Origin of the sequence: Burkholderia cepacia (assembly GCF_001039005.1) — a bacterium.
In the GTDB taxonomy this organism is placed as follows: Bacteria; Pseudomonadota; Gammaproteobacteria; order Burkholderiales; family Burkholderiaceae; genus Burkholderia; species Burkholderia theae.
Window position 1 is genome coordinate 1 of sequence record NZ_LDWR01000043.1, and the last position, 84092, is coordinate 84092.

Genomic DNA, 84092 nt, shown 5'->3' on the forward strand with positions numbered 1-84092 from the left:
CCCTCCCCCGCCCCTTCCTGCCGAACAACGCCCCAAGCGCGTTCTGATCGGCCTCCAGCTGAATCCGCATATGCTGGAGAAACACCCGCGCGTTCTCCGACATCGGCGTTCCCGGACGAAAGACCAGCACGCCCGTAAAGGCGACATCGACATCGAACGGCTTCACGACAAGCCCGCGCTTCACGAAATCGAGCGCCACGAGCGGATGCGCGAACCCCACGCCCACCCCGGCCAGCGCGAGCTCGCAAACCGTATGCGAGTAAGGCGTTTCGACCAGCGGCTTCAGCACCACGCCGAGCCCGCGCAACTGCGTTTCGAGCCTCAATCGCGTGCTGTCCTCCGGATTCAGCGCGATGAAGGCCGTCCGCGACAGATCGTCGGCCTTGATCACGCTTTTGGCCGCAAGCGGGTGCCCCGCATGCATCACCGCGACGCCGGGCATCGTGACGAATGCCGAGTGTTCCAGCCCGGCCATCGACATCTCGTCCGACATCAAGCCGAAATCCACCTGCCCGGCCGACACCTTCTCGTGAACCTCACGGGAGCTCATCACCTGCAGTGAAATCTGGACGTCGCGCGCCGCCGCGTCGAACGACGCGATCACACGCGGCAGAAAGGCGGTGCCGAGCGCGGGCAACGACGCGATCGCGAGACGCCCCAAGCCGTACGAGCGCAGGCTGCGGATCCGGTGTTCGATCACCTCGAAGCCGAGAAAGTACCGGTCCACGTCGCGCATCAGCGCAACGGCCTCCTGCGTCGGCACGAGACGGCTGCGCACCCGCTCGAACAGGCGGAACCCCGCCATGCTCTCGAGCCGCCGGATCGACTGGCTCACCGCCGGCTGCGAAATCTCCAGCACGCCGGCCGCCTTGCTGGTACTTCCGGCGTTCATCACCGCCCGGAACACCTCGATATCGCGCACGCTCATCTATAACCTCGGCTTATCAACCTAATTATTTCCGATGTTGCTGCAAACCCGCGCGAAAGTAAAACTGCACGTCATCCAACCTGTCAGCCACGGAGCCCAGACAAGCATCATGACGACGCCCACGCCGTTTCCCCCCCAACCATTCCGCAGCCTGTCGCCGGCGGTCATGCGCGCATCGACCGTCGTGTTCGATTCGCTCGACGATTTCGCGCGCCGCAAGGAACGCCAGCCCGACGGCTACAGCTACGGCATCACCGGCACGCCGACGGCGCGCGAACTGGAGCGCCGCATCGCCGCGCTCGAGGGCGGCGCACACTGCGTACTGGCGCCGTCCGGGCAAGCCGCGCTGATGACGGCCGTGATGGGCTTCGTCCGGGGCGGCGATCACCTGCTCGTGTCCGCTGCCTGCTACGGCGCACTCAAGACCTTCGCGCAGAAATGGCTCGCGATGTTCGACGTCGAAGTCGAACTGTACGAACCGGCGATCGGCGCCGACATCGAGCGCTACGTGAAGCCGAATACGCGCATGATCTGCATGGAATCGCCGGGCACGGTGACGATGGAAATGCCGGACATTCCCGCCATCGTCGAAGTGGCGCGCCGCCGCGGCGTGATGACGATGATGGACAACACGTGGGCCAGCCCGCTCGCGTTTCGTCCGCTCGAACACGGCGTGGACCTGAGCGTCGAAGCGGCCACCAAGCTGTTCGGCGGCCACTCCGATCTTCTGCTCGGCGCGATCAGCATGAACGACTTCGGCCACTACGAAACATTGCGCGAGACGCAGAGCATCCTGGGCCAGCAGGCCAGCCCCGACGACTGTTTCCTGGTGTTGCGCGGCCTCGAAACCCTCAAGGTGCGCTTCGACGCGCAGAGCGCATCCGCGCTGCACATCGCGCGCCACCTCGAATCGCAGCCTGCCGTTCGCAAGGTGCTGTTTCCGGCGCTCCCGTCCGACGCGGGCCACGCGATCTGGAAGCGCGATTTCTCCGGCAACGGCTGCCTGTTTTCGCTGATGCTCGAACCCGCGCCGGAGGCGGCATTCACCGCGTTCTTCGATGCGCTGCGTCACTTCGCGATCGGCGCGAGCTGGGGCGGCGTCCATAGCCTCGCGGCGTACTACCCGGCGCCGCTGCAGGCGCAGCGCCCGTTCCCGCTGACCGACCAGCCGATCATCCGCCTGTCGATCGGGCTCGAAGCGCCGGACCTGCTGATCGACGATCTGTGCGCCGGACTCGCGGCGTTCGCCGACGTCAAGGCCCGCGCAGCGTAACGCCACGGTTGTGCCCGATAAACAGACACTCAAGGAAGCACGATGAAAATGCAGACCACGCTCGTTACGGCCAGATTCCTGGTCGCGCTCGGCATGACGGGAACGCTGGCGTTGTCCAGCGTCCATGCCGGCGCGGCGGATCTTCTCGCGGCGGCACGCGCCAGCGGCACGTTGCGTGTGGCAAACACGCAGAGCAGCCCGCCGTGGACCCTGCTGGACGATCACAACCAGCCGGCCGGCTATGACGTCGAAGTCGCACGCGAGGTCGGCAAACGCATCGGCGTGAAGCAGGTCGTATTCATCGCCGACGCGTACAAGAACTTCGTCGAAGGCCTCAAGTCCGCGAAATACGATCTGGCGATGAACGACCTGACGCCGACAGTCGAACGCAGCAAGCAGGTCGATTTCGCGAAGCCCTACGGCGTCGAGGATTTCCGCATCTTCGTGCGCACCGACAACACGAACATCCACGGCCAGGCGGACCTGAAGGGCAAGCGCGTCGGCGTGACCACGGGTTCGTCGAATGAAGCGTGGGCGCGTGCGCACCTGAAGGACGCCGACATCCGCGCATACGACAACGGCGGGCTCGTGTTCAACGACCTCGGCAGCGGCCGCCTCGACGCCGTCATCATCTCCCACTTCGGCGGGATGAAATACGCGAACGTGAATCACCTGCCGGTCAAGGAAGTCGGCGATCCGCTGATCTATCAGCTGTCCGCGCCGGCGCTCGCGAAGGGCCAACCGGCCCTCCTCGCCGCGGTCGACAAGGCGATCGACGACATGACGGCCGACGGTACGCTCGAGCGGCTCGCGAAACGCTGGGTCGGCGCGGACTACGACATGGTGGGCACCATCGCCAAGGCGAAAGCGCAGAAGGAGTAAGGCATGTTCGATCTCTTCATGCGTTCGCTGCCGCTGCTCGAAAGCGCGGTAACGATGACCGTGTTCCTCGGCCTCGCGTCCTTCGTGCTCGGTTCGGCATTGGGGCTCGCCGTCGCGCTCGCGCGGGTCTCGTCGATCCGGTTGTTGCGCGGCATCGCGTTCGCGTATGTCTCCGTGTTTCGCGGCACACCGCTGCTGGTGCAGATCCTGCTGATCTACTTCGGCCTACCGCGCTACGGCATCACGCTCGATCCGGTGCCGGCCGCGCTGCTGGCGCTGACGCTGTTTTCCGCGGCGTACCTCAGCGAAAACTTTCGCTCCGGGATCAACGCGGTCGATCGCGGCCAGTGGGAGGCCGCGCATTCGCTCGGCATGAACTACTGGAAGATGATGTGGCGCGTGATCCTTCCGCAAGGGCTGCGCATCGCGATCCCGCCGGTGGGCAGCCGCATGATCGCGCTGATCAAGGACACGTCGCTGGCGTCCACGATCACCGTCGTCGAACTCACCCGCGTGGCCGACCAGGTCGGAGCGTCGACCTTCCGGTACATGGAGATGTTCCTGATGGTCGGCCTGATCTACTGGGTCATCAACCAGATCCTGACGATCGTCCAGACGATTTTCGAAGGCCGGGTATCGCGGCGCTTTCAATGAATACACACATGAATACCATCGTCGTTCAAGGGTTGACCAAGTCCTTTGGGGCAAACGCCGTGCTGCGGGGCGTCGATTTCTGCGTGGCGCGTGGGGAAGTGGTCGTGCTGATGGGCCCGTCCGGCTCCGGCAAGACCACGTTGTTGCGCTCGCTGAATTTTCTGGAATTGCCCGATGCGGGAAAGGTGTCGGTGTGCGGCATCGAGATCGAGCGCACGGGAGGAGCCGCGCTGTCGCGCGACGAGCAGAAGCGCGTCAAGGCCATTCGCCAGCGCACGGCCATGGTTTTCCAGTCGTTCAACCTGTTCCCGCATCGCACCGCGCTGGAAAACGTCATCGAAGGGCTCGTGAGCGTCAAGGGTGTGAGGAAAAGCGAAGCGGTCGAGCGCGGCCTGCACCTGCTCGATCGCGTGGGCCTCGCGCACAAGGCCGGCGAATATCCCGCGCGGCTGTCCGGCGGACAGAAGCAGCGCGTCGCCATCGCCCGCGGCCTCGCGATGGATCCGGAAGTCATCCTGTTCGACGAGCCGACTTCCGCGCTGGATCCGGCGTTGCGGGAAGACGTGCTCGCGGTCATGCGCGAGCTGGCGGGCAACGGGATGACCATGCTGGTCGTCACGCACGAAGTCCGGTTCGCGCAGGATGTTGCCGATCGCGTAGTGTTCATGGAGAACGGCGTGGTCGTCGAAGATACGACGCCCGATGCGTTCTTTACGGCCAGCACCCATCCGCGCGTCCGTCAGTTCCTCAATCTCATCGAGACCTGAAGCCCGCCTGACCGGAAAGGTGCCACCGGGATCTACCGCCAGTCATTTCATTAGTTTTACGAAATATATCGAACCAAGGAGACGCATATGAACCGCCGGCAGTTCTTCCCCGTGCTTGCCGCGCCGCTCGCCGGCGCCTTTCCCGACATTGCGCGGGCGACAAGATCGAAAGACCGCGTGATCGTGATCGGCAGCGGCGTGATGGGCGCGTCGATCGCCTATCACCTCGCCAGACGCGGCGCCGATGTCACGCTCATCGAGAAGGATGCGCCGGCATCCGGCACGACGCGCAATTCGTTTGCGTGGATCAACGCAAACAACAAGGCCCCCTATTCGTACTACGCGTTGAACTACGAAGGCATCCTCGGGTGGCGCCGCCTTCAGCTCGAGATCGGGCCGTCGCTGCAGATTCAATGGGGCGGCGGCATCTCGTGGTGCGGCCCGGACCAGAAACAGATCGACAAGCTCCACGACACGACCGCGCTGCATCAGCCGTGGGGCTATCCGATCCGCAACATCACGCGCGACGAGCTCGAACGGCTGGTGCCGGGCGTGCACGCCGGCGATTTCGGTGCAGGCTGGCATTCGACCATCGACGGGACGCTCGATCCCGTGGCCGCCACGCTGGCACTGGTCCAGGCCGGCATCCGGGCCGGCGTCACCCTGACGAAGGCCAGCGTATCGACCCTCGACTTCAAGGGCGACCGCGCGATCGGCGTGACGACCGACAAGGGGCCGTTCCTCGCGGATCACATCGTGATCGCCGCCGGGAACGACTCCACGCGGCTTGGCGCGCAGGCGGGCATTCCGGTGCCGCTCCGTACGTCGAAAGGCATTCTTGCCCACAGCAAGCCGCTGCCCCCGCTCGTGCATCAGGTGCTGATGCCGGCCGGCCTCGACATCAAGCAGAATCCCGACGGGCGCATCGTGACCGGGTCGAATTTCGGCGACACCGGCACGCTGGAGCCGACGCCGGAACTCGGCGCGACACTCCTCGAACGCGTGACCGGCGTGCTGCCGGATACCAAAGGGATCGAACTCGACACCATGACGCTCGGCTACCGCGTGCTGCCCCGCGACGAGTATCCGATCATGGGCCGCGGCCGCCAGTACCGGAATGTTCACGTTGCGGCGATGCACAGCGGCATGACGTCCGCGCCGGCAATCGGCCAGCTTTTCGCGATCGAAGTGCTCGACGGCATCGAAACGACCCAGCTTCAGGACTTCCGCCCGCAGCGCTTCTACGTGTGACAACCCGCCGGGCCGGGCGGGCGTCCGCGGGCCGAATCCGCCGCCACCACGCACCGCCCGGCCCACTGAAAAATAAATTCCCCCATTCCACATCGAGAGAAAACGATATTCCATATCGAGCTGAATTCACAACCAACTTTGGATCCATTTTCCCCCCTGTCCCCCGTATCATTTCTCCCATTCCGAAAGAGAAAGAGCAAGAGAAGGACATGAGCGATACCACCACGCTGCACTACCTCGACTACGCGGCCACGACGCCCGCGGATCCCCGCGTGATCGAAGCGATGACGACCTGCCTCGGCTTCGACGGCATCTTCGGCAATCCCGCATCGAGTTCGCACGCAGCCGGCCGGCTGGCGCGGGAACAGGTCGAGCGCGCACGCGCGCAAGTCGCCGCGCTCATCGGCGCGGATGCCGACGAGATCGTCTGGACCTCCGGCGCGACCGAATCGAACAACCTCGCGCTGAAGGGTTATGCGGAAGCCGCGACCGGCAAGCGCCACCTGATCACGAGCCGCATCGAGCACAAGGCCATTCTGGACACGATGGCGAACCTGTCGAAGCACGGCACGTCGGTCACCTTTCTGACGCCCACGCGCGACGGCGAAATCACCGCCGACGCGGTCGCCGCGGCGATCGGCCCCGATACCGGCCTCGTGTCGCTGATGCTCGTGAACAACGAGCTCGGCACGCTGACGGACATCGGCGCGATCGCACGCATCGTGCATGCCGCGGGCGCGCTGCTCCACGTCGACGCCGCGCAAGCGCTCGGCAAGACGCCGATCGACGTACGTGCGCTCGGCATCGACCTGATGTCGATGTCCGCACACAAGGTTTATGGTCCGAAGGGCATCGGCGCACTGTTCGTCCGCCGCAACATCGCCGACCGGATCGCCCCGCAGATTCATGGCGGCGGCCATGAGCGCGGCTTGCGCTCGGGTACGCTCGCCACCCATCAGATCGTCGGCATGGGTGTCGCGTGCGAACTGGCCGTCGACAAACTCGACGGCGAGGCCGCGCGCATTGCAGCGCTCGGCGCGCGCCTGACGGACGCGCTGCTCGCGCTCGGCGATGTCACGCAGAACGCCGCCGCGGCGCGCCGTATCCCGCACACGCTGAGCCTGACGGTGAATGCACCGGGTTTCTTCCCGTACATGCTCGGCGACGCGCTCGCCGTGTCGTCGACGTCCGCGTGCAACTCGACCAGCGGCGCACCGTCCCACGTGCTGACCGCGATCGGCCTCGATGAGGCGACTGCCGGCCGCACCGTGCGCGTGAGCTTTGGCCGCTTCACGACGGAGCAGGACGTCGACTTCGCGATCGCCTGTTTCCGCAACGCGATCGAGCAATGCCGTGCGACGGCCGCGAGCGGGTTCTCGGCGTCGCGGCAAATCACGCCGGCCGAACTGAAAGCGATCCGGAATGCCGGCTTCCGCTCGGTGATCTGCAACCGGCCGGACGGCGAAGGCGACGATCAGCCGGCGTTCGACGAGATCGCCGCGGCCGCACGCGAACTGGGCCTCGAAGCGCGCTACCTGCCGGTCGAGCGCGACCGCATCGGCGACGCGGAAGTCGACGCGTTCGAGGCATTGCTCGACACGCTGCCGAAACCCGTGCTCGCGTACTGCCGCAGCGGCAGTCGGTCAGCGGCGCTCTGGAATCGCGTGGCGGCTCGGCATCCGGCCTGAGCGGGAATCACGCTGCGCGGCAAGTGGATGCATCCGAAGGAAGCCGTGACGCTGATAACGGGGCCCGTCCGCGGCGGGCTGCTTGATCTCGGGCAGTTCGGCGTGACGGTGTTCGCGCACGCGGCAGCGAACGGCGGGCCGTTCAGGATGACGGTGATCGCGCCTTGAGGTCGGCGCGTGGTGCACGGGCGAGCGATCATTGCGGCGGGCGATGCATGAACTCCGCCCGCTGAACGAACGCCCGACACCGCGCGCTGCAGCAACTACCTCGGATACTCCAGCTGCAGCGCCACCCAGCCTGACGTCGCGTCACCGTAGCGTGCCGCGATATCTGCGAGGACACCGGGAAGCACCGCTTCGCCACGCCGACCATCCGGAATCGTCACACGCTCGTGCCGGATATTGGCCGGCTGCGTCAGCAACCGCAGCCCGTACTTCGACTCGATCACGTGCGCGCCCGCCGTCGCGACAACATCGCTGCGCCATGTCCGCGCCCACGCGTCGGCGGTCAACGCAACCGAAAGTTCGTCAAACCCGTTTCCAACGGGAAGATCAAACGTCTCATGCCGCCAGAACGCAACGCGATCCATCAGCGCGGTCGCCACCGCGCGCGCGGTCAACACGAACCGGCTACCGTCGTGCACATCGCTCCATGCTTGCGCGCCGAGTTTCCGCGCAGTCTCGTGGGCCGCTCCCGGCCCGCCCAACGCACTCACCAACGCAAGCGAAGCGGGAATCGACGCCGACACGCCGGTCGTCGTCATCACGTTGCCGTCCATCACGTAACGACGATCGTCGACCCACGTCGTATCGGCAAACCGACGACGCAGACGGTCGCGCGAATACCAGTGAGACGTGGCGGTGCGACGCCGCAGCAGGCCGGCGTTCGCGAGGACCTCTGCACCATCGCAGATCGCCACCATCGTCGCGCCGGCAGTGGCCTGCTTGCGCAGCCACGCGAGCACCGCCGGCCGGTCGGCACGATGCAGCGCGGGCACGATCACGACATCCGCACCCGACGGGACGGTGGCATCGAACCGGTCGAACGTGGTATCGGCCAGCATGCGCAGCGCGGGCATCAGTTCGACAGCGCCTTCGTCGGCCGATACGGCAACGACATCGGCCGCACCGGACGCTTTCAGAATCGCGTAAGGGACGATAAAGTCGGTCGTCTCCGTTCCCGCGTTGTCCGCCACGATCGCAACGAGCGGCCGCCTGCGACCCTCCTTCGGTGCACTCATCGTCAGCGTCTGTACGACCGGCAGCGTGTCCTCCGCCATCGCCTGCAGCGGCCGCCCCAACGCCCACGCGCCAAGCATCCCGCACACGAACAGCACCGCTGTCGGGCGCATCGCCCAGCTTGTCTTCCGTTCCCGCATCGCCCACCCGCGTCGATCGATTGCATGTCCGGGAAATTACAAGGATCATGCTCGCGGTCACAAGGACAACTCCACCGCACTTTCTGCCATGTCCCAGTCAACCGGTTCGGCACGCGACATCGTGGTCGTCGGCTTCGAAGGCGTCCAGTCACTCGACATCACGGGCCCGATGGAAGTGTTCGCGGTCGCGAACCGTTACCTTCCCGGCCATGCCGTGCCGTACCGGCTCACGCTCGCATCGCAGGACGGGGACGACATCGTCACGCACGCGGGCCTGCGCCTCGCCGCTCCGACCGCACTGGCGGCACTGCCCGGGCGTATCGACACGATCATCGTCGCCGGCGGCAACGAAGCGGCGCTGCGACACGCAGCGTCGGATGCCGGCGTGCTGCCGTGGCTGCGCACGCGGATCGCGGACACGCGACGAATCGCGAGCATCTGCACGGGCGCGTTCGTGCTCGCCGCCGGCGGATGGCTGGACGGCAAACGTGCGACCACGCACTGGAACCAATGTGCGGCGCTACAGGCACTGTGTCCTGAAGCACGGGTCGAGCCGGACGCGATCTACGTGAGCGACCCGCCGTTCCATACCTCGGCCGGCGTGACAGCCGGCATCGACCTGTGTCTCGCACTCGTCGAGGCGGACTGCGGTGCGCCGACCGCGCTCGCGGTCGCACGCGAACTTGTGCTGTTCATGCACCGCCCCGGCGGACAAGCGCAGTTCAGCGTCGGACTCGACATCCAGGCAAGCGCGACGCCGCGCATGCGCTCGCTGCTCACCGAAATCGCCGACGATCCGACCGGCAATCTTGGTGTAACCGCGCTGGCCGCCCGCATGCACATGAGCGAACGGACGTTTGCGCGCAATTTCTTCAACGAGACCGGACACTCGCCCGCGCAATACGTGCTGGCAGCGCGGGTCGAGCGCGCGAAGGTGTTGCTGGAACGAGCCGACTGGCCACTCGAGCGCATCGCGGAACGTTCGGGATTCGGCAGCGTGGACGCGTTGCAGCGCGCGTTCGCGAAACGGGTCGGCACATCGCCGCGCGACTATCGTGCGCGCTTCGGGCAGCGACGCGACAAGCGACAGGCGGAATAGGCCGTCACCGGTTTCGGCGTCCGGGGCGATCGAGCCACGATGACGCCACGCCGGGAGGCCGCATTTTCTGCGGCTGGCTCATTTCGGCCAATACGGGTCATTCCTGCTTCATTCGGCATTCAGGACGAGAAAAGGAACGGACAGGCACGCCCCTAAACAGTGCACGCATCCGGATTTTCACTACATTACCGAAATCCGATATTGCCCGGAGATTTGGTTTCATACCGTTCACGCATCGGACCGGAACGCGATTGCCGTTCAACCGCGCCATCGCGTGCCGCCGACGAAGTCCAGGAGCGGGTCGTCGCACACGGCCCGGGCGGCGATGACAGTCCTGCCACGCAGGACATTCGTGACGGAGCGAACATGGATGCAAAACTCCCGCCTGATTCAGGCACCGACAGTGACGTAAGCCTCCTGCACAAGATGGGTTATGCGCAGGAACTGTCGAGACGGATGAACGGTTTCTCGAACTTCGCCGTGTCGTTTTCGGTGATCTGCATCCTGTCTGGCGGCATTACTGCGTTTCAACTCGCGTTTTCCGCGGCCGGCGGCGCATCGGTTGGCCTGGGCTGGCCGCTGGGTTCGCTGTTCGCGCTGATCGTCGCGGTGTCGATGTCGCAGATCGCGTCCGCGTTCCCGACGGCGGGCGGCCTCTATCACTGGGGCGCCATCCTCGGCGGGAAGAAATGGGGGTGGATGACGGCGTGGCTCAACCTGATCGGCCTCATCTTCGTGATCGCCGCGATCAATTTCGGCACCTACGATCCGTTCTTCAAGACGCTGATCGCGCCGATGTTCGGCGTCAGCCCGGACAGCCTGACCTGGTGGCATCAAACGGCGTTCATCGCGTTCATCACGATCTCGCAGGCGATCCTGAACGCACGCGGCATCAGGATCGCAAGCAGGATCACCGACCTGTCGGGCTATCTGATCTTCGTCGTGACGATTGCGCTGGTAGTTTCGCTGCTCTATTACTCGCCTGTCACGTTCGACCTGCATCGGCTGGTCACCTTCACCAATTTCACCGGCGTCGACGGCGGTGCGTGGCCGAAGCAGGCCACGCCGCTCGCTTTCCTCTCGGGCCTGCTGCTGGTGACCTACACCATCACGGGTTTCGACGCATCCGCGCATACGTCGGAGGAAACGCACGATGCAGCCAGAAACGTGCCGCGCGGCATCATCGGGTCGGTGTTCTGGTCCGCGATCTTCGGTTACGTGATGGTGTGCGCGTTCGTGCTGGTGATGCCCGACCTGACCGCCGCGATGAAACAGGGCACCGGCTTCTTCGAAGCGATACTCGCGCCGATTCCGAAGACCTTGCGCGTGTGCCTCGAACTCGCGATGTTCTTCATCAACTACGTATGCGGGCTCGCCGCGATCATGTCGACGTCGCGGATGGTGTATGCGTTCGCGCGCGACGGCGGGCTGCCGGCATCGAAGCTGTTGCGCAGCGTGAGTCACACGCACCGGACACCCGGGCCCGCGATCTGGACCTGTGCGGTGCTCGCGATCGTCGTCACGCTGTACGGCGACGCGTTCTCGGTGCTGAGTGCCGGAAGCGCCGTGTTCCTGTTCATCTCGTATGCGATGCCGATCGGCTCGGGGATGCTGGCCGAAGGCCGCACGTGGACCGAAAAAGGTCCGTTCCAGCTGGGCATCTGGTCCAAGCCGTGTGCGTTGCTCGCGCTGGTCGGCGCCTGTGTGCTGGCGTATGTCGGCATCCAGCCGCCGAATGAAAAGGTGCTCTACGTGCTCGTCGGTTTCGTGGCCGTGCTGATGGTGATCTGGTACGGCTTCGGCGTGCGCAACACCTTCGCGGGGCCGCCGGTGCTGAAGGACACGCGGAACCTCGAGCGCATCCGCGAACTCGAGGCGAACGTCGATCCGTCCGTCTGAAGCACCTTTGAAACGGGCTGAAACCGCCGACTTGGCGGTGTCAAGCCCGTGATCTTCGCGAGGGTCGCGTTGCCGGTTACGACCGTCCCCGCATGCAACCCGGGCACCGACCACGCGGCCGCCGATGGTCCGGGCGGCCGCGTCGGTTCGTCACGTCGCCCTAATTCCCGCCGCCGTAGAACTGATTCATCCGCTCGAACTCACCCGACTTCTGCGCGCGAATCAGCTCCTGCTTCACCTGCGCGCGCGTGATCGCCGCGGGGCCGCCCGCCTGCGACCCGGCACTGGGCATGGAGCCCACTGCGGTGGCGCTGAGCGCGGCATCCGAGGGTGTGCCGGGGCTCTCGTCGGCTCCGCCGTCCGCCCGGGCAAGCCCGGTCGCACCCAGCATGCACACGGCGGCCAGCGCCGCCTTATAAACCGTCTTCATCGTGGCACCTCATATGAAAAGACATTGCGACTCGTACGCGGGAACGGCGCCGAGGTCCGGCCGTCCGCGCGATTCGACACCCCTCGCCGATGCGACAACGTCGGCCCCGACGGCATGCGCCGCGCGTCGCGAATCGCGATCATTCCGCTGCGTCGCGCCAGCCATCTGCGGCTTCGCACGTTCGAGGTTCCATCGAGCAACCTTCACGTCCTCCTGTAACGTCCCCCGGACCAGCGCATTCGCATGCGAATGCGCAACAATGCCACGCAGCAGCCTGGCGCATGCGCTTGCCTGCGCGTCGTGCCGCAACGCGAATCGAACGTTCCTGTGGCGCGCATCCGCGATCGGGCGGATCTCGCGCTTCGAGCCGCCGCGCACCGGGCGGGCAACCAGCAGGAATGGATTAATGATAGAAATCGGCCGGCCGGTTTAACGCCCCCTGACGAGGGGGCAATTGTGGAATTCGTCGACTCGCCGACCTAAACTGGACACCGTATGCGCGAGGCTCAGGCGGCCCGCGTTGCGACGCAGTCGCGTGCAAACCCGTCGTAGCTCAAGGGGTGCACCATGTCCGACAGGTATGTTGCGCTGGCGGGTCACATCCGGCGACTGTGTTCGTTCGGCATCGAACCGCGCCTCGTCATTCCTCATGTGGTTGAAGCGACGCGACGCATCGTGGGCGCCGACTGGGGCATGTTCTTCTATACCGACGAACACTATGCGGTGTCGGACGTCTACAGCGAAAACGACACCGTCTATCAAGTCCTGCCCACCTACTTTGCCGACGTCCACAACACCGAAAAACAGGAAGTGCTCGGCGTCACGTTCTCGGATGCGATGCGCCGCGGCTGCGGGTTCGAAAACAGCGCCCGTTACGACGCCGCGCTGCTGAAGAGTGCGATGTATGCGGAGCTGTGGCGGCCGGTCGGCATGCGGCATTGTCTCGAGCTGACGGCGACCGACGGCACCCGCGGCTGGGGAAGCCTGAAGTTGTGCCGCGCGCCCGGCGGTCGTCCGTTCTCGGAAAAAAATCATCGCGACATCGCGCCCTTCGCACGACATATCGCGCATGCGCTTTCGTGCCCGGTCCATCCGCCGCTGCGCGAAGCGGAAGGCAGCCAGTCGGCGATCATGGTCATCGACAACACGGGGAAGCTCTTGCTGCAGAGCGAGGACAGCACCAGAATGCTGGCGCTCGCCTCCGGCGAACCGCTTGCGTTCTATCGTCGCGACTGCTTTCCGAACTGGCTTGCGCCGCTGCTGACGAATGTCAATCGCATCTGGTGCGGCCTCCCGGTCGAACCCGCCACGATGGAACGCCGCAACGCGGCCGGCCGCTTCCGATTCAAGGCCTATCGCTTTGCGCACGCGAGCGCGCTGCACTGCGAGCAGGCGATCGTGATCTACATCGAGCATTTCCTCCCGCACGAACTGGAAATCGAGCGACTCGGCTTCGAGTTCGGTCTGACGGAACGACAACGGCAGCTCTGTTCGCTACTCGTCCTCGGTCACTCGCAAACCGCCATTGCGCGCGGCCTCGCGCTGCGCGACAGCACCGTCGTCGATCATGTGCGAAAGATCTACCGCAAGCTCAACGTGCACAACCACGACGAATTGCGCAACGTCTTTCGCGTTGGCCAGCACGACTAGCGTCGCATGTCGTGTCGCGTCGAAAGCGCAGCCGCGAGCATTATCGAATCAGACGGCGGAAAAGCAGTTGTCGACGAACAGATGCGTGCCGTTGACGAAACTCGACTCGTCGGACGCGAGGAACAGCGCGGCCGCCGCGACCTCCGACGGTTCGCACAACCGGCCCTGCTGAACCGCGATCGCCGCTTCGGTCGCGTCGACGCCCATCGCCTGCAGATCCTTGAGTTCGCGCATCCCGTGCGGCGTGCGGATGAACCCCGGCGCCAGCGCATTGCAGCGAATCCCGCGGTCGCGATACTCGACCGCGATGGCTCGCGCGAACATGTGGCACGCACCCTTGGTCGCGTCGTACAGCACTTCGCCCGGCGTCGCGCAGACCGCCGAAATCGACGACGTGCACACGATGCTGCCGCGCCCCTTCTCGAGCATCTGCGGCAGCACCGCCTTCGTCATCAGGAACATGCTCTTGACGTTCACGCCCATCAGCCAGTCCCATTCCGACTCCTCGATGTCGAGGAACGGTTTGACGATCAGCGTGCCGGCATGATTGAACAGGATGTCCGCATTGCCGTACTGCTCACGCGCCGCATCGACGGCCCGCTGAACCTCCGCCTGTTTCGACACGTCGGCGCCGAGGCCGATCGCCTGCAGGCCGGCATCGCGCAGCCTGGATGCAAGTGCTTCGGCGGCGTCGCCGTCGCGGTCGATGATCGCGACCTTCGCGCCCTGTGCGGCGAACAGTTCGGACGCAGCGCCGCCGCATCCGCCGGCGCCGCCGCTGACGATGGCGACCTTGCCGGCCAGGCGGCCGTCAATCTTGACATTCATTATTCGTTCTCCTGTCTGGTTTGATCGGCGCGCTCAACTGAACAGCGTCCGAAGATGATCGTTGAGGAAGTAACCTTCCGGGTCCACGCTGCGGCGCAGTGCACGGAACGCTTCGGCCTTGGGGAACCAGCGGTCCACGTCTTCGCGGTTCGTGAAATGCAGCTTGCCCCAGTGCGGACGCGAGCCGTAATCGCGCAGGATGTCGTCGACGTCCTTCAGGAACGGCCAGTAGTCGACACCGTTCGGGCCGCCCGAGCATGAAATGGTGACGCTGTCCTGGTGGTTGAACGGACTGATCCACGCCGGGTCGCCCTTCGTGAAGCGGTACTCGACCGGGAAAATGCAGTCGCGATGTTTCGTGAGGATCAGGTCGCGGACGCGGCGCAGCGCTTCCTTGCCGTGCTGCGCGGGCACCGCATACTCGAGCTCGTGGAAGTTCGGCACGTAATGGATCGCGTACACCTCGGAGCTGTATGCGATCTTCTCGTGCTCGCCTTCATGAAACGTGCGCGCGTCGGTGACGTCCATCACCTTGATCTCGCATACGTCGTAGTCTTTCTTCGAGTTCGATACCTTCGCGGTGTCGGGCAGGCAGTACAGGTCGCGGCTTTCGGACGTCGGACACCAGAAGAAACCGAAATGCCGATGCTTCGCCGCCAGGTCGTCGTATTGCTCCATCAGCGCTTCGAAGTCCTCGCGCCAGACCCGGTCGTGCAGCCAGAACGCATCGGTCACCTGCAGCGTCATCTCCGACACCACACCGAACATGCCGATATTCACCTGCGTCGCATGGAGCAGGTCGAGGTCCTTCCGGTCGCTCACTTCCATGATCGAGCCGTCGGGGCGCACGATGCGCATCCCGACGACCTGCGACGACAGGTTGCTCAGCGTCGTCCCGGTGCCGTGCGTGCCGGTGGCGAGCGCGCCGGCAATCGCCTGCGAATCGATGTCGCCCTGGTTGACGAGCGACAGGCCGAGTGCCTTCAGGTGACACGTCACCGCATTGATTTTCGTGCCGGCCTTCACAGTCACGCGCTTGCGCGCTTGATCGACATCGACGATACCCTGGTAGTCCTGGAGCGACAGCAGCAGGCCGCTCGTCGCCACGACGGGCGTGAACGAGTGCCCCGATCCCGCGCATCGGACGTGCTTGCCCTGGCGCGTCGCGGTATGCACCAGTTCCGCAATCTCGGCCTCGCTGGTCGGCGACGCCAGGTGCGCGGCCACGCACGACTGATTGCCGACCCAGTTTCTCCAGAATCCGCCACGGGGAAGTTCCATCAACGTCTCTCCAGATAGGCACCGCGGTGCGTTGTCGGCATGGCTCGGTGAACAGCAACGTATTGATGCCAAAGGTAGGGTGCCGAAACGCTTTCCACTATCGGATTTCGGCAAGCGAGGGTTTCCACGAGGCGGCGCTTTTTGACCGGCTCGCCGAGCGGCTACAATGATTCGACCCGGCCCGCTCCCTCCCGCCCCCGATGACGCCGTCTGCCCACCTGAGCGATTTCTCTGGCGCCCCGTTGTTCGCGCGAACGGTCGCGTTCTGCGCGTTCACCGACGTGGCGGAACAGGCGCGATCGTTCGAAGGCTGGAACCTGAATTACACGCAGATCTCGGGCGGCCTGTTTCATGGCTCGTCGTCGATCGTGTCGCTGGGCGGCATCAAGCTGCTGGTCGAGGACCTCGACAAGGTCATCCTGCAGCGGGGCGCGGTGCCGTCGGACCGGATCGCCGTGGCCGTGCCGCTGGAACTGGAAGGGCATGCGCGCATGTGCGGCGAGAAGAGCGGGCGCGACAGCCTGCACGTGTTCTCGAGCCTGCCGGAATTCGAGTTCTATTCGCCCGACCGGCACGTGCTCGTGAACGTCGAGATCGAGCCCGACAAGCTGTCGACGCCGGCGATGCGCACGGTCGCCGCGTCACTGCGCGCTCGCACCCTCGCCCCGCTGATCCCGATGGCCGCGTACGTCGCGGACAATCTTCGCGACCTGCTGCGCCGCACACTCGCCGCCGCGGCGAAAAGCACCTCCGCTGAAGACATGACGACGCACGACCGGATCGAACTGCTGGAGCGCACCGTGCTGTACGCGATCTCGGAAGTGCTGACGGCGGCCGCGCCGGAGGACGGCGCGCAAGCCGCGCGCCCGACGAAGTACTGGTCGCTGGTCAACGCGGTGCAGGAGCGGCTTCAGGACGCATCGACCTGCCCGCTGTCGATCGCCGAGCTGTGCGTGCAGCTCGGCATCAGCCGGCGCACCGCGCAGTATGCGTTCCACGACACGCTCAATCTGAACCCGATTGCGTATCTGCGCGCCGTTCGACTGAATCACGCGCGCCGCGAGCTTCGGCTCGGCGAATCCGTGACGTCCGCCGCAACCAAATGGGGCTTCTGGCACCTGAGCAGTTTCGCGCAGGACTATCGCGCGATGTTCGGCGAGCTGCCGTCGGTCACGGCCCGGCGCTACGCGCGCCACGCGAGCTGAACGCCTGTCGCGGTTCGACGGCCGGTGCCGACCTCGCACCGGCCGCCGCGCTGCGCTGCTACGTCACTCGTCCTGCTGTTCCTGCTGCGCCTGCACCTGCCGCTGCTGGATGAACTGCCGCACATCGCTCATCGTCACGCGGCCGGTGTGCTTCGCATCGATCTCGTCGAAGTGCTTCGACACGAAACCGAGCCCGCTGCTCTGCGCCTGCACCTTCGTCACGGCCGCGCCGTTGCTCAGCACCGTATTGGCGCCGAGCCTCGCATCGACCCGCTGCTGCGCCTGCTGCTGCAGCGTCGCGCCGGTCGACGGCAACACCGGCGCCGCTCGCGTGGACGGAAAGAACGGACCGTCGACGCCGCGCCCGCCATGCGGAAGCTTCACCGGCGCCACCGCCTGCGGCGGCAATGCGTGGGCGCTGCTCATCGCGGCACCGACGACGATCAACGCAGACATACGCCGAATCATTTGGATTAGGGACATGATCGCTCGCATTCAATGGATGAATAGAGGGTTCCTCTGACAAGGAGTCCGTCGCTCAAGGGGCCGCCGCCAGCGTCGTCGCGGCCGTCGCGCCCGGGATGCTGCCGGTCGGCACGCTGGGCGGGTTTTCGTCCGGCCACGGCGGCGGCAGCGTATGCAGCGTCAGCGCCGTCGGAATCCGCGCGCCCTTGTAGAACGTCTTCAGGTCACGCTTCATCTGCGGACGAGCGACATCGTCGAGGTAAATCATGTGGCCGCCCTGGAAGAAGTTCACCTGCAGCTTCGGATTCAGGCCCTTCACCGTCTGCAGCCGCGCGAGTTGCTTCTCGGTATTGAAGAACGGCGTGGCCAGATCGTGGAAGCCGTTCTCCGCGAGCACGCGAAGCTTCGGGTTGAGCTGCAGCGCACCGAGCAGATCGGGGATCGTGTCGGGCATCGGCTGGCCGTCGTGCGTGAAGTCCCAGACGCCGATGATGTTGTCGTTCAGCGGCAGGTAGGTCGCGTTCGGTGCGGTATAGCCGAGGTAGTCAGGCATCTGCGTCGCGAGCGCGTTCGTGAACGGCTGCGAAATCAGGATGTCGGACGGGTCGCCGTCGGTTTGCAGACGCGGATCGGAGTTCGGCAACGACACGCGACCGTCATACCGGCCGATCGTCGTTCCGGGCAGCAGGCTCGTGCCGAACGGGTTCGCGTTGAAGTAGCCCTGCAGCGCCTGCAGCGTCAGGCTCGACGGTATCCCCCACAGCTTGAGCGTCGCATCGCTCGGGAACACCGGCGTGCCGAGCGCATCCGGAATGCCGAGCTGGCTCAACACCCACGACTGCGAGTACTTCTGCAGCTGGTTGTAGATCAGCGTCGTGAACAGTTCCGTCTGCAGTGCGTACAGATCCTGGTTCACCGGCGCCGGCGAGACCTGGTTGAAGTACGCCGCGACCGCCGCATACCCGGGCAGGTAACCGGCCACGGTATCGGTTTCGAGCAGCAGCCCCTCCGTCGACTGCGTGATCGCCACCGCCTCCACCGCATCCGCGAAGTAGTTCAGGATCGCCGACTGCAGCACGATGCCGGTCAGGTGCACACCGGCCGACTCGAGCGCCAGCGCGAGCATGTCGGTACGCGGCGTGCCGTACGATTCGCCGTACAGGTAGATCGGCGACGTGCTGCGGCTGTTGACGTTCAGGTAGCGCTGGATGAAGTCGCGCATGATGTTCACGTCCGCATCGGAACCCCAGTACTTCTGGTTGGTGTTCGGCAATACGGCTTCCGACAGCCCGGTTCCCGGCGGGTCGATGAACACGAGGTCGGTGGTGTCGATCAGGCTGTCGGCGTTGTCGACGATCGGATAGTTCGGCCAGTTGGTGCCGAAACCCGGATCGGGCGTGGCCACCCGCGTCGGCGCGAACGAGCCGAGACGCAGCCAGATCGACGACGAGCCGGGGCCGCCGTTATACACGAACGTGACGGGGCGCGGCTTGCCGTTGGTGCTCGGCGCGGTGTACGCGACATACGACATCGACGCCTCCGCGTTGCCGTTCGCGTCCTGCGCGGTCAGGTGGCCGGTGGTCGTCGTGTAGTTGACCGTCTTGCTGCCGCCCGTCCACTGGTAATGCATGACCGCCGCTTTCTCGGACACCTGCGCGGCGGCGAGGCCGTCGGTCGCATTCATCGAATACGCGACCTGATCGACGTAAGGCTGGTTGGCCGCCGGTGCCTGACTGCTGGCCGCTTGTGCGCTGGCCTGCTGGCTGGCGGTCGTCTGCGCAAGGCTCGACGCGCCGACGGACGACGAATCGTCGCCGCCGCATGCCGCGAGCGCCAATGTCACGACCGTCAATGCGCCTAGCCCGGCCAACCGGCCGTGACGCGCACGGCGGCTGCCGGTACTGCTCCTGTCTGGTTTCATCTCGATCCTTGTGTCTGGTTCGGATACCACTTCACAAAGGCCGCCTTCGCCGGCGAGACGCGCAGCAACACCCGCCACTCGCGCAAAAGGCGGTTGGAATCGGACTGCTTCAAGAGACTGAACGTGATACAGACGCAGCAAACTGCTGGCGAGAATGATGCTTGAACCGCCCCCTGCAGTTTGGACTTCTTTTCTGATTACTTGAATTTACGACACCGACAAAATAGGCGGTGCTGCGCCGCGTTGTCAAAGATCATTCCGATATTAAAAATCCCGCAATGATGCGAAGGCCGGTCAGTGTCTGGTATTTGAAAGACAAAAAGATTATTCGTGCAAGGTACGTTTTATCGGCAATGATTCGCCGAATATTTTACTTCTCTCGCACAACTCACAAGCCTTGCGTGTATTGATGCGACGCTTTCACACCCTTCAGATCGACTGGATTTTTCTTTCATTTTAATTATCGACAATCGATTAAGGTGCCGCCACGTCATGCACACGCCATTCGATGATTCGATTCACTTCAGGCATTCTTCAATCCAGATGCTTATGTGCATCGCGTCATCCATAAAATACCGATTACGTTAATTCACAGCAGTTTCGGCGGAATTATTTACCCGATATTCGAATCGATTTCCCGGGCGGGCAACGGCGTGCGGACCCGCCGCACGCCGCGCATCACCCGCGGTCAACCCGCCATCAATTCCCGCCGCCCGGCAGCGCGATATCGATCAGCACCGGATCGTGATCCGACGAGCGATACGCATCCGGCGCGTAGTACGTCTTCTGCTGCTCGGCCGACTTGTACGCGAGCGTGTACTGCAGCGCGAGCGGCTCGTCCGCGTTGATGTGCCATTCGTGCACGGCCTTCACGTGCGACGCGAGCGGCAGCGTCGCGAGCGCATGATCGAGATAACCGGCTTCGCCGTTGTACACGTAGCTGTACGCGTTCGCGCCGATCCAGCGCGCGACGAGGTTGCGGTAGCCGCGTGATTCGAGCGTGCGGATCGGGTCTTCATGCGTGTAGCTGTTGAAGTCGCCGATCAGCAGCACGCCCTGGCCCGCGACACCCGTCGGCGTGCCGGCGAGCCAGTCGGCGACCTTCGCCGCCGCACGCGCGCGGGTCGGGTTCCAGCAGCCCTGGCCGTCGCCCTGGTCGAGATCGTCGTTCGCGGCGTCCGGGCAGTTCTTCGACTTCAGGTGATTCACCGCAACCGTCAGCGCCTGCTTGCCGCCGATGCGACGGAACGACTGCGCGAGCGGCTGGCGATTCTTGTCGTCGATCGCGAGCGTCGCCGCGCCGCCGACCGGTTCGACCTTGCGGCTGTCGTAGATCAGCGCGACCGCGATCGCGTCGCCGCCGAGGCGCGACGTGCCCGGATCGACCACGCGCCAGTTGTTGCCGAGCTTCGCCGCGAGCTGACGCACCGCGCTCAGTTCGCCGTAACCGTTGTTCTGGATTTCCATCAGGCCGATCACATCGGCGTCGAGCGCCTTCAGTGCGCTGACGATCTTCGCTTCCTGACGCTGGAATTCGGCGTAGGTCTTCGCGCCGCGGTTGTTCGGATCGTCGAAGCCGCCGCCGAGACCGTTGCCGTTGAAGTAGTTGAGGACGTTGAACGACGCGACGCGCAGGTTCGATTTCGGATCGCGCGCGGGCGCGTTGGAGCGCGGGTTCGCGCGTGCATCGAACGTCGGCACGGCCGCGCCGGGCAGCGGCTGCACGCGCCATGCGCCGTAACGCACTTCGAGCACGCCTTCGATGTCGCGCACGGTGTAGCCCGCGCGCAGCGTGTTCGCGGCCGACAGGCCGGGCGCCGGATACGGCACCGTCGCGGGGTTCTGCTTGTTCGAGCCGTCGTCGAGGATCACGCGGTTGCGCGCGTTCGCGTCGATCTGCGTCTGCGCCTGTGCGGGCGGCACGACGCTCGTCGGCGTGCGCAGGCGGCCGTTGCTGAGCATCACGCTGCCGTAGCGCCCAAGCTCGTAGTTGTCGGTGACGTTCAGCGTCTGCGGCAGGCGCACGAGCATCCCTTCATACGCGGCGAACGCGTTCGGGCTGTCGACCGGCAGCGTGAGCGTCACGGGCGTGACGGTCTGGCCGTTCGCGCACACCGCGATCGCACCCGACTGCGTGAGCTGCGTCTGCCCGTATTTCTCCTCGACCTTGCCCGTCACGTGCACGAGATCGCCCGCCTTCGCGCGCACTTTCGGCGCATAGACAAACAGGCCTTCGGACACGCCCGGCTGGTTGCGGCGCTGTGCGTCGGCCTGCTGGACGAAAAAGCCGCCGAAGCCGTCCGTGCCGCCGAAATCGGCGGTGACGACGGCTTCGATCGACACGTTCTGGCCGGCGAGCGGCGACAGCGCGCCCGGCCCCTGGATATCGGCGATCGGCGTCGTGCTGCCGCCGCAGTTCGGGCTGACGGGAGCGGCGGTAGCGGCGAACACCGGCGCGGCGGCGAGCGTCGGGAGCAGCAATAGCGGGGCAAACAGGCGGATTGTCGAGCGCATGACGGGAGATCCCGGTTGTGAGGGTGGCGAAAGCTTAGCGGCGCTCAATGACAGTTTTTGGTAATCAAAAGACAGGTAAATGTAACAAGTGATTTCGCGCGGCGATCGCCACCGGCCGCGCGGTTGTGCCGGAAAACGCGGGGAAATCGTCTGATGAAAATCCATCGTGCCCGTGACGATTCCCCCGCGATGCTTCGATAACGCGCCGCCTCCTAGACCGTCCCCGGCAGTGCGCTCGATGCGAGCACGGCCGCCACCATCAGCACGCCGCCCAGCACGACCGCCTCGATCCGCAACACCGCGCCGAACCCGCGCAACGGGCCGGCCGGCATCGCGGCGGCCGGATCTTTTAACTCAGCCAGCAACTTCGGCATCCCGAAGAACCGGTTGTGTCCGCCGAGTGCCGCCGCGATCAGCACAAGCGCGAGCTTCAGCAGCAGGATCTGCCCGTAGCTCGACGCAAGCAGGTTGGCCGGCGTATCGACGCCGCGCCATCCGTTGTACGCGCCGGTCGCGAACAGCACGATCAACGCAACCGTCGACGCATCGGACAGCGACTGCACGAACGATGCGCCGGTCGTGCGTTCGCTCGCCGGCATGCCGGCAAGACGCGGCATCACGCTGAACGCCGTCACGAACACGAGCCCGACCCACGCGCTGATCGCGAGCAGATGCAGCCAGTCGACCCACACCGGCACGCTGAACAGTCCCGCGTCGACCGGATGCCCGCCGTTGCTGCGCGCGAGCGCGACGCATGCGAGCGCGGCCCACATCGCGATCGGAAAGCGCGTGTCGTTCGCATGCCTGAGAAACGACAGCAGCACGATCACGACCATGAACGCGGCGCCGGCCAGCCACGCGTGGCCGAATCCGGTGCCCACGAGCATCGAGCAGACGGCCGGCCCGGCTTCGAGCAGCGACACGTCGCTCATCAGCGCGCAGTGCGCCCAGAACGCGGTGATGCTCGCGAGCAGCGACACGACGGACGCAATGCGCAGCGTCGCGACGAGGCGCCGCCCGATGCCGTGCTGCCACGCCGACGCGCCGCGCGCGAGCCAGTGGCTGCCGAGCAGCGCGCCGACGATGCCCGCGAACCCGGCATTCTGGATCGCCACCGACACGAGCCGCAGCAGGCCGACGAAACCGTCGTTCATCCCTTCACCCGGAACGTATAAGTGCCCTTGGTGCGATGCGCATCGGCCGTCATCGCCGCCCACTGCACCGTGTACGCGCCCGGCGCGAGCTTCGGCATCGCGACGGTCATCACGCGCGGGTTCGACGCGTCGACCTTCGCCTTGTCCTGCGTGACCGCGTTGCCGTTCGCGTCCGACACCTTCACCGAGCTGAACGCCGGTTCGAGGTCTTCGTTGAAGGTGAGCCGCACCGTGTCGGGCGCGGTGTCGACCGTGCTGCCCGTCGCCGGTGCGGCGCTTTCCAGCTTGCCGTGCGCCGATGCCGCGACCGGCGCGGCGGCGAGGATCGCGCCGGCCGCGGCGATGCCGGCCAGCCGCTTGAGCGTCGTGATCTTGATCTTCATGTTCGTGCCCAGCGTCACGGCTTCTTCAGTTCGACGACGGTCAGCGCGCCGCCCACGTCCTCGGCGACGAAGTCGATCTTGTCGCCGGCCTTGACCTGCGACAGCATCGCCGGGTCCTTCACCTTGAACGCCATCGTCATCGCGTCCATCCCGAGGTTGTCCAGCGGGCCGTGCTTGATCGTCAGCTTGCCCGCGGCCGTGTCGACCTTGCGGATCTCACCGTGCGACATGCGCTGCGCCGCGTCGGCGCCCTGCTTCGCGCCGCCGCTCATGTCCATGCCGGCCATGTCGCCGGCCGCGTACGACGCGGCGGAGAACGCCAGCGCGCAACCCGTTGCAATCGAAACCAGTCCCTTCTTCATCGTGTTTGCTCCAGAGTGAGTGAATCGAAATCGGCGTCCGCATCGGCGCGGCCGCCGCGTGCTGCTGCCGCTGCTGCTCAACCGTCCGGCAATTCGCCGGTGTATTCGTACGCGACGGTGCCATTCGGATGCCGGAACCAGCCCGGATCGCGATAGTCGTTGCGGCCGAGCCCCTGCCGCACCTTCAGCACCGTGAACATGCCGCCCATCTCCAGCGGCCCGAACGGGCCCGTGCCCGTCATCATCGGCAGCGTGTTGTCGGGCAGCGGCATCTCCATGCCGCCCATCGCGCCGCCCGTGCTGCCCATCGCCATGTAGTCGGGCACGAGCTTGCCGATGCGCTGCGCGAGATCCTTCTGCGGCACGCCGATCAGGTTCGGCACCTGATGGCCCATCGCATTCATCGTGTGATGCGACTTGTGGCAGTGGAACGCCCAGTCGCCCGGGCGATCGGCGGTGAACTCGATCGCGCGCATCTGGCCCACCGCGACATCGGCCGTCACTTCGGGCCAGCGCGCCGCCGGCGGAATCCATCCGCCGTCGGTGCCGGCGACTTCGAAGCTGTAGCCGTGCAGGTGGATCGGATGGTTCGTCATCGTCAGGTTGCCGAAACGAATCCGCACGCGGTCGCCCGCGCGCACCGGCAGCGGATCGATGCCCGGGAACACGCGCGAGTTGAACGTCCACATGTTGAAGTCCGTCATCTCGTTCACGCGCGGCGTGTAGCTGCCCGGATCGATGTCGTACGCGGCGAGCAGGAACACGAAATCGCGATCGACCGGCATCGTGCCGCGATCCTTCGGATGCACGATGAACATGCCCATCATCCCCATCGCCATCTGCACCATCTCGTCGGCGTGCGGGTGATACATGAACGTGCCGTGCGCCTCGAGCTGGAACTCGTAGACGAAGGTCTTGCCGGGCGGGATATGCGGCTGCGTGAGGCCGCCGACGCCGTCCATCCCGTTCGGCAGCCGCAGCCCGTGCCAGTGGATCGTCGTGTGCTCGGGCAACCGGTTGGTCACGAAGATCCGCACCTTGTCGCCTTCGACGGCCTCGATCGTCGGGCCCGGCGACTGGCCGTTGTAGCCCCACAGGTTCGCGTTCATGCCGGGCGCCATCTCGCGCACGACGGGCTCGGCCGTCAGGTGGAACTCCTTCCAGCCGTTCTTCATCCGCCACGGCAGCGTCCAGCCGTTCAGCGTCGCGACGGGTGTGTACGGACGGCCGTTCGGCGGCACGAGCGGCGGCTGCGTGCCGGTCTTCGCCATCGTGGGCGCTTCGGGCAGCGACGCGGCGCCGGCCTTGCTGACCATCGCCGCACCGAGCAGCGCGGCGCCCGAGCCGCTGAGAAATTGTCGACGGGACACCATGTCAATGACCTTCCGGATGCGTTGCGGGCGCCGGTTGCGCCACGGGTGAGGAAGCCGGCTGCGGCGCAGCGTCGGTTTCAGGTTCGGGTTCGGTGGCAGCCGTTGCCCGCGGCGCGGCGCCCGGGTTCGGCAGCCGGCCACCGACGGCCATCTGCAGATCGGTTTCGGCGAGCCAGTAGTCCTTCAGCGAATCGATGTAGCCGTTCACCGCGCCAACCTGTTCGCGCGCATCGGCCAGCAGCTCGAACACGCTCGCGAGCATCCCGTTGTAGCGCAGCAGCAGCTCGTCCGAGATCGTCTTGCGCAGCGGCACGACTTCGTCGCGATAGTGCGTGGCGACGTCGTAGCTCGTCACGTACGCCGCGTACGATTCGCGCACTTCGGAGCGCGCGTCGATGGCCGTCTTCGCGAGCCGGTTCGCCGACTGCAGGTAGATCGCCTCGGCCCGCGCGACCTTCGCGCCGCCCCAGTCGAACAGCGGAATTTCGACGCTGATCTCGAAGCCGTGCTCGTGACCCTTGCCGGTCTCGTAGTTGTTCACATAACCGAGATCGACCGCGTTGACGAAGCGCGTGGCCTTGCTGAGGCCGAGCGACGACGCGACGCCCTGCGTCTGCAGCTTCGCGGCCTGGATGTCGAGACGGTTGCTCATCGCGAAGCGTTCGAGATCGGGCAGGTCCGGGCGCGCTTTCGGCAGGTCGGGCAAGCGTTCGGGCAGCGTGTACTGCGTGCGCCCGCCCCACAGCCCCATCGCGCGCGTGAGCTTCTCGCGCGCGGCCACGGCCTGCTGGCGCGCCTTCGCGTGCTGCGCGACCGCGTCGGCATGGAACGCCTGCTCGCGGGCGTAATCGAGCCGGCTGAAGTTGCCGGCCTGACGCATGCGCTGCGCGAGTTCCGCGGCCGCGCTCGCGGCATCGCGCACCTGTTGTGCGTAGTTCGCGGCCTGCTCGGCGGCGACGGCCTCGACATACGCGCGGCGCGCGTCGGCCGCCACCTTCAGCATCGCGTCGGCCGTTTCGAGCTTGGTCTGCTCGAAGCGGCGGCGTTCGATATTCGTCGCGAACGGCATCGTCAGCAGCGCGAACACGTTCGCCGAGAACGTACGGCCGAGGGTCAGCTCGCCGTCGCCGGCGCGGGTGCGGCTGAACGAGAAGCGCGGGTTCGGCAGCCGGCCGGCCTGCACGAGGTCGGCCTCCGACAGCCCGAGCTCCGCGTACGACGCCTGCAGGCCGCGATTGTTCAGCAGCGCGACCTGCACCGCATCGTCCATCGACAACGGTTTGGCGAGCAGTTCGCGGGTCCGCTTGTCGACGGCTTCGCGGTCGGCATCGGTCCGCACGACCACCGCGTCTTTGCCGATACGTTCCGCCGCGGTGGACGACACGGCGTCGAAGCCGCCGTCCTTCGAAAACGTCGTGCAGCCCGCGAGGAATGCCAGCACGAGCGCGGCCGCGCCGATCCTCGGCGATATCGCAAGATTCGTCATTGCGCGGGCCCTCCGTGCATCGAATGGGCGCCGCCGTGACCCGTCGTGTTGCCGGGCTTCGCGTCACGCTTCGCGGGCCGCTTCATCACGTCCCGGTTCAGTTGTTTCCAGCCCGGGCCTTCGTCGTCGCGATACGGCCGGTAGCCGTCGAACGCGGACGTCACGGTGACGTCCGGCACCGTCGCGGCGGCGTCCGCCGGATCGGGAAACGGGGTTTGCGCAGGCGCGAGCGACGGCACGATGGCCGCCGCGCCAAGCAGCGCCGCAGTGATCAATCGCATGAATAGGTCTCGTCGTAGTGTCGTCCGGCGGGCCTTGCGCGGCCGCCGGCGTGGATTGCAGATCGCGGCCTGTCGGCCACGGGCACGGCTAGACGGGAATCCGGCGAGGCGGCCTGTCGATGCCGCCGGTCAGGAACGACACGACCACGGCCGACGGCGGATGCGCGACGATCGTGACGCTGATGCCCGACGCAGCAGGCACCGCAGGCGTACCCGGCATGCCCGTGCCGACGCAGCAGGACACGCAGGCGGAACACGACGGCGCGTGGCTATCGTGCTCGGGATGACCATCCAGCGCAGCCGGCATCGCGTGCGACATCTCGTTCGCATCCGGCACGACAGCACCCGCGCACGGCATCGAAACGGTCGCGAACGACTGGATCGGCAGGCTCAGCGCCAGCAGCACGACGAGGATGAATTTGCGCCAGTACGACATGGATGCGGAATCAGGCAGGCTACGACCGGATGGGCCGGCGCAGCGCCACGACGGCGCGCTCCGGAGACAGGACGGCTGCAGCTTATCGCCGCCGCCGTGACGACGACATGGTCGAAACATGACCGGATTTTCATCAAACGCGCGCTCGTCGTGTCGGCCCGCGCTTCATGAAAATTCCGTCATCCGCCGGTCATCTGTCGCGCACGCGCGGCACCGTAAGCTCAGGCGTTACACTGACCGGCTGGAATCATCGATAGCCTGCCTCACCATGCGGATACTGATAGTCGAAGACGAACCCAAGATGGCGTCGTACCTCCGGAAGGGGCTGATGGAGGCGAGCTACACGGTCGACATCGCGGAAACCGGCAAGGACGGGCTGTTCCTCGCGCTGCACGAGGATTTCGATCTCGTCGTGCTCGACGTGATGCTGCCGGAAATGGACGGCTTCGAGGTACTCAGGCGGCTGCGCGCGCAGAAGCAGACGCCCGTGCTGCTGCTCACGGCCCGCGAGGCGATCGAGGACAAGGTCACCGGCCTCGAACTGGGTGCCGACGACTACCTGCTCAAGCCGTTCGCGTACGCCGAGTTCCTGGCCCGTATCCGCTCGCTGCTGCGGCGCGCGCCGCGCAACGTCCGCGACATCCTGCACGTCGCCGATCTCGAGGTCGACCTGATCAAGCGCCGCGTGCGGCGCGCCGACAACCGCATCGACCTGACCGCACAGGAATTCGCGCTGCTGCAACTGCTCGCGGAACGCGAAGGTGAGGTGCTGACGCGCACCTTCATCACGTCGCAGATCTGGGACATGAATTTCGATAGCGACACGAACGTCGTCGATGCGGCGATCAAGCGCCTGCGCGCGAAAATCGACAACGCGTACGAGACGAAGCTGATCCACACGATCCGCGGCATGGGTTACGTGCTCGAGGATCGTTCGTGACCGCCGGCCCGGCTTCGTATTCGCTGCTGCGGCGCCTGACGCTCGCGTTCGCCGTCGTCGCCGCACTCGTGTTCGCGCTGACCGGCGCGTATCTCTATCGCTCGCTGTCCGCCGAGCTGAAGCGGCGCGACGACATCGAGATCTCCGGCAAGCTCAACCAGTTCCTGCAGCTTGCGCACGCGAGCGGCTCGACGGCCGCGCTGCGCGCCGATCCGGCCGTATTCCACGAGGTGCTGCTGTCGCATCCGGGCGTCTATCTCGGCATCTACGACGGGAAGAGCCGCGCGCTCGTCGAGCACTCCGACGAAGCCGGCAACACGCTCGCGTCGGTGATCGCGGCACCGCATCCGGCTGCCAGCACCGGTGGCGCCGGCGGCCCGTTCACGTGCTCGCCGCCCGGCATCGGCACGTCGCGCTGCGTGTATGCGCGGGAAACGCTGCCGTCGGGCGAGGCCATCCAGGTCGCGCTCGCCCGCACCGCGACCGATCGCCAGTCGCTGCTGGAAAGCTATCGCGTCGACATCTGGCTCGCGGCGGCCGTCGGTGCGCTGCTGGTCGGCGCACTCGGTTATGCGGTCGCCGCGCGCGGCCTGCGCCCGGTCGAGAGCCTCGGCCGGCAGACGTCGCGCATCGAGGCGCACAACCTGAACGCGCGCCTCGACGCGCGCGGCGGCCCGGTCGAGCTGCGCGAGCTCGCGACGTCGGTCAACCGGATGCTCGACCGTCTCGAACGCGCGTTCGTGCGGCTGTCGCAGTTCTCGTCCGATCTCGCGCACGACATGCGCACGCCGCTCGCCAACGTGATCAGCTCGTCGCAGGTCACGCTGTCGCGCGCACGCACGACCGAAGAATACGAAGCGCTGATCGACTCGAACATCGAGGAATGCGAACGGCTGCAGCGGATGATCGAGAACATGCTGTTTCTCGCGCGCACCGACAATGCAAGGCAGCACCTGAAGACCGCCGAGCTCGACGCGGGCAGCGAGCTGCGCCGGCTCGCGTCGTATTTCCAGGCACTGGCCGACGAGGCCGGCGTGCGCATCGACGTGCACGGCCACGCGCCCGTCGTTGCGGACGCAACGTTGTTCCGGCGCGCGGTCAGCAATCTCGCATCGAACGCGCTCGAACACGCGGAAGCCGCGTCGACGATCGAGCTGGCCGTTTCCGCGCAAGCCGGTTACGCGGTCGTCGAGGTCACGAATCGCGGCGCCGCGATTCCGCCCGAACAGGTCGACCGGATCTTCGAGCGTTTCTACCGGATCGATTCGTCGCGGCACGGCGCGGCACGGAACGCGGGGCTCGGGCTCGCGATCGTCAAGTCGATCATGGAGCTGCATCGCGGCAAGGTCGAGGTCGCGAGCCGCGACGGACGCACGACGTTCGCGCTCTATTTTCCGAGCGTACGGCGGGATGACGCGGCCGGCGATGCGTTCGTGACACGCACATGACACCGCCGCGCGTGCGAGATTGCTTCCCGATACGACACGAGCACCCGCCACGCACACGGCTTTCCTCATCCGCCGAAAGGATATCGCCGCGCAAGCTTGCCGAAAGCAATCGGCTCGGCTAGACTGGCGCTCGTCTTTGGGGAGTAGCCTGCTTTCCGTCCCCCGGAAAGCGAACGCGTCAACACACTCGGCTTCCAGCCGTGGCGCGTTCGGCCGAATCGGTCTGGCGAGACCATGGGCGCATCGCGTCGTTCCTGGTCGGACGTCGGCGGATGCGCCATGGTTCGTCAGCGTCCGACCACGGAGTCCCCATGTTCCCCGCAGCCTTCTCCCTACGCTCCACCGCGATCGACGCACCTGTCCGCGGAGGTGCCGCATGACGTTCATGTTCCTCGAACTGGCGTTCATGCTGGTCGTCATCCTCGTCGCCGCCGAAGTCTTCACCAATGCGCTCGAACATCTCGGCGAACGCCTGAAGATTTCCGAAGGCGTCACCGGTTCGCTGTTCGCGGCCGTCGGCACCGCGCTGCCCGAAACCATGGTGCCGCTGCTCGCGCTGGCCGGAGGCACGGCGAACCAGACGGTAAACGAGGAGATCGGCGTCGGCGCGATTCTCGGTGCGCCGCTGATGCTCGCGACGCTCACCACGTTCCTGATGACGCTCGCCGTGATCCGCTCGCGCGGGCTGCGCGGCACGATCGCGCCCGAACGCACGGGGTTCGTGCGCGACATGAACTACTTCCTCGCCGCGTTCTCGCTGGCGACCGCGGCGATGTTCGTGCCGCATCACAACTGGGCCGTCCGCGCGCTGCTTGCCGCGATGCTGGTCGGCATCTACGTGCTGTACGTCGTGATGACGTTCCGCGCGTCGAACCAGCTGGTCGATGCCGGGCACGGCACCGAGGCGCCGCATACGATGCTGCTGTCGCGCACGGGCCTGCCGACCAACCTGGCGACCATCGCGCTGCAGCTGGCTCTCGGCCTTGCGCTGCTGGTGGGCGGCGCGAAGGGCTTCATTCACGGCGTGGAAGGCGTGTCGCAGGTGCTCGGCGTATCGGCGCTGCTGCTGTCGCTGATCATCGTGCCGATCGCGACGGAATTGCCGGAGAAGGTCAACAGCGTGCTGTGGATCCGCCGCAAGAAGGACACGCTCGCGTTCGGCAACATCACCGGCGCGATGGTGTTCCAGGGCACGCTGCTGCCGGCGATCGGCATCATGCTGACGCCTTGGGAGCCGCGCCCCGAAGTACTGACCGGCGTGATCATCACGCTCGCGGCGGCGGCCTGGCTGCGCATCAATGCCCGCACGCGCGGGCTCGCGATCTGGGCGCTGCTGGCGAACGGCGCGGGGTATGCGGGGTATCTGGTCCTGACGCTGGCGCGCTGAACGCCTGAATCGGACGCCTTGCCCGACGCGCACGCGCGCGCGGATGCGGACGCGGCAACCACCGCCGCGTCCGCGCACTACGCTTCACTGCGTCGACGCGGGCGTCGGCAACGCCCGCATCCGCACGATCAGGACGCTTTCACGAGCTTGACGATCGTCAGCGTGCCGTTGACGTTCTCGACCCGAACCTTGACCTTCTCGCCCGCATGAACCTGCGCGAGCATGGCCGCGTCCTTCGCCTTGAACGCCATCGTCATCGGCGGCATCCCGACGTTCTCGAGCGCGCCGTGCTTCAGCGTGACCATGCCGGTCGCGGCATCGACCTTCTTCACTTCGGCGTCGGTGAGCGCGGCGTGCGACGCGGCCGAGCCGTCGGACGACATCTTCATGCCGGACATGTCCATGCCCGACATGTCGCCGGACGCAAACGCGGGGGCCGCAAAAGCGCCGATCGCGAGAACGGCGGCGGTGGCGGTGGCAATCGATTTCATCTTCTTCATCATGATTCTCCAGTTGGGGTGGATGGCACGTTCATGCCGGAAGGAACTGCGGAGGAATGCCGTTCATCGCTCGCGCTTCGCACTCGACGGCGCTGAAGCAGAAGCCATGCGGCGGGAATGACGAACATCGACAGCAGCGGTGCCGTGACCATGCCGCCGACCATCGGCGCGGCGATGCGCTGCATCACTTCGGAACCGGCGCCGTGCCCGACCATGATCGGCACGAGGCCGGCGAGCACGACGGCAACCGTCATCGCCTTGGGCCGCACGCGCAGCACCGCGCCCTCGCGGATCGCGTCGAGCAGCAGCGCGTCGGTCAATTGCTCGCCGGCGTCGAGCCGGCGCTTCAGCGCGCCCTTCAGATACAGCAGCATCACGACGCCGAATTCGGCGGCCACGCCGGCCAGCGCGATGAACCCGACCGACGTCGCGACGGACACCGCATGGCCGAGCCCCCACACGAGCCAGAAACCGCCGACCAGCGCGAACGGCACCGTCGACATCAGCAGCAGCGCATCGGCCGCCGAGTCGAACGTGAGGAACAGCAGCACGAAAATCACGACGAGCGTCACCGGCACGACGGTGCGCAGCGTTGCCGCCGCGCGTTCGAGATACTCGAACTGCCCCGACCACGCGATCGAATAACCGGGCGGCAACGCGACCTGCTGTGCGACGGCCTGCTGCATTGCGCGGACCGCCGTGCGCAGATCGGTGCCGCGGATATCGACGTACACGTAGCCGGACAGCCGCGCGTTCTCGCTGCGGATCATCGGCGGGCCATCGGCGATCGCGATGCGCGCGACGTCGCCGAGGCGGATCTGCGCGCCGCGCGCGGTGACGACCGGCAATTGCCGCAGGTTCTCGAGCGAATCGCGGATCTCGCGCGGGTAGCGGATGTTGATCGGGAAGCGCTCGCGCCCCGCGATCACTTCGCCGACATCCTCGCCGCCGACCGCCGACGACACGACCGACTGGATATCGGCGACCGACAGCCCGTAGCGCGCGGCCGCGAGCCGGTCGATGTCGACGTCGATGTACCGGCCGCCGTTCAGCCGTTCCGCGAGCGCGGACGTGACGCCCGGCACGTGCTTCACCGCCGCCTCGACCTGCGTCGCGATCGCGTCGATCCCCGTGAGATCCGGCCCGGAGATCTTCACGCCGACCGGCGTCTTGATGCCGGTGGACAGCATGTCGAGCCGGTTGCGGATCGGCGGCACCCATACGTTCGACAGGCCCGGCACCTTCACCGTGCGATCGAGTTCGTCGACGAGCTTCTCCGGTGTCATGCCGGGCCGCCACGCGCTGCGCGGCTTGAACCGGATCGTCGTCTCGAACATCTCGAGCGGCGCGGGGTCGGTCGCCGAATCCGCGCGTCCCGATTTGCCGAACACGGTATCGACCTCAGGCACGGTCTTGATCAGCCGGTCGGTCTGCTGCAGCAGCTCGCTCGCCTTGTCGGCCGAGATGCCCGGCAGCGCGGTCGGCATGTACAGCAGGTCGCCTTCGTCGAGCGGCGGCATGAATTCGCCGCCAAGCCGCGACAGCGGCACGGCCGTCAGCACGAGCGCGACGACCGCGATGCCGATCGCGAACCACGGGCGCCGCAGCGTCGCTTCGAGCAGCGGCCGGTACAGGCGGATCAGCACGCGGTTGATCGGATTCGCGTGCTCGTGCGGAATGCGGCCGCGCACGAGATAGCCCATCAGCACCGGCACCAGCGTCACCGACAGCCCTGCGGCGGCGGCGATCGTGTAGGTCTTCGTGAACGCGAGCGGCGCAAACAGCTTGCCCTCCTGCCCTTCCAGCGAAAACACCGGAATGAACGACAGCGTGATGATCAGCAGCGAGAAGAACAGCGCCGGCCCGACTTCCGCTGCCGACGTCGCGACGATGTCCCAGCGCCGCGCGGCCGTCAGCGGCTCGCCGGGATGCGCGTGGTCGTACGCTTCCAGATGCTTGTGCGCGTTCTCGATCATCACGATCGCCGCATCGATCATCGCGCCGATCGCGATCGCGATCCCGCCGAGCGACATCAGGTTCGCGTTCACGCCCTGGTAGCGCATCACGATGAACGCGGCCAGCACGCCGAGCGGCAGCGACAGGATCGCGACGAACGCGCTGCGCAGATGGAACAGGAACACCGCGCAGACGATGCCGACGATCACGAATTCCTCGATCAGCTTGTCCGTCAGGTTGTCCACCGCACGCTCGATCAGTTGCGAGCGATCGTAAGTCGTGACGATCTCGACGCCGGGCGGCAGCGAACGCCTCAGGTCGGCCAGCTTCGCCTTCACCGCGTCGATCGTCGTGAGCGCGTTCTTGCCCGAACGCATCACGACAACGCCGCCCGTCACCTCGCCCTGCCCGTTCAGTTCCGCGATCCCGCGCCGCATGGCCGGGCCGACCTGGATGCGCGCGACGTCGCCGAGCAGCACCGGCGTGCCCGCGTCGTCGGTGCGCAGCACGACATGCCGGAAGTCGTCGAGCGTGCGCAGGTAGCCGGTCGAACGCACCATGTACTCCGACTCGGCCAGCTCGACGACCGAGCCGCCGGACGCCTGGTTGGCCTTGCCGAGCGCATCCGCGACCGCCGCTTGCGTGATGCCGTACGCGCGCAGCTTGTCCGGATCGAGCACGACCTGGTACTGGCGCACCATGCCGCCGATGCTCGCGACTTCCGACACGTCCGGCACCGCCTTCAGCTCGAACTTCAGGAACCAGTCGTTGAGCGCGCGCAGTTGCCCGAGGTCGTGGTGGCCGCTGCGGTCGACGAGCGCGTACTCGTACACCCAGCCGACGCCGGTCGCATCCGGCCCGAGCGACACGGTCGCGCCCGCCGGCAGCCGGCTCTGCACCTGGCTCAGGTATTCGAGCACGCGCGAACGCGCCCAGTACGGATCGGTGTGATCGTCGAACAGCACGTAGACGAACGCGTCGCCGAACGACGAATACGCGCGGACGGTTTTCGCGCCCGGCACGCCGAGCAGCGTCGTCGTCAGCGGATAGGTCACCTGATCCTCGACGACCTGCGGCGCCTTGCCCGGATACGACGCCTTCACGATCACCTGCGTGTCCGACAGGTCGGGCAACGCATCGAGCGGCGTCTGCCGCAGCGAATGAACGCCCCATGCGGCGACCAGCACCGTGGCGAGCAACACCAGGAAGCGGTGGTGGATGGACCAGCGAATGATGCGCGCGATCATCGTTCACCTCCCTGCGGATCGACCTTCGTCAGCCGGTAGCCGTCGCCGTTCTGCGTGAACGCGAAGCGCACCGTCTGGCCCGGCTTCACGTCCGGGAACGCGTGCGCCGACGGCTTGCCGAACGCCATCGTCATCGCGCCCCAGCCGAGCGCCGGAACGGGCTGATGCGAGAACGTGATGTCGTCGGCCGTGACCTTCTCGACCTTGCCGGTGGTTTCGTAGATCGGCGTCACCGCGGCCACGGACGATGCGGCCGCGCTTGCCCCGGCCGCGCGTTCCAGCCGCGGCAGCACGCTTTTCAGGCTCGCCTCGGAATCGATCAGGAACTGCCCCGATGCGACGACCGTGTCGCCTTCGTTCAACCCGTCGAGCACTTCCGTGTCGCCGCCGACGTCGTTGCCCACCGTCACCGATACCGGCTGGAGCCGGCCGTCGCCGTTCTTCACGATGACGATCGAGCGCTTGCCGGTCGCGATCACCGCTTCGGACGGCACGAGCAGGCGCGACACGGTCTGCCGCGCGGCGACCCGCACGCGCATCAGCATGCCGGGCGTGAGCTTCAGCGCGGCATTGTCGATCTCCACGCGCGCCTGCAGCGTGCGGCTGCTCGTGCTGATGCCGGGCAGCACTTCGCGGATGCGCCCGCTGAAGTGCTGTGCCGGATCGCCCGCGAACGTCGCGTCGACCGACATCCCCGGCTGCACGTTCAGCGCGAGCGCTTCCGGCACCTCGACGATGAGCCACAGCGTCGACAGCCCGGCGATCTTCGCGAGCGTCTGCCCGGGCGCGACCATCGCGCCGTCGCGCACGTTCAGCTCGCTGACGACGCCGGTTTCCGGCGCGCTCAGCACGACGTGCGTCTGCGCGCGGCCGGTGCGATCGAGGGTCGCGATCATGCCGTCGGGAATCGACAGCGCGCGCATCCGCGCACGCGACGCATCGAGCAGGCTGCCGTCCATCCCGCCGCGCTTGAGCGCGAGATATTCCTCCTGCGGCGCGAGCCAGTCCGGCACGAACAGCGACGCGATCGGTGCGCCCTTCGCGATGCGCTGCATCGGCGCGCGTGCATACAGACGGTCGATGTAGCCGGTGACGCGCGACTGCACGACGTCCGCGCGCGATTCGTCGAACTGCGTGGTGCCCACCGCATCGAAACCGGCCGCCGTCTGCTGGCGGCGCACGGTCGCGTAGCGAATGCCGAGGTTCTGCTGCAGGCCCGGATCGATCCGGATGCCGGACGAACCGCCGCCTTCGTCCGCATAGACGGGCTGCAGCTGCATGTCCATGAACGGCGATTTGCCCGGTTTGTCGAAATGCTGGTTCGGCACCATCGGGTCGTGCCAGTACAGCACCTTGCGCCCCGTGTTCGGGTCGGTCCTGCCGGCCGATGCAGCGGCGGCGGGTGTCGATGCCGCCATCGCCGCGTTACCTGCCGCATGGCGCGTACCCGCGACATACCCCGCGCCGAGCAGCGCCGTGCCGGCGAATGTCATCAGCACCGCGCGCGTCAGTGATTGCTTCGTCATGTGGTTCTCCTTCACTGCGCGGCGGCCAGCGTTGCCGGCACGACCTGATATTCGAGTTGCGCCCAGGTCTGCGACACGTCGCGCCTGAGATCGAGCACCTGCAACTGCGCTTCCAGTTGCGCGCGCCGCGCGGCGAACGTGTCGGCGAGCGACCCCGTGCCGGCCCGGTACGCGGCGTTGGCGAGCTGCACGCGCTGATCGGCGGCGGGCAGCAGCGATGCGCCCAGGTTCGCGATGCGTTCGCGGCCGCTCGCCAGCGTCTCGGACTGCGTACGGATATCGGCCTGCACCTGGCGCAGCGTGTCCTCGTACATCAGGCGCGCCTTCGTCGCGAGCGCGGCCTTCTCGGCGACGTCGCGGTTCTGGCGGTTCTTGCGGTTGAGCGGCAACGGGATCGAGACGCCGACGGACACCATGTTCGAATACGCGCCGCCGCGCTGCTGGTACGCGATCTCCCATGTCCAGTTCGGGCTGCGCTCGCTGTTCGCGACCGCGGTGTCGGCTTCGGCAACCGCGATGTCATCTGCAGCCGCGACGAGCGCCGGTTGCGACAGACGCAATTCGTCCGGCGGCAGCGACGACACGAAGGATTCGGGCGCGGGCGGCGCGCCTGTCACGTCCGCCACCGGCGCGGCCGTCCAGCGGGCGAGCGCGATGAGTGCAGTGCGAACCGTCTGCTGCGCCTTGAGCACCTGATCCTGCGTTTGCGCGAGCATCGCGCGGGCTTGCACGACATCGCCCGCGCTCGCCTTCGCGCCGCGATACGACGCCTGCGTCGCGTCCAGCTCATGGTTCATGTGAGCGAGCAGCGCCTGCTGAAGCGCGAGCGCCTGCTTCGCATAGACGGCATCGAGCCACGCCGTCGCGGTCTGCCGGCGCACGGCGGCAAGCTGCTGGAGATAGCCCGCGCGCTCGCGGCCGACCTGCTCGTCGGCCAGCGCCGAGCGCAGCCGCCGTTTATCGCCGGATACCCATTCCTGCTCGATGCCGATGCGGCGCATCGTCATGAAGTCCTGGCCGACGGTGAAGCGCTGCCCACCGTTGACCGGCAGGTTGTCGATGCCGGCCTTGAGCATCGGGTCCGGCAGCTGGCCGGCCTTGACGGCCGCTTCGGAACTCGCGTGGACTGAAGCCTGCGCGGCCTGCATCGAAGCGGAATGATCGGTGGCGGACTGCAGCGCGGCGTCCAGCGTGAATGGCGCCTGTTGCGCGTGCACGGCGCCCGCCACCAGCAGCGCGGCCCACAGCACGGGCGCGCGCCGACACGCACGCCGCGTGCGCGGCGTGCCGAAATCGAATGACATGGTTTAACCCCAACGTCGGAACCCAAAGGGATTCCACGTCCTGAGCACAGGACGAACCTCACCGCGTGGGCGGTGAACCGGTCGGATCGGGATCAGCTAATGCGTGGAGGGCGCCACAACCCGCTCGGGTCGCGGACCGGGACGGACTGCGTGTAGTGGAAGACGATCGTGCTGGCGAATGCAGCGGGACGGCTGACGTCGGCGCGGGCGGCCGGGTGATAGAGACTGCCGAACTGGCATTGGGCCGTCACCTTGCAGGCCATGCCCTTGGCTTTGGCCTTCGCTTGCGTATGGCCGGCGGACGGCGACTTCATCGAATCGCAATCGCTCATGTCGGCGGACATCGTCATGCCCATGTCCGCGTCCATCGACATCGTGTGCTGCATCGGACATTCACCGGTCAGCCCGCTGGCTGCCAGCCCACTGATGGGCAGCACCGCGCAAAGCAGCAGCAGGATGAAGGTCCGAAGCAATTTCATGCGGGCGATTATAGCGCGGCATTTTGCGGCGTGGCGGCGCGTCGATATGACGAAACGGTCGCGGTGCTGCGGGATGACGCACCGTATCCGCGACCGTCGCCGCCCGCTACCGCAGCAGGCCGTCCGCCTCCAGCACGTGCTGCACGGCCGGCCGCGCCCGGACCCGTTCGTACCACGCGTGCAGATGCGCATACCGGCTCAGGTCGATATCCGCGTTGTACACCGAGCGCATCCAGTCGGCCTTGCCCCAGCCGGTCAGCGCGAACAGGTACGCATCGGCGACGGTGAACGTGTCGCCCGTGACGAACGTCTTGCCGTCGAGCTGACGGTCGATCCATGCAAAGCGGCTGTCGAGCTTCTGCCGCGCCGGCTCCACATATTTCCCCGCCTGCACCGCATACAGCAGCGGGATGAAGCCCTTGTGGATCTCGGTGCCGAGGAAGTTGAGCCACTCCATCAGCCGGTACCGGGCGAGCGTGCCGTACGCGGGCGCGAGCGCGGCTTCCGGGCGCAGATCCGCGAGATACTGCGCGATCACCGGCCCTTCGCGCAGCAGCGTGCCGTCGTCGAGTTCGAGCAGCGGCACGTAGCCGAGTTCGGTCACGTCGTAGTAATTGCGCCCGTCTTCAATGACGTGTTTGCGCGCGTCGACCTTGATGATCTCCGCGTCGATGCCACCTTCGCGCAGCAGGATGCGGATGGCCTGGGAACAGCTGCCGGGAGCGTGATAAAGCTTCATGCGTTTCCTTGGTGGGTTGACCATGTATCGATTCGCCGCGACGCGGGCGCTAATATCTCGCATCGACGCAGGGCTGAGAAGACGGCAGTCGTTTGTGCCGTAGTCACAAAAAATTTACCGACCAGGGTTCAGCAGCATGAAAACGAGTGCGACAGGATGTTCCGTTGAAGAAGCGATGCGCCTGCTCGGCGGCCGCTGGCGGCTGCTGCTGGTGTCGTATCTGCTCGACGGGCCGCGACGCTTCAGCGACCTGCGCCGCGACATGCCGGGCATCTCGCAGCGCATGCTGACGCTCGACCTGCGTGCGCTGGAAGACGCCGGGCTCGTGCGGCGGACCGTCTATCCGGAAGTGCCGGTGCGGGTCGAGTACGATCTGACCGCGGACGGCGACCGGCTGCGGCCGGTGGTCGACGTGATGCGCGAATTCGGGCTGTGGCTGAAGGCGCGCGATGCGCAGGCCGATGCCGTGCCCGAGACCACGCGCGAAACGACGACGCACGCGCCCCGCTAACCCACCAACCCATTCGCAGGAACTACGCTCATGGAACTTCACGCTACCGTCGGCGCGGCCACGTCCGACCTCGACGACGATGAAAGCTTCGCCAACATCTACTGTCACGACGCGGAGCAGGACTATTGCTTCGCGCTGTCGCGCTTTCCGGACGACGCGCTGATCGAAGTGATGGTGCGCGACCAGATCACCTGGCGCGTCAAGGATCTGTCGGTGCGCCTGACGGACGACACGATCGACGTCGAGATCGAACCGGGCATCGCCGCGCGGCTCGACGGTCAGACGCGTTACGTGATCCATCTCGCGCCGGGCCAGTACGATCCGGTCGCGCTGCGCGCCGCGCTGAAGGAGATCTTCGTCGGCAAGGACGGTTATCGTGACGACAGCGCGGGCGGCTAGCCGCACTGCTGCTCGTTGCTTGCGCATCGATGATCTCCGCCAAGCACGCGACCACGCCACAGCTCACGTCTCCGGTTTCCAGCGATTGAAGGTGCTGTATCGCAATCCGCTCGGGTCGTCCGAACCGGGTCAGTAACGACCGGAAAATAGTGCCCCGAATCCAGGGACCTTCGTGCTCAAGCCCAGTTTCTTGAGCATCGCGTAGGTCGTCGCTACGGATGACGAAATCACCGGCAGACCGGTGCGATCCTCGATAGGCTGCACGGACGGCAAGGACGGCATCTGCACACACGCCGACGCAACGATCGCATCGACGCCTGCAGTCTTCAACTTGCGGGTGATTTCGACGGGTGCACGCGGGTCCTGACGGCCGACCTCCAGGTTGTCGGCGATCTCCAATGAAATACTGTCGATCACCTCGATGCCCTCGTTCCCGAGGTAGTCGATGACGAGTCCGGTCAGCGGCTTCATGTAGGGCGTCAGGATCGACACCTTCCTGGCACCAAGCGCTTTCAGACCATCGACGAGTGCGCCGGCGCTGGTGACGACAGGAGCAGGTCCGCCGTTTTCCACGGTCCGTCGGTGCAATCGCGCCTCGGACGCACGGTGATATCCATGCCCCATACTCATGATGGCCACGAGACACGCATAGCCGAGCACGTCCACGCGCGCGTCGGACAGTTCCAGTGCACAGCGGTCGCTGTCTGCGTCCATGACAGCCAGTTCTTCCCGGGTAACGTGCTTCATCCGCATGCGGCTCGCGTGGAACGTAAAACGCTCCGTGTGGCCGACCTCCCGCGCGCGCAGGATGGCTGGAATTTCGGTTTCCATCGTGGTGTTGGAAGACGGTACGATTTGACCGATGCGGTAGTCGCGGCGAGTCTCGCTCATGATTGAATGCCCTGGTTGCGTTCGATGACCACCGGTTCCCCATCGAGTTCATCGGCCGCGCGCGAATCATCGAAGCGCGCGGCTGTGAGGGGCCGTCGATTGACGCTCAGCTCAAACACGTCGAAGCGATTGTAGTGACCGGCGATGTCATGCATCTGGCGAGGCTGAATGCAGCGCCCCAGATCGATATCGGCATACGCGATGCCTTCGTCGTCGATCAGCGGTGTGCCGATTGTGCGTCCGTCGGGCCCCACAAATCCGGAGAAGGCGCTGTTGCGGCGCGAAAGCATGTCGCGCGCATCGGGAAAGTCGACCTCGAGCGCCGCGACGATCTCCGCCGAGATTGTCGAGCACGAGACGACCGTGAACAGCTTGCCTTCGAAGCTGTGAGCAGCCGAGCGCATCCTGATCGCTTCCGCCATGTCGTAGTCCGGCGGCGCCACCGGCAGTGAAATGTAGTTCGCGACGTGTATGAGTTCGCCCTGAGCCAGCAGCGCGAAGCGCGCCAGCGTGTTGGTGTTCTCGCCGCATGCCAGCACACCCAGCGGGCCGACGCTGGTGTCATGGACGCGGAGCGCGGAAGCGTCTCCCGGTGCCCAGGTCAGCTTCTCGGCCCACGTGGGCACCAGCTTGCGGTGACGGCCCAGCAGGCGACCCTCGTCGGACAGCGTGACGACCGTGTTGTAGATCGTGCCGACGCCACGGCAGTTTCGCTCGTTGACACCGACCACCACGTTGATGCGATGACGCGCGGCGGCCTGCGCGATCTTGGCGATCTCGGGGCCCGGTATCTCGATCGCCGAGCGCACGAGCCGCTCGAACCAGGCACTGCCCTGCACCGGGTTGCCGATCCAGTTCCAGTACGGATAGCCGGAAACGAATACCTCCGGGAACGCGATCAGGCGCGCCCCGTTGTCGGCCGCCTCGCCGATCAGACGGACGACCTTGTCGACGGTCGCGTCGGTATCGAGAAAAATCGGCGACGTCTGTACGGTCGCCGCCCTGAATGCGTGAAGTTCAAGCATGTCGATCGCTCCTGTCGTCTGTACCCATCACTGTTCCGCGCGTCGGCACGGCACGTCGCCCACGGCCACGACCGGATTCCGCAACGTGCCGATCCCCTCGACCCACGCCTCGACCACGTCGCCTGGCCATAACCATTCCTGCGGGGTCCGGCCGGCACCCACCCCCGATGGCGTGCCCGTCGCGATGATGTCGCCGGGCTCCAGCGCGATGCCGGCGCTGATGTCCGCGATCAGCGTCGGGATCTTGAACAGCAAGTGGCGGGTATTGGCGTTCTGTTTCTCCACGCCGTTGACCCTCAGGCCCAGATTCAGGTCATGCGGATCGGGGATTTCGTCGGCGGTGACGATAACCGGCCCCAGCGGGGCGTAGGTGTCTTGCCCCTTCGAGTAGATCCACTGGCCGGCACGACGGTTGTCGCGCGCGCTGATGTCGTTGATGACGGTGTAGCCGAACACATGATCCAGCGCGCGCGCCTCCCCGACACGCCTCGCGCGACGGCCGATTACCACGGCCAGCTCGACTTCCCAGTCGAGCTGCCGCGTGATGCCTGCGTCGTGCTCGATCGCGTCGTCAGGCCCGATCACCGCGGTCGGCGGCTTGGAAAAGATCACCGGTTGCTTCGGCAGATCCTTCGACGTATCCAGCGAGCGGCTGGACTCCTCCACGTGCTCGACATAGTTCAGGCCGATGCCGAAGATGTTCTTGCGTGGCCGCGGGATCGGCGCGAGCAGCCTGACGTTGGCCAGCGGCAGCGCCGTATCCAGCGGCCACTTGTCCCGGTGCTGGATCAGCAGTTCAGTCGCGACCGCCACCGCGTGGGGTCCGAGGTCGATGAAGTCGAGGATATCGCCGGGAATCGCATGCCCGACGTATGCGCCAAGGCGCTGAAGATCGATCACGAGATCATCGACAATGGCGCCCATGCGGGCGGACGCATTCACATGAGCGCGATAGGTAACGAGTCGCATGAGTAAGTAAGTTCAGAAGGAGATGATTGAAATGACCGGAATCGGGGGTGCACTCAACCCGACACAAACGGCAGCGCCGGTTGGTGTCCACCGTTGTCGGCCAGCGCTTCCTCGCGATACAGGCCCAGCTTTTCCATCACCGGCAGGTCGTTGAAGCTGAACAGCACCGCATCCTCGTTGCCGCTGGCATTAGCGTGCTCGTGCCAGGCCCACGAGGGCACACAGAAGATGTCTCGCTCCTGCCAGTCGAGACGCTGCCCGTTGATGACGGAATGGCCCCGGCCCTTGGCAACCTGGTACAGGAAGCTGCCGGTGTGCCGATGCGCGCTGCCGACAAAACCCGGCGGCAGCATCTGCATGCTCGCGCCGATGGTCGCCATCACGTGGCCGCCGTCGATCGGGTTGGTGTAATGCATCAACGCGCCGTCGAAGGGATCGTGCGCTTGCGCGCCCGCGTAGCGTTGCAGCGCGGCATAGGTCGCCTCCCAGGTGTACTTGAACAGCGGCGAATAACGCTGGGTCCAGCCCGCATGCTGCGGGCGCAGGCCGGCTGCCCCCCAGATGCCCGGGGAATCGTCGACCGGGTAGCCCACGGCCTGCTGCAGATCCGGATGCACGGCATAGAAACCGGCCTCCAGTGCATTGACCAGCGGAATGTCCAGGCCGTCCTGCCAGATGCACGGCAGACCATCGTCCTCGACGCCGTGCTCATGCCAGGTGCCATTCGGAGTCAGCACGAAATCGTTCACGCCCAGCGTCATCTTGTGACCGTCGACGATCGTATAGGCACCGCGCCCCTCCATGATGAATCGCAGCGCCGAAGACGAATGCGCATGGGCGCCTGCCCGCTCGCCCGGATGCATGACCTGCAAGCCCGAGTACAACCACCCGACCGCGGCGGCAACCTCCCGCCGGCCGGGGTTGTCCAGATAGATGACGCGCCGGCCGGCTTTCTCCGGTGTCACGAGCGACACCGAACGCAGCACGTGTTCGCGCAAGTCGCGGTAGCGCCAGAGCACCGGCACCGAATCGGACCTGGGTTGCCAAGGCTCGATCTTGTTGGCCACGGTCCATAGCGCGCCGGTTTTCAGCTGCTCCAGTTCCCGGTAGTAGGCCACCAGTTCGGGCGAATCCTCGACATTCGCACGACCGGCCACGTCTTCACGATAGGTATCGTAGTGATTCGTCGACATCAAATGCTCCTTGAATGCCATTCATCCCGGAGACGAATGGTCAGGATTCCACGGCGCCATGCTGCGCGATCACCGCCCGCGACGCCTGCGGCTTCCGGATCAGCGCATAGGCGACGACCAGCACCACCAGAAGCGGGATCCCCGTGATCACGGTCATGCGAAAGGCCGGCACGAAATAGGTGGATCCGATGATCGCCGCCATTGCGGCGGCGCCGAGAAGCGTCAGGAACGGAAAGCCCGGCAGACGGAACGTCGGCGTGACGCCATCACGCTCGCACGCGCGGCGGAAGCGATAATGCGTGACGAAAATCATGAACCACCCAAACAATGCGCCGAACATTGCAATGGACATGACCAGGACAAACGAACCTTGCGGCATCACGATGCTCGTGACGGCGGCGAAGGCAACGCCGCCCGATGACACCACGAGGCTTCGCAGCGGAATGCCGTTGGCACCGACGACACTCAGGCCGGCCGGCGCATAGCCGCTACAGGCAAGGCTGAAAATCATGCGCGTGGCGACATAGAGCTGCGAGTTCATCGCCGACAATGCCGCCATCAGCACGACGAAGTTCATGATGCCGGCCCCCCACGAGAAGCCCGTCGTCTCCATGACCATCACGAACGGGCTTTTCCCGGTTCCCGCCAACTGCCACGGCACGATCGCGAGCATCAGCGCAACGGTGAGCAGATAGAAAACGATCAGCCGTAACACCGCGGACTTGAAAGCGCCGCGCGCTGCACGCTCAGGGTCCTCGGCCTCGCCCGCGGCGACCGCGATGAACTCGATCCCGATGAAGCTGAAGATCGCGACGACAACCGCATGCCACATACCGTCCCAGCCGTGCGGGAAGAAGCCGCCGTTCGCATGGAAGTTGGCAAAGCCGATGCCACTGGCGGGCGTAGCGGTGAATACCGTGTAGCTTCCCATCAGGATGAACCCGACGATCGCGGCAACCTTGACGACCGAAAACCAGTATTCGGCGACGCCGAACGAGCCGACGCTGCGAGCATTCAGGCAGATCAGCACAATCGAGAAGAGCACGATCCATAACCAGCCCGGCGAGCCCGGAAACCAGAACTTCATGTAGACGGATATCGCGGTGACTTCCGCACCGATGACCAACACCACCGATATCCAGTACGCATAGCGGACGACGAAACCGGCAAGGCTGCCCAGATAGTGCTCGGCATAAGAGCCGAACGACCCGGTACTGGGATGGGTCACCACCATTTCGGCCAGACACCCCATCAGGAGCAGCGCGACACACGCGCCGATCGCAAAGCTGAGAATCACGCTCGGCCCCGCGACCTGAATGGCTGCGCCGCTTCCCAGAAACAGCCCGGTACCGATCGCGCCGCCTATGGCGATCATCGTCAGCTGCGGCGACGTCAGGCTCTTCCTCAGTCCTCGCTCGCGTTCGGTTCTCGCTAGAAACCCACTCACTTCCGACATCGTTGTCTCCGATAATTAATATGTAATGCGAATTATTATGCGGGGACCGTTCCTCCCCGTCATACCCGCCGAACTAGGTGAAGTCGCGGCGTTGCGCGTACTGCGCCTTATCCCACGCGCGCTCCTCCATGATGCGATCGATCTCGTCGACCAGATGGTCCGTGTCCTCCATCGTATTGAAAAGCGGCGCGAAGCCGAATCGCATGAAATCGGGCATGCGAAAATCGCCGATGACGCCTCGCCGGGCCAGTTCCTGCATGATCGCGTACCCCTTCGGATGGCGAAGCGATACGTGGCTACCGCGTCGCGTCGCCTCCGGAGGCGATGCGATCGCGAATCCGTGGCGCACCAACCGTGCCTCCACCGCGGCGATGAACCGGGTGGTCAACTCCAGACTGCGAGTCCGAGCGGCTTCGATCGACACGTCGTCGAAGACATCCAGTGCACGAAGCAGGACGGACAATGCGATGACCTGGTTCGTCCCGCAAAGAAAGCGCTCGATGCCGGGCGCGGGCGCGTACGCCCCGGTAAAGTCAAACGGCGTCGCATGTCCGAACCAACCGGCCAGCGGCTGTTCGCAATTCGGAATGTGGCGTGCCGCGGCGTACAGGAACGCCGGCGCGCCCGGCCCGCCGTTCAGGTACTTGTAGCCGCATCCCACGGCAAAGTCGACGCCGCTGGCATCGAGGTTGCATGGCAACGCGCCGGCCGAATGAGACAGATCGGCAACCAGGAGCGCGCCTGCGTCGTGCGCTGCGCGAGTGATGCCGGCCAGGTCGTAGATCTCGGACGTCCGGTAATCGACATGGCACAGCAGGACCACGGCCACCTGCTCGCCCAGTACTTCGGACATCTCGCTCACTGGCACATTGACGATCTCCAGCCCCATCAGACGCGCGACTTCTCCCGCGATGTAAAGATCGGTCGGAAAGGATGCGGCGTCCGTTACGATCAGCCGCCGCCCCGGTCGCAGACGCACGGCGGCCGTCAACACCTTGAACAAATTGACCGAGGTCGAGTCGCAGGCCACCACCTGCCCCGGCGCCGCGCCGATCAGGCGGCCGATGCGCTCACCGACGCGCTGCGGCAACGTATTCCATCGTGCGTCCTGCCACGAGCGGATCAGGCCTTCCCCCCATTCATGCGTGGTCGATACATAGACCTGCGTCTGCACCGCCTTGGGCAGCGGGCCCAGCGAATTGCCGTCGAAGTAGCGAATGTCGGGCGGCAGCGCGAACCGGGCGCGCGTCAGATCGAACGGATCTGCATGAACGGGCGTCGCGGTCGTCTGTTGGTCTTCAATCGTCATCACGCCCCCAGCACCGTGCGGATCGCCCACAGCTCGGGGAAGAACCGGTGTTCCACCACGTGCTTGAGCCAGCCTACCCCTGCGGAACCGCCGGTGCCCGGTTTGAACCCCAGGATGCGCTCGACCGATACGAAATGCCGCCACCGGTACTGCGAAAAGAGATCCGCAATCTCGATCAGCGCCTCGCCGAGCACATAAAGGTCGTTGTCCGGCGCGGGATCGGCGTAGACCGCGAGCCATGCCTTCTCCACGTCAGGATTCGGGACGTAGGTTTCGGCCCAGTTCCGCTCCAGCGCATTCGCCGGAATGGCGACCCCGCGGCGATGAAGCAACGCGATGACGTCGTCGTAGAGGCTCGGCGCGTTCAGGGACTGCTTGAGCTGAGGGAACACATCCGGATTATTCGCATGTGCCTGAGCCATGCGGACGGCCTTGTTGCCGAGGATGAACTCGACGTGCCGATACATATACGACTGCTGGCCCGACGAGATGCCGAGGCAATCGCGGAATTCGTTGAAGCCGCTCGTCGTGATCGTCGATAGCACGTCCCACGTCTTGACGAGGTATTCGAACAGTCGCTTGATCCGTGGTGCCAGCGCGAGCGCACCCGTGACGTCATCCGCCTTGATGCGTTGCTGCATGTTGTACAGCTCGTAGTGAATCGCCTTGAACGTCAGTTCCTTGCACTGCGTCATGAGGATGAAGACCATCTCGTCATGCCCTTCACTGCGCATATGCTGCAGGCTCAGCAAAAGGTCGTTGCGATGATAGTCGATGAAAGGATTGCTCTTGCCCTCGAAGTCGACCATCGGCTCGCCCGCCGTGGTCTTCACGGCGTCCGTACGGCTCTCGTCAGTCGAGATACCGATATCTCTCACGACCGACAGCTCAAGCGCCGGATCGCGAATCTCGGGGATGACGCGTTTGCGATATACAGCCATTACAAGCCTCCAAGCAGGTTATCGACGGCTTTCCCCAACTGGCTGGCGGGGTTTGCCAGATCAAACAGAATGTCAAAGTGGTTCCGGCCCGCTACTTCGAGACGCTCCACCGGCACGCCATACTTCGTCAGGCGTTCCGCGTGTTCGGCACTCTGACGTTTGAATTCGGCGGTTTCGTGTTCGCCCCAGCACACGAGTGTCGGCGCGACGTGCCGGACCGGAAGCAACGCCGGACTGACCCTGTGCGCCCGGAGCGGATCCAGTTTCAGCGGTGCATTGATATAGGTGTGTGTGAGCGGGCGCAGATCGTAGATGCCCGAAATCAGGATCGAGCCAACCACGCGGTGCCGCATATCGGCCGACTCAGGCATCCGCACGGCCTGCATCGCGGCAAGATGGGCGCCGGCCGAACTGCCCGCCAGAACCAGATTCGTGTCCGGATATTCGCGCGTCAGCCCCTCGATCGCACATCCGCATTGACCGATCATCTCCTCGATGGTCGCGTTCGGCGCGAGCGTGTAGTTCACGGCCGCATACGATATGCCTCGCGCGAGAAACCCCGCGGCGGGAAAGCACGAATCGTCAGCGGCCAGTTCCTGCCAGTACCCGCCGTGGATGAAGACGAACATCAAACGGCGATCGGACGATGCCGCGTCGAACACGATCGAATACTCGTCCACGGCAGCGCCGTACGCGAGACGGTGGTGAGCCCGCGCGCCCAGTACGATCGCGCTCTCGGCTGCATAGGCTGCGACTGTCTTCCGGTAGTCGGGCGCCACGCTGCTCGGGGAATATTCCCGCTCCAGGGTGACCTTGACGTCTTCGTGCATGACTGCCTCCTTGATGGAGAAATTCTAGCCAGCCACGACGGGCTTTTCTTTTCGCTTTTGCCGCGCAAGCCCGGATATTCCGGCAAAATATGTCCACCCCGAAACACATTCAGACAGAATTTGCCTGCGTCGATCCAGAACCGGGGAAACCCTTACCCCTGCCGAGTACCCGAGGTCCAAACATGAAGCCCGTTCCGTTGAGCCCCGCAGACATTCAGATCCTCACCCATCTTCAATCTGATCCCAGAATGTCGATGGCAGCACTGGCCGAGGCGACCCATAGTTCGCAGTCTCCGTGCTGGAGGCGGGTCAAGCGGCTGGAAGAGTCGGGCGTGATCTCGGGCTATAGCCTCGAACTCGACCGCAAGGCACTCGGTCTGGGGATCGATGCATTCGTTTACGTGAAGATCTCGTCGCATCGCGAGCAGGACGCGGTTGAATTTGAAAATGCCGTCAAGACGGTCGATCAAGTGCTGTCCTGCTTCATCTTGTCCGGGATAGAGGACTATCTGTTGCGCGTGGTCGCGACTGACCTCGACAGCTTCGCCATGTTCAGTCGGAAAAGACTGGCGACCTTGCCGCACGTTCGAGAAGTACGCAGCGCGTTCGTGATGCATACGATCAAGGACTCGCATCAATTACCGTTGCCTGATTGATCTCCTCGCGCGCGGAGAACACGGGTGGCCGATGCACGATACGGCCCGGCTGCCACCTTTCCCACATACTGAACGCCCAACTTCCCATTAATAGGGATACCTGTCCAAATGTTGACGCGTTTCACGCCACGGCTCTAACGTTCGCCCCAACGCCATTCGATTCGGCCGCCCCGCTCGCGAGCGCTGGCCGGGCACAGAACACAGGAGACAACCGTGGCCCAATCCGCGTCACGCACCCATGCCAACCCGCCGGAGCCGCCGCTTGCTCGCGCCGACATCTCGCCAGAATCCGTCGCTCACGCAACCGCAACCGCCCGGCCGAGCCGCAAGCGGCTGCTGATTCTCGCGCTCCTGTTCGTCACGGTGGTGATCAACTATCTCGACCGCAGCAACCTGTCGATCGCCGCGCCGGCGTTGTTCAAGGAACTGAACATCGATCCCGTCCGCGCGGGCCTCGTGTTCTCCGCGTTCGGCTGGACCTATGCGCTGATGCAGATTCCGGGCGGCTGGCTCGTCGACAAGGTCTCGCCGCGCGTGCTGTATGCGGGCGCGCTGGCGCTGTGGTCGGCCGCGACGCTGCTGCTCGGCTTCGCGGGTTCGTTCGTCGGGCTGATCGTGCTGCGTCTCGCGGTCGGCGCGCTCGAGGCGCCGGCCTACCCGATCAACAACCGCGTGGTCACGACGTGGTTCCCGACCCGCGAACGCGCGAGCGCGATCGGCGGCTACACGTCGGGCCAGTTCGTCGGCCTCGCGTTCCTCACGCCGGTGCTCGCGTGGCTGCAGGTGCATCTCGGCTGGCACATGGTGTTCGTCGCGACCGGCCTCGCCGGCATCGCATGGGCCGCGATCTGGTATGCGGTGTATCGCGAGCCGCGCGCGTTTCGCGGCGTCAACGCGGCCGAGATCGCGCTGATCCGCGACGGCGGCGGGCTCGTCGATCTCGAAGACCGCATCGCGGCGCGCAGCGAACGCACGCCGTCGACCTGGCGCGACCTCGGCGTCGTGCTCGGCCGGCGCAAGCTGTGGGGCATCTATCTCGGTCAGTTCGCGCTGAACTCGACGCTGTGGTTCTTCCTCACGTGGTTCCCGACCTATCTCGTCAAGTATCGCGGGATGGATTTCATCAAGTCGGGCTTCCTCGCGTCGCTGCCGTTCCTCGCCGCGTTCGTCGGCGTGCTGTGCTCGGGCGTGCTGTCGGACTGGCTGATGCGCCGCGGCGCGTCGCAGGGCTTCGCGCGCAAGCTGCCGATCATCTCGGGGCTGCTGATCTCGACCTGCATCATCGGCGCGAACTACGTGACGTCGACGGGCTGGGTGATCGCGTTCATGACGATCGCGTTCTTCGGCAACGGCTTCGCATCGATCACGTGGTCGCTCGTGTCGGGGCTCGCGCCCGCGCGGCTGATCGGCCTCACGGGCGGCGTGTTCAACCTGATCGGCAACCTGTCCGCGATCGCGACGCCGATCGTGATCGGGCTGCTCGTGAACGGCGCGGACTTCTCGCACGCGATCACCTACATCGCCGCGATGGCGCTCGCGGGCAGCCTGTCTTACGGGCTGCTCGTCGGCAAGGTCGAACGCATCGACGCATAACCGCCGCACGGGCGGCACCCGCGTGCCGCCCTGCTCTCCCGTGGCCCGCGGATCAGAACCGCAGCGCCCCGTCGCGCGCGAGGTCGTGCGGGTTGCCGGCCACGTAGTCGAGCGCGCATGCATCGGTATCGATGCCGACGGTCAGCAGCGTTTCCCAACGCTCGGTATCGGGCATCGACCGGTCCGGGTGGAAACACACCACGGCCTGATCGCCGGCCGCGCCGCACATCGCCGCCGCGCGCTCGCGCACGTCGGCGCTCGTCATGCCCGCCACGACATCGTTCAGGTGCGCGAAGCGTTCGCGCGTGGTCGAGCTGTCGGGCATGCACTCGCCGCCGCTCAACGCGCGGTCGAGGAAATGGTTCGTATGCAGCAGCCATCCGTCCGGACGCGGCACGACCACCCCCACGCCCGACGGGCTCAACTCGATGCTCGCCGCGCGCGGGTTCGCGTCATGCCGCGTGAACACGGTCAGCACCGTCGATGCGCTCACCCGCGCGGTGCGCGCGAGTTCGATCGCTTCCTGCACCGTCGTCGCGTCTTCGAGCAGGCGCCGCGCGATCGCATGCACGGGCACGCCGGCGCTGTCGTTGTCGCTCGCGTGATGCAGGATGTTGAAGTGCAGCCCGAGCCCCGCGCTGTTCACGCCGAGCTTCGCGAGCATTCCGAATTCGGAGAACAGCTTGACCGTGCGGTCGTTCGGCGTGTCGAACTGCATCAGCAGCCCCTGCGGCGCGAGGCTGTCGTGCCAGTCCCACGTCTGCAGCGTGCGCGGCGCGTGCGGGCCGGCCGGCGCGTAGACGGTCGTCGAGCATTCGCCTTCGGCCGACGCGGGGGCGGTCGCGAGAATCTCGGTGCGCGCGTTCAGGCACGCGAGCTGCCAGCGCGGCAGGTCGACGCCGTCGGCGATCGCCTCGACTTCGGCGGCGAGGCGCGGGCACCATGCGCCGAGCGCAGCCAGGCTCGCTTCGCCGATCTCCCGCGCGCGCTGCGGATCGATGCCGAGCTTCGGGAAGAACGCGAGATAGCGCGCGACCGTCTCGCGGATCTCGGGCGTGAAGCGTTCGCCGATCAGGCGGCCTCGCGCACGCGGATCGGTGATGTCGGTCACGAAGGTATGCAGCTTCAAGATCAAATCTCCTGTGTCGAATGAGGTCCGGGCCCAATCGGCCCGGAACGTGATTGCGTTGCGTCGCGAATCGGACGGCACGCGCCGGTCAGAACGAGTAGATGAACTGCATCCCGGCCAGGTCGTTGCTGCGCGAGTACGTGCCGTTGCTCTTCAGGAACACCGGATGGTTCGCCGCGTCGTGGCGGTATTCGACCTTCACGGTGATCTGCTGGGTCGGATAGAACAACAGGTCGGCCGTGATCGCGTAGCGCTGCGCGCCCTTGCACTCGGTGCCGTTCTTCGACGAGCCCTGGAAGCACGCCGGGTCGATGCCGAAGCCGCTCGAACCGTTCACCGACGGGTTGCCGCCCGCGAGCCCGTACTGGATGTTCGTGCCGCCGCCGCCGTTCGACGTGTTGTTCAGGTAGTCGAAGCGCAGCGTCGCGCCCATGCGGCCGACCCACGACGTCGTCCACTTCGTGTGGCCGAGCAGCGACATTCCGTACCAGCGCGCGGTGCCGCCGTTCCATGCGCCCTTCTGCAGCTCGCCGTAGTCGACCTGCGCGTTGACCTGGGTCTTGTCGTGCGTATAGGTCATGTCGGCTTCCACGTACTTGTAGAGGCCGGTCGGCGACGATCCGTTGCACTGGTAGCCGTAGTCACCCGCCACCGCGCACGGCGAGAACAGCGACTGCCGGCCGAGCATCCCGGAGATGCCGAAGTCGAAGGCCGTCGACGTCGCGTTGTCGAAGCGCGCGGTGAGGGTCGGCGTCCAGTTGGTCTTCGTCGTGTTGTTCGCCGCGTTCGCGATCGCGCCGGCCGTGCGCAGCACCTCGTTGCCGATCACCACCTGCCAGAAGCGCGTCATCGCCGCGTTGGAGCCCTTCAGCCCGATGCCGACCAGGTTGCCCGGCTCGCTGAAGTCGTACAGCAGCCCGTGCGTGAGCGTCAGCATCTGGTTCGACGGCTGCACCTCGTAGCCCGCGAGGCTCGGCATCATTCCGACCTCGAAGGTCCGCGTCGTGCTGAGCGGCACGTTGACCTGCGCCTGCGTGACGATGTTGTTGCCGACGCCGCCGTGCGCATTGCTGAACACGTTGCCGAAGCCGCGGTTCGGCTGGATCACGATCTCCGCCGACGGCGCCATCGGGCCGACGCCGAAGGTCTTCTTGATGTCGAGATAGACGTCGCCGATCGTGCTGTTGAAGTAGTCGTACGCGCCCGGATCGTGATTCAGGAACTGGAAGCCGGACGTGCGCTGCGCACGGTTGAACAGGTACACGGGATCGACATAACCGGTGATGCTCAGGCCCGCGAGCGGGCCGGTCGTCGCGGCTTCCTGCAGCGAGTCGACCTTCAGCGACGCGTTCGAGATCTGCTCGCGCATCTGCTGCAGGTCGTCGTTCGTGAACGCGGGCGCCGCATCGGCTGCAGGCGCGGCGGCGGCCGCCGTGTTGACCGAGCCGATCTTCGCGCCGCCCGATGCGGTAGCGGTTGCGGCGCCGGGTGCCTGCGCGGCCATCATGCTCGCGCGCAGCTCGTTCACCTGCTGCTGCAGCGCGGTGACCTGCGCCTGCAGCGCCTTCATCTTGCTCGCGTCGGTTGCCTGTGGCGTGTGCGCGAATGCCGAAGCCGCTTCGAACGCGAGCAGGCACAGCGCCGTCATGTGTTTGATTTTCATGGGGTGGGTGTCGTCGGGACGAGCGCGCCCCCGCCCGCCGCGGTGGGCGGCGGGGCGCGCGAAAGGGATGCGGGAGTGCGGGGGCTGCGGCCGGCTTACTCGGTCTTCAGCTTCGTCCAGAGACGGTTCTGCAGACGCATCAGCTCAGGCGGAATCGGCTTGCTGAGGCTCAGCTTGCGGATCACGTCGGCCGGCGGGAACACGGCCGGATCGCTGGTCACCTCGGTGCGCACCAGGTGCTTCGACGACGGCACGGCCGACGGATACGACGTGTCGTTGGTCAGGTTCGCGCTCTCCTTCTCCGACAGCACGAAGTTGACGAACTTGTGTGCGGCGTCCGGATGCGGCGCATCCTTCGGAATCGCCATCATGTCGAACCACATCGCGCTGCCCTCGGTCGGGATCACGTACTTGATGTGATACGACTTCTTCGCGGATGCGGCCGCGATGCGCGCGGAGTTCACGTCGCCCGACCAGCCGAGCGCGAGGCAGATGTCGCCGCCCGCGAGATCGTTGATGTAGCTGCTCGAATTGAACTGCGTGATGTACGGGCGCACCGACTTCAGCAGCTCGTACGCGGCCTGGTAGTCGGCCGGGTTCGTCGTGTTCGCATCCTTCTTCAGGTAGACCAGCGCCATCCCGAACGCGTCGACCGGCGAATCGAGCACCGACACGCCGCAGCTCTTCAGCTTCTGCGCGTACTTCGGATCGAACAGCAGCGCCCAGCTGTCGAGCGGCGCGTCGTTGCCGAGCGCGGCCTTCACCTTCTCGACGTTCATCCCGAGGCCATCCGTGCCCCACGTCCACGGAATGCCGAACTGGTTGCCCGGATCGTCCTTCGACAGCACCTTCATGATTTCCGGATCGAGCAGCCCGTAGTTCGGCACCTGGCTCTTGTCGATCTTGCGGAAGATGCCGGCCTGCAGCTGCCGCGCCCAGAAAATGTCGGACGGCACGACGACGTCGTAGCCCGACGTGCCCGACAACAGCTTCGCCTGCAGCGTCTCGTTCGAATCGAACTCCTGGTAGACGACCTTGATGCCGGTCGCCTTCTCGAAGTTCGCGATCGTCGCCTTGCCGATCGAGTTGCCCCAGTTGTACACGTTGACGACGTCCGCCGCGTGCGCGACCGGCGCGCCGGCCCACACGAGCCCGCCCAGCGCGAGCGCCGCGCATGCCGTCTTCAGATGATGTTTCCACTCCCCTGCCATGTTTTCCTCCGTCGATATCATGATCCGTTCGCGATGAACGGGTGTGTGCTTCGGTCCGGAAAAATGTAGCCAGAGGAAATTGGCCGGTCTGCCCTGCCAATAGGGGGACACGCCGCACAATCGGCGCATCCGGTTCCGGCCGGATGCGCCGATCGATCAAAACGGAAGCAATTTGAAAGTTACCGTCGTCGCTTCGTCAGCCGACGACCGCTCAGGATGCCTGCACACCCGTGCGCGCGCCGAAATCGTCGCCCACGTGCGTGATGCGGCCGCCCATCATCGTCAGCCCGACGTCGATGCGGCCGATATCGTACTGGCCGACCTCGAACAGGTCGTTCTCGAGCACGACCAGATCCGCGCGCTTGCCGGGCGTCAGCGAGCCGACCTCGTGCTCCATCCCGAGCTGGTACGCACCGTGGATCGTGTACGCGGCGATCAGCTGCGGAATGCTCAGGCGCTCGGCGATGTCCGGGAACACCGCCGCATCGGGCTCGCCCGCGAGCTGGCGCGTATGGCCCGACTCGATGTGTTCGAGCGGCTTGTGCTGGCAGCGGCACTGGCATGCGAGGCCATCCATGCCGATCGACACCGTCACGCCTTCGTCGAGGAACGTGCGGAACTTGTACATATTGCTCCAGCGTTCGTGGCCGTAGTGGTCGCGCAGTTGCTCGGTGTAGGCGTCGACCACGCCCCACTGCAGCTGCGTGTTCGCCATCACGCCCGCGCGGCGGAAGCGCGGAATGTCGTCCGGATGCGTGAGGAACGCGTGCGTGATCACGTGGCGGCGATCGCGCGGCGGGTTCGAGCGGTTGACCGCGTCGAAGCCGTCGAGCGCCATCCGCACGGCCGCGTCGCCCACGCAGTGGACCATCACGTTCGCGTTCGCGCGATCGGCTTCGACCAGATAGCGGTTAAACGTGTCGGTCGGCATCGTCGGCGCGCCGCAGGTGTCGGGGCGGTCCGCGTACGGCTCGAGCAGGTACGCGGTGTGGTTCGCCTCGGTGCCGTCGAGGAACAGCTTCAGCGCGCGCGCCTTCACGAGCGGCGAATCGTATTGCTCGCGATACTGGACGAGCGTGCCGACCGGATCGTCGATCTCGCCGATCACCGCGACGCTGCCGACCACGCGCAGCTTCAGGTCGCCCGCGCGCTCCATCGTCTGCAGCGTCTCGTACAGCAGCGACTGATCGCCGCTCGGATCGAAGAAGCCCGCGTCGAACACGGTCGTCACGCCGGCCGCGCACAGCTTCTTCTGCCACGGCGGAATCGATTTCAGGTACAGGTCGATGCCGGTCGGCAGCAGGCCGGCCGCGCTGATCCGCTGCATCAGCAACGAATACGCGGCGCCGTCGACGATCAGGCCGGTCGGCTCGCCCGTCGCCGGGTCCTTCTCGAACCAGCTCGCGCCTTCCTGCACGGGCGGCGTCGACGCATCGATCCCGGCGATCTCCAGCGCCTTCGAGTTCACCCACATCGAATGGAAATCAGTCGACAGCAGGCACACGGGGCGATCCGCGCAGATCGCGTCGAGCGTCTCCTTGCGCAGCAGCGCCGGCGGGATCGTCGCCTGCACCCAGCCCATCCCGGTGATCGCCGGCTCGTCCGGATGCGACTCGACGTACGCGCGCAGCGCGGCGAGCACCTGCTGCGGATCCTCGTAGTTCACGAACGCCTGGAACGCGAACGCGGTCGTCTCGAAGTGCCAGTGCGATTCGACGAAGCCCGGCAGCACGAGCCGGCCCGCCGCGTCGACCACCTTCGTCCCGGCGCCGACGTAAGCCTGCACGGCCGCCGTGTCGCCGACGTGGACGATCCGGCCGTCGCGCACGGCGACAGCCTGTGCCCACGGCTTGTGCGGATCGACGGTGTAGACCTTCGCGTTGGTCAGAACGAAATCCGCCGGCGTCGCGGCGGCATGCGTCGGTTGAATCTGCATTGCCTGTCCTTTCTGGTCATCAGGTTTTCGAAGTGCTTTCACTATAGGCAGACGATTCGCGCCGGTATGCCCCCCCGCCGCCGGGGCTCGGACGAATTCCGGCCGCCGTGCGCGCGGTCTTGTCGTCGTTTTGGGGACAACGCACGAAATCCATGGGGTCGATCCGGTGAATTCCCGGCTGACGCGTGCACGTCGTTCGCGTAACGTCGCGCTGTTCCCTGACCGCCCTCGCCCGACCATGCGACTTCTCCAGCCCGACCCGGCCGCCCGCGGCCATTACCTGATCGGCGTGCGCCCCGACACGCTCGGCGCGACGCTGCGCGCGGTCGGCACGCCGGATTTCGTCGGTGCGGTCACGGAGTTCGTCAACGACAGCATCGACGCCGACGCCGTGCACCTCGAGCGCTGGCGCGCCGATACGGGCAGCACGTCGGGTTTCGTCGTCGAATGGCTCGGCAGCGGCAGCCTGCGCTTCGCGGCCGATACGCTGCGCGTGATGGATATCTACTATCAGGACTACTGCCAGATCGATCCACTGGTCGCGCCGCTGCGCGGCAAGGCCGGCACGCTGCTCGTGCAGCGTCATGTCGACGGCATCGCGCAGGGCGAATTCCGCCGGCGGATCTTCGACGAGCCCGGCATCGCGCAGGAATGCCTGCTCGTGCACGGCAACACGCACCTGCAGTACGCGCTCGGGCTCGCGCGCACCGTCGGGCGCGCCGCGTTCACCACGGACGAGCTGTTCCACTTCCGGCAGATGGTCGACCTGCTGTTTCCGATGTTCGAGCTGCACGCGCGCACCTGCGCGGCGCGGCGCGTGGCGGCGGTGTCGGTGAATGCCGCGTCGCAAGCCGGTTTCGATGCGCGCCTCGAACGACAGGACGTGCAGCTGTCGCGCCGCGAGCACGAGATCTGCCGGCTGATGCTGTGCGGGCGCTCGGTGCCCGAGGCCGCGCAGCAGCTCGACGTGAAGCTGTCGACGGCCGAGTCGTACGTGAAGCGCGCATTCGTGAAGCTCGGCGTGCGCACGCGCCGCGAGCTGTTCGACTGGGTGCTGGTCGACTGCTGAGCGCGCGGGCGTTGCGCTACGCGGCCAGCGCGGCCGCCTTGATGTTGAACGCGCGCAGCAGGTCCTCGCAGAACGCGTCGACGATCGGCTTGTCGCTCGTGCTGCGCTTCATCGCGAGATGCAGCGGCACGTCGAAGCTGAACGTCGCGCGGCCGACGGCCTTGACGAGCCCGCGCTGCTCGAACGGCTCCGCGTAATGCGCGGGCAGGTAGCCGAGATGGCCGCCCGACAGGATCAGGATCGTCGCGGCCTCGATGCTGTCCGCGCTCGCGGTCACGCGCCGCTCGGGCAGCGGATACTGCTCCTCCGGCACCGGATAGGTGCGCCATACCCAGTCGTGAAGCTGCAGGTCGTCCGCCGTCACGGGCCGCGACGCATGGAACAGCGGATGCCCGCGCCCGCAGTAGATCACCTGCTGCTCGGTGAAGAGCGGCGTGTAGAGCAAGCCGGGCACGCGATGCCAGAAATAGCCGATCGCGAGATCGAGCTGGTTGTTGACGAGGCTTTCCTCGAGCTCCTGCGGCGACGCGACCTTCATCGAGAACGTGACGGCCTGGTCGCGCTTGCGGAACGCGCCGATCGCGTCGGCCACGCGCGCATTCTCGACGAGCGGCGCCTGGCCGATCAGGCCGATCGACAGCGTGCCGACCAGCTTGCGGTCGATGTCGCGCACGCGCGCGACGAATTCGGAGGTTGCCGCGACGAGCGTGCGCGCGGTCGCCGCGAAGCGTTCGCCCTTCGACGTCAGGCGAAAGCCGCCGCGCCCGCGATCGCACAGCTTGAAGCCGACGCGCGCCTCGAGCGCCGACAGCTGCGTGCTGATGGTCGACTGCCGCACGCCGAGCGACGCCTCGGCGGCCGTGATGCCGCGTGCGTCGACGACGGCGAGAAAGACCCGGATGAGCCGGAGATCGAGATCGGAGGTATTCGAAAACATGCTGAAGCCGCCTTCGCCGATGAACCGAACCGGACGCGCGCCGCCATCGGCAGCGGCGCGCGTCGCATCCGTCACTCCGATGTCGCCGCGAGCGCGCGTTCCATGCCGAACACGGCAGGCCTCAGCCGCCCGTAGCAGAGGAACGCCACCGCGCACAGCACGATCGCCGCGAAAAGCGCCGACTGCGTGCCCGCGCTCTCGATCAGCGAGCCGCCCGCGACCGAGCCGACGCCATAACCGAGCGCGACACAGCCCGGTGACAGCGCGGCCGACTTGCCGATCAGGTCGTACTGCGGAATCGTCGCGTAGATCAGCAGCGCGCCGCCCGTCCAGCAGCCGATGAAGACGATCGCGCCGAGCGTGAACGTCGGGACCGACGCCGGCATCGCGAGCAGCACGGCCGCGACCGCGCAGCCGCCGAGGTTCACGAGCGTCCAGCGGCGCAGGCCCGCACCGGCACCGAGCTTCGGCATCGCCGCGCAGATCACGAGGCTCGCGACGTTCGAGATGCCGAGCACGAGCGACACCGACTTTCCGCTCAGGCCCGCATCGGTGCCGATCTTCTCGAGGAAGGTCCACACGACGCCGACGCCACCGTATAGCGCGAGCTGCGCGCACAGCACGAGCATTGCGCCCCTGCGGTCGACGCTGCCGGCACCGCCGGCCGGCGTCGGTACGGCCAGCGTCTCGCCGCGCCGAAACAGCGGCGTCGCGAGCACGAACATGCCGAGCACGCACGCGACGAAACCGAACACGCCGTACGCGCCCCATGCGCCGCTCAGCATCGGGAAGATGGTGGCGAGCAGCACCATGCTCCACATCACCTGCCCCATCAGCATCACGCCGAGATTGCGTTCCGGCGCGCGCGAGTACGACAGGTAGCGCAGCGCGATGCCGTTCAGCCCGCCCGAGCCGACGCCCGCGATGAACTGCAGCGCCGAATATGCGACGAGCCCGTGCGTCGCGAGCGTGCCGAGGTTCGCGCCGGCCGCGAGCGTCACCGCACCCGCGAGCACGAGCCTGACCGGCTGGCGGCCGAGCACGAACGCGACGAGCAGCGTGCCCGTCGATTCGCCGAGCACCTCGACGAAGCAGGACAGCCCGAGCGCCGCTTCGCCGAAGCCCCAATGGCGTGCGACCTGCCCGACGATCGCCGGCAGGCCGAGGAAGACCGTCGGCCCGAGTATGCCGAGCAGCAGCATCGCGACGACGAACAGCGCGTTTTCCTGTCGCGCTTCATCCTGCAGATTCACTACGTTCATCAGGTGTCTCTCTCCGTGTCCGCTACGCGGACCGTCTCCTCATGGGAGTTTGGTATGGCGGCGGCCCGGCTGCAGGCCGCCGCGTCGTTTACATCGGGAAGCCCATCGCCTTGAGGCCGCTGATCCACGCGCGCTTCCAGCCGCCTTCGGCATCCGCGCCGTCGAACGCATGGAACGTGATCTTCGCGGCGATCCAGCGCATCGGCTCGGGCGGGATGTAGCTCGGGCTCTGGTTCGCGATGTCGAGCTTGCGTTCGGGGCTGTCGCGATCGAACAGGATGTTCAGCCCCATGAACGCGCCGAACCGGCTCGCCGCAACACCGAAGCCCGTATAGCCGGCGACGAACACGGCCTTGTCGCCGAGATAGCGCTTCGCGAACACCGAACCGCGCGAGCAGTAGTCGATCGGGCCGCCCCACGCGTGCGAGAAGCGCACGTCGCTCAGTTGCGGGAAGGTGCGGTAGAACGCCTCCGCGAGCCGGTAGTACGTGTCGCGCTGACCGTCCTGGTGCGGTTCCGGGTCGCCGTCGAAGTGATAGCTGACGAGGCCGCCGAAGATGATGTTGTTGTTCTTCGTCAGGCGGAAATAGTTGAGCTGCGTGCGCGTGTCATACACGCCCTGGCGATTCTTCCAGCCGATCCGCGCGAGCTGCTCGTCGGTCAGCGGCTCGGTCGCGAGCACGTGGTCGCGCACCTGCACCACGCGGCGGTTGATGTCCGGAATCCCGACCTTCGCGGTGCCGCTGCCGAACACCACGCGCGGGGCCCGCACGCTGCCCTTCGGCGTCTTCACGAACACCGTGCTGCCTTCGTCGGTCACGGTCGTGAGCGGCGTGTGCTCGTACAGCTTCACGCCGAGCGACAGCGCCGCGCGCTTGAGCCCCCACGCGAGTTTCGCCGGATGCACGATGCCGCTGCGGTTGCGCGACCACAGCGCGCCAGCGAACAGCGGCGAGTTCAGTTGTTCGAGCGTTTCGTCGCGGTTCAGCAGCACGACGTTGTGCCCGTACTCGCGATGCAGGTCGTAATCGCCCTTCAGGTGCGCGAGGTGGTCGGGATCGACCGCGACCGTCATCTCGCCGTTCCATTCGATGTCGGCGTCGATGTCGTAGCGCTTCAGCGTCTCCTCGAATCCGTCGAGGTTGTGATGGCCGAATTCCTCGAGCTGCGCGATGTCGTTCGGGAACACGCGCACCGCGTTCGGCAGCCCGTGCATCACCGACGTCGAGATGATCCCGCCCGCGCGGCCCGATGCGCCGTGCGCGACCTTGCCGGCCTCGATCAGCACCACGTTCAGGTGCGGCATCTGTTCCTTCGCCTGCACGGCCGACCACAGCCCGGTGAAGCCGCCGCCGACGATCAGCAGGTCGGCCGTCACGTCGCCGACGAGTTCCGGCTCGGTCGCCGGCGCGGCCGGGTTGTCGAGCCAGTACGGGAACAGCTTCGTATTCGCGAGCGCCGCCTCGACGCCCAGCGCGACCGGCGCGCCACGCATGACGTGCGCCTGAACCGGCGCGGTCTGTTTTGCTTCGTTGACTTCCATTTCCATGATCCCTGCCATCACACGCGAAAACGAAACCGCCGCCGGGCGCGCGTCACACGGACGACGACGCCACGGCGGCGGTTTCGGGCATCACGACTTCTCGAGCAGCACGTAGAACTTCTTCGCGTCCTCGATCGTCTCCCAGCGGCCCGCGAAGCCGGCCGGCAGCAGGTAGCCCTGGCCCGGCGTGAATTCCTTGCGGTTGCCTTCGACGTCGGTCAGCGCGATCCGGCCCTCGACGAGCCACACCGCTTCGTCGGCCGCGGTTTCCGGAAACTCCACCGAGCCGACCTTGCCTTCCCACCAGCCGATGATGTAGTTGCCGCTCTTGCCTTCGGCCGCGCGCCAATCGCTTTCGTCCATCCCGAAGTCGAGCTTCGTGAATTCGCCCACGCCTGCGCCCAGCGGCAGGATGTCCTTGATCAATTTGGTCATCTGAATCTTTCGTCTCTCGATTGAAAAAAGCAGAGACAAAGTTACCCATTTACACTGCCCCGGTATGCCCCCCTCCGGGGGGGACAAGCGCTGTTTCGCGGGGCAGACGGGTCGGCAGGACACCCGACGGTGTTTCCCCCTAATGACGTTTTTCATCGCACCCGCTAAAATTCCGCCGCTTTTCACCGGGGAACCGCATGCTGCTCAACGTGAACCCCTTCCACCGCGACAACGACCGCTTCAACGTGTCGTTCAAGGCGCTGGGCGAGCTGATCGAGACGGTCGGCACGCCGCATTTCGTGCCGCGCCTCACGCAACTGCTGAACGACGTGGTGCCGCTCGACGTCGCGCACGTCGAACGCTCGCGCGTCGACGGCACGATGCCCACCGGCTACCGATGCGAATGGATCGGCAGCAGCGGCATCGGCACCGCGACGTCGGACATCTCGGACGTGATGACGCTCTACTACGAGCGCTTCCTCGACAGCGACCCGCTGTTCGCGGGGCTGCGCGGCAAGACGGGCACGATGCTCGTCGTACGCGACATCGCGGCGATTCCGCCCGGCGAATTCCGCCAGCGGATCTTCGACGACGTGCATATCGGCCACGAATGCGTGCTCGCGCGCGGTACGCGCTATTCGCAGCATTCGATCGCGCTGGAGCGCGGCCGCGACCGGCCGCCGTTCACGCTCGCCGAGATGAACCGCTTTCGCAGCATCAGCGACGTGCTGTTCCCGCTGCTCGAACTGCACGCGTCGACCACGGCCGTGCGGCGGGTCGCGCACCCGACACCCGAAATCCATCCGCTCGCGCAGTTCGATGCGCGGATCGCGGCCGACGGCGTGAAGCTGTCGAAGCGCGAATACGAAACCTGCAAGCACCTGCTGTCCGGCAAGACCGTGCCCGAGACCGCCGCGATCCTCGGCGTGCGCGTCGCATCGGCCGAGTCGTACGTGAAGCGCGCATTCGCGAAGCTCGGCGTGCGTACCAAGCGCGAACTCGCCGCATGGGGCGCGGCCACGACGCCCTTCCCTTCCGCCGGACCGCACGACGGCGCATCGCCACCCGCAATCGTCCGCTGACGGCGCGAGCCGCCTTCGGTTGCGCCGCGTCGATGCGCGGGCGCCACTCGCATCGAGACCCGTCGATGTAAACGTTGCGACTTCAAAATCTTCGCGCGCACGTTCTCCTCTACCATCGGCCGATCGCTTTACCTCAGAAAAAAGGAGACGGCCCCATGCCCCGCGAACTGAACCAACCGATGGGCGGCAACGAGATGCCGCGTTTTGGCGGCATCGCCACGATGATGCGGCTGCCGCAAGCCGCCACGACCGACGGCCTCGACGTGTGTTTTGTCGGCGTGCCGCTCGATCTCGGCACGTCGAACCGCTCGGGTTCGCGCTTCGGCCCGCGCCAGATTCGCACCGAATCCGTGCTGCTGCGGCCGTACAACATGGCCACGCGCGCCGCGCCGTTCGATTCGCTGCAGGTTGCCGATATCGGCGACGTCGCGACCAATCCGTACGACCTGAAGGACTCGGTGCGCCGCATCGAGGACGCGTATGACGAGATCGTCGCGAACGGCTGCCGGCCGATCACGCTCGGCGGCGACCACACGATCGCGTGGCCGATCCTGCGCGCGCTGCACAAGAAGTACGGCAAGGTCGCCGTCGTGCACGTCGACGCGCACGCGGACGTGAACGACACGATGTTCGGCGAGAAGATCGCGCACGGCACGCCGTTCCGCCGCGCGGTGGAAGACGGCCTGCTGCAATGCGACAAGGTCACGCAGATCGGACTGCGCGGCACCGGCTACCACGCGGACGATTTCGACTGGTGCCGTCAGCAGGGCTTCACCGTCGTGCAGGCGGAGGAGTGCTGGAACAAGTCGCTCGCGCCGCTGATGGCGCAGGTGCGCGAACGCGTCGGCGACACGCCCGTCTATCTCAGCTTCGACATCGACGGCCTCGACCCGTCGTTCGCGCCCGGCACCGGCACGCCGGAAATCGGCGGCCTCACCGTGCAGCAGGGCCTCGAAATCGTGCGCGGGATGAAGGGATTGAATATCGTCGGCGCGGATCTCGTCGAAGTGGCGCCGCCGTACGACCCGACCGGCACCACCGCGCTCACCGGCGCGAACCTCGCGTTCGAGATGCTCTGCGTGATGCCGGGCGTTCTCTACCGCTAACCCGACCGACATCGACAGGATGACCTTCATGTCCACCGCCGAACTTTCCCGTTCCGCCACGACGTTCGTGCTGCCCGCGGCGCGCATCGCCGGCCAGCCCGTGCGCACGCACTCCGACACGGCCGGTGCGCCGATCTTCAACGCGTCGACCGGTGCCGCGATCGGCTGGCAGGAATTCGCGACCGCCGCGCACGTCGACGCCGCGGTTCGCGCCGCGCGCGACGCGTTCGCCGGCTGGCGCGACACGCCGCCCGCCGAGCGCGGCCGCATCCTCGCGACAATCGCCGAGCGCGTCGAAGCCGAACGCGACCGCCTCGCGGCGCTGCAGATGCAGGTGAGCGGCAAGCCACCGTTCGAAGCGGAAGCCGACGTCGGCGACGTCGCCGCGACGTTCGCCTACTACGCGACGCTGTGCGAAGACCCGGCGCTGTTCGCGGCCGAGCCCGTCGCGCTGCCGAGCGACGCCGTCACGGCCGAACGCTTTTACGACGCGGTCGGCGTCGCGGCGCTGATCATGCCGTGGAATTTCCCGATGGTCACGACCGCGTGGAAGCTCGCGCCCGCGCTCGCGGCCGGCTGCGCGGTCGTGCTGAAGCCGTCCGAACTCACGTCGCCGGTCGAGCACGCGCTGCTCGACATCGTCGTGCAAGCCGGCGTGCCGGCCGGCGTCGTCAACGTCGTGAACGGCGGCGCCGAAGTCGGCGCGGCGCTCACAGCACATCCGCTGATCGACAAGATCTCGTTCACCGGCAGCACGGCGGCCGGCCGCAAGGTCATGCAGGCCGCGGCCGAGGACATGAAGCGCGTGACGCTCGAACTCGGCGGCAAGTCGTCGCTGATCGTGCGCGAGGACGCCGATCTCGACGTCGCGGTATCGCTCGCGGTCGCGGGCGCGTTCACCAACGCAGGCCAGATGTGCTCGGCCACCGCGCGCATCCTCGTGCACGACAGCGTGTACCGCAGCTTCATGGCCGCGTTCGAGACCGCCGTGCGCGCGCTCGTCGTCGCGCCGCCGGCCGCGGAACAGGTCGCGATGGGGCCGCTGATCTCGGCCGCGCAGCGTGCACGCGTCGAAGCGATGCTCCGGCACGGCATCGATGCGGGCGCACGCGTTGCGTTCAGCGGCCGGGTCGCGGATGCCGGCGGCGAAGGCTTCTTCATGGCGCCCGTCGTGATCGCCGAGCCGGCCGTCGACAACCCGCTGTGGACCGACGAAGTGTTCGGCCCCGTCGCGTGCGTGAAATCGTTCCGCACCGACGACGAAGCGATCGCGCTCGCGAACGACACGCGCTACGGGCTCGTCGCGACCGTCGTCACGCGCGATGCGGGCATAGCGAAGCAGTTCCAGCAGCGCGTGCGCGCGGGGCTCGTGTGGATCAATGCGCCGCAACTGATCTACCCGCACGTGTGCTGGGGCGGTTTCGGGCTCAGCGGAATCGGCCGCGAGCTCGGTGTCGCGGGGCTGCGCAGCTATCAGGAACTGCGCCACGCGATGCGCGCGATCGACTGACCAGTGCGGCCGTTCAGGCCGTTGGCGACACCGTGCCGCGCGGCAGGTGTCGTCTTTTTTTGCGCCATCGATATATTCCGTAGAATATATTGATTCCCGCACTCTCGGAGCAACACCATGGCCCGCACGCCGACGGATCGCGCCCCGTTGCGCACCGCACGGGAACAACCGCTCGCGCGCAAGATCACCGCGCTCAAGCCGCTGTCGAGTGACGCCCGCGCGCAGCAGGTCACGGATGTCGTCGACGCGTTCCGGCGCCTGCGCGGTAGCATCGTGCGCTTCATCCGGATGTTCTCGGCCGCGCATGCTGAGGCCGCGCCGGACGATGCGCTGGCCGCGCTGGGTTTTCGCGAGCTGCTGTCAACGCTCGAAGACGACGCACGCGCCGCCCGCTTCACACGCCTGCCCGAACTCGAACGGGCGATCGGACACGCGCGCCGCCTCGAACGCACGCGCGACGACGTGTTCTCCGATTCGTTCAGCAACGATCCGGCCGCGATGCGCGACGCGGTGGCCGCGCTGGAGCGCGTCGACGTGCTGTTCGTCGGGCTGTGCGTCGAATCCGTGATGGAGCGCCACGTGCCGGCATCCCTCCCCGTTTCGACCGCGGCGCCGGCCCCGGCCGCCGCGCCACGCACCGACCGTTTGACCGCGCTCTGCTGACCGCGCCACCTCGCATTGCTCGGTGATTTCCCCGGAATTTAACCCGTTATATTCCGTGGTATATTTCGCGAATCTTTCGCGCATCCGTCTCCGGTCCGATCGTGCCGGATAGAGGTCAACATGCACGCTCCGCCCTTTCGCCTTGCCCGCACGGCGGACCTTTCGTCGTCCGGCGGCCATCCGTCCGCGGCAAGCGGCACGCGGATCGACGCCTGTTGCGCACCGTCCCGCGCGCAACAGGTCGAGCTGAAGCGCCGCACGCGCCTGTCCGAACTCGATGCGAACCTGCATTGCTCGATCATCGGCACCTGCCTGACCACGCACGAACTGCGCCGGCTCGTGCCGAAATTCGCCGATGTCGACCGGCAGCACGCAACCGACCTTGAAATCCATCACGCGGCCGTCGAGCTTGCGATCGCCGGCACGGGCGGCGCGAAGGCACTGCACAAGGCACTCGACGAGCGTTATGCCGGTGCGATACGCGCATTCGACAGCGCGAAGGACGCGGCCGAACTGCTCGCACGCTGGAAGGAAGCACTCAAGAGCGGCGACATTCCGCCCGCGTACTGGGCACTGATGACGCATCCGCGCACGACGATGGGCGTGCGCCAAGCCGCCTTCGGCGACCTGCACATGCTGTCGCACCTGGTCGGCGCGGCCAATCGCGCCGATATCCGGCGGCTGGTCGCGCTGGAGGAAGAGAATGCGGCGCTGCACGCGAAGATCGAGCGGCAGCAGGCGCGCCTGCACGAGATGAGCACGGAACGTGACGCGGCGCGGCAGGAACGGGATGCGCTCGTCGCGCGCCAGAACGCGCAGCCGCTGGCGACCGAGAACGTATTGCGCGACGAAGTGCGCGAGTTGCGCGAGGCGCTGGCCGCGCGCGACGAACGCCTCGCGCTGCACACGAGCCGCCGTGAGGCAGCCGAGCAGCGGATCGCCGCGGAGCAGGCGAGCGCCCGCGCGATGCGCGCGCGGCTCGACGACCTGATGGCGATGGTGAAGACGCTGCGCGCCGAAGCGAGCGCGATCGAACACGCGATGCAGGTGTCGATGGAGAATCCGGCCGAGCGGTCCGTGGACACGCTGTCGATTCTGCAGCGCAAGCGCGTCGTTTATGTCGGCGGGCGGCCCGGTTCGAACCGCGCGATCCGGCGGATCGTCGAGGCGTCGGGCGGCGACGTGACGATGCACGACGGGGGCATCGAGGATCGCAAGGGCCTGCTGGCCGCCGCGTTACCGGGCGCGCACCTGGTCGTATTCCCGGTCGATTGCATCGACCACGATTCGATGAACCTGCTCAAGCGCATCTGCGAACGCCACGGGATCGCGTACTACCCGCTGCGGACCGCCAGCGTCGCCAGCTTCGTCGAACTGATCGGACGGCTCGATGCGCAAGCGCGCGATGTCATGCAACCGGATGCGCCTGCGGGCGACACGCCGCGTTTCTGCTTGCGGCACGGTTAACCCCGGCAACCTGGCGTCGGCGCCTCCCTTCAGCGGCGCACCATTTTCGTGAGCGCGGCGATCTCGTCCGCGCAGGCCGCATACGCGCGTTCCTCGATCCCGCGATAGAGGCGGATGATCTCCTCGCCGACCGGCGTCAGCACGCTGCCGCCGCCGCTTTGCCCGCCATGTTCGGATACCGTCGCCGGCGACTTCAGCGAGCGGTTCAGCTCGTCCATCAGCAACCACGCACGCCGGTACGACATCTTCATGCTGCGCGCCGCCGCCGAAATCGAGCCGTGCTCGCGTACGGCTTCAAGCAGTGCGACCTTGCCCGGGCCGAGTGCGATCGTGTCGGCCTGCTGGATACGCATCCTGAACCGCGCCTCAGGCTTGGGGTGTGCCGAAGTCTTCATGTTGTCCCGCCGATTGAACGATGCGGGCAAGCATACACGATGGCCAGCGCGGCGAACGCCGTTGGCACGCGTGCGGCGTCAGACTTCTAGCACGCGCGCGACGATGCCGGCCAGCCGCTTCACATGGCGGGGCGCGGGCAGGATGTCGGCGCCCGAGAACAGCAGCGGCGCGCCATCGTCGATCGACAGCGGCGCATCGCCGCATTCGAACGCGACGATCACGTGTTCGCCGACCGGCGTGTTGAACAGTTCGTGCCACGAGAACGTGACTGCATAACCGTCGTGCGCATGCGCGATGAACACCATGCGCTTGAAGTCGCCCGGCGCATCGTTGCGCAACCCGGCCGCATCGAGCAGGTCCTTCAGCCGCGCGCCGCGATACGGCGCAACCGAGCGGATGAAGCGGTTCGTCGTGAAGCAGCGCAGGTCGAACGGCTCGGCCGTCGCGCTCGCGTGCCGGCGCAGATCGTCGAGCGTCACCGTCATCGGTCGCACGAATGCGCCCGTCAGCGCGATCGAGCCTGCCGCCGCCTGATGCGCCGAAGGCGCCGCCGTCCCTGCCATCTCCATCGCCCGCCTCCATGACGGCCCGCCGGCTGGCGCGCCTTCGTTGTATCGGCGGATATATTACGCCGGGAAAAGGCCGGCCGGCAGAATGCGCGCCGCATGAACGGCATAACGGCGGCCGATCGTGCCCCGCGTGTCGCGGCGCTATGACAGCACGATGTTCTTGATGGCCTTCCTGATGTGCTTGAAGCTGTCGACCGATTCCGCCTTCTGGTCCGTCACCAGCGCGCCGATCCGCGCCGGCTCGCAGAAGCTGATCCGGCTGTTCGTGCCGAGCTTGCTGAAATCGGCCAGGATCGCGACCTCCGCCGCGTTGCTCACCATCGCGCGCGCCACTTCGGTTTCCATCCGGTCGTAGTTCGTCGCGCCCCTGACGTGATCGACCCCCACCGGCGACAGCAGCGCGAGATCGGCGCGGTAGCGGAAGATCTCGGCGACCGTGCCGTCGCCGACCGTCGCGGCCGCGCGGCTGCCGATCATCCCGCCGAGCAGGATCGTTTCGTTCTTCGCTTGCCCCGGGTCGCTCGACCGCATCTTCAGCGCGACATCGATCGAGTTCGTGACGATCGTGAGACCCGACAGCTTCGACAGCTCCTCGGCCAGCAACGTGGTGGTCGTGCCCGCGTCGATGAACAGCGTCTGCGAGCCCGACACCAGCCTGGCTGCCGCGCGGGCGATCGCCTGCTTCGCCTTCACGTGCGTCTGCGCGCGCTCGGCGATCGGCGCTTCGTCGCCCACCTGCACCGCGCCGCCGTGCACGCGCTTCAGTTCCCCCAGCGCCTCGAGATCGACGAGATCGCGCCGCACGGTTTCCCGCGACACGTTCAGGTCGGCCATGATCCGGTCGGTCGAGACGCGCTGCATCTTCGATAACAGAAGCCGAATCCTCTGATATCGCTCTTCTTGCCACATGAAATGTCCTCGGAATGAACGTCAATGTTATTCGAACGGCGAACTACGTAGCGCTCTCCTCCATCTTTTTGATGCCGACGAGGGTCTGCAGGGATTGACGGACGGCCTGGAATTCCGCGCTCGTCATCTTCGAAAACACCACGTGGATGCGGTCGTCGTCCGGCGCGGCGTCGTCCTGTTCGATGACGAACTGGACGATGCGCGCCTGATCGATGCCCGGCATCGCCTGCAGCGACGTCAGCTTCACGGCGCCGCGGCTCGCGAGGATGCGCACGCCCCAGCGCTGCCGCGCGGCGAAGAAGCGCTTCTCGATCGGCTTCAGGCCGGCCAGGATCGCCAGCACGATCGCGGTCGCGGCGATCGCGGCCACATACATGCCGCCGCCCACGGCCAGCCCGACCGCCGCCACGACCCACAGGCTCGCCGCCGTCGTCAGCCCGCGGATGATCTCGCCGCGCAGCATGATCGAACCGGCGCCGAGAAAGCCGATGCCCGACACGACCTGCGCCGCGACCCGCGACGGGTCCAGCGACACGTTCTTCGCGTTCTGGATATCCGCGAAGCCGAACGCCGACACGACCATCACGAGCGCCGCGCCCACCGCCACCAGCATGTGCGTGCGCAGGCCGGCCGCCCACGACAGGCGCTCCCGCTCGATGCCGATGATGCTGCCGAGCAATGCCGCCAGCAACAGGCGGGAAATGATTTCCAGCTGACTGATCATTCGAAGTCTCCTTGCTTTGCCCTACCCGCTTGATGAAGCACGGCCCGTCCGGACCGCCGCCTGACTTTTCCTGCCTTCGTCCACCCACCGCCGCGGCCGGCGGCCGGCAAGTTGTATTTTTGTGCGATCTTGCGATTTTGTGCTTTCTAATATACGGTACGAAAAACCGCAAAGCCAGACCCAAGTTCGTTTGTTTCATCCGATCAATACGATCAATCGTCGTACCAATCAGGCAACACGATCCGGAACACTTGCTTAGGAGACCAACATGATGAAGAAGGCATGGATGCTGGCGGCAACATTGCTGGCGGCGCTTGCGACCGCCCCCGTTCACGCATCCGAAGGCGACGTCTGCAGGAAGGTGACACTCGGCGATGTCGGCTGGAGCGACATCGCGGCCACCACCGGCGTCGCGATGATGCTGCTGGACGGGCTGGGGTACGAGGCGACCAAGACGATCGCGTCGCCGCCGATCGTGCTGGCCGGCGTGAAGAAGGCGCAGATCGATGCGTTCCTCGGCTACTGGGATCCGAGCATGACGCCGACGGTGAAGCCGTTCGTCGACGCTGGCGCCGTGCATCAGTTGCCGCAGCCCAACCTGGTCGGCGCGCGCTACACGCTGGCCGTGCCGCAATACGCGTCGGACAAGGGCCTCAAGAGCTTCGCCGACATCGCCAAGTTTCGCGACCAGCTCGACGGCAAGATCTACGGGATCGGTGCCGGCAACAACGGCAACGCGCTGATCCAGCGGATGATCGACAAGAACGAGTTCGGGCTCGGCGGCTTCAAGCTGGTCGAATCGAGCGAGGCCGGGATGCTCGTCCAGGTGACGCGCGCCGTGCAGGAGCACCGGATGATCGTGTTCCTTGCATGGGAACCGCACCCGATGAACATCAACTACAAGATTGCCTACCTCGACGGCGGCGACACCGTGTTCGGCCCGAACTACGGATCGGCGAAGGTCTATACGCTCGTCACGCCCGGTTATCTCGAACGCTGTCCGAACGTCGGCCGGCTGCTGACCAACCTGAAATTCACGACCGACGAAGAGAACCAGTTGATGGTGCCGATCATGAATCACGCGGACCCGGTCGCAGTCGCGAAGGAATGGGCGAAGAAGAACCCCGGCGTGCTGTCGAAGTGGCTCGACGGCGTGACGACCATCGATGGGAAGAACGCCAGGGACGCGATCGAGAAACTCATCGGTGCGTAAGCACGCAAGACAAGGAACCACCCATGCACAAGAATCTCGCGCTGTTCGACCTCGACCACACGCTGCTGCCGCTCGACAGCGACCAGGCCTGGAGCCGCTTCATCACGCGGGTCGGCTGGCAGGAAGACGACGCGCATGCGGCGCTGATCGACGAGCACTACGGCCACTATGCGGCCGGCACGCTCGACATGGACGCGTACCTCGCCGTGACGCTCGCGCCGCTTACCCGCTACTCGCGCGAGCAGCTCGAACGCTGGCACGCGCAGTTCATGGACGAGGTGATCCGGCCGGCGATCACGCCGCAGGCGCGCTCGCTGGTCGACCGGCATCGCGAGAACGGCGATCTCTGCTGCATCGTCACGGCGACCAACGTCTTCGTCACGCGGCCGATCGCGGCCGAGTTCGGGATAGAGCATCTGCTCGGTATCGAGCTCGATACCGACGACGGCACGCCCGGCGGGCAGTTCACCGGGCGCAGCACCGGCGTGCCGAGTTTCCGCGAAGGCAAGATCATCCGCACGACCGCATGGCTCGAATCGCTCGGCTACGCGCCGTCGGATTTCGAACGGACCTACTTCTACAGCGATTCGATCAACGACGTGCCGCTGCTGGACTACGTCACGGATCCGGTCGCGACCAATCCCGACGTACGGCTTTCGCAGGTTGCCGGCACACGCGGCTGGCCTGTCATGAAGTTGTTCTGATTCGGGCGATATTCTCTGCTGTCCATTTTCATGTCTGGAGGGGTAATGAAATACGGAGCACGCAGCAACAATCTCAATCATTCAGGAATCCGATTCGAATCGAATCGAAAGCATGTCGTCAAGTCGCGCCGGTCGGAAAGCCGCTTTCCGCACTGGCGCGGCGCTTTCATGATCGCGCTCCTGTGCACGCTGGCCGCTTGCGGCGACGGCGACTCGGGCACCGCGGCCAACGTGGCGGCCGCGCGCGCGGCCGCACCGGGTTCGGCGTCCACGCCCGTCCTGCACTGCGCGAGCGCGTGCCACTGACCGACGCAGGCCCCACGGCCAGCCATCCACGACAGAGAGCGATCATGCAAAACAAACCCACAACACGACGTCAGTTCCTCGCCGATGCGTTGAAGCTCGCCGGTGCGACCGCGATCACGGGCATGCTGCCCGAAAGCATCGCGCGCGCCCAGGCCATTCCCGCGGCCACCGTTACCGGCACGATCCAGGACGTGAAGCACGTCGTGATCCTGATGCAGGAAAACCGCTCGTTCGACCACTATCTCGGCACGCTGGGCGGCGCACGCGGCTTCGGCGATCCGCGGCCGGTCGTCATTTCGAGCGGGTATCCGGTGTGGCGCCAGCCCTGGCTGCTGTCCTACGTGTTTCCGTTCAACCCGTCCCCGCCCTCCGGCATCGCGAACGGCGACACCTACTACGGCGACCTGGACCACAGCTGGAGCGGCACGCACAGCGCCTGGAACAACGGCCGCTACGACAACTGGGCCGACGCGAAGACCAGCGGCACGATGTACTACTTCACGCAGAAGGACATCCCGTTCTACTACGCACTGGCGAGCGCGTTCACGGTGTGCGACGACTACCACTGCTCGATGCTCGGCCCGACGGACCCGAACCGCCTGTACCTGTGGACCGGGTGCTGCGGCAACGTTTCCGGCTACTCGCCGTACACGACCAACACGATGACCGGTACCGGCTGGACCACGATGCCGGAGCGGCTGAACGCGGCCGGCGTCACGTGGAAGTTCTACCAGGACAAGGGCAACGGGCTGGATGCCAGCCACGCCTACGGCGAATACAACGGCTCCAGCAAGGATCTCTGGTGGAACGGCAATTACGGTGACAACGTCATCCTGAACTTCAAGCAATACCAGAACCTGGGCGCCGGCGATCCGCTCGCGCCGGCACTCAACGGCACGCAGATCGACCCGACCGGCGGCGGCAAGGAATACGACACGAATCTCTTCAGCCAGCTGCTGGCCGACGTCACGAACGATACCTTGCCGCAAGTGTCGTGGATTGCCGCGCCTTACGCGTACTGCGAGCATCCGTCGTGGGCCGCGAGCGGCGGCGAATGGTACGTGAGCAACGTCCTGAATGCGCTGACCTCGAACCCGAAGGTCTGGGCCAGCACGGTCCTGCTCGTGATGTACGACGAGAACGACGGCCTGTTCGATCACGTCCCGCCCGCCGTCCCGGCCAGCTCCGCGGCCGGCACCGGGCAGTCGACCGTCTCGACGGCCGCGGAATTCGTCGCCAGCAGCGGCAGCGCATCGGATGGCTCGGCCAGCGGCGACGTGCCGATCGGGCTCGGGCCGCGCGTGCCGATGTTCGTGATCTCGCCGTGGTCGAAGGGCGGCAAGGTGAATTCGCAGGTCTTCGATCACACGTCGGTGATCCGCTTCCTGGAGGCGCGCTTCGGGTTTCAGGAAACCAATATCTCGCCGTGGCGACGCGCGGTCTGCGGCGACCTGACGTCGGCCTTCGATTTCTCGAACGCCGACCAGACCGTTCCCGCGATCCAGCCGCCGGCGAGCAACATGAACCCGAACGGCCCGGCCGTCCTGATCCCCTACCCGACCACCACCGCGGTGCCGGCGCAGACGGCCGGCCGCAGCACCGCCTGCCGCCTGCCCTACGAGTTCTTCGTGCAAGGCAAGGTCAACCGCGCCGGCAACGCGCTGTCGCTGACGATGACCAACACCGGCACCGCCGGCGTACACCTGCAGGCGTGGGTCGACGGCACGAGCACGATTCCCCGGCATTACACGATCGCGGCCGGCGCGGGCCAGTGCGCGAACCTGTCGGATTCGCTCACGCTGAATGCCGGCGGCGGCTACGACTATTCCGTCTACGGCCCGAACGGCTTCCTGCAGACGTTCCGCGGCAGCGTCGGTTCGTCCGGCAACACGGGATCGACCGCCGAAATCAGCCTGTGCTACGACGTGGCGAACGGCAACGTGCAGATCACGCTCGACAACTCCGCCGGCTCCAGCGCGACGACGTTCCAGCTCACCGACAACGCATACGGCATGAACACGAGGCAGTCGGTCACCGTCGGCGCAGGCGCAACGCAAGCCGTCACGTGGTACGGCGACGGCGGCTGGTACGACGCAAGCATCCGCGACGCGAACGATCCGAACTTCCTGCGCCGGGTGGCCGGCTGCGTGCAGACGCAATCCGGCGCCCTGCTCACGGATTCGGCGATCGGCAATACCGGCAGGAAGTTCGTCGCGTCGCTCGCTTCGCAGGGCTCGACGTTCGGCACGCTGCGGTTCGACTACGTCGCGCCGCCGTGGAGCCACAGCCCGAAGAACTGGGTGGGCATCTTTGCGCATGGCGCGCAGCCGACCAAGGGCAGCTACAAGTCGTGGGCATACCTGCCGAAGAGCACCGGCTCGCTGTTGTTCTCGTCCACGGCCAACAGCACGCTGGCGTCGGGGCAGTACGACGCGTGGTATCTGTTCGACGACGGCTACACGCCGCTTGCGGGGCCCGTCACGATCAGCATCTGACGGCATGGCCGGACCGTGTCGGCCGCCCGCAGGGGCGGCCGACACGCGCTACACGAGCAGATCCTCGTGGAACGCGCCGAACGGCCGCGTCGGGTGGGCGATCTGGATTTCGAGGATCCACAGGCCGGCGGCCGGCGCGCCGTCGAAGTCGCCGAGATTGCCGGCCTTGTAGATCGCGTGCGGAAAATCGCTGACGCGATGCCCCTTGATGTCGACGTTCAACCGGAAGCCGTGCGCGTCGGCGCGCTGTGCCGCGAAGTCGTATAGCGCGATGCCCGCGCATCCAGTGGTCCGCCAGTGATGCTCGACTTCGTCGTAGATGACGCGCGCCGCGCGTGCGCAGGCCTGCATGTCCGGATCGTCGCCGCGGACGAACGTCGCGCCCGCGTCGCCCTCGTGCTTCGCCCATACGGCGCCGAGATCGATGAAGAAGATGTCGTCGTCGGCGAGGACCGGGTCCGCCACCGAGCGCTCCTTGAACGTGCGCAGCGTGTTTTCCCCGAAGCGGACCAGGATCGGATGCCAGATCCGGTCCATCCCGAGATCCTTGAGCACGCTCAGCCCCAGCGCATTGGCCTCCGATTCGCGCATGCCGGGCCGGATGCCCGCGGCGATCGCGTCGACGGCCTGCCACGTCATGGTTCTTGCGTGCTGCATCGCGTCGAGCGAAAAGGCCTCGCCGACGGCTTCGCGGTGCATCGAATTCAAGATGGTGCTCCCGTGCGGGTGAATGTGGGTGGGGTCAGTCGATCGTCGTTTCGATATGCACAGGAGAATATATCGATTTCCGGACCGCTGCTGTGTCGCGTTTCGTCGGGTGCCACAGCAAAACGGGCGCTCCGCTGGAGCGCCCGCCGTCGCATCGGGCGCCGCCTGCGTCGGCAACGCCCGCCTGCCCGCGTCGATCAGAACTTGTGACGCAGGCCGATACGCGTGACGAACTGCGTGTTCGCACCCGCGCTACCGATGAACGACGGCGACGAGCCGATCTCGGCCTGCACCGGCACCGCGCGGCCGTTGATCGTGTTGCTGCCCGACGCCTTCTGGTAGGCCGCGCTCACGTACACGTCCGTGCGCTTCGACAGCGCATAGTCCACCGCGGCGTTGACCTGGTGCCACTTGCCTTCATAACGGCCGTCGAGCTTCGAGAACGTATAGCCGAGCCCGCCGCTCAAGGCCGGCGTGAACGCATAACGGCCGCCGATTTCGTAGTTGTTCAGCTTCGACGATTCGCCCGACAGCGGCGCGAACTTCGTATGCGTCCAGTTCGCCCACACGAGGGCCGCCGCGATCGCATAACGCGTGCCGACGCCGAACGTCTCGAGGTCGCGCAGCCCAGCCGTGTTGATGTTCGCGATGCTCACGCCGAATGCGGGCGTCGCGCCGTTCGGGAAGCGGATGTTCGTGTACGCGGCGCCGATGCCGAACGGCCCTTGCGCATAGTTCGCGCCGAAGCTGTACGCGCTCGACGAACCCTGCGTGCCGTTCGCGCCGGTCGTGGTCGGCGTGCCCGCGAACTGCGTCGAGTTCGAGAAGCCGTACAGCGCGCCGAACGTCAGGCCCGCGAAGTTCGCGCTCTGAAACTTCACCGCGTTGTTGATACGGCTCGACGTCAGCTGGTCGAGGTCGTTGATGTGATACGCGTAGTTGCCGGCCGGTGTCTGGCTGCCCATCGTGTAGTTCGCGCCGAGGTAGTCGGTCGAGAACGAGTACTGGCGGCCGAACGTCAGCGAGCCGATCCCGTTCTTCGACAAGCCGACGAACGCCTGCCGGCCGAACAGCGCGCCGCCCTGGCCGAGCGTGCCGTCGCCGCTGCTGAAGCCGTTTTCCAGCACGAACAGCGCCTTCAGCCCGCCGCCGAGATCCTCGGTGCCGCGGATGCCCCAGCGGCTGCCCGACGCGACGCCGTCGCCGTATTTGACGAGCTTGTCGTGCCCGGCCGACGTCGCAACCTTGTTCGAATACGTGATGCCCGCGTCGATCAGCCCGTAGAGCGTGACGCTGCTTTGCGCCTGCGCGGCGGTGCCGAACATCCCGAGTGCGGCCGCGGCCACGATGGTCTTCTTCATGCTGCTTCCCTTTTGTTGTGAACGCACGCGCCTGCGTCGCAGCGAGATGCGCGGCGTGTTGACGAAAAAACGGTTGACGGACGTATGCAAGCCCGGGGCACCGAATCGCCGGACGCGCCAACGCCTCATGCGCGTGTGCACGATGTTCCGTTTCGATGCCAGTGTGGGCTTGGTGAAGCGGCATGCCGCGGGGCGGCCGCTCGTATTGCAGCGTCGGGGAGCTTGCGCACCGGTTGCGCACGCCATGACGACGCGTTGCTCCGGCGATGCAGGTCAGAATCTCTTCCGGCTTTCGTGGAGCGAGTTGACGACGTGACGCCTGCCGGCGCCACGACCTTCGATATATTTTTCGAAATATATCGAGTTGTCATCGAACGGTAAACAAATATTCGGGTTCCTGTCGTCTTTCATCCACAGGCGATCGACGGTCGACCCGAATCGGCGACGCGATGCGAGGCAGCCGGCAGCGCACCGCCCTCGCACCGGGCCGTCGCCGAAATCCAGCATAATCAGGCGATTGAACGCGCGCCGCAGCCGGTCTGTGCCGGTTTCGCGCGCGACGCATTGTGCAGGTGCAAAAAAACGCAGCAGAAACGGACGCGACGCGGTGCGCATCACGGCGCTGGCGATCGCGGCACGGACAAGACCACGCTATCCCGCCGAAGACAGGACACCGACACATGGACCGAGCCGAGCACATCAGCATCGAACAGGCGAGCGGGCTTTCCACCGACGAACTGGACCGATGCGACTTCTCGTTCGATATCGCGTGGGAACTGAATGCGCCGTATCAGGACTTGCTCGATCTTCGCGCGCTACCGGCGCAGCGCAAGGACTACGGCTTCGATCCGGCCGGCTACGCGCACGATGCGCCGGGCAAAGCGGCGCTCTTTCGCGCGACGGCCGGCGGGCAGCTCGCCGGGTTCGTCGCGATCGCGCAGAGCTGGAACGGCATGGCCGAGATCGCGGAGCTGGCCGTCGACCGCCCCTATCGGCGCCAGGGTATCGGGCAGTTCCTGCTGGCGGCCGCGGAAGCGTGGGCACGCAGCCACGGGTTCGGCTTCATGCGGCTGGAGACGCAGGCGAACAACGTCGCGGCCTGCAGCACGTATGCGCGCGCGGGTTTCGTGCTGGGCGGCCACGACCGCTTCCTGTACGCGGATGGCGAGAACGACGGCGAAGTCGCGCTCTTCTGGTACAAGGACCTGCGTGACGGGCAGACCGCACGCAGCCGCACGGTCGACCCGGAATCGCTACGGCCGGTGCGCTGACGCGCCGCCGGCCGCCGCGTCATTGCCGCGTTACTTGCGCGTCGCGACGATGAACAGGCGCGGGAACGGCAGCAGCACCGTGCCGTCGCCGAGCGCCGGATAGCCGTCCGGCCCGGCGATCGCATCGCGATAGCGCGCGAGGAACGCACGCTGTTCGCCGTCATCGAGCGCCGCGAGGAACGGCCGCAACGCGCTGCCCTTGAACCATTCGACGACCGCGTCCGCACCGCCGCGCAGCGGATGGTAGTAGGTCGTGCGCCACACATCGACGCGCGAACACAGCGGCGACAGCAGCGCATAGTAGTAACGCGCGTCGAACCGTTCGGTGCGCGCCGCGCCTGTCAGCTTGTCCGCCCACGGCCCGGCCGCGGCGACTTCGCGCATCAGCCGGTGCGCGGGTTCGTCGAGGTTGTCGGGCATCTGCACCGCGAGATGGCCGCCCGGCGCGAGCCGGCCGACGAGCGTCGGAAACAGCGTGTCGTGCGCTGGCACCCATTGCAACACCGCGTTCGACAGGATCAGGTCATAACCGCCCGGATCGTCCCACGCGGTGACATCGGCAATATCGAAACGCAGTGCCGGCAGGCGCTTGCGCGCGGCGTCGATCATGTCCGCCGACGCATCGATCCCGTGGACCGTTGCGTCCGGCGCACGCGCGATCAGCACCTCCGTCGAATTGCCGGGCCCGCAGCCGATGTCGATCGCGGTATGGATCGGCGTGTTCGGCACCGCGGCCAGCAGATCGCGGATCGGCCGCGTGCGTTCGTCCTCGAATTGCACGTACTGGGCGGCGTATCGATCGAGTGGGGTCGTCATGTCGTTTCTCCGGGTCGGCTTGGACGGCCGTGCCTCTGCCAGCGTGCGCGATGCGGGAGGCCGTCGATGTGAAGCATTCTGCGATCGTCACGAAGTTCAGTAAAATGAATTTAATATCGTGATTGATTCAAAAATCTGATGAAGATCGATACGCTCGGTGTCCAGGCTTTCGTCGCGATCGCCGACGGCGGCAGCTTCCGGCAGGCGGCCGATACGCTGCACGTCACGCAGACGGCCATCACGCAGCGGCTGCGCAAGCTCGAAACCTTTCTCGGCGTCGCGCTCGTCGAGCGCACCACGCGCCGCACCACACTCACCGAAATCGGCCGGCGCTTCCTGCCGCAAGCGCGCCGGCTGCTGAACGAGCTGTCCGACGCGCTCACCGAAATTCGCGAGACAGGCCTGAGCCAGCGCGGCGACGTCACGATCGCGTGCGTGCCGACGGTCGGCGTGCAATACCTGCCCCGCATCCTGCGCGCATTCTCCGCGCACCGGCCGCACGATCGCGTGAAGATCCTCGATCACGCGTCGGCGTCGGTACTGCAGGCCGTGCTGCATCGCGAGGCCGAGTTCGGCATCGGCATCGCCGGCGACCAGCATCCCGAACTGGTCAACGTACCGCTGACGACCGACCCGTACGTGCTGGTGTGCCGCGACGATCATCCGCTCGCGAAGCGGCGGCGCATTCGCTGGGCGGCACTGCAGCCGCACCCCGTGATCTTCGCCGGCGAAGTGAGCGGCAATCGCGGGCTGCTCGACGGCGCACTGAAAACGAGCGGCGTGTCGCTGCATTCGTTCTACGAAGTGCAGCGCAGCTCGACGGCGCTCGGGCTCGTCGCGGAGGGGCTCGGCGCGGCCGTCGTGCCCAAGCTCGCGATCCAGAAGAACGCGTATCCGATGATCCGCACGATCGAGCTCGTCGAGCCGGCGGTGTCGCGCACGCTTGTGCTCGTCACACGCAAGAGCGCGCAACTGTCGCCCGCCGCCCGTGCGCTGTACGACATGATCTTCGAACAGGCGACACCCTGTCGATAGTGTCAGGGGCGTGTCACGGAAGCCGTGCCTTCGGTTAGTATCGCCACACGCGGTCGCGACGACCGGTGCCTACCCGGCGCCGCACGCGTCGTGCCACCGCTGCAACGGCTGTTCCTCACTACCCCAGCACGGAGCACTGCATGGCCTATCGCAACTACCACAAGCGCAAGATTGCAGACCGGGAACTCCATCCCGAAACCCAGATGATGTCGTACGGCTACGATCCGTTCCTGTCGGAAGGATCGGTGAAGCCGCCCGTGTTCCTCACGTCGACGTTCGCGTTCCGCACGGCCGAGGACGGCGCCGAATTCTTCGACGTCGTGGCCGGTCGCAAGCCTTTGCCCGAAGGCGAAGGCGCGGGCCTCGTCTACAGCCGTTTCAATCACCCGAACCTGGAGATCGTCGAGGATCGCCTCGCGCTGCTCGACGATTCCGAAGCCGCCGTCGTGACGTCGAGCGGCATGTCCGCGATCGCGGCGATCCTGCTGACCTTCCTGCGGCCGGGCGACTGCGTCGTTCAGTCCGTGCCGCTGTATGGCGGCACCGAAACGCTGATCTCGAAGTTCCTGCCCGAGTGGGGCATTCGCTCCGAAGTGATCGCCGACGGGCTGTCCACCCTCTCGATCCGCGCCGCGCTCGAAGCGGCCGCGCAGAAGGGCAACGTGCGGATGTGCTACATCGAGACGCCCGCCAATCCGACCAACGCGCTGTTCGACCTCGACGGCCTGCGCAGCGAGATCGATGCGTTCGAGGCGCGCCACGGCTATCGCCCGCTGTCGGTCTGTGACAACACGCTGCTCGGGCCGCTGTATCAGAAGCCATCACGACAAGGCATCGATCTGAGCGTGTACTCGCTGACGAAATACATCGGCGGGCATAGCGACCTCGTTGCTGGTGGCGTTACGGGCTCCCGCAACCTGATCACGAAGATCCGCTCGATTCGCAGCACGCTCGGCTCGCAGCTCGACCCGCATTCGTCGTGGATGATCACGCGCTCGATGGAAACGCTCGTGCTGCGCATGCAGCAGGCCGCGCGCAGCGGCATAGACGTCGCCCGCTGGCTCACCGGCAATCCGCATCGACCGGTGCGCGTGCTGCACCCCGAGCTCATCGAAGATCCGGCCTACCAGGCCGTCTACCAGCGCCAGTGCAGCGGGCCCGGCTCGACATTCGCATTCATCCTCGACGGCGGCCGCGAGCAGGCGTTCAGGTTCATCAACCACCTGACGCTCTTCAAGTCCGCGGTCAGTCTCGGCGGCACGGAGTCGCTGATCTGCCATCCGGCGTCGACGACGCATTCGGGCGTGCCGGCCGATGCGCGCGCCGCGGCGGGCGTGTCGGAAGGGTTGATTCGCGTGTCGGTCGGGCTCGAACATCCGGACGACCTGATCGCCGACCTGTCGTACGCACTGGAGCATTGCTGACGCAGGTGACATGCGCCCCGTGCCGTTCGCGCGGGGGCGGTTCCCGCGCCGGCGCGGGGCGGGCATTCAGTGACACCGCCCACGCCCGGATGCCCACGTTCGAGCCGCGTCATCGTGCTTGCACAAGGATCAGCACCATGAACACCACGCGGCATACGTACCGGATCACCGATCTGCAAGGCGCGCCGATCGCGACCATGACGATCGTGCAGGCAATCGAAAAACTGGACGGGTCACCCGATCGCTACTGTACCGGCCGCGTGTCCGTCGAACTCGAATACCTGGAATCGCGATTCGGATCGACGACTCGGGTCAAGAAATTCCCGTTCGACGAAAGATGGCTTCCGCTGGACGAATCGTCGTTCAAGATGCACGTCGGCGACTTCATGCTGCCGCCGGAATTGTGCTGCCGAGGCATCGGCACGCTGTGCTGGTCGGAGATCCATCGAACGCTTCCCCTTCCGCCGGGCTTCTCGCTCGTTCTCGCCGGCAGTCTCAGCGAAAGGGATGCAACGATTACCGGCACGATCCTCGGAAAGATGCGAACGATCGACAACATCGCACGCCGGAACGCATTCTGGCGCCGCATGCTGGATCCGGCCAACCAGACGTTCATGCCCGACGAGAACGGTGGGGGATATTTCAGAGGCCGGTTCGTGGATCCGGCCTCTCACGGCAGCTACACGCCAAAGGCGATTGCCACGAAAATCTGACCGTGCGACGCAAGCCGGCGGAACCGGTTCAAAGCACCTTCACCATGAACACGCGCGACGTCCCTTCCGGCTCGCACGGCACTTCGCCGAATGCTTCGTAACCCTGCTTCCGGTAGAAATCCGGCGCCTGGAACGAGATCGTGTAGAGCACCGCGCGCGTGCATCCGCGGCGTTTCGCTTCCGTTTCGGCCTCGCGCAGCAGCCGGCTGCCGAATCCGCCGCCGCGCAGCGATTCGGGCAGGTAGAACAGATCGATGAAGAAGAGGCCCAGCGAAGTCCGGCCGGTGAGGCCGCCAACGATCTCGCCCGTCGCGGGGTCGGTCACGTAGACGTCGAGCGCGGCCGCGTCGGCGCGCCCCGTCATCGCGTGGTTGAATTCGCCGAGCTTGCGGCTGATGAAGTCTCGTGCGGCCGGCTGCTCGGTGTCGGTCAGTCGAAGGGTAACGTCGGGATGGGCTGTCATCGGGCGAACGCGTGCGTGAAAAGGCCGCCGGGCGTGCAGCACCCGCTGCGGGCGTCGCACGACTATAGCGCGTCGCCCGCCGCGACGCGACGGCGCTACTCCCGCGCGATATCGCGCGCCATGTGGAATTCCCACGCGTTGTTCGGCCACAGCGCGAACCCGAACCACGGTGCCGACGGCACCGCCGCGAACTGTGTCGGCTGCGTCGCCTTGCACGTCGCATCGTCGCCGTATCCGGCCAGCTCGGTCACGAGCGAACTCGCGTTCTTCAGCAACTCGGCGCTCGTATCGTCGAACATCGATTGCGGGAACCCGCTCTGCGAATACGCGCGCAGCACGGCCCGGCCGATCGACGGCGCGTACCAGAACACTTCCTTGCTATAGCCCGACACCGAACATTCGCGGTCGTCGCAATGCATGTCGCCGAGCGCCGCATCGGACGTGCCGGGGGCGCTCTTGGTCCACGACGTGGTGCGCGCAATCACGAACGTATCGAACGTGCCCGCGCCGACCTGCCGCTTCTCGGTGCCGATCACCTCGCTCGACGCGACGGCCTGATAGCGGTAATGCCACGCGTGCCCGCCGCCGAGACTCGTCGTCACGGTTTCGTCGAACCGGTCCTCCCACTGCTTGCCCTGCTTCAGCGGAAACACCATCAGCCGGCGCTCGCCGTTGCGCCCCGGGTTCAGCGGCGTGTAGGTGTCGACCTGCTCGTCGAGCTTCAGCGACGCGGCGCCGGCCGGGCCGATGTCATAGCTCGCGATGCCGTCGTGCACGCCCTTGAGCGTCATCGCCGACATGTGGCCCTCGCTGACGCTGTAGCACCAGGTGGTGCCGGCGGCCAGCAGCGTTCGCGTCTGCGCCGTCGGCGTGTCCGATGCGGCACCAGCCGTCAATCCGTGGCACATCAATGCGATGGCGGCGGCAACGCCGGCCGTCAGCGGCATCCTGCGTCGAAGCGTGAAGCGGAACATGGTGCGGGCCCGTGTCGTGGAATCGTCCGACATGATGCCAGCAAAGCACGGCCGTGACGCAAGCCCGCCCGCTTCATGCCACAGCCGCTCACGCCACCGCGAACGCCGCC

The 84092-nt window shown here is 66.1% G+C and carries 79 protein-coding genes and 1 riboswitch; of the genes, 32 read left to right on the top strand and 47 right to left on the bottom strand.

Annotated features, from left to right (window positions below; translation table 11 throughout):
• Positions 1-928: LysR substrate-binding domain-containing protein (locus tag VL15_RS24500; RefSeq protein WP_048249091.1), on the bottom strand; the 928-nt coding region annotated here is incomplete at its 3' end.
• A 109-nt stretch (positions 929-1037) separates the two neighbouring features.
• Here VL15_RS24500 and metC point away from each other — a divergent pair.
• The 7 genes from metC (at position 1038) to VL15_RS42140 (ending at position 7611) form a co-directional block, all read left to right on the top strand.
• Positions 1038-2201 carry a cystathionine beta-lyase gene (metC, locus tag VL15_RS24505; RefSeq protein WP_048249092.1) on the top strand — a complete coding sequence of 388 codons (1164 nt, stop codon included), beginning with the start codon at positions 1038-1040 and terminating at the stop codon, positions 2199-2201.
• A gap of 42 nt (positions 2202-2243) precedes the next feature.
• Positions 2244-3083, top strand: coding sequence for an ABC transporter substrate-binding protein (locus VL15_RS24510; protein WP_053077700.1), 840 nt, complete (start codon positions 2244-2246; stop codon positions 3081-3083).
• Positions 3084-3086: 3 nt separating this feature from the next.
• On the top strand, positions 3087-3737 hold the full coding sequence (locus VL15_RS24515; RefSeq protein ID WP_048249093.1) for an amino acid ABC transporter permease: 651 nt from the start codon (positions 3087-3089) through the stop codon (positions 3735-3737).
• Positions 3738-3745: 8 nt separating this feature from the next.
• Entirely contained in the window at positions 3746-4504 is a 759-nt protein-coding gene (locus VL15_RS24520) for an amino acid ABC transporter ATP-binding protein (protein ID WP_129516461.1), read from the top strand.
• Positions 4505-4591: 87 nt separating this feature from the next.
• On the top strand, positions 4592-5755 hold the full coding sequence (locus VL15_RS24525; protein WP_048249095.1) for an NAD(P)/FAD-dependent oxidoreductase: 1164 nt from the start codon (positions 4592-4594) through the stop codon (positions 5753-5755).
• Positions 5756-5964: 209 nt separating this feature from the next.
• Positions 5965-7443, top strand: coding sequence for an aminotransferase class V-fold PLP-dependent enzyme (locus VL15_RS24530; RefSeq protein ID WP_048249096.1), 1479 nt, complete (start codon positions 5965-5967; stop codon positions 7441-7443).
• Positions 7444-7470: 27 nt separating this feature from the next.
• Entirely contained in the window at positions 7471-7611 is a 141-nt protein-coding gene (locus VL15_RS42140; protein WP_230684517.1) for a hypothetical protein, read from the top strand.
• Positions 7612-7706: 95 nt separating this feature from the next.
• On the opposite strand, the gene VL15_RS24535 is transcribed toward VL15_RS42140, so the two are convergent.
• Positions 7707-8822: a DJ-1/PfpI family protein gene (locus tag VL15_RS24535; RefSeq protein WP_048249097.1), complete on the bottom strand. Its 1116-nt coding sequence runs from the start codon at positions 8820-8822 to the stop codon at positions 7707-7709.
• Positions 8823-8910: 88 nt separating this feature from the next.
• Here VL15_RS24535 and VL15_RS24540 point away from each other — a divergent pair, with 88 nt between their 5' ends.
• Both VL15_RS24540 and VL15_RS24545 read left to right on the top strand, forming a co-directional pair.
• Positions 8911-9921 (top strand): GlxA family transcriptional regulator, encoded by a 1011-nt coding sequence (locus VL15_RS24540; protein ID WP_048249098.1) that lies wholly within the window; start codon positions 8911-8913, stop codon positions 9919-9921.
• A 366-nt stretch (positions 9922-10287) separates the two neighbouring features.
• Positions 10288-11820 (top strand): amino acid permease, encoded by a 1533-nt coding sequence (locus VL15_RS24545; protein WP_048249099.1) that lies wholly within the window; start codon positions 10288-10290, stop codon positions 11818-11820.
• A 160-nt stretch (positions 11821-11980) separates the two neighbouring features.
• Here the strand turns inward: VL15_RS24545 and VL15_RS24550 are convergent, their stop codons facing one another.
• Complete coding sequence (locus VL15_RS24550; RefSeq protein ID WP_048249100.1) at positions 11981-12250, bottom strand: DUF4148 domain-containing protein; 270 nt, start codon at positions 12248-12250, stop codon at positions 11981-11983.
• A gap of 567 nt (positions 12251-12817) precedes the next feature.
• Here VL15_RS24550 and VL15_RS24560 point away from each other — a divergent pair.
• A complete protein-coding gene (locus tag VL15_RS24560; RefSeq protein WP_048249102.1) occupies positions 12818-13900 on the top strand; it encodes a helix-turn-helix transcriptional regulator in 1083 nt (360 codons plus the stop codon).
• Positions 13901-13948: 48 nt separating this feature from the next.
• Here VL15_RS24560 and VL15_RS24565 read toward each other — a convergent pair whose 3' ends face one another.
• On the bottom strand, positions 13949-14728 hold the full coding sequence (locus VL15_RS24565; RefSeq protein ID WP_048249103.1) for an SDR family NAD(P)-dependent oxidoreductase: 780 nt from the start codon (positions 14726-14728) through the stop codon (positions 13949-13951).
• A gap of 33 nt (positions 14729-14761) precedes the next feature.
• Positions 14762-16009, bottom strand: a complete 1248-nt coding sequence (locus tag VL15_RS24570; RefSeq protein WP_048249104.1) for a D-arabinono-1,4-lactone oxidase — start codon at positions 16007-16009, stop codon at positions 14762-14764.
• A 242-nt stretch (positions 16010-16251) separates the two neighbouring features.
• Here VL15_RS24570 and VL15_RS24575 point away from each other — a divergent pair, with 242 nt between their 5' ends.
• Positions 16252-17214 carry a helix-turn-helix domain-containing protein gene (locus VL15_RS24575; protein ID WP_230684518.1) on the top strand — a complete coding sequence of 321 codons (963 nt, stop codon included), beginning with the start codon at positions 16252-16254 and terminating at the stop codon, positions 17212-17214.
• A 63-nt stretch (positions 17215-17277) separates the two neighbouring features.
• On the opposite strand, the gene VL15_RS24580 is transcribed toward VL15_RS24575, so the two are convergent.
• From VL15_RS24580 to VL15_RS24625, 10 genes are all read right to left on the bottom strand, one after another.
• On the bottom strand, positions 17278-17670 hold the full coding sequence (locus VL15_RS24580; RefSeq protein ID WP_230684519.1) for a 2-oxoglutarate dehydrogenase: 393 nt from the start codon (positions 17668-17670) through the stop codon (positions 17278-17280).
• 82 nt (positions 17671-17752) lie between these two features.
• On the bottom strand, positions 17753-19600 hold the full coding sequence (locus VL15_RS24585; protein WP_048249107.1) for a S10 family serine carboxypeptidase-like protein: 1848 nt from the start codon (positions 19598-19600) through the stop codon (positions 17753-17755).
• Between the two features lie 699 nt (positions 19601-20299).
• Positions 20300-22114, bottom strand: coding sequence for an ExeM/NucH family extracellular endonuclease (locus VL15_RS24590; protein WP_048249108.1), 1815 nt, complete (start codon positions 22112-22114; stop codon positions 20300-20302).
• Between the two features lie 212 nt (positions 22115-22326).
• Positions 22327-23268 carry a copper resistance D family protein gene (locus tag VL15_RS24595; protein WP_048249109.1) on the bottom strand — a complete coding sequence of 314 codons (942 nt, stop codon included), beginning with the start codon at positions 23266-23268 and terminating at the stop codon, positions 22327-22329.
• Complete coding sequence (gene copC, locus VL15_RS24600; RefSeq protein ID WP_048249164.1) at positions 23265-23645, bottom strand: copper homeostasis periplasmic binding protein CopC; 381 nt, start codon at positions 23643-23645, stop codon at positions 23265-23267. Before copC ends, VL15_RS24595 begins: the two co-directional genes overlap by 4 nt.
• A 20-nt stretch (positions 23646-23665) precedes the next feature.
• Positions 23666-24013, bottom strand: coding sequence for a copper-binding protein (locus tag VL15_RS24605; protein ID WP_048249110.1), 348 nt, complete (start codon positions 24011-24013; stop codon positions 23666-23668).
• Between the two features lie 77 nt (positions 24014-24090).
• Positions 24091-25386: a multicopper oxidase family protein gene (locus VL15_RS24610; protein ID WP_048249111.1), complete on the bottom strand. Its 1296-nt coding sequence runs from the start codon at positions 25384-25386 to the stop codon at positions 24091-24093.
• 1 nt (position 25387) lies between these two features.
• Positions 25388-26872, bottom strand: coding sequence for a TolC family protein (locus VL15_RS24615; RefSeq protein ID WP_048249112.1), 1485 nt, complete (start codon positions 26870-26872; stop codon positions 25388-25390).
• Positions 26869-27153, bottom strand: coding sequence for a hypothetical protein (locus tag VL15_RS24620; protein WP_048249113.1), 285 nt, complete (start codon positions 27151-27153; stop codon positions 26869-26871). Before VL15_RS24620 ends, VL15_RS24615 begins: the two co-directional genes overlap by 4 nt.
• 88 nt (positions 27154-27241) lie before the next feature.
• Positions 27242-27589, bottom strand: coding sequence for a hypothetical protein (locus VL15_RS24625; RefSeq protein ID WP_048249114.1), 348 nt, complete (start codon positions 27587-27589; stop codon positions 27242-27244).
• A gap of 268 nt (positions 27590-27857) precedes the next feature.
• Between VL15_RS24625 and VL15_RS24630 the strand changes: the two genes are divergently transcribed.
• The 3 genes from VL15_RS24630 (at position 27858) to VL15_RS24640 (ending at position 31364) form a co-directional block, all read left to right on the top strand.
• Positions 27858-28529, top strand: coding sequence for a heavy metal response regulator transcription factor (locus VL15_RS24630; RefSeq protein WP_048249115.1), 672 nt, complete (start codon positions 27858-27860; stop codon positions 28527-28529).
• The gene (locus VL15_RS24635; protein WP_048249116.1) at positions 28526-29977 is read left to right on the top strand and encodes a heavy metal sensor histidine kinase; all 1452 of its coding nucleotides are present in this window, start codon (positions 28526-28528) and stop codon (positions 29975-29977) included. The genes VL15_RS24630 and VL15_RS24635 overlap by 4 nt, the downstream gene beginning before the upstream one ends.
• Positions 29978-30103: 126 nt before the next feature.
• A riboswitch (yybP-ykoY riboswitch) is annotated at positions 30104-30241 on the top strand.
• Between the two features lie 112 nt (positions 30242-30353).
• Positions 30354-31364 carry a sodium:calcium antiporter gene (locus VL15_RS24640; RefSeq protein WP_048249117.1) on the top strand — a complete coding sequence of 337 codons (1011 nt, stop codon included), beginning with the start codon at positions 30354-30356 and terminating at the stop codon, positions 31362-31364.
• Between the two features lie 128 nt (positions 31365-31492).
• Here the strand turns inward: VL15_RS24640 and VL15_RS24645 are convergent, their stop codons facing one another.
• From VL15_RS24645 to gstA, 6 genes are all read right to left on the bottom strand, one after another.
• Positions 31493-31855, bottom strand: coding sequence for a copper-binding protein (locus tag VL15_RS24645; RefSeq protein WP_419188691.1), 363 nt, complete (start codon positions 31853-31855; stop codon positions 31493-31495).
• A gap of 8 nt (positions 31856-31863) precedes the next feature.
• The gene (locus VL15_RS24650) at positions 31864-35067 is read right to left on the bottom strand and encodes an efflux RND transporter permease subunit (protein ID WP_048249119.1); all 3204 of its coding nucleotides are present in this window, start codon (positions 35065-35067) and stop codon (positions 31864-31866) included.
• A complete protein-coding gene (locus tag VL15_RS24655) occupies positions 35064-36593 on the bottom strand; it encodes an efflux RND transporter periplasmic adaptor subunit (protein ID WP_048249120.1) in 1530 nt (509 codons plus the stop codon). The genes VL15_RS24650 and VL15_RS24655 overlap by 4 nt, the downstream gene beginning before the upstream one ends.
• Positions 36594-36604: 11 nt before the next feature.
• Positions 36605-37897, bottom strand: coding sequence for a TolC family protein (locus VL15_RS24660; protein ID WP_048249121.1), 1293 nt, complete (start codon positions 37895-37897; stop codon positions 36605-36607).
• A gap of 92 nt (positions 37898-37989) precedes the next feature.
• A complete protein-coding gene (locus tag VL15_RS24665) occupies positions 37990-38376 on the bottom strand; it encodes a hypothetical protein (RefSeq protein WP_048249122.1) in 387 nt (128 codons plus the stop codon).
• Between the two features lie 106 nt (positions 38377-38482).
• Complete coding sequence (gene gstA / locus VL15_RS24670) at positions 38483-39115, bottom strand: glutathione transferase GstA (RefSeq protein WP_048249123.1); 633 nt, start codon at positions 39113-39115, stop codon at positions 38483-38485.
• A gap of 136 nt (positions 39116-39251) precedes the next feature.
• Between gstA and VL15_RS24675 the strand changes: the two genes are divergently transcribed.
• Together VL15_RS24675 and VL15_RS24680 are read left to right on the top strand one after the other, a co-directional pair.
• Positions 39252-39626 (top strand): winged helix-turn-helix transcriptional regulator, encoded by a 375-nt coding sequence (locus VL15_RS24675; protein WP_048249124.1) that lies wholly within the window; start codon positions 39252-39254, stop codon positions 39624-39626.
• Positions 39627-39656: 30 nt separating this feature from the next.
• Positions 39657-40025 (top strand): hypothetical protein, encoded by a 369-nt coding sequence (locus tag VL15_RS24680; RefSeq protein WP_048249125.1) that lies wholly within the window; start codon positions 39657-39659, stop codon positions 40023-40025.
• Positions 40026-40154: 129 nt separating this feature from the next.
• Here VL15_RS24680 and VL15_RS24685 read toward each other — a convergent pair whose 3' ends face one another.
• The 8 genes from VL15_RS24685 to VL15_RS24720 form a co-directional block, all read right to left on the bottom strand.
• Complete coding sequence (locus VL15_RS24685; RefSeq protein WP_048249126.1) at positions 40155-40916, bottom strand: Asp/Glu racemase; 762 nt, start codon at positions 40914-40916, stop codon at positions 40155-40157.
• Positions 40913-41941, bottom strand: coding sequence for a carbon-nitrogen hydrolase family protein (locus VL15_RS24690; protein WP_048249127.1), 1029 nt, complete (start codon positions 41939-41941; stop codon positions 40913-40915). Before VL15_RS24690 ends, VL15_RS24685 begins: the two co-directional genes overlap by 4 nt.
• Before the next feature lie 27 nt (positions 41942-41968).
• Complete coding sequence (locus VL15_RS24695; protein ID WP_048249128.1) at positions 41969-42910, bottom strand: fumarylacetoacetate hydrolase family protein; 942 nt, start codon at positions 42908-42910, stop codon at positions 41969-41971.
• 53 nt (positions 42911-42963) lie between these two features.
• Positions 42964-44103, bottom strand: a complete 1140-nt coding sequence (locus tag VL15_RS24700; protein WP_048249165.1) for a cupin domain-containing protein — start codon at positions 44101-44103, stop codon at positions 42964-42966.
• 40 nt (positions 44104-44143) lie between these two features.
• Complete coding sequence (locus VL15_RS24705) at positions 44144-45559, bottom strand: amino acid permease (RefSeq protein ID WP_048249129.1); 1416 nt, start codon at positions 45557-45559, stop codon at positions 44144-44146.
• 73 nt (positions 45560-45632) lie between these two features.
• Complete coding sequence (gene kynU / locus VL15_RS24710; RefSeq protein WP_048249130.1) at positions 45633-46868, bottom strand: kynureninase; 1236 nt, start codon at positions 46866-46868, stop codon at positions 45633-45635.
• Positions 46868-47809 carry a tryptophan 2,3-dioxygenase gene (locus tag VL15_RS24715; protein ID WP_048249131.1) on the bottom strand — a complete coding sequence of 314 codons (942 nt, stop codon included), beginning with the start codon at positions 47807-47809 and terminating at the stop codon, positions 46868-46870. Before VL15_RS24715 ends, kynU begins: the two co-directional genes overlap by 1 nt.
• On the bottom strand, positions 47809-48639 hold the full coding sequence (locus VL15_RS24720; RefSeq protein ID WP_048249132.1) for an alpha/beta hydrolase: 831 nt from the start codon (positions 48637-48639) through the stop codon (positions 47809-47811). Before VL15_RS24720 ends, VL15_RS24715 begins: the two co-directional genes overlap by 1 nt.
• A 182-nt stretch (positions 48640-48821) precedes the next feature.
• On the opposite strand from VL15_RS24720, the gene VL15_RS24725 reads away from it, so the two are divergent.
• On the top strand, positions 48822-49295 hold the full coding sequence (locus tag VL15_RS24725; RefSeq protein WP_048249133.1) for an Lrp/AsnC family transcriptional regulator: 474 nt from the start codon (positions 48822-48824) through the stop codon (positions 49293-49295).
• A gap of 213 nt (positions 49296-49508) precedes the next feature.
• Complete coding sequence (locus tag VL15_RS24730) at positions 49509-50888, top strand: MFS transporter (protein ID WP_048249134.1); 1380 nt, start codon at positions 49509-49511, stop codon at positions 50886-50888.
• 52 nt (positions 50889-50940) lie between these two features.
• Here the strand turns inward: VL15_RS24730 and VL15_RS24735 are convergent, their stop codons facing one another.
• The 4 genes from VL15_RS24735 to VL15_RS24750 all read right to left on the bottom strand — a co-directional run bounded on the left by VL15_RS24735 (position 50941) and on the right by VL15_RS24750 (position 56827).
• Positions 50941-52017 carry a C45 family autoproteolytic acyltransferase/hydolase gene (locus tag VL15_RS24735; protein ID WP_048249135.1) on the bottom strand — a complete coding sequence of 359 codons (1077 nt, stop codon included), beginning with the start codon at positions 52015-52017 and terminating at the stop codon, positions 50941-50943.
• Positions 52018-52105: 88 nt separating this feature from the next.
• Positions 52106-53680: a DUF3138 family protein gene (locus tag VL15_RS24740; RefSeq protein WP_048249136.1), complete on the bottom strand. Its 1575-nt coding sequence runs from the start codon at positions 53678-53680 to the stop codon at positions 52106-52108.
• Positions 53681-53775: 95 nt separating this feature from the next.
• Positions 53776-54891 (bottom strand): polyamine ABC transporter substrate-binding protein, encoded by a 1116-nt coding sequence (locus tag VL15_RS24745; protein ID WP_053077701.1) that lies wholly within the window; start codon positions 54889-54891, stop codon positions 53776-53778.
• Between the two features lie 211 nt (positions 54892-55102).
• Positions 55103-56827, bottom strand: coding sequence for an amidohydrolase (locus VL15_RS24750; RefSeq protein WP_048249137.1), 1725 nt, complete (start codon positions 56825-56827; stop codon positions 55103-55105).
• Positions 56828-57065: 238 nt separating this feature from the next.
• Here VL15_RS24750 and VL15_RS24755 point away from each other — a divergent pair, with 238 nt between their 5' ends.
• Positions 57066-57896: a helix-turn-helix transcriptional regulator gene (locus VL15_RS24755; RefSeq protein ID WP_053077702.1), complete on the top strand. Its 831-nt coding sequence runs from the start codon at positions 57066-57068 to the stop codon at positions 57894-57896.
• A gap of 16 nt (positions 57897-57912) precedes the next feature.
• Here VL15_RS24755 and VL15_RS24760 read toward each other — a convergent pair whose 3' ends face one another.
• The 4 genes from VL15_RS24760 to VL15_RS24775 form a co-directional block, all read right to left on the bottom strand.
• Complete coding sequence (locus VL15_RS24760) at positions 57913-58833, bottom strand: LysR family transcriptional regulator (RefSeq protein ID WP_048249168.1); 921 nt, start codon at positions 58831-58833, stop codon at positions 57913-57915.
• Between the two features lie 71 nt (positions 58834-58904).
• Positions 58905-60095, bottom strand: a complete 1191-nt coding sequence (locus tag VL15_RS24765) for an MFS transporter (protein ID WP_048249138.1) — start codon at positions 60093-60095, stop codon at positions 58905-58907.
• A gap of 88 nt (positions 60096-60183) precedes the next feature.
• Positions 60184-61644, bottom strand: coding sequence for an NAD(P)/FAD-dependent oxidoreductase (locus tag VL15_RS24770; protein ID WP_048249139.1), 1461 nt, complete (start codon positions 61642-61644; stop codon positions 60184-60186).
• Positions 61645-61728: 84 nt separating this feature from the next.
• Entirely contained in the window at positions 61729-62073 is a 345-nt protein-coding gene (locus VL15_RS24775; protein WP_048249140.1) for a cupin domain-containing protein, read from the bottom strand.
• Between the two features lie 197 nt (positions 62074-62270).
• On the opposite strand from VL15_RS24775, the gene VL15_RS24780 reads away from it, so the two are divergent.
• From VL15_RS24780 to VL15_RS24800, 5 genes are all read left to right on the top strand, one after another.
• A complete protein-coding gene (locus tag VL15_RS24780) occupies positions 62271-63155 on the top strand; it encodes a helix-turn-helix transcriptional regulator (RefSeq protein ID WP_048249141.1) in 885 nt (294 codons plus the stop codon).
• A 155-nt stretch (positions 63156-63310) separates the two neighbouring features.
• Positions 63311-64261 carry an agmatinase gene (gene speB, locus VL15_RS24785; RefSeq protein ID WP_048249142.1) on the top strand — a complete coding sequence of 317 codons (951 nt, stop codon included), beginning with the start codon at positions 63311-63313 and terminating at the stop codon, positions 64259-64261.
• A 28-nt stretch (positions 64262-64289) separates the two neighbouring features.
• Positions 64290-65771, top strand: coding sequence for an aldehyde dehydrogenase family protein (locus VL15_RS24790; protein ID WP_048249143.1), 1482 nt, complete (start codon positions 64290-64292; stop codon positions 65769-65771).
• Positions 65772-65888: 117 nt separating this feature from the next.
• Positions 65889-66434, top strand: a complete 546-nt coding sequence (locus tag VL15_RS24795) for a hypothetical protein (protein WP_048249144.1) — start codon at positions 65889-65891, stop codon at positions 66432-66434.
• Between the two features lie 120 nt (positions 66435-66554).
• Positions 66555-67901, top strand: a complete 1347-nt coding sequence (locus VL15_RS24800) for a DUF2325 domain-containing protein (RefSeq protein WP_048249145.1) — start codon at positions 66555-66557, stop codon at positions 67899-67901.
• Positions 67902-67930: 29 nt separating this feature from the next.
• Here the strand turns inward: VL15_RS24800 and VL15_RS24805 are convergent, their stop codons facing one another.
• From VL15_RS24805 to VL15_RS24820, 4 genes are all read right to left on the bottom strand, one after another.
• A complete protein-coding gene (locus VL15_RS24805) occupies positions 67931-68254 on the bottom strand; it encodes a winged helix-turn-helix domain-containing protein (protein ID WP_048249146.1) in 324 nt (107 codons plus the stop codon).
• Positions 68255-68374: 120 nt separating this feature from the next.
• The gene (locus VL15_RS24810) at positions 68375-68866 is read right to left on the bottom strand and encodes a molybdopterin-dependent oxidoreductase (protein WP_048249147.1); all 492 of its coding nucleotides are present in this window, start codon (positions 68864-68866) and stop codon (positions 68375-68377) included.
• A 141-nt stretch (positions 68867-69007) separates the two neighbouring features.
• Positions 69008-69775, bottom strand: coding sequence for a DeoR/GlpR family DNA-binding transcription regulator (locus tag VL15_RS24815; RefSeq protein ID WP_048249148.1), 768 nt, complete (start codon positions 69773-69775; stop codon positions 69008-69010).
• Positions 69776-69818: 43 nt separating this feature from the next.
• The gene (locus VL15_RS24820; RefSeq protein ID WP_048249149.1) at positions 69819-70499 is read right to left on the bottom strand and encodes an MgtC/SapB family protein; all 681 of its coding nucleotides are present in this window, start codon (positions 70497-70499) and stop codon (positions 69819-69821) included.
• A 268-nt stretch (positions 70500-70767) separates the two neighbouring features.
• Between VL15_RS24820 and VL15_RS24825 the strand changes: the two genes are divergently transcribed.
• The 4 genes from VL15_RS24825 to VL15_RS24840 all read left to right on the top strand — a co-directional run bounded on the left by VL15_RS24825 (position 70768) and on the right by VL15_RS24840 (position 75217).
• A complete protein-coding gene (locus VL15_RS24825; protein WP_048249150.1) occupies positions 70768-71712 on the top strand; it encodes a choline ABC transporter substrate-binding protein in 945 nt (314 codons plus the stop codon).
• 23 nt (positions 71713-71735) lie between these two features.
• Positions 71736-72416, top strand: coding sequence for an HAD family hydrolase (locus tag VL15_RS24830; protein ID WP_048249151.1), 681 nt, complete (start codon positions 71736-71738; stop codon positions 72414-72416).
• Between the two features lie 168 nt (positions 72417-72584).
• Positions 72585-72722, top strand: a complete 138-nt coding sequence (locus tag VL15_RS43240; protein ID WP_226127085.1) for a hypothetical protein — start codon at positions 72585-72587, stop codon at positions 72720-72722.
• A 44-nt stretch (positions 72723-72766) separates the two neighbouring features.
• Positions 72767-75217, top strand: coding sequence for a phosphocholine-specific phospholipase C (locus VL15_RS24840; RefSeq protein ID WP_048249153.1), 2451 nt, complete (start codon positions 72767-72769; stop codon positions 75215-75217).
• A 48-nt stretch (positions 75218-75265) separates the two neighbouring features.
• Here the strand turns inward: VL15_RS24840 and VL15_RS24845 are convergent, their stop codons facing one another.
• From VL15_RS24845 to VL15_RS24855, 3 genes are all read right to left on the bottom strand, one after another.
• Positions 75266-75925: a M24 family metallopeptidase gene (locus VL15_RS24845; RefSeq protein ID WP_048249154.1), complete on the bottom strand. Its 660-nt coding sequence runs from the start codon at positions 75923-75925 to the stop codon at positions 75266-75268.
• Between the two features lie 197 nt (positions 75926-76122).
• Complete coding sequence (locus tag VL15_RS24850; protein WP_048249169.1) at positions 76123-77286, bottom strand: porin; 1164 nt, start codon at positions 77284-77286, stop codon at positions 76123-76125.
• Positions 77287-77559: 273 nt separating this feature from the next.
• Positions 77560-77901, bottom strand: a complete 342-nt coding sequence (locus tag VL15_RS24855; protein WP_048249155.1) for a hypothetical protein — start codon at positions 77899-77901, stop codon at positions 77560-77562.
• A 65-nt stretch (positions 77902-77966) separates the two neighbouring features.
• Between VL15_RS24855 and VL15_RS24860 the strand changes: the two genes are divergently transcribed.
• On the top strand, positions 77967-78557 hold the full coding sequence (locus tag VL15_RS24860) for a GNAT family N-acetyltransferase (protein ID WP_048249156.1): 591 nt from the start codon (positions 77967-77969) through the stop codon (positions 78555-78557).
• Positions 78558-78587: 30 nt separating this feature from the next.
• On the opposite strand, the gene tam is transcribed toward VL15_RS24860, so the two are convergent.
• Complete coding sequence (gene tam / locus VL15_RS24865) at positions 78588-79373, bottom strand: trans-aconitate 2-methyltransferase (RefSeq protein WP_048249157.1); 786 nt, start codon at positions 79371-79373, stop codon at positions 78588-78590.
• Between the two features lie 138 nt (positions 79374-79511).
• Here tam and VL15_RS24870 point away from each other — a divergent pair, with 138 nt between their 5' ends.
• The 3 genes from VL15_RS24870 (at position 79512) to VL15_RS24880 (ending at position 82545) form a co-directional block, all read left to right on the top strand.
• Positions 79512-80408 carry a LysR family transcriptional regulator gene (locus VL15_RS24870; RefSeq protein WP_048249158.1) on the top strand — a complete coding sequence of 299 codons (897 nt, stop codon included), beginning with the start codon at positions 79512-79514 and terminating at the stop codon, positions 80406-80408.
• A gap of 140 nt (positions 80409-80548) precedes the next feature.
• On the top strand, positions 80549-81832 hold the full coding sequence (locus VL15_RS24875; protein WP_048249159.1) for a cystathionine gamma-synthase family protein: 1284 nt from the start codon (positions 80549-80551) through the stop codon (positions 81830-81832).
• 137 nt (positions 81833-81969) lie between these two features.
• Positions 81970-82545, top strand: coding sequence for a hypothetical protein (locus VL15_RS24880; protein ID WP_048249160.1), 576 nt, complete (start codon positions 81970-81972; stop codon positions 82543-82545).
• 28 nt (positions 82546-82573) lie between these two features.
• Here VL15_RS24880 and VL15_RS24885 read toward each other — a convergent pair whose 3' ends face one another.
• Together VL15_RS24885 and VL15_RS24890 are read right to left on the bottom strand one after the other, a co-directional pair.
• Positions 82574-83008, bottom strand: a complete 435-nt coding sequence (locus VL15_RS24885) for a GNAT family N-acetyltransferase (protein ID WP_048249161.1) — start codon at positions 83006-83008, stop codon at positions 82574-82576.
• 95 nt (positions 83009-83103) lie between these two features.
• A partial coding sequence (locus tag VL15_RS24890) for a hypothetical protein (protein ID WP_230684521.1) occupies positions 83104-84092 on the bottom strand: 989 nt, incomplete at its 5' end.

Coding starts and splice junctions, on each gene's coding strand:
- VL15_RS24660 (WP_048249121.1), bottom strand. CDS start 37,897: ATGTCATTCGATTTCGGCACGCCGCGCACGCGGCGTGCGTGTCGGCGC.
- VL15_RS24550 (WP_048249100.1), bottom strand. CDS start 12,250: ATGAAGACGGTTTATAAGGCGGCGCTGGCCGCCGTGTGCATGCTGGGT.
- VL15_RS24760 (WP_048249168.1), bottom strand. CDS start 58,833: ATGTTTTCGAATACCTCCGATCTCGATCTCCGGCTCATCCGGGTCTTT.
- VL15_RS24860 (WP_048249156.1), top strand. CDS start 77,967: ATGGACCGAGCCGAGCACATCAGCATCGAACAGGCGAGCGGGCTTTCC.
- VL15_RS24535 (WP_048249097.1), bottom strand. CDS start 8,822: ATGCGGGAACGGAAGACAAGCTGGGCGATGCGCCCGACAGCGGTGCTG.
- VL15_RS24820 (WP_048249149.1), bottom strand. CDS start 70,499: ATGATCAGTCAGCTGGAAATCATTTCCCGCCTGTTGCTGGCGGCATTG.
- VL15_RS42140 (WP_230684517.1), top strand. CDS start 7,471: ATGCATCCGAAGGAAGCCGTGACGCTGATAACGGGGCCCGTCCGCGGC.
- VL15_RS24545 (WP_048249099.1), top strand. CDS start 10,288: ATGGATGCAAAACTCCCGCCTGATTCAGGCACCGACAGTGACGTAAGC.
- VL15_RS24810 (WP_048249147.1), bottom strand. CDS start 68,866: ATGGAGATGGCAGGGACGGCGGCGCCTTCGGCGCATCAGGCGGCGGCA.
- VL15_RS24655 (WP_048249120.1), bottom strand. CDS start 36,593: ATGACGAAGCAATCACTGACGCGCGCGGTGCTGATGACATTCGCCGGC.
- VL15_RS24630 (WP_048249115.1), top strand. CDS start 27,858: ATGCGGATACTGATAGTCGAAGACGAACCCAAGATGGCGTCGTACCTC.
- VL15_RS24590 (WP_048249108.1), bottom strand. CDS start 22,114: ATGCGCTCGACAATCCGCCTGTTTGCCCCGCTATTGCTGCTCCCGACG.
- kynU (WP_048249130.1), bottom strand. CDS start 46,868: ATGACGATTGAAGACCAACAGACGACCGCGACGCCCGTTCATGCAGAT.
- VL15_RS24875 (WP_048249159.1), top strand. CDS start 80,549: ATGGCCTATCGCAACTACCACAAGCGCAAGATTGCAGACCGGGAACTC.
- VL15_RS24830 (WP_048249151.1), top strand. CDS start 71,736: ATGCACAAGAATCTCGCGCTGTTCGACCTCGACCACACGCTGCTGCCG.
- VL15_RS24825 (WP_048249150.1), top strand. CDS start 70,768: ATGATGAAGAAGGCATGGATGCTGGCGGCAACATTGCTGGCGGCGCTT.
- VL15_RS24765 (WP_048249138.1), bottom strand. CDS start 60,095: ATGAACGTAGTGAATCTGCAGGATGAAGCGCGACAGGAAAACGCGCTG.
- VL15_RS24715 (WP_048249131.1), bottom strand. CDS start 47,809: ATGGCTGTATATCGCAAACGCGTCATCCCCGAGATTCGCGATCCGGCG.
- VL15_RS24540 (WP_048249098.1), top strand. CDS start 8,911: ATGTCCCAGTCAACCGGTTCGGCACGCGACATCGTGGTCGTCGGCTTC.
- VL15_RS24840 (WP_048249153.1), top strand. CDS start 72,767: ATGCAAAACAAACCCACAACACGACGTCAGTTCCTCGCCGATGCGTTG.
- VL15_RS24510 (WP_053077700.1), top strand. CDS start 2,244: ATGAAAATGCAGACCACGCTCGTTACGGCCAGATTCCTGGTCGCGCTC.
- VL15_RS24585 (WP_048249107.1), bottom strand. CDS start 19,600: ATGAAACCAGACAGGAGCAGTACCGGCAGCCGCCGTGCGCGTCACGGC.
- VL15_RS24705 (WP_048249129.1), bottom strand. CDS start 45,559: ATGTCGGAAGTGAGTGGGTTTCTAGCGAGAACCGAACGCGAGCGAGGA.
- VL15_RS24870 (WP_048249158.1), top strand. CDS start 79,512: ATGAAGATCGATACGCTCGGTGTCCAGGCTTTCGTCGCGATCGCCGAC.
- VL15_RS24520 (WP_129516461.1), top strand. CDS start 3,746: ATGAATACCATCGTCGTTCAAGGGTTGACCAAGTCCTTTGGGGCAAAC.
- VL15_RS24720 (WP_048249132.1), bottom strand. CDS start 48,639: ATGCACGAAGACGTCAAGGTCACCCTGGAGCGGGAATATTCCCCGAGC.
- VL15_RS24700 (WP_048249165.1), bottom strand. CDS start 44,103: ATGTCGACGAATCACTACGATACCTATCGTGAAGACGTGGCCGGTCGT.
- VL15_RS24645 (WP_419188691.1), bottom strand. CDS start 31,855: ATGAAATCGATTGCCACCGCCACCGCCGCCGTTCTCGCGATCGGCGCT.
- VL15_RS24770 (WP_048249139.1), bottom strand. CDS start 61,644: ATGGAAATGGAAGTCAACGAAGCAAAACAGACCGCGCCGGTTCAGGCG.
- VL15_RS24675 (WP_048249124.1), top strand. CDS start 39,252: ATGAAAACGAGTGCGACAGGATGTTCCGTTGAAGAAGCGATGCGCCTG.
- metC (WP_048249092.1), top strand. CDS start 1,038: ATGACGACGCCCACGCCGTTTCCCCCCCAACCATTCCGCAGCCTGTCG.
- VL15_RS24650 (WP_048249119.1), bottom strand. CDS start 35,067: ATGATCGCGCGCATCATTCGCTGGTCCATCCACCACCGCTTCCTGGTG.
- tam (WP_048249157.1), bottom strand. CDS start 79,373: ATGACGACCCCACTCGATCGATACGCCGCCCAGTACGTGCAATTCGAG.
- VL15_RS24855 (WP_048249155.1), bottom strand. CDS start 77,901: ATGCGCACCGCGTCGCGTCCGTTTCTGCTGCGTTTTTTTGCACCTGCA.
- VL15_RS24580 (WP_230684519.1), bottom strand. CDS start 17,670: ATGTCTGCGTTGATCGTCGTCGGTGCCGCGATGAGCAGCGCCCACGCA.
- VL15_RS24530 (WP_048249096.1), top strand. CDS start 5,965: ATGAGCGATACCACCACGCTGCACTACCTCGACTACGCGGCCACGACG.
- VL15_RS24750 (WP_048249137.1), bottom strand. CDS start 56,827: ATGCAGATTCAACCGACGCATGCCGCCGCGACGCCGGCGGATTTCGTT.
- VL15_RS24850 (WP_048249169.1), bottom strand. CDS start 77,286: ATGAAGAAGACCATCGTGGCCGCGGCCGCACTCGGGATGTTCGGCACC.
- VL15_RS24605 (WP_048249110.1), bottom strand. CDS start 24,013: ATGAAGAAGGGACTGGTTTCGATTGCAACGGGTTGCGCGCTGGCGTTC.
- VL15_RS24665 (WP_048249122.1), bottom strand. CDS start 38,376: ATGAAATTGCTTCGGACCTTCATCCTGCTGCTGCTTTGCGCGGTGCTG.
- VL15_RS24725 (WP_048249133.1), top strand. CDS start 48,822: ATGAAGCCCGTTCCGTTGAGCCCCGCAGACATTCAGATCCTCACCCAT.
- VL15_RS24745 (WP_053077701.1), bottom strand. CDS start 54,891: ATGGCAGGGGAGTGGAAACATCATCTGAAGACGGCATGCGCGGCGCTC.
- VL15_RS24610 (WP_048249111.1), bottom strand. CDS start 25,386: ATGGTGTCCCGTCGACAATTTCTCAGCGGCTCGGGCGCCGCGCTGCTC.
- VL15_RS24615 (WP_048249112.1), bottom strand. CDS start 26,872: ATGACGAATCTTGCGATATCGCCGAGGATCGGCGCGGCCGCGCTCGTG.
- VL15_RS24690 (WP_048249127.1), bottom strand. CDS start 41,941: ATGCTTGAACTTCACGCATTCAGGGCGGCGACCGTACAGACGTCGCCG.
- VL15_RS24795 (WP_048249144.1), top strand. CDS start 65,889: ATGGCCCGCACGCCGACGGATCGCGCCCCGTTGCGCACCGCACGGGAA.
- VL15_RS24525 (WP_048249095.1), top strand. CDS start 4,592: ATGAACCGCCGGCAGTTCTTCCCCGTGCTTGCCGCGCCGCTCGCCGGC.
- VL15_RS24800 (WP_048249145.1), top strand. CDS start 66,555: ATGCACGCTCCGCCCTTTCGCCTTGCCCGCACGGCGGACCTTTCGTCG.
- VL15_RS24685 (WP_048249126.1), bottom strand. CDS start 40,916: ATGAGCGAGACTCGCCGCGACTACCGCATCGGTCAAATCGTACCGTCT.
- VL15_RS24570 (WP_048249104.1), bottom strand. CDS start 16,009: ATGGAACTTCCCCGTGGCGGATTCTGGAGAAACTGGGTCGGCAATCAG.
- VL15_RS24775 (WP_048249140.1), bottom strand. CDS start 62,073: ATGACCAAATTGATCAAGGACATCCTGCCGCTGGGCGCAGGCGTGGGC.
- VL15_RS24625 (WP_048249114.1), bottom strand. CDS start 27,589: ATGTCGTACTGGCGCAAATTCATCCTCGTCGTGCTGCTGGCGCTGAGC.
- VL15_RS24695 (WP_048249128.1), bottom strand. CDS start 42,910: ATGCGACTCGTTACCTATCGCGCTCATGTGAATGCGTCCGCCCGCATG.
- VL15_RS24805 (WP_048249146.1), bottom strand. CDS start 68,254: ATGCGTATCCAGCAGGCCGACACGATCGCACTCGGCCCGGGCAAGGTC.
- VL15_RS24815 (WP_048249148.1), bottom strand. CDS start 69,775: ATGTGGCAAGAAGAGCGATATCAGAGGATTCGGCTTCTGTTATCGAAG.
- speB (WP_048249142.1), top strand. CDS start 63,311: ATGCCCCGCGAACTGAACCAACCGATGGGCGGCAACGAGATGCCGCGT.
- gstA (WP_048249123.1), bottom strand. CDS start 39,115: ATGAAGCTTTATCACGCTCCCGGCAGCTGTTCCCAGGCCATCCGCATC.
- VL15_RS24885 (WP_048249161.1), bottom strand. CDS start 83,008: ATGACAGCCCATCCCGACGTTACCCTTCGACTGACCGACACCGAGCAG.
- VL15_RS24620 (WP_048249113.1), bottom strand. CDS start 27,153: ATGCGATTGATCACTGCGGCGCTGCTTGGCGCGGCGGCCATCGTGCCG.
- VL15_RS24740 (WP_048249136.1), bottom strand. CDS start 53,680: ATGAAAATCAAACACATGACGGCGCTGTGCCTGCTCGCGTTCGAAGCG.
- VL15_RS24595 (WP_048249109.1), bottom strand. CDS start 23,268: ATGAACGACGGTTTCGTCGGCCTGCTGCGGCTCGTGTCGGTGGCGATC.
- VL15_RS24515 (WP_048249093.1), top strand. CDS start 3,087: ATGTTCGATCTCTTCATGCGTTCGCTGCCGCTGCTCGAAAGCGCGGTA.
- VL15_RS24780 (WP_048249141.1), top strand. CDS start 62,271: ATGCTGCTCAACGTGAACCCCTTCCACCGCGACAACGACCGCTTCAAC.
- VL15_RS24680 (WP_048249125.1), top strand. CDS start 39,657: ATGGAACTTCACGCTACCGTCGGCGCGGCCACGTCCGACCTCGACGAC.
- VL15_RS24755 (WP_053077702.1), top strand. CDS start 57,066: ATGCGACTTCTCCAGCCCGACCCGGCCGCCCGCGGCCATTACCTGATC.
- VL15_RS24640 (WP_048249117.1), top strand. CDS start 30,354: ATGACGTTCATGTTCCTCGAACTGGCGTTCATGCTGGTCGTCATCCTC.
- VL15_RS24565 (WP_048249103.1), bottom strand. CDS start 14,728: ATGAATGTCAAGATTGACGGCCGCCTGGCCGGCAAGGTCGCCATCGTC.
- VL15_RS24560 (WP_048249102.1), top strand. CDS start 12,818: ATGTCCGACAGGTATGTTGCGCTGGCGGGTCACATCCGGCGACTGTGT.
- VL15_RS24880 (WP_048249160.1), top strand. CDS start 81,970: ATGAACACCACGCGGCATACGTACCGGATCACCGATCTGCAAGGCGCG.
- VL15_RS24790 (WP_048249143.1), top strand. CDS start 64,290: ATGTCCACCGCCGAACTTTCCCGTTCCGCCACGACGTTCGTGCTGCCC.
- VL15_RS43240 (WP_226127085.1), top strand. CDS start 72,585: ATGATCGCGCTCCTGTGCACGCTGGCCGCTTGCGGCGACGGCGACTCG.